This window comes from Actinoallomurus liliacearum, assembly GCF_039542035.1.
Lineage (GTDB): Bacteria > Actinomycetota > Actinomycetes > Streptosporangiales > Streptosporangiaceae > Actinoallomurus > Actinoallomurus liliacearum.
The window spans coordinates 112904-199901 of record NZ_BAABHJ010000006.1 but is presented as its reverse complement, the minus strand read 5'-3'; the positions used below and the strand labels follow the sequence as shown (position 1 = coordinate 199901).

Below are 86998 nucleotides of genomic sequence, written 5' to 3'. Positions count from 1 at the left end.
CGGCGAGGCGCCGGCCGCCGCGCCCACCGCGAGGCGCCCGCGCCCGGACGCCGCCCAGCCCACCGCCGCGAGCAGCCCGGCGGTGATCGCCAGGTGCCGGGTGCGCCGCCCGGCCGTCTCCCCGGCGCGCTCGTACCAGTCCGGGCCGTGCAGGGCGCGCATCAGCGCGTCGTCGGCGTTGCCCGCCTGGGTGCGGACGCTGATCCACGGCGACGCCGGGCGCACGGGATGCGTGGTGGCGCGCTCGCCGCGTTCCAGCAGCCAGCCGGCCTGGAGGACGCGCAGCGCGAGGTCCGCGTCCTCCCGGAACGCGCGGGGGAACCGCTCGTCGAAGCCGCCGCACTCCACGAGGGCCTCGCGGCGGTAGGCCAGGTCCGCGGTGATCCACCGGGCCTCGGCCAGCCCCGCGGTCCCCCGCTCCCAGTCGGTCGGGCGACGGCCCTCGGGCAGCGGCACCCGGATCCGGCCCTGCACGCCGCCGACGCACGCGGGCCGCTCCGCGAGGTCGGCGACGAGGCGGGACCGCCAGTCCGGCCCGACCCGTACGTCGTCGTCCAGGAACACGACCCACGGGGCGGACGTCCGCCGCCAGCCGAGGTTGCGGGCCGCGGCCGGCCCCCGGCCGCCGGCGGCGACGACCCGCGTCCGGGGCTGCAGCGGCTCGGGGACCCTGATCGGCGTGCCTCCCTCGGCGGAGCGCCGGTCGTCGACCAGGACGATCTCCGCGGGGAGCGGCCCGGACGCCGCGGTGAGGGCCTCGAGGCAGGCGTCCAGGCAGGGCCGTACGAGCGTGGGGATCACGACGGCGTACGTCACGCCGGTCTCCTCGCCCGCGCTCGCGGCGCGGGTCTCCGCCGGGTCATCCAGGTCGGCGCTCACGGTCGCCTCACGACGAACGGGCCGATGGCGAGCAGGTCGATCGGGGTGGCGCCGAAGCACTCCAGGACGTCCTTGATGTCGTCGACCATCGGCCGCCCGGCGGTGTTGAGACTCGTGTTGACCAGCACGGGCAGGCCCGTGCGCCGCTCGAAGGCGGTCAGCAGCGAGGCGACGAGGGGTTCCCCGGCCGGGTCGACGGTCTGCACGCGCGCCGTGCCGTCCACGTGCACGACCGCCGGGATGCGGTCCTGCCACTGCGGCGCGACGTCATGCACGAAGAGCATGTACGGGCTGGGGATCGGGCCCCGCGCGAAGATCTCGGGGGCGCGCTCCAGCAGCACCATCGGGGCGACCGGCCGGAACTGCTCACGGCCCTTGACGTCGTTGAGGCGTTCGAGGTTGGCCTTGCGGCCCGGATGGGCGAGCAGCGAGCGGTGCCCGAGGGCGCGCGGGCCGTACTCGGCCCGGCCCTGGAACCAGGCGACGACGCCGTCGTCGGCGAGGGCCTCCGCGACCGCTTCGGCCAGGTCGGCGGGCCGCTCGTACGGCAGCCGGGCGGTGCGCAGCGCCCGCTCGATCTCCTGGTCGGTGAACCCACGGCCGAGGTCCGCGCCGGGCATGGGCTCCAAGGGCTCGCCCTCGGTGGCGGCCACGTGCAGGGCGGCGCCGAGGGCGGTGCCCGCGTCGCCGGCGGCGGGCTGCACCCAGACCTCCTCGAACGGGCCCTCCCGGTGCAGCACGGTGTTGGCGACGCAGTTCAGCGCGGTGCCGCCGGCCATGGTGAGGATCCGGTCGCCGGTGCGCTCGTGCAGCCAGCGCGCGAGGTCGAGCAGCACCTCCTCCAGGCGGCGCTGCACGCTGGCGGCCAGGTCGGCGTGCGCGCCCGTCCAGTCCTCGTCGGAGCGCCGGCGCGGCGCCAGCTCCGCCCAGTCGATCCGCTCGGTGACGAAGCCGCCGTCGTCGGTGGCCCGGACGGCGGCGCGCAACTGGTCGAGGAAGCGCGGCTTGCCGTACGACGCGAGCGCCATGACCTTGTACTCGTCGGAAGAACGCAGGAAGCCCAGGTGGGCGGTGAGCGCCTCGTACATCAGGCCGAGCGAGTGCGGGAGCCGCTGCCCGGCCAGCACGTCCAGCCGCCCGCCGTCGTACCGGCCCGCCAGGTGGGAGGCCCGCTCGCCGCGCCCGTCGCACACGAGGACGCTGCGCGGCTCGGCGGTGGACACCGCGAGCCCGCCGGAGGCCGCGTGGGCGACGTGGTGCGGAACGAACCGGACCTTGTCCCGGTCCAGGCCCGGCAGCGCGTCGGCGAGGAAGCCCGGCGCCTCCTTCGCGTACGTCGTGCGCAGATGGTCCCAGGCGTCGTCGATGCCCATCTCCTCGGGCGGGAGCACGAGCGACGGGTCGTAGGAGTAGCCGACCAGGTCGACCTGTCCGGGCGTCAGGCCCGCCTGCCGCAGGCACCATCGGGCCGCCTCCACCGGCTGCTCCCACGCGGAGAAGGGCACGGGCCGCTTGCCGTGCTTGCGGCGGCTGAACCGCTCCTCCTCGGCGGCGGCCACCACGCGCCCGTCGACGACGAGCGCGGCCGCGGGGTCGTGGAAGACGGCGTTGATGCCGAGCACGCGCACTGAGTCCCCCTCATACGCATTCGTTCCCGCAGGTCAGTGCCCTGGGGGCCGGGCGGCAAACACCGCTTGTCAGTTCCATGACCGGGGGCCTCCCGAATAGGCGTCCGGACGGTAATGATTTGTTAAGGCTTCCGGGTGCGAGTAACTGGCCCTCCGGGCCGTCCCGGACGCGGCTCCGGGCCAGCTCGCGGCACACTTCCGCAGTGGCATAAGGCGTCTCAGGACTTGACACGAACTGGGCGGAATAGGCGCATAGCGCGCCGATCACGACTTTGGCGAAATTAGTCAGTGTTTGAGACGACTCTGCCTGGCAACTGCGTCGGTATGGCCCGTTGATAAAGGAGTGACTCTTGAACATCGACATGGTCTCGGAGCACGCCAGTCCACTCGCGACGCTGGGTGGCGCGGATGCCGGGGGCCAGAACGTCCACGTGGGCGCGCTCGCCGTGGCACTGGCGGAGCGCGGCCACGAGGTCGTCGTTCACACCCGCCGCGACGACGCCGGCCTGCCGGACTCGGTGTCGTTCGCGCCCGGGGTGACGGTCGAACACGTACCGGCGGGCCCGCCACGGCCGATTCCCAAGGACGACCTGCTGCCGTACATGGCCGACTTCGCGGCGCACCTGGCCCGGCGATGGCTGAGCAGACCGCCCGACATCGTGCACGCCCACTTCTGGATGAGCGGGCTCGCCGCCCTCGGCGGCGCCCGGGAGCACGGCGTGCCGGTGGTGCAGACGTTCCACGCCCTCGGCCGGGTCAAGCGCCGCTACCAGCGGGCCGCCGATACCAGCCCGCCCGGCCGGGTGCGCCTGGAGGGCCAGGTCGGTCGCGAGGCCACCGCGGTGGTCGCGACCTGCACCGACGAGGTGCGGGAACTCGGCGCGTACGGCGTGCCGCCGGAGCGCGTCTTCGTCGTGCCCTGCGGGGTCGACACCGGGCGCTTCCGCCCGGAGGGGACCGTGGCCGAACACGCCGGGGACCGGCCCCGCATCCTGACGATCGGCCGGCTGGTCCCCCGCAAGGGCGTGGACACCCTCATCGAGGCGGTGTGCCGGGTCCCGGACGCGGAACTGCTCATCGCGGGCGGACCGGAACGCTCCAAACTGGGCGACGACCGGGAGGGGCGCCGGTTGATGGGCCTGGCGGCGGAGCGGGGCGTGGCCGACCGCGTCGCCTTCCTGGGCCAGGTCACGCACGACGAGATCCCGGCGCTCATCCGCTCGGCGGACGTCGTCGTCTCCGTCCCCTGGTACGAGCCGTTCGGCATCGTCCCTATCGAGGCGATGGCCTGCGGCGTGCCCGTCGTCGCCTCGGCGGTGGGCGGCCACCTCGACACCGTCGTCGACGGCGTCACCGGACTGCACGTGCCGCCCCGGCGGCCGGACGGCCTGGCCGCGAGCCTGCGCCGGCTGCTGGGCGACGCCGCCCTCCGGCGTTCTCTGGGCCGCGCGGCGGCCGAGCACGCCCACGGCCGCTACCCATGGGACCGGGTCGCGGCCGAGACCGAGGCCGTCTACGAGCGCGCGATCGAGACGGCGCGGGAACGGCTGGCCTTCGCGGAAGGAGCACGGCCATGATCGATGCACATCTCACCGCGCTCGAAGGGGCGCTGCGGCGGTTCCAGGCCCAGACCCCCCGTCTCGAGAGCTGGGGACGGCGGCTGGCCGCCGTCCTGGAGGACGGTGGACGGCTGCTCGCCTGCGGCAACGGCGGCAGCGCCGAACAGGCCCAGCACCTGACCGCCGAGCTCGTCGGCCGCTACCAGACCGAGCGGCGGCCGTTCGCGGCGATCCCGCTGCACACCGACGTCTCGGCGCTGACCGCGATCGGCAACGACTACGGCGCCGAGGAGATGTTCGCCCGGCAGGTCCGGGCGCACGGCCGGCCCGGCGACGTGCTGGTCTGCCTGTCCACCAGCGGCAGCAGCCGCAACGTCATCGCCGCCGCCAGGGCCGCCGCCGAGGTCGGCGTGCGCGCCTGGGCGCTCACCGGCCCCGGGCCGAACCCCCTCGCGGGGGTCTGCGCCGAGGCGATCACCGTGGAGGCGCCGTCGACCGCCACCGTCCAGGAGGTGCACCTCGCCGCCATCCACATGCTGTGCGCCGCGGTGGACGCGGTGGTGTGCGGTAACGACGGCGGGGCGGTGGCCCGCGACACCGCCGACGGCGCCCGCCGCGTACTCGGCCTGGAGCGCGAAGCCGAGGAGGCCGTATGAGGGGCGGTCCGCTGGTCGTCATCGGCGACGTCCTGCTCGACGTCGACCTCGAGGGATCCGCCGAACGGCTGACACCGGACGCCCCCGTTCCCGTCGTGGACTGCCGGCGCGAGCACCACCGCGCGGGCGGCGCCGGGCTGGCCGCCACCCTGGCGGCCCGCCTGGCCGGACGCGACGTCGTCATGATCACCGCGCTCGGCGACGACCGGTGCGGACGGCGCGTCCGCGACCTCCTCGCCCGGCACGTCGAGATCGTTCCCCTGCCGATGCGGGGCACCACGCCCAGCAAAATCCGGGTCCGCGCCGCAGGTCAGTCGCTCGTCCGGCTCGACGCGGGCGACGGGCGGGCGGCCGATGGACCGGTCGACCCGCGGATGGCGATCGTGCTCGAGCGGGCCGGCGCGGTCCTCGTCTCCGACTACGGGCGCGGCGTCACCGCCCACCCCGAGGTGCGGCGGCTGCTGGCGGGCCTGTCCGGTGGCACGCCGATCGTGTGGGACCCGCATCCGCTCGGTGCCGCACCGCTGCCCCGTACCCGTCTGGTGACGCCGAGCCGCGCCGAGGCCCGCGCCTTCGCGGGCGACGAGCCGACCGCCGGCGACGGGGCGTTCGCCCAGGCCGCCAGGGACGCCGCCACGCTGGTGGCACGCTGGCGGGTCGGCGGTGTCGCCGTGACCCTCGGCGACCGCGGCGCCCTGCTGTCGGTCGGCGACGGCGTGCCGTTCGTCGCGCCCGCCCCGGAGACCGGGATCACCGACCGGGCCGACACCTGCGGCGCCGGCGACTGCTTCGCGGCCGCCGCCGCGCACGTGCTGCGTGCGGGCGGCCTGGTCACCGAGGCGGTGACGGAGGCGGTCCGGTACGCGAGCGAGTTCGTGGCCGCCGGTGGGGCCGCGGCCGTCTCCGGAACCGGCACCGGCCCGGCCGCGGCCGAGTCGCCCATGGCGCCGGCCGACGGCGATCCCTGGGAGGTCGTCCGGCGGGTCCGCGAGCGCGGCGGCCGCGTGGTGGCGACCGGAGGGTGCTTCGACCTGCTGCACGCCGGCCACGTCAGCATGCTGCGCGAGGCCCGGCGCCTCGGCGACTGTCTGGTGGTCTGCATCAACTCGGACGCGTCCGTACGAGCGCTGAAGGGACCCGACCGTCCGGTGGTGCCGGCGAGCGACCGCGCCCGGGTCCTGACGGCGCTCGAGTGCGTCGACGCGGTCGCGGTCTTCGACGAGCTGACGCCCGTCGAGCTGCTGGAACGCCTGGGCCCCGACGTGTGGGTCAAGGGCGCCGACTACTCGGGCGATGACCTGGTGGAGGCGGACGTCGTCCGCCGCCATGGCGGAGAGGTCGTCCTCCTGCCCTATCTCGATGGTCGTTCGACGAGCCGTCTGGTCGCGCGGGTCCGCGAGACGGCGAGCACTCTCGGAGGTGAGACCCGATGACGGAACGCGCGGTGGTCACCGGCGGGGCGGGATTCCTCGGCTCGCACGTCTGCGAACGCCTGCTCGCGCAGGGCACGTCGGTCATCTGCATGGACAACTTCCTGACCGGCTCCCCGCAGAACGTCGCCCACCTGATGGGCCGTCCGGGATTCCGGCTCATCGAGTGCGACGTCACCGGATTCGTGCACGTCCCCGGCGACGTCGACCTCGTCCTGCACCTCGCGTCGGCGGCCTCCCCCATCGACTACCTGAAGCTCCCGCTGGAGACGCTCAAGGTCGGCGGGCTCGGCACGCTGCACGCGCTCGGCCTGGCCCGGGAGAAGGGCGCGCGGTTCGTCCTGGCCTCCACCAGCGAGGTGTACGGGGATCCGTTGCAGCACCCACAGCGCGAGGACTATTGGGGCAACGTGAACCCGGTCGGCCCGCGCAGCGTGTACGACGAGGCGAAACGCTACGGCGAGGCGTTGACCACCGCGTACCGCAACAGCCGCGACGTGAGCACCGGCATCGTCCGGATCTTCAACACATACGGGCCGCGGATGCGCCCGCACGACGGCCGCGCGATCCCGACGTTCATTCGCCAGGCCCTGCTGGGAGAACCGCTCACGGTCGCCGGGGACGGCAGCCAGACCCGGTCGATCTGCTACGTCGACGACACGGTCACGGGCATCCTCGCGCTGGCCCTCAGCGACCTCCCCGGGCCGGTCAACATCGGCAACCCGGAGGAGATGACCGTCCTGGAACTCGCGGAGACCATCCGTGAGCTGGCCGGATCCGACTCGCCGATCGTGTTCGTCGACCGGCCCGTCGACGATCCCGGCGTGCGCCGCCCCGACACCACCCTGGCCCGCGAACGCCTCGACTGGCGGCCCGCCGTGCCGCGCGACGTGGGCCTGCGCCGGACCCTCGACTGGTTCGCGGCCGAACTCGGCGTCGAGACCGCCGCGCGTGCCACCGGGACGTGAGATCGGGGCGAACGCCGTTTGAGACCTGCCCGTCGGGTACGACGGAAGCACGAGCAGTCGGCCCTGGCCGACGTGAGCGCCGCCGAGCCGAACCTCTGAGCAGGGTACGGAGGCTGACCGAACAACCGACCAGAGGTACGGAGGCAGGCGGGACGAGGCCGGTGCGGGAGACGCACCGGCCTCGTCGTTTCCCGGCGGCCTGAGACCACCGGGCCCGTCGTACGTCCCGGCGGTGGTCCGAGAACGGGGTCAGTCCTGGCGAGGGGCCTCGTCGCGGCGGTTCTGCTGAGCGGGACTGCCGTGGATCACGCCTCCGGTGTTGTCGCCGCGCTTGGTGCCCGCGCCACGGGCGCCGCTCTGCGTCGGATTCCGCGCCGCGCGGACCGTCATGGCGATCCATACGATGAGGACAAGCACGATCAGTACGATCCCGACGATCCCGAGCACCCCGACGTACGTGACATGGTGCGTCATACGCTCAATCCCTCCTTCTCGGGCCCCCTACCCCTAGGGTCCGCCTCACACCTCTCACCAGGGAGATCGTGCGGCTTCCCGGCGCGCTCAGACGAGTTCGGGCAGCACCTGTTCGGCGTAGAAGGAGAAGAACTCGTCCTGGTCGGGGCCGATCTGGTTGACGTAGACCTCGTCGTAGCCGGCGTCGACGTACTCGCGGATCGCCCGGATGTGCCGCTCCGCGTCCGGGCCGCAGGGCACGTTCTGCCCGATCATCTCCTCGGTGATGAGCTGCGACAGCTGTTCGAAGTGCCGTGGCAGCGGCAGCAGCTGGGCGGCCTCACCGGGCAGCTGCTCGTTCGGCCACAGCCGGTGCGCGGTCTTGCGCGCGCTCGCGGCGTCCCGGCCCCAACAGACCTTCAGCCCGCCCTGAGCCGGTTTGCCCTCGCCCCCGGCCGAGCGGAAGACCTCCAGCAGGTCCCGGTCGGGCATGGTGCAGATGAACCCGTCGGCGATCCGGCCCGCCAGAGTCGCCGCCTTGTTCCCGAAACCGGACATGTAGATCGGCGGCGGCTCCTCCGGGAGGGTGTAGAGCCGGGCCGTGTCGACGTTGTAGTACCGCCCGTGGTGGCTGACGAGCTTCCCGGTCCACAGGCGGCGCATCACCTCGACGGCCTCTTCCAGCATCTCCCGGCGTTCCTCGGCCGGGGGCCAGCGCGACTCGACGATGTGCTCGTTCAGCGCCTCCCCGGTGCCCACGCCCAGCACGAACCGGCCGTCGGTGAGGGCGGCGCTGGTCGCGGCGGCCTGCGCGACGATCGCCGGCGGCGTACGGACCAGCGGGCAGGTCACCGCCGTCGTGATCGGCAGCGAGGTCACCTGGGCCAGCGCGCCGATGACCGACCAGACGAACGGGCTCTCCCCCTGCTCATCGAGCCACGGATGGTAGTGGTCGGAGATCCACAAAGCCTCGAAGCCAGCCTGCTCGGCCAGCTTCGCCTGCCGGACCAGCTCCTTCGGTGAGTGCTCTTCGCATGACAGGAAGTATCCAAATTTGGCCATCTTCCCCCGGTTCCCCCGCCACGTCGCCGAAACCTGCGCGGAAGGGGGGGCGGGCTCGGCGGACGGCCCCCGGCACGGGCCCCTGACTCGTTCCAGAGGCCCGTGGCCGTCAGCCGTCCCGCCGGGTTCCGGCCACCCGGAATCCCGGTGTGCTCACTCGGCGCGCAGGGCCTCGGCGACCGGGCGGCGGCCGGCCAGGCGGGCCGGCAGGGCGGTGATCAGGGCGACCGCGGCGATCGTCCCGGGGATAACGGCGGGCAGCCAGGCGTACGGGATCGCCTCGCCGCCCGGAGCGCCCGCGGCGGCCCGGGCACCGGCGTAGACGACCAGCCCCAGCGGGATTCCCAGCGCGCCGGCCAGCGCCGCCGGGAACAACTGCGCCGCCGACAGCCCGGCCGTCACCTGGCGCGGCGTCGCGCCGAGGGCGCGGGCGAGCGCGCTCGGCCGCCGGGCGTCGATCGAGCCGGCCCACGCGATGAGGACGGCGTTGACCGCCGCGAGGACCAGGAGCGCGAGCGTCATGGTGATCACCACCTGGTTCACCTGCCGGGTCACCGGGTTCTCCGCGCCCGGTACGAACATCAGGCCGGTGGTCCTGGCGTCCTTACGGGCGATGTCGCCGTGCAGGGCGATCGCCGCGACCACCATCGCGGCGGTGACCGCGAGGCTGGTCAGCGCGAGCGCGGCCCGGCGTGGCCGCCGGGCCGCCAGCCGCAGGCCGAGCAGCAGCGGCACCGGGAGCCGGGCGGACAGCCGGATGAGCCGCGCCGAACGCCGGGGCGGGCGCGCCCGGCCGGACAGGGCGCGCACGGTGCTCATCCTGGTCCCGCGGACGGCGGGGACCACGGTCGCCGCCCCGGTGACCACCACCGCGACGGCCAGGACCAGGGCGACCGTCCCGAACGTCAGGCCGGGGCGGCCGCCCCCGATGAGTCCCGCGCTCGGCCGCGCCAGCAGCGGGGCGGCCGCCCAGCCGGCGATCACTCCGACCGCGGAGGCGGCCACGGCCAGCACGACGTACTCGGCGAGCAGCCCGGCGGCGACGGTCCGGGGCGTCGCCCCGACCGCCTTGAGCAGGCCGACCCGCCGAGTCTGGTCGGCGAGGCGGCCGCCCACGAGGACGGTGACGCATGCCACGGCGAGCAGGGCGAGCGCCCAGGTCCCGGTCATGAGCGCCTGGTCGACGAGATGCAGTTCGGCGGTCGCGTACGAACCCATGTCCTGCCAGGTGCGGACGCCCCGGTGGGCGGCGGCGAACGCGGGGGCCGCGGCCGGGTTCGCGAGGCGGAGCGGCATCACCTGGGAGGTCACCGGCCGGCCGAGTCGGCGAAGGTCGGCCCGGGTGGCCCAGACCAGGCCGGGCGTGCTGGAGGGGTAGGGCACCCGGCCGGCCGTCACGGCGATGCCCGTGACGGTCAGGCGGCGGCCCGCGATCGTCAGTTCGTCGCCAGGCCGTACCTTCAGGGCGGTCGCGAAGGCGCGCTCGACGACGACCCCGCCACGGCGCGCCCACGTCCCCGCGGTGACGCGCGGCCGGTCGACGGGCCCTCCGGCGGTGTCGCGTCCCTGGACGACGGCGGCGACGCGGATGTCCCGGACGCGCAGGTCGTCGACGGACACCATGGCGTACGGCCCGGCCGATGCGGCGACGCCGGGCGCGTGCGCGAGCGCGGCGAGGTCCGCCACGCGCTCGGCCGTCGCCACGGCGTCTGGCCCGGCCGTGGCCGCGCGGGTGCGCTCCCAGGGCCGGTCGGCGGCGCCCCCGACCGTACGGCCGAGGGCGAGCGTCGTCGTGGTCGCCGTGAGCGCGATCAGCAGGATCAGCGCCTCGGCCCGCCGGCGGCGCAGGTCCCGCAGGGCCAGCCGGGCCACCAGTACGAGCACGCTCATGCGCCCTCCTTCGTCGGGGGAGTGACCAGAGGCGCTGCGCTCATGATTCGCTCGCTCCGCTCGCTCATGCGCCCTCCTTCGTCGGGGGAGAGACCAGAGGCGCTGCGCTCATGCGCCCTCCAGTCCCGCGAAGGACCCGAGGCCGCCGCCCGCGCCGGCGAGGTCGGTCCGGCCGACGAGCGCGCCGTCCCGCATGGTGATCACGCGGTCCGCCGTCGCCGCGACCCGCGAGTCGTGCGTGACCATCAGCAGGGTCTGGCCCTCGGCCCGCAGGGCGGCGAACAGCCGGAGCACCTCGGTGGTCGCGGCGCTGTCGAGGTTGCCGGTGGGCTCGTCGGCCAGCACGATCCGCGGCCGGCCGATCAGGGCGCGGGCGACGGCGACCCGCTGCCGCTGCCCGCCGGACAACGCCGCGGGCAGATGCGTCGCGCGGTCGGCCAGTCCGACCCGCTCCAACAGTTCGGCGGCACGCCGCCGCGCGACGCGGGGACTCACGCCGGCCAGCAGGGCGGGCAGTTCGACGTTCTCCTGGGCGGTGAGCTCGTCGACGAGTTCGAACCCCTGGAACACGAACCCGAGCGCGTGCCGGCGCAGGCGGGCGAGCTCGGTCTCCGACATCCGGTCGATCCGCCGGTCGGCCAGCCACAGCTCCCCGCCCGTCGGCCGTTCGAGGCCGCCGAGCAGGTGCAGCAGCGTCGACTTGCCGCAACCGCTCGGCCCCACGACGGCCACGGTCTCGCCCGCCGCCACGTCCAGGTCGACGTGGTCGACCGCGCGGACCAGTCCCGGTCCGCTGCCGTACTCCTTGCGCAACCCGTGAGCCCGCAGTATCACCATGGTCAGCCCTTCCGCTCCCAGTACCGGGCGCAGGCGTCGAGCCAGCGCAGGTCGGCCTCCAGCCGCAGGGTGACGCCCTCGATGAGCAGCGCCGCCGCCGAGCCGTCCGGCTCGTTCAGGGCGGCGCGCTGGACCTCGGCCAGCCGGCGCAGCAACTCCCCGCGCTGGGCCTCCACGAGGTCCACCGGGTCGGCCAGCCGGGCCGCCGCGGCGGCGACCAGCTTCAGATGGAACTCACTCGGCTTTCCCCAGGTCAGATCCCTGAGCCAGGCGTCGACGCGGTCACGGCCCTCGGCCGTCAGCGCGTACACCTTCCGGTCCGGCCGGTGCGTCTGGCCGACGTGCTCGGCCGTGACCAGGCCGGCCTTCTCCAGCCGGGTGAGGGTGACGTAGACCTGACCGGCGTTGAGCGCGTCCCCGACCGGGCCGAGGGCCTCCTGGAGCCGGGCCCGCAGCTCGTAGCCGTGGGAGGGCTCCTTGGCCAGCAGTGCCAGCACGACGTCCTGCACGAGTGATCACCTCTAATGGTTAGCTATATAGATAACGGCTAGCCATGGGGGACCGCAACCGGATCGGCCGATCCCACCGGCCTCACCGCACGTTGACCGCACGAAACCGCGACCGCTCAGCGCACGTTGACCGCACGAAACCGCGACCGCTCAGCGCACGTTGATCAGTGCGACGCCTGCGACGACGACGCCCGCGGCCGCCAGCCGCGGCAGGCCCATCCGCTCGTTGAAGAAGACGGCGCCGATGATCGCGCCGGTGATCACACCGGTCTCGCGCAGGGCCGCCACCGCCGCGAGCGCGCCGCGCGTCTGCGCCCACACGACGATCCCGTACCCCAGCACCGAGATCAGCCCGCCGGGCAGCCCGAGCCGCCACTGCGCCCGTACCGCCGGCCACACCGACCGGCCGCGCGCCACGGCCACCCACGCCACGACGACGGGCCCCATGCCGAAGAACAGCCAGCCGCTGTAGCCGACCGCCGTGCCCGCGTGCCGTACGCCCACTCCGTCGACCAGCGTGTACCCCGCGATCGAGACGCCCGTCAGCACCGCCGCGCCGATGGCGCGCCACTGCCGCGCCGACGCTCCCCCGGTGAACGCCAGCGCGCCCAGCCCGCCGCAGATCGCCGCCACTCCGACGAGCTGCGTCAGGCTGAGGTGCTCACCGAGGGCGGTGGCGGCGACGAACGCGACGATCAGCGGCCCGGTGCCGCGCGCGAGGGGGTAGACCTGGTTAAAGTCGCCGAGCTCGTACGAGCGCGCGAGCAGCCAGGTGTAGATCGCGTGCAGGACGACCGAGGTCGCGATCCACGGCCAGGAGGCCCGCGCGGGCGCGGCGGCCAGGGACAGCATCAGCAGGCCCGCGCCCGCCTGCGCGATCCCGATCAGCGCGAACCCGGCGTACCGGTCGGTCGCCGCCTTGGCGAGCGCGTTCCAGGTGGCGTGCAGGACACCGGCGAAGATCACGGCGAGGGCCGGCAACAGCGGAAACGTGTGACTCACCGCTACATCTCACCGCGATTCGCCTCAGCGAGCGTCCCCACCGACGCTCGCGACCCGAAATCACAGATCCCTGGCGTGCGCTGTTCCTAGAAGACCGCAGACGCCAGGGATCATTCGTCGCACCTTCAGCGCACGACTTCAGCGCTGTCAGGTTGCGGACTGGACCTTCTTGGCCATCTTCTCGGCCATGGTGAGCGCGGCGGCGCCCTTGTCCGCGTGGCTGGAGCTGTAGAACGTGGTCACGATCGTGTCGCCGACCCGGACGGCGGCCAGGGTCATGCCACCCTGCCAGGTGGGGGACGTCTCGATCGCCTTGACGGCCTCGTCGCCCACGCCGTGCACCACGACGCTCTTCACCCTGACCTTGGCCGCCGGGCTGCTCGACCGGTCGACGAACGACGCGCAGTGGGCGAACACCTTGCGCAGCTTCGCCATCGCCTGCTGGGCGTCGCCGCCGTGGTAGGTGTCGATCTCCTGCGCGATCTCCTGGGTCTGCGCCGCGTCGCCGTAGTCGTTCTGTGCGAACGCCGCGCTGTTGATGTTCGTGACCCGGATCCAGGAGGTCTGGCCGAGCACCTCGCAGGCCTTCGCGGCCGGAACGGGGGTGTTGGAGACCTGCACGCCGCCGTCGCCGGTGTCCCGCGAGCCGTCGGGGCTGAGGTGGAAGCCCTTCGGCATCGCCCGCGCGGGCAGCAGAAGGGACTTCAGGGTGGTGCCCGTCAGCGACTTCGACGCCCCCGATGCGGACGAGGCGGTCTTGGGGGCCCCGGCCGAGCCGTCCTTCCCGCCGCCGCTCTGACAGCCGCCGGCCGCGAGGACGGCGGCCGAGGCCACGGCGAGGACGGCGCCGACCCGGACGCGACGGGCAGGGAGGATCTTCATCTCCGGTCTCCAAGGCTGGGATTAGTTGATCATGCTCACCCGGAGCTCGGTGGTTCCGGTGATCGCCAAGGAAAGCACATGTGAATCCAATTAACAACTGAGACGGTTGTGGTCGACTGTTCGATCATGGGGCGGTAACGTGACCATGAAGCAGCCGGGACGCGGGGTCGCGTGCAGCACCGTGAAGGGAACGACGCACCGTGCAGGACGAGGCAACCGTCAGCGCCGCGGACATCGCCCGGCTGGCGGGTGTCGGCCGGGCGGCCGTGAGCAACTGGCGCCGCCGGCATCCCGACTTCCCCCAACCCGTCGGAGGCACGCCGACCAGCCCGGTCTTCGCGCTCGCCGACGTCGAGGCATGGCTGCGGGACCAGCGCAAACTCGACGAGCTTCCCCTGGAGGAGCGGGTCTGGCAGCGGCTGCGGGCCGAGGCCCACGACGATCTGCGCGTCGCCGAGGTCGTGGCGGACGCCGGCGAACTCCTCCTGCGGCGACGCGCGGCCGGAGCACCTCGACCCGGGCACGCTCCTGAGCCGCTGAGCGCCGAGACGGCCCAGGCGGTCGCCGAGCTCGCCGACGCCCGGGGCGCCGTTCAGGCGTTCGAGTTCCTGTTCACCCGCTACCGGGAGACGCAGGCCCGCCGCGTCTCGACCACTCCCTTGGAGATTTCCGGGCTGATGGCCGCGCTCGCCGGCGACGCCCGTACCGTCCTGGACCCGGCGTGCGGCACCGGCGACCTCCTCCTCGCCGTGCTCGGCGACCCCCGCGACCCGCGCCGTCTCCTCGGCCAGGACGCGGACGGGGACGTCACCCGGCTGGCCGCCGTCCGGCTCACCCTGCTCGGCGCGGACCCCGGCATCCGGGAGGGCGACTCTCTGCGCCAGGACGCGTTCCCCGGGGTCCTGGCCGACGCCGTGCTGTGCGACCCGCCCTTCCACGAGCGCGCGTGGGGCCACGAGGAGCTCAGGACGGACCCGCGCTGGGAGTACGGCCTGCCGCCGCGCCTGGAGCCGGAGCTGGCGTGGGTGCAGCACGCGCTCGCGCATCTCGCCCCGGACGGGCGAGCCGTGGTCCTCATGCCCGCCATCGCGGCCGGGCGCCGTTCGGGCCGCCGCATCCGCGCCGAACTGCTCCGCAAGGGCGCGCTGCGCGCCGTGGTCGGGCTGTCCGCGACCCATCACCTCTGGATGCTGCGGCGTCCCGAGGGTGCCCCGCCGGCGACCGTCCTGATGATCGACAGCGCGGACCAGGACACGGTCGTCACCACCTGGTGGCGGCATGCGGACGACCCCGGCCACGACGAACCCGGCGTCAGCCGGGCCGTCCCCGTCATCGACCTCCTGGACGAGGAGGTCGATCTCACGCCGTCCCGTCACGTCTCACCGGCCCGGTCCGAACGCACCGCGGAACGCTTCACCGAGACCCACGACCGGCTGGCCGTGACGCTCGACAAGGCCGGCGGCCTCGTACCGGCGCTGCCCCCCGCGGCGGGGCGCCGGGAGTCCCGCTCGGTCCCGCTGGCCGAGCTCGCCCGGATCGGGCACCTGACGATCCACCAGGCGCCGATGCGCGGGGACACCGAGGACGGCGGCGACGGCGACCCGCCCCTGCTCACCGCCGAGGACGTCGTCGAGGGCCGCGCCCCGACGGGCCGGGCCGCTCGGGGCGACGGCCGCTGGGTCCCCATCCAGGCAGGCGACGTCCTGGTCGCCGCGGTCGCCCGGCGTTTCGTCGTACGGGTCGCCGAGACCGACGGGCCCCTGCTCGGACCGCAGCTGAGCCTCCTCCGCGTCGACCCCCGGCACCTGGACCCGTACTTCATCGCGGGGGTGCTGCGCAGTTCGGCCAACGCCCGCGCGTCCATCGTCCAGTCCACCGGGACGATCGGCCGCGCCGACATCCGGCGCGCGCAGGTGCCCCGGCTGCCGCTGGAGGACCAGCGCCGGTACGGCGCCGCGTTCCGCCGGATGGCGGAGTTCGAGTCGGCCCTGCGCTCCACGGTCGCCATGGGCACCGAACTGGCGCAGCTCCTGGCCGACGGGGTGGCGGAGGGCACCCTCGCGCCCCCCGACGACACCCACTCCTTCGGGCACCCGTAGGGTTCGGGCGTCGATCGGCACGGCGAGGGGACGGAACGGTGGGGCGGCACACGGTGCTGGCCGGGCGCTACGAACTGCTGAGCCCGCTCGGCCGCGGCGGCATGGGCGAGGTCTGGGAGGGCGAGGACCGGCAACTGCGACGCCCGGTGGCCGTGAAGCTGCTCACCGACGACGCCCTGGCCGGGCACACCCACCCGGACGAGCTCGCCCGCCGGTTCGCCCGCGAGTCCTCCGTCACGGCCGGGCTGCGGACCCCCGGCGTTCCCACGGTGTACGACGCCGGCACGTACGACGGCGGGCTGTTCCTCGTCCTCGAGCTGATCACGGGCCGTACGCTCGGCGACCTCATGGCCGAGGAGGGACCGCTCCCGGTTCCCTGGGCGGCCGGGATCGCGGCGCAGGTCGCGGCGGTGCTGGCCGCCGCTCACCAAGGCGGCCTCGTCCACCGGGACGTCAAACCGCAGAACGTCATGCTCACCGGCGACGGCGCCGTCAAGGTGCTCGACTTCGGCGTGGCCGGGCTGGTCGACCACTCCGTGCTCTCCCGGATCACCCGGACCGGGCAGCCCGTCGGCACGCCCGCGTACATGGCCCCCGAGCAGTTGCACGGCCGCCCGGCGACGGCGCGCACCGACCTGTACGCGCTCGGGTGCGTCCTGTACGAGATGCTGGCCGGTGACCGGATGTTCGACGCCGCCTCGCCCGCCGAGCTGATGCATCTGCAGCTCGAACAGGCTCCCCCTCCGCTGCGCCGCGACGACCTGCCTCCGGAGCTGGACGCCCTGGTCCGGCAACTGCTGGAGAAGGACCCCGGGAGGCGGCCCGCGGACGCCCGGGAGACGTGCGACCGCCTGCTGCCGTACGTCGGACCGCCGGGCCCGCTCGGCGACATCGACCCCGCGGACGAGTCGCGGAGCGGCGCCCACCTCTACTCCCGCGCCTTCGCCCGGTTGGCCGGCCCTCTCGACCCGCCCTCCGCTCCCGCCGATCGACCTTTCGTCGGCGCTCCCCGGCCGACGGCCGCCGCGCGGCCGGTGAGCGGTGTGCCGCCCATGACGGCTCCCGGCGGCGGGCCCGCCAGAGGCCATACCCCGGCTCCCGGCGGAGCTCCACTCGCGACCGGACCGCGGTCGGCGAGCGAATGGGCGAGAACCGACGCGCGAGTCGTCGCCGGCCCACCGATGCCGGGTGGCCCACGCGGGCTCGGCTGGAAGGCGGCGCACAGCCTCTGGATGCTGCCGACGCTGCTGTTCGGCTTGGGCACCTGGCTGTCGTTCGGCTACATCGCCGCCCGACACCGGCGACCGTCGTGGCTCGTCGCCGCGGTGGCCTATCTCGTGCTGGCGGTGCTGGCCTTCATCCTCGTCGGCAGCGGCCCGGAGTCCGACGTCGACACGCCTCAGACGGCGATCGGCATGGCACTGGGACTGATCGTCTGGCTCGCCGGCTTCGTCCACGCCCTCTGGATCAACCTCAACGTCCACCTCCCCCGCCGAGCAGCCCGGCGACCACGCGCCTGACGGACGGTCTGAACCCGGCTGCCGGACAACGTCGACGCCGGCCGGCGACCAGTGAACACCGCCCCGCGCCCCTTCCACGCCGATGGCGCCCGCTCAGCCACGCCTCGGGCCGCGGCACGGCGCCTTGCGAGCAGGTCGCGTCATACCGAATCGACTGCCCATGTGACGCCGTGGGGGGCAAGGGTGTCCAGGAAGTCGGCCGACTCGAACGCCTGCGCCGGGGCCAGGACTCCGGGAACGGCTCCGTTCACGGCCAGCCGGTGAGCCGCCTCCACCACGATCACCGCGGTGGACCCCTGTATGTCGGAGCCCTGAACCACCCCCCGCGCCCGGTCACCCTCGCGCCCGGCCGCCTCCACCACGAGAGTCCATCTGCCCGCGCGGCGGTGGTCCTCGGCCGGCCCTTCCGGGACGGCGTCCAACAGTTCCGGAGTGATCGTGGAGAATGCGGCCACCACCTCGGCCTTGGCAACGCCGGACACGTGCCTGGCGGGCACGTGTCGGGGCACGGTGACGACGCCGGGCAACGGGAACTTCCGCACCGGGGCCGGCCGGTCGTCGCCGGGGAAGGCCAACGACACGCGCCGTGTGGGGATGTCATCGTGCCATCGGCCGTCCTCGTATCCCAGGCCACCGCTGCGGAAGGTGTCAAGGTTGGTGAACGCGGTGCGCAGGGTTCCCCGTGAGGGCGCCCCGTCACCGCGGGCCAGATGCACGCCGAGGACGACCTCCTCCACCGCCTCGGTCTGCTCGGCGACCAGATGAGCCAGCAGATCACCAGGCAGGCCGTCGTCGTTCACGCCGGGTACCACGCTCACCCCGGCCTGCTGGGCGGGCCCGGCGAAGGTATCGAAGGTCCGCTTCATATGCACCTGCTCGCCGGCGATGTCCACGTAGTGGCAACCGGCGGCGATCGCGGCCCGCACCACGGCGTCGCCGGTCACCACGAACGGCCCGGCGCAATTGACCACGACATCACAGCCGTGGAAGGCGGCCGCGTCCCCGGCCTGGGCCACCCGGACCTCCGCGTCCGGCACCCCGGCTCCGGCTGCCGCCGCGCGCAGCCGCGCGAGGTCGCGCCCCGCCAGCACCACGCCGGTACCCCGCCGGGCAAGTTCCGCCACCACCAGCCTGCCCGTGTAGCCGCTGGCCCCGTATACGACGATCTTCATCTCGACCTTCCCTTCAGTGATCATCTCTCACCGTAGGGAGCCCGAGGAGGAGAACCTATACGCGAAACGGCCCCGATCATACGCCTGCGTCTACGCAGGAAGAGGATCGATAAGCTGCCCCGATGGACGTGCTGAGCGATGCGATCACCGCTATGCGGACCGGGCGGGCACATTCCGCGCGCACCGAACGGCGCAGTCCCTGGGCCGTACGCCACCCGTCCTTCGCAGGGGCCGGATTCCACGTAGTCCTCCAAGGAATCTGTCGCCTGGTCGCCGACGGAAGCCCGCCGATCGTGCTCGGGGCGGGCGACGTGGTGTTCCTACCGCATGGCACCGCCCACGAGATGGCCGACCCGTTCTCCGAGCCGCCCGCCGCCCCGCGCCTCACTCCGCTCGTCGGACTGCACGATCAGACCTCGCCCGACCGGCCTGGTGCCTCGACCGTCACACTCTGCGGGGCCTACCTGCTGGATCGGGCCCGGCCGCACCCGCTGATCAACGAACTACCGGAGGTCGTCCACCTACCGGCCCGGGTCGGGCACGATCCGTCGTTGCGTGCCGCCATCGATCTGCTCGGCGCGGAATTGAAGACACGCCGCCCCGGGGCGGACGTCAACATCCCCGCGCTGCTCGACACGCTGCTGGTCCAAATGCTGCGGGGCTGGCTGGACCAGCAATCCGCGAGCGGTACCGCCGTGGGCTGGGCCGCGGCGCTGCACGACCCCGCGATCGTGGCCGCCCTGAGCGGCATCCACAGCGACCCGGCACGGCCGTGGACGGTCGAAGACCTCAGCGCGCGCGCCGGTCTGTCCCGAGCAGCCTTCGCGCGGCGGTTCTCCGAGCTGGTCGGCCGGCCACCGCTGCGCTACCTGACCTGGTGGCGGCTGACCACGGCCGCCCGCCTGCTCCGCGACTCCGACGCCCCCCTGGCCACGGTGGCCCACCATGTCGGCTACACCTCCGAGTTCGCCTTCGCCAACGCGTTCAAGCGGGAATACGGCCTTGCCCCCGGTAGATACAGAGCCGGACCACAGCCACGCGCCCGGCGCGACACCAGACGAACCTCAACCCCGGACACCCACACCGGGCACTGAGCGCCGCCGCGTCAGCCGAGTGTGATGCTCTCACCCGGCGGCCGCCACCTCGAAGCCGGCGGCCGAGAACACGTCGCCGTCCCGGACGACCTGTACCCGGTCGCCGAGGTCGGCCAGGTGCCGGGCGACGCCCGGGCAGGTGTGGACGGTGAGCTCCGGGTTGTGGTCGACGGCCGCCCGCAGGCGATCGGCGTCGAGGTGGTCGACGTGCTCATGGGTCACGAGAACGGCGTCCGCGCCGGTCAGGACGTCCGGCTCCGGGGTCATCACACCGGGGTCGATGACGAGCGACCGGCCGTCCTTCTCGAGACGAACGCAGGCATGTCCGAATTTGACGAGTTCCATACGACCAATCCTGTCGTCCCGATCCGCGCCTTCCGCTCGCTGATCGCTGAGAGCGGACCCGGTTTCGAAATGTTTCGAGGAACTCGCCGCCCAGCTCGGGCTTTCACTCGTTTTCACACGATCGGCTCGGCGCCGACGCACAGGCCAACCAGGTCAGGCGACTTAGGCAATGGAAGAGGGTCAACCAGATACCTGAAAGCTTTCGAAATCTATCGTTGACGTCGTCGTAACACCGGGCGGATACTCGCTCATCGATCGGCAACCCGCCAGCGTTCATGAGGAGGCATCACACATGAACGACGCTCTCGCCCACCTGAAGTCCCGCAGACGCGGCCGCGCCAGGCCGCTCATCCGCGCGGCCTGTGCCGTGGCCCTGGCCGTGGCCGCGGCGATCCTGCCCGGCACCGCGCACGCCGACACGACCATCACCTCGAACCAGACCGGCAACGACGGTGGCTATTACTACTCGTTCTGGACCGACGGCGGCGGGTCGAGCTCAATGACCCTGAAAGGCGGCGGTTCCTACAGCACCTCTTGGAGCAACGTCGGCAACTTCGTCGCCGGCAAGGGCTGGAGCAACGGCGGACGTCGGGCCGTGAACTACTCCGGCAGCTTCAATCCGTCCGGGAACGCCTATCTGTCCCTGTACGGGTGGACGTCGAACCCGCTCGTCGAGTACTACATCGTCGACAACTGGGGCAGCTACCGGCCCACCGGGACGTACAAGGGCACCGTCACCAGTGACGGCGGCACGTACGACATCTACGAGACGACCCGCTACAACGCCCCCTCCGTCGAAGGCACCAAGACCTTCAACCAGTACTGGAGCGTCCGGCAGTCGAAGCGGACCGGCGGAACCATCACCACCGGCAACCACTTCGACGCGTGGGCCCGTTACGGGATGAACCTCGGCAGCTTCAACTACTACATGATCCTCGCGACCGAGGGGTACCAGAGCAGCGGCAACTCCAACATCACCGTCGGCGACTCCGGCAGCGGTGGGGGCGGCGGTGGGGGCGGCGGTGGCACCGGTGGGTGCACCGCGACGCTGTCGGCCGGCCAGTCCTGGAGCGACCGCTACAACCTTAACGTCTCCGTCTCCGGCTCCAGCAACTGGACCGTCACCATGAACGTCCCCGCCCCCGAAAAGGTCATGTCCACCTGGAACATCACCGCCAGCTACCCCAACGCCCAAACCCTCGTCGCCACGCCGAACGGAAGCGGCAACAACTGGGGCGTCACCATCCAAAAGAACGGCAGCACCACCTGGCCGACCGTCTCCTGCAGCGCGAGCTGATGCCCCGAACAACGCGGAGAGGAGGCACCCCGAGATGCGAATCAGACCACTGGTGACCGGACGTTCCCTGGTGACGGGACTGGCCGTCGCCGCGATGGCCGTGGCGGGCACCGGTGCCGTCACCGGCACCGCCGCCCCGGCGCACGCCGCCACCTGCAACGGGTACGTCGGGCTCACCTTCGACGACGGCCCGTCCAACGACCACACCCCGGCCATTCTCAACGCGCTCCGGCAGAACGGGCTGCGGGCCACGATGTTCAACGAGGGCCAGTACGCGGCCGCCTACCCGGCCCAGGTCCAGGCCGAGGTCAACGCCGGCATGTGGGTCGGGAACCACAGCTACACCCACCCGCATTTGATCCAGGAGAGCCAGTCGCAGATCGACTCGGAGATCTCCCGGACCCAGCAGGCCATCGCCGGCGCGGGCGGCGGCACGCCGAAGCTGTTCCGCCCGCCGTACGGTGAGACGAACTCCACCCTGCAGTCGGTCGAGGCCAAGTACGGCCTGACCCAGATCATCTGGGACGTCGACTCGCAGGACTGGAACGGCGCCAGCACCGACGCGATCGTGCAGGCCAACGCCCGGCTCACCAACGGTCAGATCATCCTCATGCACGAGTGGCCCGCCAACACGCTGGCCGCGATCCCGCGCATCGCGCAGACGCTGGCGAGCAAGGGCCTGTGCGCCGGCATGATCTCCCCGCAGACCGGCCGCGCCGTGGCCCCCGACGGCGGCGGCTCCGGCGGAGGTGGAGGAGGCGGTGGCGGTGGCGGTGGCACCGGTGGATGCACCGCGACGCTGACCGCCGGAACCTCCTGGAGCGACCGCTACAACCTCAACGTCGCGGTCTCCGGCTCCAGCAACTGGACCGTCACCATGAACGTCCCCTCCCCCGAAAAAGTGATGGCCACCTGGAACATCACCGCCAACTACCCCGACGCCCAGACCCTCGTCGCCAAGCCGAACGGCAGCGGCAACAACTGGGGCGTCACCATCCAGAAGAACGGCAGCACCACCTGGCCGACCGTCTCCTGCAGTACGAGCTAGCCCCGGCCTTCTGAAACACCCCACTCGTGGCGCGGCGGCCGGGGGCCGCCGCGCCACTCCGCTACCGCCCGGCGAGCCACCGAAATCCAGATGACGAAAAGGCACCCCCACATCTCGTGGGGTGCCGATTCCTGAAGGGCCCCGGCACGCATGAGCTGCCACCGCCGGGGTCCCGACGCATCACTCGACGACGATTACCTTGCCGCCCATCGCCGCGACGAAGCCGTCAGGGGTGCGGACGACGTCGATCTGCTCGTCGGCAGGTCCCCCAGCGGGCTCCTCCTTCAGCCTGACAACCTCCGGGAGATCACCGGCATTGACGGCGTTCTTGAACCTCTGAACCCGCGCGTTGTCCGTCATGCTGTACCTGCTCTCGGTTGTTGAGTCCTTTGTGACAGGCTGACCGGCCTGTCTACATATGGCCACCGTCCGCAAGGTCTGAGCTCTGGCAAGACCTACTCACAAGCCCTGCCGTACGGTCCCGGCCACCGCCCGGGTCGAGACGCCTAGGACGGCGTCCGAGCGGCCTCATCCACCGGGTGGCACCCGCGACCGCGTACGAAAGGCTCGACGAACGCGCCGCCGAAACGGACGGACGCCTCCAGATCACGGCCGGACCGGGCCCTTCACCGAGCAATCGGTACGCCCCTACCCGACCGCCCAAGCGACAGAATCGACAACCGCGACACACCACCCGCCAGGGCGGTGCCTTCGATTCCTGGGCGTCTACTCAGAGGAGAAATCGTGTCCTCTGAGTAGACGACGCGAAACGCGATGGGTCACCCGGCGGACGACTCAGCCGACTCAGCGAAGGTCAGCCGGGCAACCTCCACGCAGGTGTCGCTGATGTTCTCACCGGAGTAACTGGACTTGCGCCAGTTGTCGCCTGGATTGACGAGGTTCACGACTGCTCCGCGATGCTGCGGGTCAGCTGGGCAACCTCTACGCAGTTGCTGCTCACCTCTTCACCCGAGTAGCTGGACTTACGCCAAGTACTGCCTGAAGAAGTGACGTTCACTTTTCTTCCGTGGTCGCGGGGGTCACTCGGGTGACCTCCACGCAGAGGCTGCTGCCTTCTTCGCCAGAGTAACTTGACTTGCGCCAGGTGCTGTCTGCGGGGACGAGGTTCACATCTGCTCCATCAGCGCGCAGATTAGTTTCTCAGAATCAGACACGGGGAGCGCGTCGCCCCGAATCTGGTCGAAGCGTACTGCGAGCCTGTGTACCTGTTGAGGGGGCCGGATCAGTTGACCGTGACCGGCCGCGCCGTCGACATACGCGACGTTCGTCCCGTCCGCCTGTCCGAGCAGGGCGAAGCCACTGGAGACGTACACCGGGGCGCCCGCAGGAATCACCTGGATACCGATGTTCGGGCGCTGCGCCATCTCCAGCAGGTGCGCGAGTTGCTCCTTCATGACGCCCGGTCCGCCGACCGGCGAGAACCACCAGGTATGGCGGGTCCTGTCGTTCCAGGATGTCCTGGCGGCCCATGCGGACTGCGACCACCCGATCAAGCCGCTCGTCGCTCTGCCCGACCTGGAGGACTTCCCGGGCGTACGCCTCCGTCTGCAGTAGGCCGGACACCATCAGCGGCTCGTACATCCGCAACGATGCGGCCTGCTCCTCTTCTTCGGCGTAAGTCGTGAACCCGGGAGTCAGCGCCGTCTCCCGTACGACGTGTGGGTGGAGTTCCTCGAAGTACTTGTCCAAGGCGAAGAGGCGGTCGAGGTCCTTGGAGACGTCGAGGGTGGGGATGCGGCGGCAGTTCTCGAAGTGGCTGATCATCTTGCCGCTGATGATGCATTCGCGGCCGACGTCGTCCTGGGTGAGGTCGGCGCGCTCGCGGTGCAGGCGGAGCCGGTAGGCGTACTGCTCGGCGGCCAAGGACCGGCACGCGCCCGTCCTGTCCGAGACGATCCGGATCGACCACTACCGGGTCGACGGCGACGCCCTGTGGTTCTTCTACTCCTGGGGCGACCCGATCTGTCCCGCGCGGGAGACGGCGCGCGCCGCCGAGGAGATCCGGAATGTGCTCGGCAACCGGTGACCTTCCGCCGGGTCGCGCCCCGGCGACACGGGTCGATCGGGTGACCTTCGGCCGCGCGCCCGATCCGGTCTGGGAGGCGCGCTGGGTGTGGCTGCACCGGCTGCGCCGCGAGTTTCCCGGGTGGATCGCGCTGTTCGATCCGTTCGCGTCGGTCTGGGTGGCGGTGCGGGGGCGGCAGGGGTACGTGACGGGCGCGACGGCGTACGAGCTCCGTGATCGTCTTGACGCCGTACGACGGTCCACGCTGCCGTAGTCTTCCCGCGTGAATCACGGGACTCCGGTGGGACTCCTGCGCTCCCGCCGTGACGGGGCGGCGCGGGTCACGTACTTCGAGCTGTTCTTCGACCTCGTGTTCGTCTACGCGGTGACGCAGCTGTCCCATCGGCTGCTGAAGGACCTCACCGTGACCGGCGCGGCCGAGACGCTGTTGCTGTTGCTGGCGGTGTGGTGGGCGTGGATGTACACGAGCTGGACCACCAACTGGTTCAACCCCGACCACCCGGCCGTCCGGCTCGTGCTGATCGCGGCGATGCTCAGCGGTCTGCTGATGTCGGCGGCGCTGCCCGAGGCGTTCGGGAACCGTGGCCTGTGGTTCGCCGGCGGGTACGTCGCCATTCAGGTCGGCCGTACGGCGTTCGCCACCGTCGCGACCTGGCGGCACGAGCTGGGGCCGAACTTCCAGCGGATCATGGCGTGGGAGACCACGGCGGGCGTGTTGTGGCTCGCCGGCGCCTTCGGCGACCACGGGGCCCGGCCGGCCCTGTGGCTCCTGGCGCTCGGGCTGGAGTACGTCGCCCCGTGGGTCGGCTATCGGTTCCCCGGGCTCGGCCGGTCGACGACGGCGCACTGGACGATCGACGGCTCGCACATGGCGGAGCGCTGCCAGCTCTTCGTGATCATCGCGCTCGGCGAGTCGTTGCTGGTCACCGGCAGCACCTTCGCGGGACAGAAGGACATGGGCGCGGGTGCGGTCACGGCGTTCGCGGTCGCCTTCCTCGGCAGTGTGGCGATGTGGTGGATCTACTTCGACCGCAGCGCGGAGGCCGCCGCGACGCGGATCGCGAACGCGGACGATCCCGGCCGGCTGGGCCGGTCCGCGTACACGTTCAGCCACGTGCCGCTCGTCGCCGGGATCATCGTCACCGCCGTGGCGGACGAACTGGTCGTCGCGCACCCGGGCGGACACATGACGGGAGGCACGGCCACGGTGGTGCTCGGCGGCCCGGCGCTGTTCGTCGCGGGGCACGCGCTGTTCAAGCGGGCGGTGTTCGGCCACTTCACGGCCGCGCGCGTGCTGGCGCTGGGGACACTGGCGGTCCTTGCTCCCGTCTCCATGCTCCTCTCGCCGCTGGTCCTCGCCTTCCTGACATTGGCCGTCCTGGGCGCGCTGGCCGGCTGGGAGGTTCTCGGCCGCCGGGCGCGGACTCCGGTGGTGGCCGAGGAGACCGCCTGATCCCTGGGAGTCGGTGGCCTTTTCTGCGGCATGATCTTGTCGCATGGCCGACGAATCGAGTCCCGAACCGGCACCTGCGCGGACGCCGAGAGGGTCCTGGCGGTGGGGCGCGGGCGCATTGGGGACGGCCGCGGTGGCGGCCGCCGTCACGGTCGTACCGCAACTGCTCCCCGGTGCGGGTCGTACGTCGGCTCGGGACCGTTGCCCGGCTCAGTTCACATTCCTCGCCAAGAATCATCTGCCGACCCGGCCGGGCGCCGCCACGCGGCTCGTTCCCGGTGAGCCCGGCTCCGCCGTCATCTGCCGGTACCAGAGGCGGATGGGGGGCAGCCTTCGAGAGGCTCCCGCACGGCTCATCGGCGTCCACCCGCTGCCCGACGTACGGTCGTACGCGGAGCGGGCCAACCGGTTGCCGGTCATGGGCCGCGGCTCGATCGCGTGTCTTTACGCCGGGGATCCGCTCGCCGACGTCGTGCTGTTCTCGTACGGCGACGGCCGGGTTCAGGGCCTGAGCATCGATGAGAGTTGCAAGCTGGTCGTGAACGGCAGGAGAACCGCCAAGGCCGACCAGGGCTTCGTCGGCCTCGTCGACGCGCTGGTGCCCAGCCCGGCGCCGCCGAGCCCCAGCCCGATGGTGACGACTCCCGCACCGGGCCCCACGCCCAAGCGGACGCCACTGACGCAGGCCCGGCTCAAGGCCATCGGATGCACCCCGTCCGCGGATCACGCGATCCCGGTGCGCCCGGACCCGACGCGGGCGGCGGCGACGAACCGGGTCTGGCGCCGTATCGAGACGTGGCTTCGCGCGCACGCCCCCGCGACCTACGCCACGCTGGGCCCACCGGCGGACCAGGGACGCATCGCTGCCGCGCAGTCCCGACTGGGGGTGCGCTTCCCCGACGACGTCGTCGTCTCGCTGCTCCGCCACAACGGCGTGCGGCAGGGGGACCGAGCCGCCTTTCAGGTCCCGCTGATGTACCGGCCGCTGTCCCTGGACCGGATCGAGTCGACCTGGCGCATGCTGTGCGGCATCGTGCGGGACCAGGGGGACGCTTCGGGTACGTGGTGGTCCGGCAGGCTGGTGCCGATCGGTGAGGACGGAGGCGGGGTCACGCTGGTGGCCGACCCCGACCACGGGGGACGGGTCGGTGACGCCGACGACGAACAGGGCCTGATCTTCGGCTCCGGGGAAGGCTGGCCGTCGTACCTCGCCCTCCTCCAGGCGACCGCGACCTCGCTGGAGTCCGGGCGGCCCGTCCGGTACAGCCACCCGCAGGTGGAGCGCTCCGGTGCCCTGGACTGGTCGTACCGGCCGCCTCGCTCCTGAGACCGGGCGGCGGCGTGCGCCGACCCGGGAATGGCGCGGAGGCGGGTCAGACACCGCTGGACACGTGGGGCGCGAGGGTCTCCGCCCTCGCTCCGGCCTCTTTCCGGCCGGCTCGCAGCAGGCGGCGCCACCGGCCGGGATCGTGCAGCGCCGGTTGGGTCGTCTCCAGGAACCGCTCCACCGTGGTGACGAAACGGTCGGGGTCGTCGCGGTGCGGGAAGTGCCCGCACCGCCCGAAGATCTCGAGCCGACTGCCCGGCATGGCGGCGTGCGCGATCATCGCGTGCCCGACGGGGATCACGTGGTCCTCCCTGCCCCAGACGATGAGGATCGGCATGCCCTCAGCGAGGTAACAGCGGTCGAGCATCGTGATGACCTGGCCGTGCACGTCGACTCCGGCCCGGAGGCACCGCAGGAACGCCTCGCGCGCCTTCCGGGTGCGCAGGCCCTGGTAGCGCCGGAGGATGTAGTCGAAGTCGGTCCCCAGGAACAGACCGCCGGTGAGACGCAGGGCGGGGGCCGCCAGCCGCACGGCCGTGCGCGCGGGCGTCGAGGTCGCCAGCGACAGCCCGATCTCGGCGCCGGGCGCCGCCGCCAGGCGCAGCAGCGGGTGGACCTCCCGGCCGATTCCACCGGAGGCGATGAGCACGAGCCGCTCACAGCGTTCGGGGAACTGATAGGCGAACTGCATGGCGATCCCGCCACCGAGCGAGTGGCCGACGACCGAGACCCGGTCGACGTCGAGGACGCTGAGCAGGTCGCGCATTCCGCAGGCGTACGCGGCGATGGCGTAGTCGGCCCGCGGTTTGGCCGACTCGCCGTGGCCGAGCAGGTCGGGGGCGATGACGGTGTGGCGTTCGGCGAGCCGGGGGATGACGTCCGCCCAGGTGCCGGAGTTGTCGCCGATGCCGTGGATCAGGAGCAGGGGCGGCCCGCTCCCGGTCATTCGGAAGGCCCGCCAGTAACCGTGGATGTTACGGAACCGGATGAGAGCTCCAGGAATCACGCCTCACCACCGATGTCGACTCCTTCAGATGGTGCGGACGGCACGTTTCGTGACGACTACCGCGCTGTTAGTCCACCGTAACGGCTGCCCCGCGCGCTGGGCCGACCGCCGTCGGCGCTTTGAGCCCGTCGAGGATGACGGTGGTCAGGGCGTCGTCCGCGCGGGCTCCGGGCCGGCAGACGGCGACGCTGAGCAGGTCGACGACCTCGCGGGGTGGGAGGTCGGCGCGCAGTGAGCCCTCGCGCTGGGCCTGCTCGGCGAGCCGGGCGATGAGCCCGTTCACGTCGCCGGTGAGCTCGGCGACCTCGGGAGGAGGGGACGCGTCATCCACGAGCGTCTTGGCCAGGGCCAGCGGCAGGCCGGCGCAGTGGCGGACGAACAGCACCAGCGCCTCCCAGGCCGGCGCGGGGCGGGCGGCCAGATCGCGGAGGGCGGAGAGGAGCCGTCGCAGCGTGTCGGCGGCGATCTGCTCCTGTAGCGCCTGCCGGTCCGGGAAGTGGCGGTAGAGCGTGCCCACGCCCAGACCCGCGGCCCGCGCGATCTCCTCCATGGACACCGCCGGGCCACAAGTGGCGAAGAGGTCGAGCGCGGCGTCCAGGATGAGCGCCCGGTTGCGGCGCGCGTCGGCTCGCACGGATCTCCCCACTGCGGTCAATCGGAATCTGATCTTCAGGTTAGTGTAGTGGCCGGAACCGGAAGATCCGGTTCATGTTATCGGGAGGTCACCATGCGGCTGGGAGTGATGATCGGAGTCGCGGTCGAGGACACCGCTCTCCCCGAAATGATCGAGAAAGTGCGCGCGGCGGCGGAGGCCGGGCTGGACAGCGCCTACTTCAGCCAGCTCTTCTCCTGGGACGCGGTCGCGCTCGCCACCCTCGTCGGTCGGGAGGTGCCGGGGATCGACGTGGGCACCGCGGTGACCCAGACCTATCCCCGCCATCCCTTGGCGCTGGCCGGTCAGGCGCTCACCGCGCAGGCCGCGAGCGGCAACCGGTTCATCCTCGGTGTCGGCCCGAGCCATCCGCAGATCATTGAGAAGGCGTTCGGCCACTCATACGACCGGCCGGCCCGGCACGTCCGCGAGTACCTGACCGCGCTGGTGCCGCTCCTACGGGGCGAGGAGGTCGACCACCACGGCGAAGTGATAACCGCCGTGGGACGCACGAGCGTGCCGGGCGCCGTCGCGCCGCCCGTCCTCCTGGCAGCACTGGGCCCGGTGATGCTGCGGATCGCCGGAGAACTCGCCGACGGAGCGGTCACCGTGTGGACCGGACCGCGCGGGATCGGGGAGCACATCGCGCCGACCATCGGCCGCGCCGCCGCGCGGGCGGGACGGCCCGACCCTCGCGTCGTCGCGGGCGTCATGGTCAGCGTCACCCACGACCCCGACGGGGTCCGGCAGGGTGTCGCGGCGGCGGTCGGCGGCGCCGGGCGGCAGCCCAGTTACCGCGCCATCCTGGACCGTCAAGGCCTGTCGGGGGTCCACGAGACGGTCATCGCGGGCGCCGAGGACACGGTCGAGCGGGCCATCCGGGCGTACGCCGACGCCGGCGCCACCGAGTTCGTGGCCAGTCCGGTCGGCGACGAGCGGGAGCGGGCCCGCACCGTCGCGCTCCTGTCCGCGATCCGCGGCCGCCGCTGACCCGCCGATCGGCGGGGCGGGAGGTGACCCGGGCAGGCCGGGTGCGCCTGTCCGCCATCTGTGGCCTCCGCCGACCAGACCGGGCGCGCCTGACCGCCGACCGTGGCCGCCCCCGACCCGCCGGTCAGCCGCGCGGAGAGCCCGAGGTGATCCGGGCGAGGCGGGCGCGTTCGGCGGCGAGGGCGTCCTCCGGGACGTCCTCCCAGAGCGTGGTCGTCTCGTCCGCCCAGACCCCGGCGACCCGGCCGCCGTGCAACACGACCGGGGAGATCCAGCCGCCGCTGCGGCTGACCGCGGCGCGGCGCGCCGCCGGGACGATCTCCGTGGCGGTGGTGCCGGTGCCCAGGACGTACGCGTCGAACGCGCCGAGGAGGCGAACGGCCCGGCTCGGCGGGGTCGCGGTCAGCTCCGCGACGTGCTCGGCGAGCATGACACGCCGCTCGCCCTCGACGTCGACCTCGGTGAGCTCGTCGCCCAGCGCGGCGAACCAGCCCTTGAGCTGCGCCCGGCGGGTGACGCCCCGGCTGAGCCACACCTTGTCGAACAGCTCCGGCGTCGTCGGCCCGTGGGCGCCGAGGTACGCCCGGAGCACGGTCGCCGCCGGGTCGGGCGCCTCCGGCAGCCAGGCGGCGCTGACGAACGTGACCCGGTTGCCGCGCGGCGGCCCGAAGCACAGCACCCGCCACCAGGCGAGCGGCTTGAGGAGGACGCCCCACCCGGAGCCGAGCAGCTCGGCGAGGTGGGCCGAGCCGGTGCGGTCGACGATCTCGGCGGTGAGCTCCTCACGGCTGAGGACCGCGCCGCCGGCCAGGGCGTCGGTCGCGGCCGCCGCGATCGCCCCCAGGTCGGCGGGCGTGGCGCCGAACGTCTTCTGCCAGCTCCCGCGCTCCCAGTTGCGGTGCGCGCCGGACAGCGCGAGGTAGGCGGCGGCCTCGTCGGCGGGCAGCAGGTGCAGGGTGCCGCGCATCGCCCAGGTCTTCACGAGCCTGCGGTCGGCGAGGGCCGCCGGCACCGCGCCCGGTGCCGGCTCGGCCTGCCGGACGGCGATCGCCAGCTCGGCGGCCGAGGCCACCTGTGCCTGGACGCCGGCGAGCCGCCGGGTGACCTCGACCGGGTCACCGCCGGCCGCCGGATCGAGGAACTGCCGCCGCAGCCGCCAGGCCAGCACCTGCTCCCACGTCACCGTCTCCACGGCACCGCACGCTAGCGCGCCCCACCGACAGCGGTGTCCTCGCCGTACCGGCGATCAGTGGTGGCGGGCGAGGTCGGTGTAGGCGGCCCGGACGTCCTCGGTGGTCAGGGTGGTCAGGTCGGCCGTGGTGACGTCCGCGCCGAGCTCGGCGACGCGCAGGTCGCGGAAGCCGCAGGCCTTCTCGTACAGCGAGCGCACGAACCGGCCGTTGCCCAGCTCGTCGATCCGGCCGAGGCCGCAGACGCGCTGGAAGACGCCCGCCAGGTCGTCCAGCGCGTCCTCCTCCCAGGTGTCACCGGCCCGCTCGGCGATGGTGAGGGCGATCTCCAGCAACTCGTCGGGGCCGTAGGAGGGGAACGCCACGCGTTCGGCGAAGCGGGAGGCCAGGCCCGGGTTGGACCGCAGGAACCGGTCCATGTCCGCGTCGTAGCCGGCGAGGATGATGACCAGGCGTTCGCGGTCGTCCTCGGCGCGCTTGAGCAGGGTCTGCACCGCCTCGATGCCGAACGCGTCGCCGCCGGAGTAGCCGGGATTGACGAGGGAGTACGCCTCGTCGACGAACAGGACCCCGCCGAGCGCGGAATCGATCACCTTGTTGGTCTTGATCGCCGTCGCCCCCAGGTGCTCGCCGACGAGGTCGGCGCGCTGGGCCTCGACGACCTCGGGCCGGGCCAGCAGGCCGAGCGCGGCGAAGACCCGGCCGAGCACCCGGGCGACGGTCGTCTTGCCGGTGCCGGGCGGTCCGGCGAACACGAAGTGCCGCGTCGGCGGATGCGTGCGCAGCCCCTGCTCCTCGCGCAGCTTCGCGACCTGGAGCTGCGCGGCGATGGCCCGGACCTGGCGCTTCACCGGCTCCAGGCCGATCATGCCGTCCAGGTCGGCGAGCGCCTCCTCCAGGGTGGGCGTCTCGGCGTAACCGCGGTAGCGCTCGGTCAGCTCCGCGAACGCGATCTCGACGTCGACCGCGTGGACCGTGACGAGGTCTTCGGGAGCGGGTTCGGCGCCGGCATGGACGATCCGGACGTCGCGGGCGCGGGCCGCGGACTCGACCAGGGAGCGCACGAACCGCCCGTTGCCCAGCTCGTCGAGGACGCCGCGCCGGGAGACCTCCTCGAACTTCGACCGCAGGCAGGGCCCGGCGTCCGGGCCGAGACGGTCACCGCGCAGGCCGGTGTGGTACTCGGCGATCAGCAGCAGTTCGGCCGGCTCGTACGCGGGGAACTTCACGCGTGTCCCGAACCGCGAGGCGAGGCCGGGATTGGAGGCGAGGAAGCCCTCCATCTCGTCCTCGTAGCCCGCCAGGATGATCACGACGTTGTCGCGGTCGTCCTCGGCGCGTTTGAGGAGCGTCTGGACGGCCTCGCTGCCGAACCGGTCGGGCTGTCCGTCACCGGCGTTGACCAGGGAGTACGCCTCGTCGATGAACAGCACGCCGCCCAGGGAGCGGTCCACGACCTCGTTCGTCTTGATCGCGGTGGCGCCGAGGTACTCCCCCACCAGGTCGGCGCGCTGCACCTCGACGACCTGCGGCGTCGGCAGCAGCCCGAAGGCGTAGAAGATCCGCGCGACGGCGCGGGCGACGGTGGTCTTGCCGGTACCGGCCGGCCCGACGAACACGAAGTGCCGCATCGGCTTCTCGGTGGGGAACCCGGCCGCGGCCCGCATCCGCGCGGCCTCGATCGAGGCCGCGATCGACCGGACCTGCCGTTTCACCGGCTCCAGGCCGATCATCGCCTCGAGTTCGGCGAACGCCTCGTCGACCGAGATGTCGGGGACCTCCTCGGCGGCGCGGGCCTGGCCCGGCGCGGCGTACTCGTCGTCCTCCGCGTAGTCCTCCTGGGCCCAGCCGGTGTCGTACGCCTCGGCGGGAACGATGCGGCGCGCTTGCCACCAGCGGTAGCCGAGGACGGCGAACGCCGCCACCCAGGCGGGCGCGGCGGTCAGCCTCGGCAGCGGGTGGGCGAGCGCGGCGGCCACGATGCCGGCCAGTCCCAGTGAGAGGACCGCGGTGCGCCACGGCGCGTACGCGTGGATGCGGTGGACGAGGAACGCGACCGGGAGTGCCAGCGCCGCGAGGAAGACGGCCTCATGGCCGCCGTCCGGGTAGAGGCGGCTCAGCGGGATCACGGCCGCCAGCCAGCAGGCGACGACGAAGGCCGTCGCCATTCCGCTCGGCGAGCGGAGGGTGAAGTCGACGACCAGCAGGAGCGTCGCGACGAACACGACGGTCGTCAGCAACGGCAGATTCGCGACGATCGCCACCGCCGCCGATCCCACGACCAACAGCAGGAACGTCAGCCTCCGCAGACCCGGCTGGATCTGGAAATAGCGCCAGCGGGCACGTTCGAACAGATCACGCGCCACCGGAGGGCGCGATCGGGATCTGCCGAACGGTCGCATCGCTCTCCCTCATGCCTGAGGACGTGTATAGCGCAGCTTGGGCGTCGAATGGCAGGACCCATTGCGTGGCGCGTCCCTATCAAGACCGTTATCGGACAGTGGCCATGCCCCTGGCGGGCGCTCTCCGGCCGAGGCCGCCCGGCCGGCCGGGCGCGGGTCGCGTTGCTCACTAAGCCTTCGCCACCTGATCGGCGAGCTTCTTGTCCTTGGCGACGCGGACGAGGGCGGCCGAGAGCTGCGCCAGGTCGCGGTCCTTGACGAGGTCGGCCAGCCGCTTGGGATCGGTCGGCAGGCCGACGCGCTCGGCGCCCTTCAGCGTCAGGTCGTCGAGGTACGGACGCAGCCACGGCCATACGGCCTGCGCCTCGCGGCAGAAGATGTCGGCCCCCACCGGTCCGATGCCGGGGAACTCCTCCAGCAGCTCCTTCGCGTGGCCCACGTCGCGTTCGGCCTTCAGCGGCAGCTTGCGCAGATCGCCGTCGTACTCCTCGAGGACGAGCTCGGCCATGTCCCCGAGCCGGGTGGAGGTGCTCTCGTCATAGCGGACGTAGTGCGCCCGGCCGAGCGCGTCGACGCGCTGCTGCCAGGTGAGCCTGGTCATGCCGCGCGGCGTTCCCCCGCCCGCCTCGAAGATCTCCCGCGCCGCGGCGGTCGCGATGTCGGCGCTGATCCGGGTGCTGAGGAGATTGGCGAGTACGAGGAGTTTGAACAGCGCGCCCGGTTGATCCTTCAGCGGAATCCCGGCCTCTTCGGCAAAGGTTCGTCCGGCCTCCGACAGCAACGCCTTGACCGTCTTGTCCATGACGCCACCTCCAAGTAGGTCAGGTCCTTACCCCATAACCGACGTTCTTAGCACGGGCACCCGTTCCGAGTACCGGGCCAGTAGTTCCGCATTGCGCTCATCTCCCCCGGGAACGTTCGCACTGACCCAGAGCGGCAATTCGGCGCGGTCGGCCATCCGGGCGAGAAGCAGGTTCCACAGGTAAACGCATGACAATGAGGACAGTGCCGCCGTGCGCGGCGCCTCGTTGGGATAGGAGGCGTCACCCGGCGGGGTCAGGGTGTCGAGCACCAGATCCGCGACCTCGCCGAGCTTCACGCCCGCCCGGGGCGGAGCCGCCGCCATCGACGGACCGGACACCATGGCGATCACCGGCAGGCCGTACGACCGTGCCGTGGTCGCCAGCTCCACCGGGTACGGGTTGGTGCCGCTGTTGGAAAAGATCATCACCAGGTCGCCCGGCCGGGGTGCCGCGGCCTCCAGAACCGGAGCGGCCAGGCCGGGGCGGCGCTCGGCCTCCGTCGCCGGCCACGCGCCGTTGAGCGGCGAGATCTCCGGCCGGGACAGCGGGTACACGCAGGCCAGCCCGCCCGCGCGGAAGAAGCCCTCCAGCACCATCGCCAGCGAATGACCCGATCCGCCGAGGTACAGCAGGCCGCCGCCGAGGACGGTGTCGAGGAGCAGCCCGCAGGCGCGCTCCAGCGCGTCCGTGTTGTGCCGCTCTATCCGCTCCAGATGGTCACGCATCCAATCCACGAACACCGGTCTAGCACCTTTTCGGCGTCCGCGATCTTAGGAAGCGCGCGTGGCGGGACTTTTGTCCCGCCGCATACCGAGATGGACCGATCTACGCCGTGGGCCGTGTCCCCCCTAAAGTGTGCGGCGTGCAGCACGAACGGCAGGGACCCGAGGCCCGCGACGACGTCGCCGGGCCGGCCGCGGACATCGCGAGCCACATCGACGACGGCCCCGGCCCGTACGGGATGTACCCGTGGCTCCTCGTCGGGTACTCCGCGTTCTCCAACGTGCTGCACGGCCATGCCCGGCCGGTGTGGGCGTCCGGTTCCCTGCTGACGATCTACGTCATGCTCCTCGTCACCGCCATCTGGTACGGCTTCCGCCGTGGTCCGGGCGACCGGCGGGCGGTCGTCCTGCTCATCGCGGCCGGGGTGGACGTCTTCACCATGATCGGCTGGTTCGGGCACGGCATGAGCTCGCTGACGCCCACACTCGCCCTGACCTGCGGGGTCGTCATCCCCTGGGGCCGACGGCCCTGGCCGGCGCTGGTGATCGCGCCGCTGGCCGTCGCGGCGGCGCTGCTGGCCTGGGTCCGGGGCGCGTCCGCCGGGGACGCGGTCGCCGTCTGGTACGGCAGCCTGCTCTCCGGTTTCATCGTCGCCACCGTGCTGCGGCTGTTCGCCGCGATCCGGGAACTGCGGGAGACCCGCGAGGAACTCGCCCGGACCGCCGTGTCCGAGGAGCGCCTGCGCTTCGCCCGCGACCTGCACGACCTGCTGGGGCACACGCTGTCGGTGATGGTCGTCAAGGCGCAGGCGGTTCGCAAGCTCGCCGACCGCGACGCCGGGCTCGCCGCCGAGCAGGCCGCCGACATCGAGGAGATCGGCCGGGACGCGCTCCGGCAGGTACGCCTGGCGGTGACCGGCTACCGCGGCCGCGGGCTCGACGCGGAGATCGACGGCGCCCGTACCGCGCTTCGGGACGCCGGGATCACGGCGCTGGTCCGCAAGGAGGGCACCCCGCTGCCGGCGGAGGCGGACGCCCTGCTGGGCTGGGCGGTGCGCGAAGGCGTCACGAACGTCATCCGGCACAGCGGCGCGGCCAACTGCGAGATCTCGGTGGCCCGGCGGGACGACGCGGCGGTCCTGTCCGTCCGCGACGACGGCCGCGGCGGGCCCGCCCCCTCCGGCGGATCCGAGGGCAACGGCCTTCGGGGGCTCGTCGAGCGGATCGGCGGCACGGAGGGCCGCCTGGAGGCGGGGCCGGCCGACGGCGGGGGCTACCTGCTCACCATCACGCTGCCACTGAAGGAGACCGTTTCTTGATCAGGGTGCTGCTCGCGGAGGACCAGGGAATGATGCGCGGCGCGCTCGCCCTCCTCCTCAACCTGGAGGACGACTTCGAGGTCGTCGGTCAGGTCGCCGCCGGAGACCGGATCCTCCCGGCCGCCCTCGAGCTGCGACCCGACGTCGCCGTGCTCGACATCGAACTGCCGGGGCGCAGCGGCCTCGACGCCGCCGCCGACCTGCACGCCGCGCTGCCGGACTGCAAGGTCCTGATCGTCACGACGTTCGGACGGCCCGGCTACCTTCGCCGCGCCATGGAGGCGGGCGCGAGCGGCTTCCTCGTCAAGGACGGCCCGGTCGAGGACCTGTCGGCGGCCATCCGGCGCGTCCTCGCCGGCGAACGCGTCGTCGACCCCGAGCTGGCCACCGCCGCCCTCAGCGCCGGCCCCAGCCCGCTGACGCCACGGGAGTGCGACGTGCTGTCCGCGGCCGCCGACGGGTCGACGATCTCCGACATCGCCGGGCGCCTGCACCTGTCGGAGAGCACCGTGCGCAACTACCTGTCCGCGGCGATCGGCAAGACCGGCGCCCGCAACCGCATCGAGGCCGTACGGGCCGCCCGCCACAACGGCTGGCTCTGACCGCTCACCCGGCTGAGAACGGACCACCCGCGGGGACGGATCACCCGCGGGGACGGGCCGCCGCCTCTGCCGGGCCAGCCCGGCCCGTATGAGCCCTCCGGCCCGTACGAGCCACCCCGGCTCTGCCGGGCCACCGGCTCGTACGGGTCAGATCAGGGAGAGCTGGCCTTCGATGTCCGGACGGTGCCTCTTCAAGTGCCGCCACTCGGGCAGGTCGTCGAGGTAGGACCAGGACAGCCGGTGGTGCGGTGTCGGACCGAGCCGGCGCAGCGCCTCCTGGTGCGTCGGCGAGGGATACCCGGCGTTCCGCGCGAAGTCGAACTCCTCGTGCCCCAGCCCGGCCATCAGCGTGTCACGGTGCACCTTGGCCAGTACGGAGGCGGCCGCCACCGTGACCGACCGCAGGTCGCCCTTGATCTCGGTGCGCACCGGCCAGGCTCCACCGAGGTAGTCGTGCTTCCCGTCCAGGATGATCGCGTCCGGGCGGTCCGGCAGCGCCTCCAGGGCCCGTACGGCCGCCCGCCGCAGCGCCTCCGTCATGCCCGCCTCGTCGATCTCCTCCGCGCTCGCCATGCCGATGGCGTACGCGGGCAGCCAGCCGCGGAGCTCCTCGGCGATCCGCTCGCGGCGCCGGGCGGTGAGCATCTTCGAGTCGGTCAGCCCGGCGGGAGGCTCGGTCAGGTCCGTGACGGCCGCGCACACGACGACCGGCCCGGCCCACGCGCCCCGGCCCACCTCGTCGATCCCGGCGACGCGCGCGGCCCCGGCGTCGATCAGCCGCCGCTCCAGCGAGTAGTCGGGCCCCGTCTCCCCGGGCTTCGTCTCCCCGCGCCCCGTCTCCACCGGCTCCGCGCGGCCGTCCCCGGCGAACGACCCGTCATCGATGATGCCCTCGTGATCCATGAGGCCTCATGATGACAGGCGGGATGGGCGCGTGGCCTGTTTCCGGAACCGGGTGGACGGCGATTCGACTCTCGAAGGATCATCGTCCGATGGAAACGTCGCCCGAGGACATGAACGCGTTCTGGACCGACGACCGCGAGGAGCGCGAGGAGAGGGCCGCCACGTCCCGGCGGCCGGTGTACGACGCCGTCGCCCTGCTCGCCCGGTGCGGGATCGGGGTGGTCTTCCTCGCCCACGGCTGGCAGAAGATCCAGGTCGGCGTGACCGCGACCGGCCACGACTTCGACGCGATGGGCGTTCCCGCGCCGACGGCCGCGGCCGTCTACTCCACCTTCGTCGAACTGCTGGGCGGGGCGGCGCTGATCCTCGGCCTCGCGTTGCCGGTGGCGGGCACGCTGCTGTTCCTGGACATGGCCGGGGCCTTCGTGTTCGTCCACGCCGCGCACGGGGTGTTCGTCGTCGACAAGGGCACGCCCCGCAACGGCTTCGAACTGGTCCTCGTCCTCGGCCTGGCCTCGCTGCTGTTCGCGGCGGGCGCCGGCGGGCGGCTGACGCTGGACCACCGGCTGTTCGGGCGCAACGGTTCACCGGGGCGCCGCCGCCGTACGCGACGGGACGAGGCACCTCCGCCCCCGTCGCCCACCGGGGACGCGCCGCCGACCGCCCCGAGCACGCGGCCGACACCCGCATACCCGGTAGGGGACGCGCCGCCGGCGTCCGGGAGCCCGGCCGGCGGCGCACCGGACGCGGCGGCGCCGCCCGCGCGGCCGAGGCGCGCCGCCACGAGCACGTCCCGCGACGTACCGGTCGCGGGACCGAAGCCGGATCCAGAGCCCCCGGCGGACGGCGCGCCTCCCGCGAAGAGCAAGCCCCGGGCGAGGTCGCGGAAGGGGCCGTCCGCGAAGGACTCCTGAGCCGGTCGGCGCCGGGGCCGGGCGCGAAGGGCGCCTGACCCGATCATCGCGGGACCCCGGCCGCGAAACGCTCCAGAGCCGGTCTGCGTAGGACCCGGCCGCGAAGGGCGCCTGATCCGGTCAGCGGCCGCGCAGTGTGCGGTACCGCTCGACCAGGGTGGCCGTCGAGCCGTCGAGGTCGGAGGTGTCCGCGGTCGCGGCGGTGAGCTGGGGCTCGAGCCGCTTGGCGAGCGCCTTGCCCAGCTCCACGCCCCACTGGTCGAAGGAGTTGATGTTCCAGATCGCGCCCTGCACGAACACCTTGTGCTCGTACAGCGCGATGAGCTGGCCGAGCACCGACGGCGTCAGCTCGTTCGCCAGGATCGTCGTGGTCGGGCGGTTGCCCGGGAAGGTGCGGTGCGGCACCAGCTCGGGGGCCACCCCTTCCGCGGCGACCTCCTCGGCGGTCTTGCCGAACGCCAGCGCCTGGCCCTGCGCGAACAGGTTCGCCATCAGCAGGTCGTGCTGGTCGGCCAGCTCCCCCAGCTCCTCGAGCGGCCGGGCGAAGCCGATCAGGTCGGCCGGGATGAGCTTCGTCCCCTGGTGCAGGAGCTGGTAGTAGGCGTGCTGGCCGTTCGTGCCGGGCGTCCCCCACACGACCGGGCCGGTGTCCCAGTCCACCCGCTCGCCCTGGCGGTCCACCGACTTGCCGTTGGACTCCATGTCCAGCTGCTGCAGGTAGTCGGTGAAGCGGGAGAGGTAGTGGCTGTAGGGCAGCACCGCGTGGGTCTGCGCGCCGTGGAAGTCGTCGTACCAGAGGCCGAGCAGGCCCAGCAGGAACGGCGCGTTGCGCTCCGGCGGAGCCGTGCGGAAGTGCTCGTCGATCAGATGGAAGCCGTCCAGGAATTCGCGGAACCGCTCCGGCCCGATCGCGATCATCAGGGACAGGCCGATGGCCGAGTCGAGGGAGTAGCGGCCGCCCACCCAGTCCCAGAACTCGAACATGTTGGCCGGGTCGATGCCGAACTTCGCGACCTGCTCGGTGTTGGTGGACACCGCCACGAAGTGGCGCGCGACCGCCGCGTCGTCGCCCAGCGCGGACAGCAGCCAGCGGCGCGCCGAGGTGGCGTTCGTGATCGTCTCGACCGTCGTGAACGTCTTGGACGAAACGATGAACAGCGTCTCGGCCGGGTCGAGGTCGCGGATGTTCTCGTGCAGGTCGGCGCCGTCGACGTTCGAGACGTACCGGAAGTCGCGCGACCGGTCGCTGAACGGCTTCAGCGCTTCGTACGCCATCTTCGGGCCGAGGTCCGAACCGCCGATGCCGATGTTGACGACCGTGCGGATCGGCTTACCGGTGTGGCCCTTCCACTCACCCGACCGGACCCGCTCGGCGAAGGCGGCCATCTTGTCGAGCACCGCGTGCACCTCGGGGACGACGTTCTTCCCGTCGACCTCGATCACCGCGTCGCGCGGCGCGCGCAGCGCGACGTGCAGCACCGCGCGGTTCTCGGTGACATTGATCTTCTTCCCGGCGAACATCGCGTCCCGCAGCCCCGCGACGTCGCGGGCCTCCGCCAGCTCGCGCAGCAGGCGGAGCGTCTCATCGGTGACCAGGTGCCGCGAGTAGTCGATATAGAGGTCACCGGACTCCAGCGCGTATCGGCGGCCCCGGTCGGGGTCGGCCCTGAACAGCTCGCGCAACGGCGGCTCACCGATCTCCTCACGGTGCGCTCGCAGCGCCTGCCACTGTTCCGTCTCATCCAGCCGAACGCGGTCGGACATCCTCGTCTCCCCTTCATTGAACTGAGAAGAAAGCACTCTCTTCGCGTGCCCCCTCCACAACCATCCAACCGAAGCGCGTCGGGCCCCGTCTCGCGGACCCCCAAGGCGGTCAGGGCACGCGGGCCGTCCACTCGGCGGTGCCGAACTTCGCGGCCACCCTCTTGGCCGCCGCCTGGAGTTCGTCGTCGGTGAGCCGGTCCTCCGTCAGCCCGTACCGGCCCCGGAAGTGCGTGATCATCCGGTCGATGATCTGGGACCTGGGAAGGCCGGTCTGGCGGCGCAGCGGGTCCACCCGCTTCTTCGCGCTGGCGATGCCCTTGTCGGACAGCTTCTCCCGGCCGATCCGCAGCACCTGCAGCATCTTGTCCGCGTCGATGTCGTACGACATGGTCACGTGGTGCAGCACCGCGCCGGAGCTCAGCCGCTTCTGCGCCGCCCCGGCGATCTTGCCCTGGTCGGAGGTGATGTCGTTGAGCGGCTGGTACCACGCCCGGATGCCCAGCTCGCCCAGCGCGCCGAGAACCCAGTCGTCGAGGAACGCGTAGCTGTCGGCGAACGTCATGCCCTGGACGAGCGCGTCGGGAGCGTACAGCGAGTAGGTGATCGTGTTGCCCGGCTCGATGAACATCGCCCCGCCGCCGCTGATCCTGCGGACCACGGTCACGCCGTGCCGGCGCGCCGCGTCGGCGTCCACCTCGTTACGCAGCGACTGGAAACTGCCGATCACCACCGCCGGCGCCGCCCACTCCCAGACGCGCAGCGTCGGGGGCCGGCGCCCGGCCGCCACCTCCTCGGTGAGGACCTCGTCCAAGGCCATGTGCAGCGCCGGGTCCTGTGGGTCCTCGTGGATGAGCCGCCAGTCGTAGTCGCGCCAGTCGGTCGCGTCCGTCAGCGCCCGGCGCACCGCGATGCCGACGGCCTCGGTGGAGAGCCCGAACATCATGGCGCCCGTCGGCAGCCGCGCGTCGATCCGGGCCGCGATGTCCCGCGCCTCCAGGTGCACGGGCAGGCCGTTCAGGGTGTCGTCGATGGCGTCGAGCGCCTCGTCCGGTTCGAGGAAGAAGTCGCCGCTGACCCGGGCGTTCCGCAGTCTCCCGTCATCGACGCCGAAGTCGACGACCACGAGCTTGCCGCCCGGCACCTTGTACTCACCGTGCATCCTGGCCTACCTGTTCATCCTGACCGGCGCTTCCCGAATCACGACGCGCGCGGTCCCGGAGATCGTCAACCACGCCGGCCCGGCGTGGATTCCGCCGGTGGCTCCGCGCGGCCACCGAGCCACCTTCCGGCAACAAGTGGACGAATCACGTCCGTTTATCGTACGCTCACGAGCCCTGAGCGGACGAACCGCGTCCGGTTAGTTGGAGGAGAGCGCACATGGACCGGATTCGCGTCGGCGTCGTCGGGGCCTCGCCCGAGCGCGGCTGGGCGGCGGCCGCGCACATTCCCGCGCTGCGCGCGCTCCCGGCGTACGAGCTGACCGCGGTCGGCACCAGCCGCCCGGAGAGCGCACGCGAGGCCGCCCGAGCCTTCGGCGCCGCGCACGCGTTCACCGACGCCCGCCGGCTCGCCGAGCACCCCGAGGTCGACCTGGTGGTGGTGACCGTCAAGGTGGCCGCCCACGCCGAGCTGGTCGGCGCGGCGCTGGCGGCCGGCAAGCACGTCTACTGCGAGTGGCCGCTCGGCCTCACCACCGCCGAGGCGGAACGCCTGGCGGCGGCCGCGCGCGCCGCCGGGGTGCACGACGCGGTGGGCCTGCAGGCGAGGTACGCGCCGGCGATCACGTACGCCCGTGAGCTCATCGCGGGCGGGCACCTGGGCCGGGTCACGGCGGTCAACGTGCACGCCGCGCGGAGCAAGGGCGCGAGCGGCGAGATCCCCGCCTGGGCCGCCTACACCCTCGACCCGGCTCAGGGCGCGGGCCTCCTGGAGGTCGTCGGCGGACACACCCTGGACGTCCTGGAGTACCTGGCCGGCGACCTCACCGAGCTCTCGGCCGCCCTGTCGGTCTCGCGTCCCCGGTACACCGTCGCCGAGACCGGTGCGACGGTGGAGGCCGCCAGCCCGGACCAGGTGGTGCTGCACGGCCGGCTCGCCGGCGGAGCGGTCGCCGCCGTCCACCTGCAGGACGCGAAGGTGGGCGAGAGCCGCACCGTCCTGGAGTTCACCGGCACCGAGGGAGACCTGACCGTGGTCGCGGCGGGCGACTGGCGAGCCGCGCAGATCCAGGTCGGCGAGCCCCGGCTGTACGAGGCGCGGAAGGCCGGCGATCCCTGGCGGGACCTGCCCGTACCGGCCGGGCACGGCCGGGTCCCGGACCTGACCTCGACGCCCGGCGCGGCTCCCGTGCGTGTCCCGGGCGAGGCGCCCGCGCATGGTGCGGGCGGGGTCTTCGTGGACCTTCCGGGCGAGACTCCCGTGCTCGCCCGGAACGTCGCCCGGCTGTACGCGCGCCTCGCCGAGGACATCCGCGAGGGGGCCCGGCGCGTACCCGGATTCGAGCACGGGGTCCGCGTGCACCGGCTGCTGGACGCCGTCCGCCGCTCCGCCGAGACGGGTGGTTCCCAGCCCGTGGAGCGGTGAGGTCCGGCGGTCAGCCGCGCAGGGCGGCTTCGGCGCCGGCGGAATCGGGCGCGGCGGACCGGTCGGTCGGCTGGGCGATCTCGGCCCGGCGCAGGACCAGCAGGGCGAGGAGGGCGGCGCCCACCATGGCCACGGCACCCGCCACGGCGGCGGCGTGCATGCCGTCGACGAACGCGTCGCTCGCGGCCCGCCGGACCGCCGCGCCGCCTCCGCCCGGCAGCCGGCCGGCCACCGCGAGCGCGCCGCCCAGCGTCTCCCGTACGGCGTGCACCGCGTCGTGCGACAGGCCCGCGGGCAGCGCGTCGGTGACGTTCCGACGGTAGATCGCCGTCCCGACGCTGCCGAGGATCGCCATACCGAGGGCGCCGCCGAACTCCGAACCGCACTCGACCAGCGCGGACGCGGTCCCGGCGCGCTCGGGCGGCGCGGCGCCCAGCACCATGTCCGTGACGAGCGTCATCACCACGGCCAGGCCGATGGCGTACACCCCGGCGCCCACCAGGATCACCACGACCGACGAGTCCGCCCGCACCTGCGTCAGCGCGACGAAGCCGAGCGCGGCGACCAGGAAGCCGGCACCGATCACGTACGCCCGGTTCACCCTGCGGGCCAGCTGGGTGGCCAACGGCGCGGCGATGCCGACGCCCAGCGAGGGGACCAGGCTCCACAGGGCGGCGGTCAGGGGACTCATGGCGAGCACCGACTGCAGGTACTGCGTCGTGAAGATCGCGAAACCGACCATGGCGAACATCGCGATCAGGTTGGTGACGATCGAGCCGCTGAACCCCCGGTTGCGGAACATCCGCAGGTCGATCATCGGGTCGGGGCGACGGGCCTGGCGGCGGATGAAGACCGCGCCGACCAGCAGTCCGGCGAAGATGCTCAGCACCCGCACGAGGTCGACGCCGTCGGCGGCGATCTCCTTTACACCGTAGATCACGGGCAGTACCGCGCCCAGCGAGAGGACCGAGGAGAGCAGGTCGAACCGGCCGGCCGCCGGGTTCCGGAACTCCGGCACCAGGAACGGGGCGAAGACGAGGAGCAGCACCATGGCCGGGGTGTTGATGAGGAAGACCGAGCCCCACCAGAAGTGGTTCAGCAGCAGCCCGCTCAGGACCGGGCCGAGCGCGATGCCGCTCGTGGTGGCCGCCGACCAGATCGCGACGGCGGTGCCGCGCTGCTTCTCGTCGTGGAACATGTTGCGGATCAGCGCCAGCGTCGAGGGCATCAGCGTCGCGCCGCCGACCCCGAGGACGGCGCGCGCGGCGATCAGCATCCCGGCGCTCTGCGCGTACGCGGCGGCCACCGACGCGAGGCCGAAGCCGAGCGCGCCGATCAGCAGCAGCCGGCGCCGGCCGATCCGGTCGCCGAGCGCGCCCATCGTGATGAGCAGCCCGGCCAGCACGAACCCGTAGATGTCGAAGATCCACAGTTGTTCGGTGCTCGTCGGCTGGAGGGTCCTGCTGATGAACGGGACGGCGAAGTACAGCACCGACACGTCCATGGACACGAGGAGGAGGGGGAGCAGGAGCACGCAGAGCGCGATCCACTCCCGGCGGCCCGCCTTGGCCGCGGTTCCGGCGGAGAAGTCGTTCATGGAGGGAAGACTCGGCGCCTCCGCTGACCATCCGCGTACCGATCACTGACGGCCGTCATTCGTACGGTCACAGATAATCCGCTACTTGTTAGATTGGTGACATGACCACGAGCGCTCCCTCGCGTACCGCGCCGGACCTGTCCTACCTGCTCACCCACACCGGGCACGTGCTCGCGACCCGGATGACCGCCGCCTTCGCCGAGATCGGGATGACCCCACGGGGCTACTGCGTGCTGTTCCACGCACTGGAGGAGGAACGCACCCAGATCCAGCTGGCCGAGATCTCCGATCTCGACAAGACGACGATGGTCGTCACCGTCGACGAGCTCGAGAAGGCCGGGCTCGCCGAACGCCGGCCGTCGAGCCGGGACCGCCGGGCGCGGATCATCTCCGTCACCGAGGCGGGCGAGCGAGCCGTCGCCGAGGGGACGCGCATCGCCGACCGGGTGCACCGCGAGGCCCTGGAGGCGCTGCCCGAGGACGAGCGCGAGGTGCTCGTCCGGGCGCTGACCCGGCTGGCCGAGGGCCACCTGGCGACCCCGGTGGAGTGCGAGCGGCCGATCCGGAGGGCACGCCAGCCACGAAGTTGAGTCCGAAGAAGATTGTCTACAACAAAACTATTTGCTAGCGTCCTATCTCGGTTGCCCACCCTCGCACCGGGAGACGCCCATGACCCCACCCCTTGTCCGGTCGCGCACCGCAGCGCTGGTCGCGCTGTGCGCCGGAAGCCTGATGATCATTCTGGACGGCAGCATCGTGACGGTCGCGCTGCCGGCCATCCAGCGGGACCTGCACTTCTCCCCCGCGAACCTCACCTGGACCGTCAACGCCTACATGATCGCGTTCGGCGGCCTGCTCCTGCTGGCCGGCCGGCTCGGCGACCTGGTCGGCCGCAAGCGGGTGTTCGTCGCCGGCCTGGCGGTGTTCACCGCGGCCTCACTGCTGTGCGGCCTCGCGACCGACCAGGAGACGCTGATCGCCGCGCGCTTCGTGCAGGGCGTCGGCGGCGCGCTGACCTCGGCCGTGGGCCTCGGAATGATCGTCACGCTCTTCCCCGAGCCGCGCGAGCGCGGCACGGCGATCGGCGCGTTCAGCTTCGTCGGGGCCGCCGGCGCCTCGATCGGCCAGGTCCTCGGCGGGGTCCTCACCGAGGCGATCAACTGGCACTGGATCTTCTTCATCAACCTGCCGATCGGGGCCGCGACGCTGGCCCTGGCGGTCCGGGCGCTGCCCGACGAGCGCGGCCTCGGGGTCCGCGCGGGCGCCGACGCCGGCGGCGCCCTGCTGGTCACCGCCGGGCTGATGCTGACCGTCTACACGATCGTCCAGACCGGTCGGCACGGCTGGGCCGCCCCCTCGACGCTCGGCCTCGGCGCGGTCTCCGTCGCCCTGCTCGCCGGATTCGTCCTGCGCCAGGCCAGGGCCGCCGCTCCGCTGCTGCCGCTGCGGATGTTCCGGTCGCGCAACGTCTCGGGCGCCAACCTCATCCAGGTCCTGATGGTCTCCGCCCTGTTCGGGTTCCAGATCCTCATCGCGCTGTACGCCCAGAACGTGCTCGGGTACGGCGCGCTGGGCACCGGCCTGGCGATGCTGCCGGCGGCCGGAATGATCGCGACCGTGTCACTGCTGCTGTCGGCCCGGCTGATCGCGCGGTTCGGCGAACGGCTCGTCCTGCTCGCCGGGCTCGCGTCGCTGGTGACGGCCCTCCTGCTGCTGACCCGGCTGCCCGCGCACGCCGACTACGTCGTGGACCTGCTGCCGACGATGCTGCTCGCGGGCGGGTTCGGCCTGGCGATCTCGGCGGTGACCGCCCTCGGCATGTCGGGCGCCCGGCCGGACGACGCGGGAGTCGCGTCGGGACTGTTCAGCACCGCCCAGCAGGTCGGCGGCGCGCTCGGCGTCGCGGTGCTGTCGACGCTGGCGACCGGCCGCACCACCCACCTGGCGGCGCACGGGCACGATCGGGCGGCCGCGCTGACCGGCGGGTTCCACCTGGCGTTCGGCATCGGCGCGGGCCTGCTCGCCGTCGCCTTCGTCCTCGCCCTGACCGTGCTGCGGCAGCCCCGCCGTACGACGGCCGAACCCGCCGACGCCCCGGCCGACGCCCCCACCGCTCCCGCATCCGCCCACTGAGAACAGAGACCGATGAGCGACACCGAGAACACCCCCGGATCGGGCCCCGCCCCGGTCGCACTGTCCGACGACGCCCTCGCGCGGTTCCTCGCCGACCATCAGTTCGGGGCCCTGGCCACGAACAAGAGCAGCGGCCACCCGCACCTGTCCACCGTCCTCTACGCGTGGGACGAGCGGGAGCGCGTCGCCCGGATCAGCACCACGGCCGACCGGCTGAAGGTCCGCCACCTGCGCAAGGACCCGCGGAGCGCGCTGTACGTCGCCAGCGAGGACCACTGGTCGTTCGCCGTGGCCGAGGGCACCGCCGAACTCTCCCCGGTCACGACCACGCCCGGCGACCCGACGGGGCTCGAACTGCTCGGCATGGTCCCGCACTTCGAGAGCGCCGACGAGCGGGCGGCCTTCCTGACGCAGATGGTGGCCGACCGGCGGCTGGTGATCCGGCTGCGCGTCGACCGTCTCTACGGCACGGCGCTGGACATCCCCTCGTCCTGACGGCAGGTGGCGAGGACGGCGGGGCTGCGGAAGCGTTCCGCAGCCCCGCTGACTACTGGCGAGTTTTTGTTATTTGACCGTTATTTGTGACGCGCTGGTCAGGTTGTTAACCCGGGGGTAACTTCCCTCCATAAGTGCCTGATTACGTGACGCGGTTCACAACGGCACTCCCCCGCCACCCCCTCCGGGAGGAACCGTGCCCCCTCGCCCCCGCCTCCTCCGTACGCTCTGCCTCACCGCCGCCGCGGTCCTGTCCTGCGTCCTGCTCACCGGCGTGTCCACCGCCGCGCACGCCGCCGACCCGGTCGACGCCGCCAAGGCGCTCGCCGCCCCGGGCGTCCCCGGCGCGAACGACTGGTCGTGCCGGCCCTCCGCGGCGCACCCGCGGCCCGTGGTCCTCGTTCACGGCACCTTCGCCAGCGGCAGCGTCAACTGGCTCACCGCCGCGCCCGCCCTCGCCGCACGCGGCTACTGCGTCTTCGCCCTCACGTACGGCGAGGTGCCGGGCGTCCCCGTCCTGCGCGCCGTCGCCCCGGTGGCGAGCTCGGCCGGCCAGTTGGCGACGTTCGTCACCGGTGTCCTCGCCGCCACGAACGCCGCCCAGGCCGACCTCGTCGGGCACTCACAGGGCGGCATGATGCCGCGCTACTACCTGAAGTTCCTCGGCGGCGCCGCCAAGGTCCACACGCTCGTCGGGCTGGCCCCGTCCAACCACGGGACGACCCTCGACGGCCTCGCCACCCTCGCCGCGCAGTTCCCCGGCGCCCTCGACCTGCTGAACTCCGGCTGCCCGGCCTGCGTCGACCAGGTCGTCGGCTCCAGCCTGCTGACCACGCTGAACGCCGGCGGCGACACGGTCCCCGGCGTCTCCTACACGGTGATCTCCAGCAGGTACGACGAGGTCGTCACGCCGTACGCCACGCAGTTCCTCAGCGGGTCCGGCGTCCACAACGTCCTCCTGCAGAACCTCTGCCCGACCGACGTCTCCGAGCACGTCGCCATCGCCTTCGACCCGGTCGCCCTGCACGAGGTCGAGAACGCCCTCGACCCCGCGCACGCGACCCCGAGCAACTGCCTGTCCCACGGCTGACACGGCTCCCTCACCCGGGGGCGGTCAGCCGCCCCCGGCACCGGGACCCGTCGTACGGGTGCCCATCCCGGCCGGGGCCGCATGGTTCGGCGATTCAGGACCCGCCGGCCGGACGCTCCGGAGGACCGCCGTCAGCAGCGTCAGGCCGAGGCCGACGCCCAGCGCGTGCTCGGCGATCGCGACGCCCGTGTACTCGGCGGTCGTGAAACCTCCCGGCCGCAGGATCACCATGGCCAGCTTCCAGCCGCTCCACGCGAACAGCGAACCCGATCCGGCGAAGGCGAGGCTCATCGGGAGCCACCGCCGAAGCCGGCCGGGCCGCCCGCGCGTGAGCGCCCACACGCTCCACGCGCCGATCAGGGCCCACAGTCCCGAGGTCGCGTTCAGCAGCCGCCCGTTGAGATCCCCGTCCTCACGGTGTGCCGGGTCGAGGCCCAGCCTGCCCCCCAGCGCCCAGGAGGACCAGAGCACGCCCAGCCCGACGGTCGCGACGATCGCCGCGGTGACGAGCGGCCGGGCCCCCGCCTCGCCGCCGCGCAGCCGGCCGAGGAAGGCGCGCGGCCAGCGCTCCCGCAGATAGATCGGCAGGGCCACGGCCAGCCCGAGGGCCATCCCCGTGAATCCGACGGTGATCAGCGCCGTCTCCCACCGCGGCACGAGGCCGGAACCGTCCCGCGCACCGCCCGCGTCGGCCCCCGACGCGCCGAGGAGGCCGCCGGCCGCCATGTACGGGATCATGGGGACCAGGAAGCCCGCCCCGACCCAGGAGAAGAAGACCACCGGAACGGTGGGCAGCCGGCGTCCCCACCGCTGGGCCAGCGCCAGCCCGAGTCCGACCCCGGTCGTCGCCATCGCCACGGTGACGGCGTTCAGCGTCACCCAGTCGGCGGTGCCGAAGCCCTCCGGGGCGCGGCCGACGAACGCCGCGACGACCCAGATGACCTTGACGACCAGGTAGGACGCCATGCTGAGCGCCGCGCCGTAACCGGCGATCCGGCGCGCCGCGCGCCACGCCACGCCCACACCCGCCGGCGGTCCCGCCGCCTCTCGCACCATCCGCACCAGCACCTCGCGTCGAGCCGATCTGACCCTGGCGAGCCTTCCGGAGGCGCCGATCGGACAGGACCCCCTGCGGTGTGAACCGCCGGCGGTCGCCTCCCCTGTCCGGGGGAGCCGCCTCGGACCCGGAGGGAGGTCGTACCGATCGGTTCGATCTACTGCTAGTCTCGCGCCAGCCCTTTCGACCTGCGGAGGTAGCGTGAGCGTGCCCGATTTCCTGATGACCGACCCGGCCCCGGACCTGACGCCGGCCGCGACCACTCCGGCGGTGACCTTCGAGAGCGCGGGCGAGACGCTGCTCGGCGTGCTGCACGTCCCGGCGGGCCCGGGGCCGCACCCGATCGTCGTGCTGCTGCACGGTTTCCCCGGCAACGAGCGCAACTTCGACGTCGCGCAGGCGCTCCGCCGGGCCGGCTACGCGTCCCTGGTCTTCCACTACCGCGGCTCGTGGGGGATCGGCGGTTCCTATTCCTGGGCCCACCTGCTCGAGGACGCCACGCGGGTCACGACCGCCGTACGGGAGCCGGAGTTCGCGGCCGCTCATCGGCTGGACCCGGAACGACTCGCGGTGGCCGGGCACAGCGCCGGCGGCTTCACCGCGCTGATGACCGCCGCGGCGGACCCGTCGATCGCCGCGGTGGCCTCGGTGTCCGGGTTCGACTTCGGGTGGGCGGCCGCGGACTCCCGGGCCGATCCGGCGCGGCGCGCGTGGTACCTCGACCTGTGGCGCGGCGGCCTCGCCCCGCTGCGCGGCACCAGCGCCGAGGCCCTCCTCGCCGAGATGGAGGAGGCGGGCGACTCATGGAGTCTCGCCGGGCTCGCCCCGCGGCTCGCGGACCGCCCGGTGCTGCTCATCGGCACCGGCCGCGACGACGTGACCCCCGCCCCGTTCCACCACGATCCGGTCGTGAGCGCCTACCGGGCCCACCCCGTCGACCGCCTCGAAGACCATCTGTTCCCCGCCGACCACGACCTGTCGGACCACCGCGTACGGCTCAGCCGCACCCTCGCGGACTTCCTGCACTGGCACCTGCCTCCGTCCCCCGGCGGCGTCGGCGGGTGAGCGGTCCCGCGCCGGTCCGCGGGGCGGTTCCCCGGCGGATCGGCGCGGCGACGGGGGCGACGGCCGCACGGGCCGCTCCGAGACCGGCCCACCGGGGACGCGGGTGTCTCAGGCGGCGAGGGCCTGACCGTCCGCCGCGGCCACGTCCTTGTGGAACCGCTTGTGGACGTACAGCTTCTCGCCGAGAGACTCGCAACGCCACCACAGGCCGCTCGCCGGCCCGATCCGCAGGTTGCGCGGCAACTCCCGGCTGATCTCCTTCACCGGGGTCATCCGGAACCGCCCGGACTTGCAGATCAGGATCCGCCGGTCCGTGACCACCACGACGCGGTAGGCGTTCGTGAGGATGATGATCCACACCGAGATCAGGGCGAAGTACTGGCTGGTCGTCTGTCCGCAGAAGACGGCCTGGATGTTCTCCCCCGGCTGGAGGAGGGGAGCCGCATTGGCCCGCAATTTGTCGCGGATAGCCACAAGATGCCCTTTCGTATGAGGAACCGGAAGGATAACAACGTACTGATCGCTTGGCGCGGCCTCCGGCAAGTCACTGAAACGTGACCGGACCAGGGGCACCCGCCCCTGGACGATCCGGGCGCCGGCCCGCTCGGCGCACCGTCGCCCCCGGCTCCAGGCGGCCGGCGTAGATCCGGACGGAGGCCGGCCGGCCCAGGTGCGCGTCGGTCAGGATCTTGAACACGAGCGCGGTGAGGGGTTCGTCGTCGGCCGGTCTGATCGCGGCTCCGCGCCGGACGTCGACGGCCTCGACGTCCAGCGGGGACGGGAGGTACCGGACGGCCGCGTCGAGCAGCGGCTGCACGCCCTTGTTCTTGAAGGCCGTGCCGCAGAGCACCGGCGTGACCGTAGGACCCTCCGACCCGCCGGACGCGATCGCGACCCGCCGGATCGCGGCGTGCAGCAGGTCCTCTGGCGGTTCGAGGCCGTCCGCGAAAAACCGCATGACCTCCTCGTCGTGCTCGGCGAGCGTCTCCCCACGAGCCTGCCGCGCCACTCACGCTTGAATCGCGCGCTCATCGACGCGAGAGCGTCCCGGAGGACTCGCGGTCGGCGGACACAATGGCGTCGAGCAGTCCGGGAAAGACCTCGTCGACCTCGTCGCGCCGAAGAGCGTTCATCCGCGAGGTGCCGACGTAGTACTGCCGGATGAGCCCGGCCTCGCGCAGGATCCGGAAATGGTGGGTGGCCGTGGAATTGCTCACGGGAATGTCGAACCCGCCGCACTTGAGGTCGGCGGTGGCGTCGCAGAGCTGCGTGACGATGCTCCGCCGCACCGGGTCGACGAGGGCCTCGAGGACCCGCTGCAGCGGGACCGTCCGCACGTCGGGGTGCGGCGGGATGCGGTCGTCCATGACCACATCCTACGACCGGCGTCGAAATACGATGAACGTCAAAGTTTGACAGCCGTCGTACTTACGGGCTTAAGTGGTTCACCCCACGACTCCGCGGAAGGACGACGCGATGACCAGGACGGTGCGGTTCCACGAGCTCGGCGGCCCCGAGGTGCTGCGGCTGGAGGATCTGGAGGTCGGCGATCCGGGTCCGGGCGAGGTGCGGATCCGGGTGGACGCGATCGGCCTGAACAGGGCCGAGGTGCTGTTCCGGACCGGCCACTACATCGAGGAGGTGAAGCGGTTCCCCGCCCGGCTGGGCACCGAGGCCGCCGGCGTGATCGAGGCGGTCGGCGCGGGCGTCACCGGGTTCCGGCCCGGGCAGCCGGTCGGCACCGTGCCCGCGTTCTCCCAGAACGACTACGGCGTCTACGCCGAGCGGGCGATCGTGCCCGCGTCGGCGGTGATGCGCCGTCCGGAGGGGCTCGGCGCGGTCGAGGGCGCGGCGGTGTGGATGCCGTACGTGACGGCCTACGGGGCGCTGGTCGAGGTCGGCGGGATGCGCCCCGGGGACACGGTCGTGCTGAACGCGGCGTCCAGCAGCGTCGGGCTGGCCGCCATCCAGGTGGCCGACCGTGTCGGCGCCACGCCGATCGCCCTCACCCGCACCGCCGCCAAGAAGGAGGCACTGCTGAAGGCGGGCGCGGCGGACGTGATCGTCACCGAGTCCGAGGACGTCGTCGAGCGGGTGCTGGCGGCGACCGGCGACCGGGGCGCCGAGTTCGTGTTCGACGCCGTCGCCGGTCCCGGCGTCATGGACCTGGCCAAGGTGGTCGCCGACGAGGGCACGCTCCTGGTGTACGGCGCGCTGAGCGGCGAGCCGACGCCCTATCCGGGGATCGAGCTGGGCATGCCCGCGCTCAGCATGCGCACCTACACCCTGCACGAGACGACCCGCCGGCCCGAACGGCTCCGCCGTGCGGAGGCGTTCGTGGCCTCAGGGCTGCGTTCGGGCGCCTTCCGGCCCGTCGTGGACCGCACGTTCGACCTGGAGGAGATCGTCGAGGCCCACCGGTACCTGGAGTCCAACGCCCAGTTCGGCAAGATCGTCGTCACCGTCGGGCATTGAGCCGGGATCCTCGCACGGCTCAGGCTCCGGCGGGCCAGTTCGGGGAGCGACCGAGCGCCGTCAGGATCCGGTCGAGCGGGGACGCGCCCTCGGGCGCGGGCAACTCCGGGCGGAAGGAGGCGCCCGGCCCGAGCCGGTGGTCCCCGCCGGGGACGGCCAACGCGACCCGCAGCGCGTCCTCGGCCAGGTCGTCGTCCAGTTCGTACGACAGCCCGAGGGAGCGCGCGACGTCCCAGGCGTGCACCACGTAGTCGATGAAGTGGAACCCGATCGCCTGAGCGCCGGGGAACGTCGCTCCGGGCCCGACCTCGGGCAGGGCGAACGCCCGATCCAGGACGTCAGGTCCGGCGAACGCGGCGAGGACCTCCTCGGCGGCGGCGGCGTACGCGGCCACCGGATCCGCGTCGAGCGGCCGGGGCCGCCAGACCGCGAGGTCGGTGCCGCCGCCCCGCGCGGCGGCGGCGAAGCCGTGATGCTGGGCCGTCATGTGGGCGAGCAGGTCGCCGAGCGTCCAGGCCGAACACGGTGTGGGGCGGCCGAGATCGTCACGGCCCGCCTTCGCCACCACCTCGACGCTCGTCCGCACCACCCGCTCGTCCGCCGGACGTAGATCAATCGTATGCATGAGCTGATAGTAAGCAAGTTGCTTATCATCTGTCCAAGCACATCTTTGGAGACACCGTATTTTCGTGCCATGACGGAGAGCAGGGCGGCCGAAGACGGGCGGCGTGACCTGGCGGCGATGATCGTGCCGTTGGGGCGCGCCCTGATGGCGGCCGAGGCGCCGGTGCTGAGCGCCCACGACATGTCCATGTGGGCGTACTCCGTGCTGCTGGCCCTGGGCGAGGAGCCCGTCCGGACCCAGAACGCGCTGGCCCAGGCCATCGGCGCCGACAAGACCCGCATCATCGGCGTGCTCGACGGCCTCCAGGAGCGCGGGCTGATCGAGCGGCGACCCGACCCCGGCGACCGGCGGGTCCGGCTCCTCTCCCTCACCCCGGAGGGACGGCGGGTACGCGACTCCGTACAGGCCGGCATCAGAGAGCGGGAGAACCTCCTGCTCGCCCGCCTTCCGGCCGCCGACCGCGCCGCCTTCCTCCGGGCCCTGCGGACGCTGTCCAGCCTGCCGGAGGAAGAGATCGTCGATCCGGCGTCACCTCGGCGTCGCTCGGACTGACCGCTCGGGGCGGCGCAACCCGTCGAGAACGACCTGGAGCAGGTGCCGGGCCCTGGCGTCCCACTCGTCCTGCTCGAGGCGGGTCAGGTAACCGATGAGAAGGATGACGTCACGGGCGTCCACGTCGGGGCGGATGCTCCCGTCCGCCCTGCCGGCGTCGAGGAGCACGGTCAGCGCGTCGCCGATCGGGCCGAGACTGTGCGCCGAGAGGTCCCGCCAGACCGCCGCCTCGACGGCGGCGAACACTCCGCGCTTGACCCGCGCGTAGTCGACCACGCGGTCGAACCAGCGAGCCAGTGCGGTCAGCGGCTCATGCTCGGCGAGCAGCGCCGGGGCCGCCGCGACGAGCTCGCCGACGTCCTCCCGATAGACCTCGGCGAGCAGGTCCTCCCGGGTCGGGAAGTGGCGGTAGAGGGTGCCCTGGCCGACCCCCGCCTGCTTGGCGATCGCGTTGAGCCTGATCTCCTCCGCGTTCGCGATGACCTCTCGCGCGACCCGGATGATCCGTGCGCGGTTGTCGGCGGCGTCGGCCCGGCGGCGGGTTGAGTCCATCGCTCCCCTGCTCGATGCGTTGGCTAAGCGGACACGTGTCCGGTAGCGTGCAAGTCACTGCGGACACGTGTCCACTTTATGCCGGAGGGATTCCCATGACAGCCATCAGCGGCAAGGTCGTCGCCATCACCGGAGCGAGCAGCGGCATCGGCGAGGCGACGGCGCGCCTGCTCGCCGAGCGAGGGGCGGCCGTCGTCCTCGGCGCACGCCGGACGGAGCGCCTCGACGAGCTCGCCCGGGACATCCGCGACCACGGCGGGCGCGCCATCGCCTGCGCCACGGACGTCACCCGGCGCGAGGACCTGGAGGGACTCGTCGGCCGGGCCGTGGCGGAGTTCGGCCGCCTCGACGTGCTGGTGGGCAACGCCGGCATCAGCAGGCTCGGACCCGTGGCCGACCTCGACGTCGACGGCTGGTCGGCGATGATCGACGTCAACCTCCGCGGAGTGCTGCACGGCGTCGCCGCCGCGCTTCCGGTCTTCCGCCGGCAGGGCCGCGGCCACCTGGTGACCACGGTGTCGACGTCCGGCCTGAAGATCGTCCCCACCCAGGCGGTCTACGCCGCGACCAAGAACGCCGTCCGCACTCTCCTGGAAGCACTGCGGCAGGAGTCGACCGACGGCGTGGTCCGGACGACGGCGGTGTCGCCGGGCTTCGTGAACACCGAACTCACCGACTCGATCGACGACCCCCGGGCCCGTGAGCAGGCCCGCCGCACCATGGACCGGATCGCCATCCCGCCGGAGGCCGTCGCCCGCGCCATCGCCTTCGCCGTCGAACAGCCCCACGACGTGGAGATCGGCGAGGTCACCATCCGCCCGACCGTCCAGGGCTAGGGACCTGTCCGGTGGATCTCCATGACAGCACGGAGACCAGGCCGACCCCTGCCCGACAGCGGCGGATTCGTCACACCGGTCGGCCGAGCCGGCGACTGAGGGGCTCCCGGTCCGCCGCCCAAGGCGTACCGAGTGCTCGGCGACCGTGGTCCAGGACGGGAGCAAAGCCCGCGCATCTGCACCATGGGCGGGACCTTTCCCGAGCATCCGGTACAACGACACCCCCTCGCGGCAAGCGCGCCGCGACATCGTCGACGGCGCCGCTGGCCCGTACTGCCCTCATGGTGTCGTCTTCGGCGGGCAGAACTCCGCCTGGAGCACGTCCGTGAAGATGCCGATCGGATCCTCCCAGGGGCCGTCGGCCCAGTCGCCGTTGACCTCGATGACGACCAGATGCCCGCCGTCGCGGGTGCCGTAGGTGTAGGACCACGAGCCGAAGATCGCGCCGCCCATGCCCCACACCGTGGCGCCGCACGGCAGCGTGACCGAGGAGATGCCCAGCCCGTACGCCGTGTCGGGGATCCAGTCCTTGGTCGGGACCACGGTGAACATCTCTTCTTGCTGCGCGGAAGGGAGGAGCCGGCCGCCCAGGAGTGCGCCGAAGAACCGGTGGAGGTCCCCGGTCGTGGAGATCATGCCGCCCGCCGCCCAGAACATCGATGAGTCCAGTTCGGTCGCGTCGTGGATCTCGGCGTCGGGGGCGGGATTCGTCAGCTTCGTGTAGTGCCGCGGGTGTGGTCCCTGGATCGTCGGGTCGGCGCCGCTCGGCAGGTACGTCCCGTCCAGGCCGAGCGGCCGGGTGATCCGCCGGGCGATCTCGTCGGCCAGCGCCTGGCCGGTCACCCGTTCAACGATCATGCCGGCGAGGATGTAGTTGGTGTTGCCGTAACCCCAGTCCGCACCCGGTTCGAAGGCGGGTGGATGGGCCATGGCGATGTCCACGAGCAGTTCCGGGGTGTGCTTCTCGTAGCGGTTCACCATCGGGGGGTCCTCTGTGTAGCTGAAGATCCCGCTGGTGTGGTTCAGCAACCGCCGGATACCGACCTTCCCGCCCTGGTGACCGTGGCCGTGGACCATTCCCGGCAGCCATGCCTCCACGGTGTCGTCGAGGCTCAGCCCGCCCTCGGCCACGAGCTGCAGGATCACCGTGGCCACGAACGTCTTGGTGGCGCTCCCGATACGGAACCGCTCTTGCGCGGTGCGTTCGCGCCCGGTGTCGGTGTCGGCCACTCCCGCCGCGCCGAACCACCCCCCGCGGTCGTCGCGGACCTCGATGACGATGCCGGGAACGCCGCCTTCACCGACCGCCCGATCGAGCAGCCGCTGAAGGACGTCACGGTCAGCGGCCGACGAGGCCGTCGAGCCGGTTCTGGGGCGGGGCTGTGTCATGTCGACTCCTTACGGTGGCTCGAGAGGTGAGGCAAGTTACGTCTCCTTTCCTAGATCGTCAATCTTCCTGCTCGGACAACAACGCCTCTGACCAGTCATTTCTCACGAAGAGAATTGCAATGACCTGTGCTCGATTGCAACGCCTGAGGAGTCCGCCGTTGCAATGCGGTGGTCGCGACTGCATACTGCGCGAATGCCGGGAAGCAGGCTGAGCGAACAGGAGCGTCGGCGCATCGCGTCGTGGCTGGTGGAAGGGCTCGGCTACGCCGAGATGGCCAGGCGGCTGGGCAGGCCGACCTCTACCGTCAGCCGGGAGGTGGCGCGCAACAGCGGACCCGGAGGTTACCGGGCGCACCACGCCCAGCAGGCCACCGAGCGGCGTGCCCGCCGGCGCGGACCGGCCGCGCGACCGCGGGCCCCGGCCGCCGCGAACACCTACAGGCGTGACCCCGAGGCGGTCCGCGCCTTCGCGGAGGATTTCGCGGCGCTGATGGTGCAGATCGGGCTTCCCCGAATGGCCGCGCGGGTGCTCGCGCACCTCGTCACGACCGATTCCGGCGCCCTGACCTCCGCCGACCTGGTCCGGCAGCTGCAGGTCAGCCCGGCGTCGGTGTCCAAGGCGATCGGCTACCTCGTAGGTCTGGACGTCGTCCGACGCGAGCGCGCTCCTCGGCGACACCGCGAAACGTACGTCGTCGGGGGCGATGTCTGGCTCCGGGCATGGACGGCGAGCGCCCGCAAGAACGCCCTGTGGGCCGACACCGCCCGACGGGGAGTCCAGATCTTCGGCGCCACCACGCCGGCGGGAGCCCGGCTGAACGAGATGGCCCGGTTCTTCGCGCGTCTCAGCGCCACCATGGACGGCGGCCCCGGCCGAGCCGCCGTCAGCGACATACTGACCGTGCTCGCCGCACTCGTGCACGCCGGCGAGCCGCTCACGGTCGCGCAGCTCTCCACCGCGTTGGGATGGCATCCGGACCGCGTCACCAGCGCCCTGCGCGGCGCCGAACGGCATCCGGAGGTCGGCGACCCGGTCACCGTACGGGCCGTCGAGTCCGGCGCCTACGCCATCACCGCCGGAGGCCACCGGCTCACCGGGGCACAGCGCGAAGCACTCGGCGGACACCGGCAGCGGCGATCCGCGGCACCCACCGACGAGGGCCGGCCCAATGGAGTTCACCGCTGTCAGCCGGTGGGCGATTCAATGCCGGCGGCCGGGCCGTGAATTCCCGGACTACTGGGACAGAGCACTTATTCGGAGGGTGCGGCATTCCCTGGGCCCCTCCGCCTCGCGCGCCCGTCTGAGGCCGTCCTGAGGGATGTGGTCAGGCGTCCTTGATGGCGCGGGTGAACCTCACGACGCGTTCGGCCTGGACGCGGGCGGCTACTCACCGATGACGGTCTGGCCGCCCTCCACGCCGCCGCGCCGCCTCATGTCGAGAGCGTCCGAGCCCACCTGATCGACCTGCTCTCACCCGAACAGGTCCTGCAGCTCGGCGCCATCAGCGAGACGCTGCTCAAGCACCTCATCACGGCCGAGCCCGACGGCTCCTGACCGGGACACGGCGCACCACCTGAAACTCCCGGGGCCGTTCGTCTGCTCGACAGGGCCGTCGCGGTCAGGCCCTCTGCCGGTCATCTGGAAGTGACCGGACGCGGCCTCGACCCGATTCGACGGGTCCATCACCATGAGGCTGGTCGCATCCAACGCAACGGCCGGGTCGTCAAAGCACGGAGCGGGGAGTCGACGTATCGTCGGCTCCCCGCTCTGACGTGCTATTTCACGCCTTAACGGCGCCCTGAATACTGGGGCAGAGCACTTATTCGAAGGATGCAGTATTCATTCCTCTGGGTGCCGACGTAGGCCGCAGGAAGTGCTAGTGCTGCGGAAGTACGGAACCATCGGCCTCCGTCGGCTCGCCGGCGCCTCCCGACTTTGGATGCGAGGAGGCACTCGGCGACCGCAGCACGGTGGCCGCGATGAGGAAGCCGGCGACGAGGAGCCCGGTCGCGACGCCGAACGACAGGTGGTAGCCACCGGTCAGTGCCGCAGGGGTGCTCTTGTGGCCGGCGAGCAGGCTCTGCGTACGCGAACTCGCCAGCGTGGCCAGTACCGCGACACCGAGGGCACCCCCGACCTGCTGCGTGGTGTTGAGCAGCCCGGAGGCGAGGCCCGAATCGCCGCGTGTGGCGCCCGACATGGCCAGCCCAACGACCGCCGGAAGCGCCAGGCCCGCGCCGGCTCCGAGCAGTACCACGGCCGGCAGGACGTCCGCGGTGTAGGTCACGTGCACGGGAAGGCGGGCGAGCAGCACGAGCGCAGCCGCGGTGCACACCAGCCCCGACAGCAGGACGGTACGCCCGCCGAACCGTGTCATCAGCCGGGCGGAGAACCCGAGTGAGATGATCGCGATCACGACGGGTCCGGGCAGGTAGGCGAGGCCGGTTTCGACGGCGCTGTATCCGTTGACCGCTTGCAGATAGAGCGCGAAGAGGAACTGGAACCCGAACAGTGCGGCCACGAAGAGGACCTGCACGACGTTGGCCCCCCAGAGCTGACGTGACCGGAAGACGCGCAGTGGCAGCAGTGGGCTTCTCGCTCTCGCCTGACGCAGGACGAACCCGGTGAGCAGGACGATCGACAGGGCGCCGAAGCCGAGCGTGTGCATCGAGGCCCAGCCGCTTTCCTCGGCCTTGTTGATGGTGTAAACGAGCAGCATCAGGCCTCCGGTGACCAGGAACGCGCCCACCAGGTCGGCTCCCCCGCCGAAGCCGAGCCCGCGGTCGGTCTCGAAGAGGCGTACGGCCAGGGCCACGATGACGATCCCGATGGGCACGTTGATGAAGAAGATCGAATGCCAGCCGGCGGCCTGGGTGAGCGCACCACCCGCGATGACGCCGATCGAGCCTCCCGCCGCGGCCACGAAGCTGAAGACCCCGATCGCCCTGGCCTGCTCACGCGGCTCGGTGAACATCGTCACGATCATTCCAAGGGTCACGGCGCTGGCCATCGCGCCACCGATGCCCTGGACGAACCGTCCGGCTATCAACAGCTCCTGGCTACCCGACAGGCCGCAGAGCAGCGATGCGGTGGTGAATACCGTCATGTCGCCGAGAAACATCCGCTTGCGGCCGATGAGGTCGCCGAGCCGTCCGGACAGGAGCAGTAGGCCACCGAATGCGATCATGTAGGCGTTGACGAGCCAGGCGAGGCCGGTCTGTGAAAAGTGCAGCCCCTTGCCGATGGTGGGCAACGCCACGGTGACGACGCTCCCGTCGAGGACGATCATCAGCGTCCCCGCGCAGAGCACATAGAGGGCCCACCAGCGCATGCGGTCGGTACGAACGGTGATCTCGACCACGAGTCCCCCCTTCTTCCTAAGTGGATGACTTGTTACAGGAGCCATCATTTGTGACCATGAAGGTCGGCGGAAGAAGGCACATTCATGGTTCAGCGGAACATCGATGTATCAGAGCAGGTCAGCGACTCGACGGCGTGCACGGTGCTACAGGTTCTCGAACGGGTCAGCGGCAAATGGGCCATCGGGATCTTGCTCGAGGCCGCTCGCGGGCCGGTGCGCTTCACAGAGTTGGAACGGGCGGTCAAGGGCATCAGCCGCCGCATGCTGACACTCACCCTGCGCAATCTGGAGCGTGACGGCCTCCTCGTCAGGACCGTCTACCCGACGGTGCCACCCAAGGTCGAGTACACCGCCACCGACATGGCACGGGAGCTCTATGAACTCCTGATGCCACTCACCTCGTGGGCGGAGCGGCACCGCGCCGCGATCGCCGATGCACGCGCCGTCTACGACCGCACCGCGTAACGCCGAGAGCGGCGGAGCCGAGTAACCGACTCCACCGCTCTGACCACGATATTCACGCCCGGAGGGCGCCCGTTTTCAGCTGCAGCCGCTGGTGGAGCCGCAGCCCTCGCAGACGTAGCAACTGCCGGCCGGGCGCATCTTCGTGCCGCAGGTGAGGCACAGCGGCGCGTCCGCCGTACGGCCCTGGTGGCTCTCGATCAGCTCGGTCGAGGAGTGCACCTCGGCGGGCGCCTCCGGCTCCTTGGCCTTCGGCTGCTCGACCGGCACCGACTGGGCCAGCGACTCGCGCTCGACGTCCTCCTCGGCGTGCAGCGTGGCCGGGTCCTGGCCCGCCGCCTGCGCCGTGCGCTCCTCGGCGGAGAAGATCCCCAGCTCGGCGCGCGTCTCGTACGGCAGGTGGTCGAGGGCGAGGCGACGGAAGATGTAGTCCATCATCGAGGTCGCCATCCGGATGTCCGGGTCGTCGGTCATGCCCGCCGGCTCGAACCGCATGTTGGTGAACTTCTCGACCCACGTCTCCAGCGGCACGCCGTACTGGAGGCTGATGGAGATCGCCATCGAGAAGGCGTCCATGACCCCGGCGAGCGTGGAGCCCTGCTTGCCGAGCTTGAGGAACACCTCGCCGAGCCCGTTGTCCGGGTAGCGGGAGGCGGTCATGTAGCCCTCGGCGCCGCCGACGGAGAACCGGGTGACGGTCGCGGTCCGCTGCTTGGGCAGGCGGGTCCGGACCGGGCCGCGGTCGACCACCGGGGCCGGCGCCGGCGCCTCCTCGACCTTCTCCTCGGTCTTCTTCTTGGCCGCGGACAGCGGCTGGCCGACCTTGCAGTTGTCGCGGTAGATCGCCAGGGCCTTGAGGCCGAGCTTCCAGCCCTCGAAGTAGATCTTCTCGACGTCCTCGACGGTGGCCTGCTCCGGCATGTTCACGGTCTTGGAGATCGCGCCGGACAGGAACGGCTGCACCGCGGCCATCATCCGCACGTGGCCCATCGGGCTGATCGCCCGCTCGCCCATCGCGCAGTCGAAGACCTCGTAGTGCTCGAGGCGCAGGCCGGGCGCGTCGACGACGTGGCCGTGGTCGGTGATGTACTCGACGATGGCCTCGATCTGCTCCTGCTGGTAGCCGAGCTTCTTCAGGGCGCGCGGCACGGTGTTGTTGACGATCTGCATCGAGCCGCCGCCGACCAGCTTCTTGTACTTGACCAGCGCCAGGTCGGGCTCGATGCCCGTCGTGTCGCAGTCCATCATGAGGCCGATCGTGCCGGTGGGCGCCAGCAGCGACGCCTGGGCGTTGCGGTAGCCGTTCTTCTCGCCGACCTTGAGGCACTGCCGCCACTGCCTGGTGGCCTCATTGTGGATGGACTTGTCCATCGCGTCGAGCGTGCGGATCTCGTCGTTGGCGACCGCGTGCTTGCGCATGACGCGCTGGTGCGCGTCGGCGTTGCGGGCGTAGCCGTCGTACGTGCCGACCGCGCCGGCCAGCTCGGCGGAGCGGCGGTAGGCCACGCCGGTCATCAGCGAGGTGATGGTCGCGGCGAGCGAACGCCCGCCCTCGGAGTCGTACGCGTGGCCGGTCGCCATCAGCAGCGCGCCGAGGTTGGCGTAGCCGATGCCGAGCTGGCGGTACGCCCGGGTCGTCTCACCGATCTTCTCGGTCGGGAAGTCCGCGAACGTGATGGAGATGTCCATCGCGGTGATGATCAGCTCGCTGAGCTTGACGAACCGCTCGACGTCGAAGGTGTTGTCGTCGTTCAGGAACTTCAGCAGGTTGATGCTGGCGAGGTTGCAGGACGAGTTGTCCAGGCTCATGTACTCCGAGCAGGGGTTGCTCGCCGTGATGCGCCCGGTCTCGGGGTTGGTGTGCCAGTCGTTGATCGTGTCGTCGTACTGGATGCCGGGGTCCGCGCACTCCCAGGCCGCCTGGGCGAGCTTGCGGAACAGGCCCTTGGCGTCGACCTGGCTGATGACCTCGCCGGAACGGCGGGAGCGCAGGCCGAAGGAGTCGCCGGACTCCACCGCGCGCATGAAATCGTCGGAGACGCGGACGGAGTTGTTGGCGTTCTGGTACTGGACGCTGACGATGTCCTTGCCGCCCAGGTCCATGTCGAAGCCGGCGTCGCGCAGGGCGCGGATCTTGTTCTCTTCGCGCGCCTTGGTCTCGATGAACTCCTCGACGTCCGGGTGGTCGACGTCGAGGACGACCATCTTCGCCGCCCGGCGGGTCGCGCCACCGGACTTGATCGTCCCGGCGGAGGCGTCGGCGCCGCGCATGAACGACACCGGGCCGCTCGCGGTGCCGCCGGAGGACAGCAGCTCCTTGCTGGAGCGGATGCGGGAGAGGTTGACCCCCGACCCGGAGCCGCCCTTGAAGATGACGCCCTCTTCCTTGTACCAGTCCAGGATCGACTCCATCGTGTCGTCCACGGACAGGATGAAGCACGCGCTGACCTGCTGCGGCGAGGCGGTGCCGACGTTGAACCAGACCGGCGAGTTGAAGCTGAAGACCTGGTTGACCAGGGCGTGCTTCAGCTCGTGGTCGAAGATCTCGGCGTCCTCCTCGGACGCGAAGTAGCCGTTCTTGCGGCCGGTCTCGGTGTACACCCCGACGACCCGGTCGACCAGCTGCTTGAGGCTCGACTCGCGCTGCGGCGTGCCGACCGCGCCGCGGAAGTACTTCGAGGTGACGATGTTGACCGCGTTGACGGACCAGGTGTCGGGGAACTCGACACCCTTCTGCTCGAAGTTCACCGACCCGTCACGCCAGTTGGTCATGACGACGTCCCGGCGCTCCCACCGGACATCGTCGTACGGGTGGACGCCCGGCCGCGTGAAGACGCGCTCCATCTTCAGACCCCTGCGACCCGCCTTGCCCCGACGGGCTGAGCCGCTCACCGTCTCCGTCATGACATCCCCCTTCTCGGGCACACCAGGCCCACCTCCAGGATTACCCGTACAGCCCGCGGTCCGGGCGCCGCCCTAGGAACGGGCGTCGCCGCCGGACGCCGCGCGCAGCGATTCGATTTCCTTGGCGAAGTCGTCGAGCGTCTCGAACCCCCGGTAGACGGAGGCGAATCGCAGGTACGCGACCTCGTCGAGTTCACGGAGCGGGCCGAGGATCGCCAGCCCGACCTGGTGCGAGGGAATCTCGGCGTTCCCGGTCGCCCGGATCGCCTCCTCGACCCGCTGGCCGAGCATGGCCAGGGCGTCCTCGTTGACGGGACGGCCCTGACACGCCCGGCGCACTCCGGCGATGATCTTGTCCCGGGAGAACGGCTCGGTCACGCCACTGCGCTTGGCGACCATCATGAGCACCGTCTCCTGGGTGGTGAAGCGGCGGCCGCACTCGGGACACGAACGACGGCGCCGGATGGCGGCTCCGTCGTCGGCCGTGCGACTGTCGATGACCCTGCTGTCGGTGTGTCGGCAGAACGGGCAGTGCATGGCTCCGGACTCCCTCCCCTGACAGCGGGTCACGCGCGAACTGCGCGAACCTCACCTCGTAACCACAACCTATGGTGAACTACATCCATGTAACTACTAGATGTTGGGGTCCAACCGTAGAGCCCGGCCGGGTGCATCGCAACCCGCATGGGGCACCCGGCGAGAAGACGCCGCTCACATGGCGATCCGCCGCCCTCATCGGCGTGTCGGACCCTCCCACCCGGGGGCGGCGATCGGCCGCTTCGACCCCGTACATCCTGGATCACCTGCGGAAACGCGACCGACGCCCGTCGCGGTGAGGTCGATCACATCCCGGCCGGCGGCCGGGCGGGTGCGGGCGTCGCGCGCCCCCCAAGACTGCCACGAGCGCGCCGGCGCCGCGTCGGCGGGCACCCCCTCGCGCCGGCCGCGCGAGAGCGCCGATCACGACGAGGCGGCAAGGCGCGGCCGCCAATGGCGCGCCATCCTTCCGCGAGCCCGGCCCGGGAATTACCCTCGAACGTATGTGCGAACTAAACGCGACATACCCCGGACCGCAAAATTCCACATTTTTCGAACACCTGTTTGATCATTTCCCGCAGAAGCGATAACGTCCCACTACGGGACCGAAATACCGGCGGCGACGCGTCACCGGGAAGACAGCCATCGGAGACACCATGAGCAAGGTTCGGGAAATGCCCGACGGCCCGGGCGACGAGAGCGGCCTGACCGTCCGTCAGCGCAAGGTGCTGGAAGTGATCAGAGACTCGGTGCAGCGGCGCGGCTATCCGCCGTCGATGCGGGAGATCGGCGAGGCCGTCGGCCTGACCAGCACCTCCAGCGTGTCCCACCAGCTCCGGACCCTGCAGCGCAAGGGCTTCCTACTGCGCGACCCCAACCGGCCGCGCGCGGTCGTCGTCCGCATGCCCGGATCTCCGGCGATCGCCGCCGAGGCCGACGGCGAGTCGTACGAGGTCGCCAACGGTCAGGAGGCCCCAACGCGGCCGGCGCCCGCCTACGTCCCGCTCGTCGGGCGCATCGCGGCCGGTGGTCCGATCCTCGCCGAGGAGGCCGTGGAGGACGTCTTCGCGCTGCCGCGGCAGCTCGTCGGCGAAGGCACCCACTTCCTGCTCAACGTCACCGGTGACTCGATGATCGAGGCGGCCATCGCCGACGGCGACTGGGTCGTCGTGCGCCAGCAGCCCGTCGCGGAGAACGGCGACATCGTGGCGGCGATGATCGACGGCGAGGCCACCGTCAAGACACTCAAGCGCCGCGACGACAAGGTCTGGCTGATGCCGCACAACCCGGCGTACGACCCGATTCCCGGCGACGACGCGACCATTCTCGGGCGCGTGGTGGCGGTCCTGCGGAAGATGTGATCCCGCCCGGGATCCCCGGCGGCGACGCGGCCGCTCCGGGGCGCACGGTGGCGGTCCCACGGAATACGTGATCAGCCCCGGTTCGATGCCACGACACCGAACCGGGGCTAAGGCGTGTCCGACGAATCCCCGTCGGACACGCCCTGGCGCCGATCAGGCGGGCACGATGTTCACGATCTTCGGAGCGCGCACGACGACCTTGCGGACGCCCCGGTCGCCCAGGGCCGCCCTGACCTTCTCCGACTCCAGCGCCAGGCGCTCCAGGTCGCTCTCGGCGATGTCCGGGGACACCTCCAGGCGGTCGCGGACCTTGCCCGCCACCTGGACCACGCAGGTCACCGACTCCTGGACCAGCAGCGCGGGCTCGGCCGTCGGCCAGCCGGCCTTGACCACCGGAGCCGTACGGCCCAGCCGCTCCCACATCTCCTCGGCGGTGTACGGCGCGACCAGCGACAGCATGACCGCCAGGGTCTCGGCGGCCTCCCGGACCGCCGGGTCGCCGGCGCCCGCCCCCGTGTCGATGGCCTTGCGCGCCGCGGAGGTCAGCTCCATCATCCGGGCGATCGCCACGTTGTAGCGGTGCGCCTCGACCAGCCGGGTGACCTCGTCGATCGTCCGGTGCGTCACCTTGCGCAGCTCGACGTCGCCGGTCGCCGGGTCGGCGCCCGGCGCGGACGTCACCTCGGCGGCCACGCGGAAGACCCGCGCCAGGAACTTCACCGACCCCGACGGCGACACGTCCGCCCAGTCGATGTCATCCTCCGGCGGCCCCGAGAACAGCATCGTCAGCCGCACGGCGTCGACGCCGTACTCGGCGATCTGCTCGCCCAGGTCGACCAGGTTGCCGGTCGTCTTGGACATCGCGGAGCCGTTCAGGATGACCTGGCCCTGGTTGACCAGCCGCTTGAAGGGCTCGGTGAAGTCCACCAGGCCCATGTCGTACAGCACCTTGGTGAAGAACCGCGCGTACAGCAGGTGCAGGATGGCGTGCTCGACACCACCGGTGTACTGGTCGGCCGGCATCCACCGGCGCACCTTCTCGGCGTCGAACGGGCCGTCCTCGTACCCCGGCGAGCAGTACCGCAGGAAGTACCAGGAGGAGTCGACGAAGGTGTCCATCGTGTCGGTGTCGCGCTTGGCCGCGCCGCCGCACTTGGGGCACGGGACGTTGACCCAGTCGGCGGCGGCCGCCAGCGGTGAGACGCCCTTCGGGGCCAGGTCGGCGCCGCGCAGGTTGTCCGGCAGGCGCACGGGCAGCTGGTCGTCCGGGACCGGGACCTCGCCGCACGCGTCGCAGTGGATGATCGGAATGGGCGTGCCCCAGAACCGCTGCCGGGAGATCAGCCAGTCGCGCAGCCGGTAGTTGACGGCGGCCTTGCCCAGACCCTTCTCCTCCAGGATCTCGACGATCCGCGGGATGGCGGTGGACTTGGTCAGGCCGTCCAGGGGACCCGAGTTGACCAGCTCGCCCTCGCCGGGGGTCGCGGCCCCGGTCTCACCCGGGTCCGCCTCGCCGGTGTGCACGACGACGCGGACCGGCAGGCCGAACCTGCGGGCGAAGTCCAGGTCGCGCTGGTCGTGGGCGGGCACCGCCATGATCGCGCCGTGGCCGTACTCGGCCAGGACGTAGTCGGAGGCCCACACGGGGATGCGCTCGCCGTTCACCGGGTTGATCGCGTAGCGGCCCAGGAAGACGCCGGTCTTCTCCTTGTCGGTGGCCAGCCGCTCGATCTCCGTCTCGCGGCGGACCGCGTCCCGGTAGGTCTCGAACTCCGCGCGCTGCTCCGGCGCGACGATCTCGTCGGCCAGCGGGGCGTCGGCGGCGACGACGAAGAAGGTCGCGCCGTACAGGGTGTCCGGCCTGGTGGTGTAGACGGTGATCGGCTCCGCGCGCCCCTCGATCTGGAAGGTGACGTCGGCGCCCTCGGAGCGGCCGATCCAGTTGCGCTGCATCAGCAGCACCCGCTCGGGCCACTCCAGCTCCGCCATGTCGGCCAGCAGCCGGTCGGCGTACTCAGTGATCTTGAAGTACCACTGCGTCAGGACGCGCTTCTCGACCACCGCGCCGCACCGCTCGCAGTGCCCGTTGACGACCTGCTCGTTGGCCAGCACGGTCTGGTCGTTCGGGCACCAGTTGACCTGGCCGCCCTTGCGGTACGCCAGGCCGCGCTCGTAGAAGCGCAGGAACAGCCACTGGTTCCAGCGGTAGTACTCCGGGTCGGAGGTGTGCAGCCGGCGCGACCAGTCGAAGGAGGCCGCGTAGCGCTTGAAGGACTCCGCCTGGGTGTCGATGTTGGTGTACGTCCACTCGGCGGGGTGGGAATTGCGCTTGATCGCGGCGTTCTCGGCCGGCAGGCCGAAGGAGTCCCAGCCGATGGGGTGCAGGACGTTGAAGCCCTTCTGGAGCCAGTACCGCGCCACCACGTCGCCGATCGCGAACGCCTCGGCGTGACCCATGTGGAGGTCGCCGGAGGGGTATGGGAACATGTCCAGCGCGTACTTGCGAGGCCGCTCGTCGGCGGGGTCCTCGCTCGCCGCGAAGGGCTTCAGCTCCTCCCACCGGGCCTGCCACTTGTCCTGGATCGTCCGTGGGTCGTAGTTCTCGTCGGCGCCTGTCATGGTTCCTCGTCTGATTCGCACGGCTTCGGCTGGCGGTGAACCGTGCCCCTGGCATGAGAACGCCCCTCACGCAGGAGGGGCTGCCGCGTCGACGGCTCGGGTCAACGCGGCCGGCTGAGGAGCAGCCGAGATCGCATACCTCAAGACTATCGCAGACGCAAGGACGCCGGGCGCGGCGCGTCAGACGGTGTACGGCAGGTGCTTGATGCCGTTGATGAAGTTGGACAGCAGGCGGTCGGGCTCACCCGTGGCGCGGATGCCCGGAGCCCGGCGGAACAGTTCCCGGAACATCACGGTGATCTCCCGGCGGGCCAGGTGGGCGCCGAGACAGAAGTGCGGGCCGGGGCCGCCGAAACCGACGTGCGGATTGGGATCGCGGGTGATGTCGAAGACGTCCGGGTCGGTGAAGACGGTCTCGTCCCGGTTGGCCGACCAGTAGTAGAGCAGCAGCTTGTCGCCGGCCTTGAACTCGCGGCCGTTCAGCTCGGTGTCACGGGTCGCGGTGCGCCGCATCCAGATGACCGGCGAGGCGTACCGCACGATCTCCTCCACCGCGCCCGGGATGTACCGCTCGAAGTCCGACGCGAGCAGCTCCCGCTGCTCCGGGTACCGGGTGAGCAGGTGCAGGCCGTGGGCGATGGCGTTGCGGGTGGTCTCGTTGCCGGCGACGACGAGGAGGATGAAGAACGAGCCGAGCTCCTGGTCGGTCAGCGACTCGCCGTCGATGTTGGCGTTCACCAGCGCGGAGGTGAGGTCGCCGGTCGGCTCCTCGCGGCGCCTGCGGCCGAGCTCCTCGACGAGGTCCTTCAGCGTCTGCCCCGCCTCGAGGAGCTGCAGCGCGACCTGGTCGGCCTCCTCGGAGACGAACTCGGTGTCGGCGCCGGCGAGGATGATGTTGGAGTTGTCGAAGACGGTCTTGTAGTGCGCCTCGTCGATGCCCATCAGGTCACAGATGATCTTCAGGGGGAGTCGGGCGGCGACGTCGGTGACGAAGTCGCCGCCGCCCTTGACGAGGACCTCCTCGACGACCTGTTCGGCGACGGCCTGGACCTGGTCCTCGAACCGCTGGATCATGCGCGGCGAGAACGCGCGCGAGACGATCCGGCGGATCTTGGCATGCCGCGGGTCGTCCATGTTGATCATGGAGCCGAAGTACTCGCCCAGGTCGGCCGGCATGTCGTTGATGTTGATCGCGCCCTGCCCGGAGCAGAAGTCGGCCGGCCGGCGCGAGGCCTCGACGACGTCCGCGTGGGTGACCAGCGCGTAGTACCCGGGCCCCGCCGGCACGAACGACAGCTCCGGCTCCCGGAAGAACGCCGGCCGCGGCAGCCCCCGCAGCGTCCGGAACGCCGCGTGACGCTCGTCGAGCGGGCGCGCCCAGAAATCCCACTCGGTCAGATCGATCCCGTCGGGCCGGGTCTTCTCCACGCCGCTCCTCCTCGACTAGAACGCGATTCTGCTCCATTCTGCCAAAGTAAGCACTTACACCGCACCGGTTCGTACGGGTCCATCGTCGGCCAGCCAGTCCAGGATCAGCCGCTCGACCTCCCCGGGCCGCTCCAGGTGCGCGAAGTGCCCGGCGCCGGCGACGATCGCCGACCGCGAACCGGGCGGGAGATGCCCGTCGACGTCGCGGGCGAGCCCGGCGTCCAGGCAGCCGTCGGCCGCCCCGTGCAGATACAGGGTCGGCCGCTCGCCGACGCGTTCGGCCGCCTCCTGTTCGGCGGCGTACGCGGGCAGGTGCCGGGACGGGTCGAGCATCGCCCGGTAGTAGCCGATGGCGGCGGCCAGGTTCTCCGGGTCGCGGAGGCACTCTTTGACCTGGGCGACGTCGCGGGTGGCGTCGTAGCCCGGCGACCAGTCCGCCCACAGGCCGTCGAGGAACGCCATGTCCTCCATCAGCACCGCCGTCTCGGCCAGCGGCGTCTGGAACAGGAAGATGTAGAAGGACCGCTTGAGCTGCGCGTAGTCGAAGAAACTCGACAGCATGGCCCCGAACGGCGGGAGCGCCATGGCCACCGCCCGCCGCCAGCGCTCCGGGGCGTGCGCGACGGCGGCGTAGGTCGCGGCGGCGCCCCAGTCGTGTCCGATGAGCACCGCGTCGGCGTCCCCGCCGAACGCCTCGTGCAGGGCGTTCGCGTCGGCCGCCAGCGCGCCGACCTGGTAGGCGCCGTCCTTCGGCACGTCCGTGGGCGCGTAGCCGCGCAGGAACGGCGCGACCGCGTGGTAGCCGGCGTCGGCCAGCGCGGGGAGCAGATGCCGCCAGGTGTGCGCCGAGTCGGGGAAGCCGTGCAGGCACAGCGCGAGCGGCCCGCTGCCGGCCTCGAGGTAGCCGAAGCTCAGGCCGTTCGCCTGGATCGTCGCGATCTCCGTCATGAGGCCGACACTAAGCCGCCGCCGCCGACCCGTCACGCCCTCCGGCGCGTCCCGAAGTGGTCGCGGCGCACGCCGCGACCACCCGTCACCGCGGCCGACCCGCGACCACCCGTCACCGCCGCCGACGGTCAGCCGGCGGTCAGCCGGCCGTCGGCGGCTCGAACGCAGGCCGCAGCGGCATGTCGGAGCGGCCGTTCTCCCCCAGCTTGACGCCGAGCACCTGGTGCAGCTGGATCCAGTTCAGGTCGAACCCGAGCCGCGAGCCGGCCATGTACAGCCGCCACACGCGCGCGGTGCCCTCCCCGACCTCGGCGACCGCCTCGTCCCAGTGGTCGTCGAGGTTGCGGCACCAGCCGGTCAGGGTCTTGGCGTAGTGCTCGCGGAGGTTCTCCTCGTGCCGGATCTCGAAGCCGGCGTCGTTCATCCGCGAGATCAGCCAGCCCGGCCCCTCCAGCTCGCCATCGGGGAAGACGTACCGGTTGATGAAGCCTTCCTCGCGGATCGACGGCTCGCTGTCGTCGGGGCGGGTGATGCAGTGGTTCAGCATCCGGCCGCCCGGCTTGAGCTTGCCGTACAGGAACGAGAAGTAGCCGGGGACGTTCGCCTTGCCGATGTGCTCGGTCAGGCCGATCGAGCTGACGGCGTCGAAGCCGTCCTCCTTGACGTCGCGGTAGTCGAGGTGGCGGACCTCGGCGAGCTCTGACAGCCCCGCCTCGGCGATCGCCTTCTGCGCCCACTCGGCCTGCTGCTTAGACAGCGTCACGCCGAGCGCCTTCACGCCGTACTCCCGCGCGGCGTGCATGACCATGCCGCCCCAGCCGCAGCCGACGTCGAGCAGCCGCATGCCCTCGCGGAGCCCGAGCTTGCGCGCCACGAGGTCGAACTTGTGGAACTGCGCCTGCTCCAGCGTCGCGTCCTCCGAGGGGAAGCACGCGCAGGTGTAGGCCATCGACGGGCCGAGCACCCACTCGTAGAAGGTGTTCGAGACGTCGTAGTGATGGGAGATCGCCTTCGCGTCGCGGCGCTTGGAATGCCGCAGTCCCGACAGGAGTGGCACGCGGGCCGGCCGTACCTCCTGCGGCGGCGGGTCGAGACGCGTCAGCGCGGCGGCGCGCAGCAGCGGGTCGCCCAGGATGCCGCGCAGCAGGATCCTCTTGTCGGCCCAGCTCAGTTCGCCGAGGGCCGACTGCATCCGGAACAGTGCCGTGTGCATGTCCCCGTGCACGTCGAGGTACCCCGCGACGTACGCGCGGGCCAGCCCCAGCGCACCCGGCGCGTGGGCGAGGTAGGACACCGCGTACGGCGATCTGACCTCCACCCTGACGTCCGCGCCGAGAGCTCCGGCGCGACTGTCGTCGTATGCCCGGAACTCCACCTGTGCGTCGCGTCCGACGACGCGTTCGAAAGCCTCCGCCAGCTTCATCTTCACCTGCCCCGTACGGTTTTGTCGTAGAGATCCAGCAGCCGCCGCTCCGGGTCGTATTCCTCCTTCAACGTGCGATAGGTAGCGCCGTCGTAGTGCCGCCAGAAGTCCTCACGCGTATAGAACGCCGTCGAGTACAGCGATTTGTGGCCGTCGAGGCGGGCGACCTCGCGCTCGATCAGCCGGTTGTGGTGTTCGGGCAGCCGACCGGGTTTCTGCGGCACCGTCCCCCAGAAGCCCACGTTGACGTACGTCCGTCCGGGCTCGAGGGGGTACAGCGGCCACTTGTCCTGTGCCCGCAGCGGGCACAGCCACACCGGGCTCATGCCGATCTCACGGTGGAAGAACTCGAGAAACTCGGGCAGCCGCTCCACCGGCACCTCGACGTCCTGGATGACGTCCTCGCGCGGCGGCCGGCCGAGCCAGCGGTCGACCCGCGCCGACGTCTGCAGGCGCTTGTCGAGCGCGACCAGCCGGCGGTAGACGTCGGAACGCTTCTTGGACGCCGGCCAGGCCCGGCGCACGAGGGGATGCTGCGCGCCGAACGCGCGCGAGCACCAGAACCAGTCGGTGTCCCACCGCCAGAGGTAGTCGTGCGTCGTCAGAGCGTCGGTCGGCGGGCCGTCCGGCCGCAGCCAGCGCGGCGTGACGAACCGGTCGCGGATCGACCGGTAGTAGATCCCCTGCCCCGTGTAGTCGGAGACGCGCTCGGCCGTGTCGGCGAACCGGCCCAGCGTGAGGTACAGCTCATCCCCGCCGAACACCGTGCCGTCGATGAAGTCCACCTCGGCACCGAGCTCGTCGATGGCCTCCACGCACTCCTGCGCGGAGGAGAACCGCACGTGCCACAGCGCGACGTACGGCTTGACCGGCTGCAACTTGATCTTGAGGCGCAGGGCGTACCCGAGCGTCCCGTACGAGTTCGGGAAGCCGTAGAACAGGTCGCGGTGCTCGTTGTCCGGGGTCGCGGTGACGACCTCGCCCGCGCCGGTGAGGATCTCCATCTCCAGCACGGACTCGTGCGGCAACCCGTTGCGGTACGACGACGACTCGATGCCGAGCCCCGTCACCGCGCCGCCCAGGGTGATCGTCTTGAGCTGCGGGACGACGAACGGCATCAGGCCGTACGGCAGGGTCGCGTCGACCAGGTCCTCGTACGTCGTCATGCCCTGGACGTCGGCGACGCGGGCTTCGGGGTCCACGCTCAGGACCTTGTCGAAGCCGCTGACGTCGAGGCCGGGCGCCTGGATCTCGTCGCGGAACCGGAACAGGTTCGAGGTGCGTTTCGCCAGCCGGACCGGTGCGCCCTCCGGGATGGCCCGGTAGGACGCCAGGAGCCTCTCGACCGCGGTTTGGTGACCTGTCACCTGTCGATCTTCTCATCCCGGCATCCGGCGGCACAGCCAGGGCACGCCCGATACGCGGCGTGATCGGGTCAGTGCACCAGCCGGAGGGTGAACGGGTACCGGAACGCCGTGCCCACGAGCGCCAGCAGCGCGGCGACCCCGCAGACGATCCAGGTGACCGCGTACGCGATCCCCCCGATGCCGAAGGTCACGACCGTCAGCAGCAGCAGCGTGAGCTGGAAGTTGAGGGCCTCGACGATGTGCCTGCGGACGTACGGCGACCGCCGGGCGCGCGTGCACAGCATGACGAGCGGTCCCAGGAAGAGGGTGGTGGCGCCGAGGACGTGCGCGAGCGCGGCCAGCACGCGCTGTTCGGCGGTCGGCTCGCCGACCGGCGCCGGCGCCCGGTGCGCCGCGGGCACGGGCGACAGGTCCGCCAGCACCGCGTCCAGGTCGGCCCGTGTCCTGGCCGTCATCGCGAGATGCAGCCGCAGGTCGAGTTCTTCCTTGTCGAGGCGGCCTTCGGCGAAGGCCTGCTGCAGCCGGTCGACGATCGGCTCGCGTTCGGCGGCGGAGACGCGCAGCGCGCCGGTCGGTGTGGAGATGGTCATGCCATCGATCGTGCGCCGCGCCCGATTCCGAATCCATCCGGGAAACCCCTGATCCGTCCCTGGGGCGATCCCCCGGTCCGGCGGGTCACCCCCTGGGTGCGGCGGGTGCCCGCGTTGTGGCCGGGCCACCCGAGGGATGCGCGCTGCTCGGGTTCGCCGCGCCGCTCGGGTGCGAAGCGGCCTTCGTCCGCGGGCTCTTCGGCCGGGGCACGGGCCCGTCGAAGTAGGTCTCCCCCGGCTTCAGCGACCGCGCGCCGAACAGCTCGGGCACGGTGACGAACGTGAAGCCGCGTCGCGACAGACCGGCCAGGATCTTCGGCACGGCGTTCACCGTCGTCGGGTGGATGTCGTGCATCAGGATGATGTCGCCCGGGTGTGCCCAGGACACCGCGCGGTGCGTGACGATCGCCGAGTTCCGGTCCAGCCAGTCGTTCGTGTCGACGCTCCAGAGGATCTGCGCCATGCCCATGCGGCGCGCCACCGCCGCCACTTGCCGGTCCGTCGCGCCGTACGGCGGCCGCATCAGGACGGTGCCGTGGCCGGACGCCCGGCGGATCTCACCGAGGGTGCGCGTCAGCTGGGAGCGGATGGCGCCGTCGGACAGCGAGCTGAGCGACGGGTGCGACCAGGTGTGGTCGCCGACCACGTGGCCCTCGGCGAGCTCACGGCGGACGAGCGCCTCGCGGCCGCGGATGTTGCCGCCGATGAGGAAGAAGGTGACCTTGACGTGCCGGGCGGCGAGCATGTTCAGCAGCTTGGCGGTGTACGGGCCCGGGCCGTCGTCGAACGTCAGCGCGATGCACTTGACCTTGCGGCAGTCGACCCGCGGCTTGGGCGCCACGGCCTTGGCGCCGGGGAGCTGGGCGAGGTACCGCAGGCGCGCGATGAGGTCGTTCGCCGGGGCGTGGGCCGCCGCGGCGTTCGCCGGGCCGTGTGACGCCGTGGTGGGCGGGCCGCCCACGGGACGCGACCTCGACCGGCCGAGCGGCCCGGTGGGCGGTGCGGCACGGGAGGCGGATCGGCCGGTCGCCGTCTCCGGGATGGGCGGGCCGACGGTCCCACCCGTGCCCCGCGCGGGGCCGGCCGGGTGGGTTCCGAGGCCGCTGAGCCACCCGAGCCCGAGTACGGCCGCGGCGATCACGAGGGCCTTGCGGACGGTCCTCGACGACATGACGAAGCTCATCGGACCCCCCATTAGTACCTGACGCGCGACACGGCACACCTTAGTTCCATATTCCCCTTGCGGTTTCGTAGTCGGTCAAATAGCGACAAACGCGTGGTGTCATCACTTGGAACCCTGCAGGATAGATCGGCGTTGAAGACGTGACGAATCGCGCGATCCACCGCAAGAAGCCGCCAGGGCACGGGGGGCGGGAAGCGCGACGGGCTCTTGGGGAGGACGTCCGATGAGGTGGGGCGATCGCTTCGGAATTCGCCGCCGGCGGGGTGACAGGGTGACCGTTCTGGACCGGGAGGCGACGAACGCCGACATCGAGTCGCTCAGGGCCTTTGCCCGGAGTCGCAAGGGCGTGGAGTTCTACGTCGAACCCGAGACTTTCGCCACCGACACCACCGCCGTGGCGATCGCCGCCGACGGCGAGTGGACCCGCCGCCGCGTCGGCTCACCGCGGGTCATCCACAAGGTCGCCCGCGACCTGCGCCTTCCGGTGTACGACGTGCAGATCACCGGCTACCCGCAACGGATGCGGGATTTCAACGAACGCCGCAAACGCCAGGGCGGCGGCGCCTCTCTGTGACGACACCGCGACCGTAGGACCGCTCCGCGGCCCGGCTTTCGGCGGTTCGGGCCCGCCTGCCAGGCCGCGAAGGCCGGCAGGCCGGCCCGGGTCCTGGCCCCGTCACCAGCTTCCCCCTCCGCCTCCTCCACCGCCGTCACCCACGGACATCCCACCGCCGCTGAAGCCGGAGTCGCCGCCGTAGCCACCGCTGAAAAGGCCACCGCCGCCCCCGCGGCTGCGGGCACCCCTCGTTCGGGAGGTGACGGGTTCGGGCCACACGCTCGACAGCCCTTGGAGCAGGGAGGCGACCGCGGAGCGGTGCTTTCGCGGCCGAAGTGGCCTGTCGACCTCGAACCAGTCCAGGTCGCCCGCCTGCGCCGGCGACGCCATCGGGTCACTCCAGCGTGCCGCCTGCCGGAACGCGATGGCGTACGGGAACGTGCGCGTCAGGGCGGCGGGGGCGTCTCTCCGTGGTTCGCCCGCGATGGCCTTCCGCCAGGCGCTCGCCAGCGCCTCGGCTCGCGCACCGGACGCCCGGCGCGGCACCGTGTGTCCCATCGCCACGACCGACGGCGCGATCAGGATCGGCGTCAGGCTCACCCATCCCCCGCCCGCGAAGGTCGGCGACGTGGCGGCGAGGCAGAGCAGGATCAGGCCGGCGATCCCGGCCGACCATGCCAGCAGCTTCGACTGCAGCGCCTGCGCCGACGGGGTCCTGCGGTACAGGCCGAGTTCGACCGGTGCCCGCTCGAGTTGCTCGCAGAGCGGGCGCTGATGCGCCCGCGTCCAAACGTTGCCGAGAGAGACGACGTCATGCTGCTTGAAGATGTCGGTGAGGAGCCGGCGTTCGACGCCGACCAGGTCCCGATCGGCGGCGTCGCCCCGCGTCAGCCGAACTCTGTCCTCGTTCCGAGTCAGCCTTTCCGCCTTCAGGTGGATGTGGCCCCGGATCGCCAGGTCCACCAAAGTGGCGGCGAGGGCGTGCCGGTTCGCGCGCCGGCCGTTCACGAGTACCACGGCGACGCCGGGGCGCATCCTCGGATCGTCCGGGGGGAACGCCGAGACGTCGCCGTCCCGGCGTCCCAGGCCGCACCGGCGGCGCGGCAGGAACCACCAGGCGGCGATGACCAGGAGGCCTCCCGCGGCGGCGAGTCCCCACGTGGTGAAGCGCGTCATGGCGAACGGCGCGCTGACCGCCACCAGCCGGGGAGGCGCGACGGGCATGGCGTCCTTCAGGCCGACGCGGACGGTGACGCCGCTGTGGGGCGGCAGGGCGGCGGCGGAGAAGTCGGCGATCGCCCCGCTGTGCGTGGCCCGCGGACACGGCGCGGTGCCTCCCCCCTGACCGGCGACACAGGCGACGCTCGTTATGAGGACGGGGGAGACGATCCGTACGTTCACCCGCGAGACCGGGATCTTCCAGGAGGAGCCGAGCGCGTTCCACGTCAGGGAGATCCCGTGGCCGTCACGGGTCAGCGCTCGGCTGACGTCGTAGTCGATCCCGTAGGTCTGCGTACCGGTGACGGTCCGGTGCGGATCACCGATGCGCAGCTTCACCGTGCCGTCGTCCTCGCGAACCGTCGGCTCTCCCGCAGGACCGCCCGGGCTGCTGATGCGGAACCCGCTGATGGGCATGAGCCGACGATGCAGGGTGTCATGCCGTGAGCGCTCCGGGATCCAGCGGTCGATGCCGTGGTGCTCGCCCGGACCGAAGACATAACGGATCTGCTCGGTCACGTGCAGCGTTCCGCCGGGCTCCGGCGTCAGGGTGACGGCGAAGGACTCGATGTGCTCGGCCACCTGGTTCGCGGCTGCGCGAGCCGGGACGCCCGGCGCCGAAAGGACGAGGGCCACGGCGGCCGCCGCCCCTGCCGAGATCCGTCCGATCATCGATCTTCCTTGGTACGCACGCGGAAAAGCTATCGGCGGCTCTGCACAGAGAACGTGACAGTTGAGCCATTTCGGTGCGTCGGCGCGAAGATCGGGCCGCATGGTGACCTCGACCGCGCGGTGACTCGGCCGCGTGCTGACTCGGCCGCGTGGTGACCACGGCGTGGTGACTCGGCCGCGTGGTGACCTCGCGTGATCTGCTCACGCCCCTCCCCCTCCCTCTGGTGACACGTCCGCCTGGCGGGCACTGCCGGTGTGAGACAGCACCCGCCAGGAGCCTGTCGCCTCCCGATGCCCCGTCCCCTCAGCTCGCCTCGTCGAGCTGCTCCGGGGTGATGTCGAGCGGGACGGACCAGGGCGGCAGGCCACTGACGAACAACTCGTGCAGGAGCCGCGCCATGGAGTAGTGCGGGTCGGCGGCCAGCGCCCGGTCCAGCGCGAGGTTGGCCAGCGCGCCTTCGCCCGCCCGCCAGGCCGCGAACGCCAGCAGGCAGGCCGGCCCCGGCCGGTAGGGCTCGGCCACGCGCCGCACGACGTCCCGCCAGAGCCGGATGTGCGCGCCGATCTCACCGTCGTCGATGCGCACCCATGCCTCGTCGCGGACCCGGAGGTTGACGAGAAGGACGCCGAGCCAGGCGACCTCCTCGTCAGAGGGCGGATCACCGCCCGCCCGCGCGCGCTCGATGAGGAGCCGGACCAGCCGCACCCCTTCCTCGACCACCCGACGCGCCACCCCACTCCGCCCCGCGACGGCCCTGGCCACGTCAGCCGTGCTCACACCGACCTTGGTGGAGTCGGCCGAAGTCGGGCCGGCCTTGAGGAAGTCGACCGAGATCGAACCCCCCGCAGCGGCACCACCCGGAACCGCGGTGCCCGAAGCAGCACCACCCGGAATCGCGTCACCTGAACCCGCGGCACCTGAAACCGGGGCACCCGAGCCCGCACCGCTCGGGATCACGGTGCCCCAGGCAGCGCCACCCGGAACCGCGTCACCTGAACCCGCGGCACCCGGAACCGCACCGCTCGGGAGCGCGCCACCCGGAACCGCAGCGCTCGGAACCGCGCCGCTCGGGAGCGCGGCACCCGAAACCGCGCCGTTCGGGAGCGCGGTGGCGTCGCCGGTTGCGGGGCCGCCTTCGGTCGCGATGGCTTCGGCCCAGGAGGTGAGGCGGCGCTCGGCGCGGTCGGTGGCCTGCCGCATCGCGTCGCCGCCGACCGGGGCGATCATCCGCGCCAGCTCCTCGCGGTCCGGCAGGGCGACCAGGCCCCCCGCGATGGCCGCCGTGGCCACCGCGCTGCCGCGCACGTCGACGAACGTGCCCTCCGGCGGGCAGCAGGCGGGGTCGGTGCACAGATAGGACCAGTAGCGGTCGCCCTCGACGCGCAGGACCTCGCGGAGTCGCACGCCGTCGCGGGCGAGGCGGTCGCCGACCCGCTCGACGACGGGCGTCACCCGCGCGCCCGGGCCGTAGCCGGTGAGGATGACGTCGGCGGGCCGGCGCCGGGTGATGAGCTCGGTGACGTGGTCGAGCAGGGCGTCGGAGGCGGTTAAGTCGAGCCGGATCGCGTATGCGCCGTCCGTGCCGCCGCAGCACAGCACGACGACGCTGTCCGTGGGATGGAACCCGACAAGATAGGGAATCGCGGCGACGACGTCGGCGGGCGACCGGAGCCGCAGAGTGTTCGGTCTCATGCCCTGAGCCTCCCGTGCCCGTCTCCACCCCGACACCCCCGGAATCACTTCTGTGGAAAACCGCAGGCCCTGATGTCAGGCGCCGGCGCCACACCCGGGTCAGGCGTGCGTCCACGAGTGGCTCGGTGGGCGGTGTGGAATGCTCGGTAAGAGCAGGACCGAGACGGCGGTTCGAGGTGCTTTGCCGCGATTCGAACCGCCACTCACCGAGCATTCCACGCATCGAGCGCGCACCCGGGACAACACCAAACCGGGCTCAAACGACGAACCCACAGGAACAGCCCGGCGCCACCGTCCGGCCTGCCGCGGCGGCGGCTCGGTGCGCGTCCACCCGGCGGGCGCGATCGACGGTGCGGTGCAGACTTGTCGGGTGGATCTACGCGAAGCACTCCCTCTCTGGGAACCGACGCCGGGATGGCTCAACACCGCCAGTTACGGACTGCCGCCGCGTCCGACCGTGGAGGCGGTGCGGCGGGCGCTCGGCGAGTGGCAGCGCGGCGACGTGCCCTGGTCCGTGTGGGACGTCTCCACGGGGCGGGCGCGGGCGGAGTTCGCCCGGCTCGTCGGAGTCGAGACCGATGACGTCGCCATCGGTGCCGCCGTCTCCCAGCTGCTGGCCCCGGTGGCCGCGTCACTGCCGGCCGGGGCACGCGTCGTCGTGCCGGAGATCGAGTTCACCTCGAACCTCTTCCCCTGGCTGGTCCGGGACCTCGACGTGCGGACGGTGCCGCTGGACAAGGTCGCGGACGCCGTCGACGGCCGTACGGCGGTGGTGGCGTTCAGCATCGTGCAGTCGGCCACCGGCGAGATGTCCCCGGTCGAGGACATCCTGGCGGCGGCACGGGCGAACGGCGCGCTGGTGGTGGCCGACGCCAGCCAGGCGGCCGGCTGGCTGCCGCTCGACGCGACGCGGTTCGACGTGCTCGCGTGCGCGGCGTACAAGTGGCTCATGGCACCGCGCGGCGCCGCCTTCTGCTACGTCGCCCCGGCCGTGCTGGACCGGATCCGGCCGGTCGCGGCCGGCTGGTACGCCGGGGACGAGCCCGGCGGCGAGCCGCACGCGTATTACGGGCCGCCGCTCCGGCTGGCGCCGACGGCCCGGCGGTTCGACCTGTCGCCGGCGTGGTTCTCCTATGTCGGGGCGGCTCCGGCGCTGGAACTGCTCAACGCGGTCGGGGTGGAGCGGATCCACGCCCACGACGTCGCGCTCGCCGACCGGTTCCTGCGGGGCCTGGGACTGCCGCCCGCGGGCAGCGCGATCGTGAGCGTCGACCTGCCCGGTGCCGCGGAGCGGCTGGCGGCCGCGGGGGTGCGCGCCGCCGTACGGGACGGGCGGCTGCGGGCCGCGTTCCACCTGTACACGACCGACGCCGACGTGGATCTAGCCCTCAACGCCCTGACCTGATACGCACCGGACTGACAAAAAGCCGGAAATGTCCCATCGATCAGAACACTGGGCATGGAGCGGCAGATGATGCGAGGGTGGCAGAAAGGTGTCATCTGCTCACGGTGGTGATCGCGGCGAATGCCCACACCCTACGAAGAGAGGCCATGGCTCCGCTTCTACGCGGAAGGAGTCCCCGCCGACGTCGAAGTGCCGGACGTGCCGCTCACGCGGCTGCTCGACGCGTCGGCCGACCGCTTCGCCGGCCGTCGGGCGCTGGAGTTCCTCGGCCGCTCGATGACGTACGCCCGGCTCCGCGACGCGGTCGACCGGTTCGCGACGGCACTGGCCGGACTGGGCGTCCGTAAAGGCGACCGGGTCGCGGTCATCCTGCCCAACTGCCCGCAGGAGGTCATCGCCTTCTACGCGGTGCTGCGGCTCGGCGCGGTGGTGGTCCCCACCAACCCGCTGTACACCTCGTCGGAGCTCCGGCACCAGCTCGCCGACTCCGGTTCCCGCGTGGTGGTCGTCTTCGACAAGGCGTACGAGACGGTGCACGAGGCGAGGCCCGGGACGATGGTCGAACACGTCATCGTCACCTCACTGCCCGACTACCTGCCCTTCGTCAAACGGGAACTGCTCAAGCTCCCGCTCGCCAGGGCACGCCGGCTGGCCGACGAGCTGAGCACCGAGGTGCCGGCGGACGCGCCCGTCCTGTGGTTCGACGACCTGCTCAAGGAGACCGCCGAACCCCACCCGCAGGCGATGGTCGACCCGTTCCGCGACCTGGCCGTCCTGCAGTACACCGGCGGTACGACGGGTCGGCCGAAGGGCGCCATGCTCACCCACCGCAACCTCGTCGCGAACGCGCTGCAGACCACGGCGTGGGACCCCGCGATCCGGCCCGGGCAGGACGTCACCCTGGCCGTCGTTCCGCTGTTCCATGTCTTCGGCCTGACGTTCTGCCTGACCTGCACGATCCTGATCGGGGGAACGGTCGTGCTGATCCCCCGCTTCGACCTGCAGCTCGTGCTGGACGCCATGCACAAGCACCGGCCGACGCTGTTCCCCGGCGTACCGCCGCTGTTCCAGCAGCTCGCGGCGGCGCCCGAGGCGAAGAAGGCGGGGGCCGGGGCGATCCGCACCTGCGTCTCGGGGGCGATGCGACTCGCCCGTACGACGGTCGACGCTTTCAAGGCGGGTACGGGCGGCCAGGTCGTCCAGGGGTACGGGATGACCGAGACGTCTCCGGTGGTCATGGCCAACCCCCTCGACGGCAACGCCCGGCACGTGTCCGTCGGCACCCCCCTGCCCAGCACCGAGGCGCGGATCGTCGACGAGAACGACCCCTTCCGCGTCCTCCCCGTCGGGTATCCGGGCGAACTGCTGGTCCGCGGCCCCCAGGTGTTCGCGGGGTACTGGAACCAGCCCGCCGAGACCGCGGAGACCCTCTCTCCGGACGGCTGGTTCCGGACCGGGGACATCGCGATGATGAGCCCGGACGGCTACTTCACGCTGATCGACCGCAAACGGGACGTCATCATCGTCGACGGCTTCAACGTCTACCCCTCGGAGGTCGAGGCCGTCCTGCAGGCGCATCCGGCCGTCGAGGAGGCGGCCGTCGTCGGAGTGCCGGAGCCGGGCCACGGCGAGGCCGTCGCCGCGTACGTCATCCCGAAGCAGCCGCACCGGCCGGGCCAGGACGAACTGCGGGCCTACTGCGCGCAGCACCTCGTCGCGTACAAGGTGCCCGCCTTCGTCGAGTTCCGCCCGTCACTGCCCCGCAACATGCTCGGCAAGGTCCTACGCCGGGTCCTCCGGGAGGAGAACGCCCTGCCCTGACCCGTGCCCCCGACGCCGGCCACCGCTGCGCACGGTCCCCGGCTCAGTCGGGTCACCCCGCCACCTCTGTGGGTGCGACCTCGACCCAGCCGGCAGGCGCACCACAGATCAGGCCCCATGGGGCTGGCCGCCCGGCGTACCCGGCGCGCCGCAGGCCCCCGCGCCGTCCCTGAGGGGTGGTCGCCTCGGCTCAGCCGGCGCTGTCGAGGCGGCGCAGGGCCGCCTTGACCGTAGCGGAGTCGAACGTCGTCCAGAACGGCGGCAGCGACGACCGCAGGAAACCGCCGTAGCGCGCCGTGGCCAGCCGCGGGTCCAGGATGGCGACGACCCCGCGGTCGGTCATCGACCGCAGCAGGCGTCCGGCACCCTGCGCGAGGAGCAACGCGGCGTGCGTCGCGGCGACGGCCATGAAGCCGTTGCCGCCGTGCGCGGCGACGGCCCGCTGCCGGGCCGAGGACAGCGGGTCGTCCGGGCGCGGGAACGGGATGCGGTCGATCACCACCAGCCGGAGCGACGGCCCCGGCACGTCGACGCCCTGCCAGAGGGACAACGTGCCGAACAGGCAGGTCGCCTCGTCGTCGGTGAACTGCTTGATGAGCTGGGTCGTGGAGTCGTCGCCCTGGCACAGCAGCGGGTGCGCGAGGCGGCCGCGCAGTGCCTCGGCGGCCTGCTTGGCGGCCCGCATCGAGGAGAACAGGCCGAGCGTACGGCCCCCGGCGGCCTCGATGAGCTCGGTCAGCTCGGTGAGGTACGCCTCGGGCAGGCCGTCGCGGCCCGGCTGCGGAAGCTGCCGCGCGATGTAGAGGATCCCGCTGCGGGCGTGGTCGAACGGCGAGCCGACGTCCAGCCCCGACCACCGCAGCGGCCGTTCCGCGCCGTCCTTCTTCGCCGGCTCGTCGCCCTCGGGCGGCTCGGACGCCTCCGCGGCGCCGTCCGCCGCCGTGCCCAGGGACGGCAGGCCCCACTGCCGGGCCAGTGGCTCGAAGGACCCGCCCAGCGACAGGGTCGCCGAGGTCAGCACGGTCGTACGGCGGCCGAACAACCGCTCGCGCAGCAGGCCGCCGACGCCCAGCGGCGCGACCCGCAGCGCGGTGGGCCGCCGGGAGTCCTCGGTGAAGGGCCGGTCCAGCCAGACCACGTCGTGCCGGGAGGCCAGGTCGGCCTCGAACGTCTCCAGGAGCCGCCCGGCCGTGTCGTGGATCTCCTCCAGCGCGGTCAGGGCGGCCCGGCCCGCGCCGAGCCGCTCGGCGTCGTCCTCGGCGGTCTTGAGGCTGGTGCGCAGGGCGGTCGCGCAGCCGTACGCGGCGTCGCGGATCGAGAGGAGGACCCCGCCGAGAGCCTGAGGCAGGACGTCCATGCGGCCCGCGTTGGTGTCGGCGAGGATGGGCTGCAGCGCCTCGCCCGCCTCCTTGAGCCGGTCGGCGAGATCCTCCTCGATGAGGCGGCCACAGCGGCGCGCGGCGAACTCCACGGCCGACGCGGACAACTCGGCGGTGGCCACCGAGGTCACCCGGTCGACGAGCTCGTGTGCCTCGTCGATGATCGCGACGTCGTGCTCGGGGAGGACCTGGAACTCCTCGAGCGCGTCGATGGCCAGCAGCGCGTGGTTGGTGACGACGACGTCCGCCTCGCCCGCCTTGTCCCGGGCACGCTCGGCGTAGCACTCGGTGCCGAACGGGCAGCGCTGCGCCCCCAGGCACTCGCGGGCGCTCACGGCGACCTGGCGCCACGCCTGCTCGGAGACGCCGGGGACGAGCTCGTCCCGGTCGCCCGTCTCGGTGGTCTCGGCCCACTCGTGGATGCGCTGCACCTGCCGCCCCGTCGCGGAGACCGACTGGGCGTCGAAGAGGATCTCGTCCGGGTCGTCCGGCTCGTCGACCTGCATCCGGTGCAGGCACAGGTAGTTGCGCCGGCCCTTGAGGATCGCGAACGCCGGCTCGCGGCCGAGCAACGGCGTCAGGGACTCGGCGAGACGCGGCAGGTCGCGCTCGACGAGCTGGCGCTGCAGCGCGATCGTCGCCGTGGACACCGCGACACACGCGTTCTCGGCCACCGCGTGGCGGACGGCGGGGACGAGGTAGGCCAGGGACTTCCCGGTGCCGGTGCCCGCCTGCACGGCCAGGTGCTCACCGGACTCGATGGCGTGGGCGACGGCCTCGGCCATCTTGACCTGTCCCGGCCGCTCGGCGCCCCCGACGCCGGCGACCGCGGCGGCGAGCAGGGGTCCGACGCCGGGAACGTCGGTCTTTTCCGGAGAGTCGAGGAGGTCGTCGGCCACCCGGTCAACGCTACCGGGCGACCGGGACCGCTCGCCGCCACAGCCGCACTTTCCCCACCGGCCTCAGGCGACCTCCGATCGACGATTCGGCAGCTCTCCGGCCAGGCACGCGGCTCCGTACAGGAACACCGCGGTCGACGACGCGACCCGCCCGCCCGCGGACGGATCACCGGGATCGGCCGCGACCGCACGCGGCCAGGCGCGCTTCGCGCCGGCAGGCGGCCGGGCCCGCCCCGTGGGCGCGCGCCCAGGCGCGTTTCGGACCGACGGGCGGCCAGGTCCGCTCCGCGGCCGCGCGGTCAGGCGCGCTCCGCGAGTACGAGCGTCAGGAGGCCCGGGAACGCCTGGTCGAACTCCGCTCGCCGGAGGCGGTTGAACCGGCGCGGCCCCTCGTCGCGCTGCTCGATCAGCCCGGCGGCGCGCAGCACGGCGAAGTGGTGGCTCCGGGTCGCCTTGGACACCGGCAGGTCGAACGTGCCGCAGGCGCGTGTCCAGTCCGGCTGTCCGGCGAGTTCGCGGAGGATCGTGCGGCGCACCGGGTCGGCGACCGCGTCCAGGGCGTCCTGGAGCGGCACCTGGGACGGATGCCGATGCGTCAGCCCGCGAGCGCGCGCGGACGGCCCGCGCGCCTCGGTGTTCGATTCCCGTCGTACACTCATGTGGTCGACCTCCATCGAACACTCTAGGCGAGGAGTCACGGTGATCAAGCACACAGACCCGGCGTACGGCCCGGACGCGCGCAACCGTCTGCCCGAGGCGGCGGACCCGTCTTCCGCGGGCGCGTACGCGGCCCTGGAGTCCTTCTACTACGCGCTCAACCACCGCGACCCGCGAGCGCTACGGGAGGACTGGAGCGACCATCCCCTCGCCCAGCTCAACAACCCGCTCGGCGGCGTCCTGCGCGGCGGCGACGCGGTCGCCGGGCTGTACGAGAAGATCTTCACCGGGCCGGTGCGCGTGGAGGTCACCTTCGGTGACGTCGTCGAGTACGTCGGCGCGGACCACGCGGTGTTCACCGGACGCGAGGTCGGGACGTACACGGGACCGGACGGCGTGCCGGTGCCCCTGCGAATCCGGACGACCCGGTACTTCCGCTACGAGGACGGGCGCTGGCGCCAGTTCCACCATCACGGCAGCATCGACGACCCGGACGCCCTGGCGGCGTACCAGCGCGCTGTGACGGGCTGACCGAGCCGCGGCGTCCCTGAGGCCGCGCGCCCGGCCGCCGCCGGCACGCCGGGCCTCGGAGGTCGGCGGCCCCGACGGTCGGGCATCAGACGCCACGCGCGGGACCTCGGAGATCGGCGTTTCCCGACGGTCGGGCGTCAGCGCGACGCGCCGCGGACGAGGCCGGCCGCCCTCGACGGTCCGGGCCTCGGACACGGCGCGCCGGGCCTCGGGAGCGGCGGATCGGGTTCAGGCGCGGCGGGTGGCGAGGAACTCGCCCAGCCTGCCGATCGCCTCTTCGAGGTCGTCGGCGTGCTGCAACGTGACGATCCGCAGGTGATCCGTGGTCGGCCAGTTGAAGCCGGTGCCCTGCACGACGAGGATCTGCTGGCTCTCCAGCAGGTCCAGCACGAACTGCTGGTCGTCGTCGATGGGGTAGACCTCCGGGTCCAGGCGCGGGAAGACGTAGAGCGCGCCGGAGGGCTTGGCGCAGCTCACGCCGGGGATCTCGTTGAGGAGCCGCCAGGCGCGGTCGCGTTGCTCGCGCAGCCGGCCGCCGGGCAGGACGAGGTCCTTGATGCTCTGGTGACCGCCGAGCGCGGCCTGGATGGCGTGTTGCCCCGGCACGTTGGGACACAGCCGCATGTTGGCGAGCATGTCCAGGCCCTCGATATAGGACTCCGCGTGGTCCTTGGGCCCGGTGACGACCATCCAGCCGGAGCGGAACCCGCAGACGCGGTACGCCTTGGACAGACCGGAGAAGGTCAGGGACAGCACGTCCGGGGCGAGCGGCGCGATCGAGACGTGCTCGGCGCCGTCGTACAGGATCCGGTCGTAGATCTCGTCGGCGAGGATCAGCAGCCCCCGCCGCCGGGCCAGCTCCGCCACGCCCTGCAGGAGCTCCCGGGAGTAGACCGCGCCGGTCGGGTTGTTCGGATTGATGATGACGATGGCCTTGGTAGCCGGTGTGATCTTCGCCTCGAGGTCCGCGAGGTCGGGCATCCAGCCCTGGTCCTCGTCGCAGAGGTAGTGCACCGGCGTGCCGCCGCACAGCGACACCGAGGCCGTCCACAGCGGGTAGTCCGGCGCCGGGATCAGCACCTCGTCCCCGTTGTTCAGCAGCGCCTGCAG

Annotated in this window: 81 protein-coding genes and 1 pseudogene (1 of these 82 only partly in view); 33 read left to right on the top strand and 49 right to left on the bottom strand. The window is 71.9% G+C overall.

Annotated elements, in window-relative coordinates; genetic code table 11:
* Window positions 1–879: glycosyltransferase family 2 protein (locus ABD978_RS14590; RefSeq protein ID WP_345353880.1), on the bottom strand; the 879-nt coding region annotated here is incomplete at its 3' end.
* On the bottom strand, window positions 876–2507 hold the full coding sequence (locus ABD978_RS14585; RefSeq protein ID WP_345353879.1) for a carbamoyltransferase family protein: 1632 nt from the start codon (window positions 2505–2507) through the stop codon (window positions 876–878). The genes ABD978_RS14585 and ABD978_RS14590, both read right to left, overlap by 4 nt.
* Before the next feature lie 350 nt (window positions 2508–2857).
* On the opposite strand from ABD978_RS14585, the gene ABD978_RS14580 reads away from it, so the two are divergent.
* Genes ABD978_RS14580 through ABD978_RS14565 form a run of 4 tightly spaced genes read left to right on the top strand, consistent with a single transcriptional unit; the run spans window position 2858 to window position 7120 of the window.
* The gene (locus ABD978_RS14580) at window positions 2858–4084 is read left to right on the top strand and encodes a glycosyltransferase (RefSeq protein WP_345353878.1); all 1227 of its coding nucleotides are present in this window, start codon (window positions 2858–2860) and stop codon (window positions 4082–4084) included.
* The gene (locus tag ABD978_RS14575; RefSeq protein WP_345353877.1) at window positions 4081–4722 is read left to right on the top strand and encodes a D-sedoheptulose-7-phosphate isomerase; all 642 of its coding nucleotides are present in this window, start codon (window positions 4081–4083) and stop codon (window positions 4720–4722) included. The genes ABD978_RS14580 and ABD978_RS14575 overlap by 4 nt, the downstream gene beginning before the upstream one ends.
* A complete protein-coding gene (rfaE2, locus tag ABD978_RS14570; RefSeq protein ID WP_345353876.1) occupies window positions 4719–6155 on the top strand; it encodes a D-glycero-beta-D-manno-heptose 1-phosphate adenylyltransferase in 1437 nt (478 codons plus the stop codon). Before ABD978_RS14575 ends, rfaE2 begins: the two co-directional genes overlap by 4 nt.
* Window positions 6152–7120: a UDP-glucuronic acid decarboxylase family protein gene (locus ABD978_RS14565; protein ID WP_345353875.1), complete on the top strand. Its 969-nt coding sequence runs from the start codon at window positions 6152–6154 to the stop codon at window positions 7118–7120. Before rfaE2 ends, ABD978_RS14565 begins: the two co-directional genes overlap by 4 nt.
* A 249-nt stretch (window positions 7121–7369) precedes the next feature.
* Here the strand turns inward: ABD978_RS14565 and ABD978_RS14560 are convergent, their stop codons facing one another.
* From ABD978_RS14560 to ABD978_RS14530, 7 genes are all read right to left on the bottom strand, one after another.
* Window positions 7370–7594, bottom strand: a complete 225-nt coding sequence (locus ABD978_RS14560; RefSeq protein WP_345353874.1) for a hypothetical protein — start codon at window positions 7592–7594, stop codon at window positions 7370–7372.
* Between the two features lie 87 nt (window positions 7595–7681).
* Window positions 7682–8635: an LLM class F420-dependent oxidoreductase gene (locus ABD978_RS14555; protein WP_345353873.1), complete on the bottom strand. Its 954-nt coding sequence runs from the start codon at window positions 8633–8635 to the stop codon at window positions 7682–7684.
* 153 nt (window positions 8636–8788) lie between these two features.
* Window positions 8789–10525 (bottom strand): FtsX-like permease family protein, encoded by a 1737-nt coding sequence (locus ABD978_RS14550; RefSeq protein ID WP_345353872.1) that lies wholly within the window; start codon window positions 10523–10525, stop codon window positions 8789–8791.
* Window positions 10526–10633: 108 nt separating this feature from the next.
* Window positions 10634–11362 (bottom strand): ABC transporter ATP-binding protein, encoded by a 729-nt coding sequence (locus ABD978_RS14545; protein ID WP_345353871.1) that lies wholly within the window; start codon window positions 11360–11362, stop codon window positions 10634–10636.
* A 2-nt stretch (window positions 11363–11364) separates the two neighbouring features.
* On the bottom strand, window positions 11365–11871 hold the full coding sequence (locus ABD978_RS14540; RefSeq protein ID WP_345353870.1) for a PadR family transcriptional regulator: 507 nt from the start codon (window positions 11869–11871) through the stop codon (window positions 11365–11367).
* A gap of 150 nt (window positions 11872–12021) precedes the next feature.
* On the bottom strand, window positions 12022–12873 hold the full coding sequence (locus tag ABD978_RS14535) for an EamA family transporter (RefSeq protein ID WP_345353869.1): 852 nt from the start codon (window positions 12871–12873) through the stop codon (window positions 12022–12024).
* 147 nt (window positions 12874–13020) lie between these two features.
* Window positions 13021–13755, bottom strand: coding sequence for a hypothetical protein (locus ABD978_RS14530; protein WP_345353868.1), 735 nt, complete (start codon window positions 13753–13755; stop codon window positions 13021–13023).
* 200 nt (window positions 13756–13955) lie between these two features.
* On the opposite strand from ABD978_RS14530, the gene ABD978_RS14525 reads away from it, so the two are divergent.
* Together ABD978_RS14525 and ABD978_RS14520 are read left to right on the top strand one after the other, a co-directional pair.
* A complete protein-coding gene (locus ABD978_RS14525) occupies window positions 13956–15854 on the top strand; it encodes an N-6 DNA methylase (protein WP_345353867.1) in 1899 nt (632 codons plus the stop codon).
* A gap of 38 nt (window positions 15855–15892) precedes the next feature.
* Window positions 15893–17374, top strand: a complete 1482-nt coding sequence (locus ABD978_RS14520) for a serine/threonine-protein kinase (protein ID WP_345353866.1) — start codon at window positions 15893–15895, stop codon at window positions 17372–17374.
* 140 nt (window positions 17375–17514) lie between these two features.
* Here the strand turns inward: ABD978_RS14520 and ABD978_RS14515 are convergent, their stop codons facing one another.
* Window positions 17515–18546 (bottom strand): saccharopine dehydrogenase family protein, encoded by a 1032-nt coding sequence (locus ABD978_RS14515; RefSeq protein WP_345353865.1) that lies wholly within the window; start codon window positions 18544–18546, stop codon window positions 17515–17517.
* Window positions 18547–18668: 122 nt separating this feature from the next.
* Here ABD978_RS14515 and ABD978_RS14510 point away from each other — a divergent pair, with 122 nt between their 5' ends.
* Window positions 18669–19640 carry an AraC family transcriptional regulator gene (locus ABD978_RS14510; RefSeq protein WP_345353864.1) on the top strand — a complete coding sequence of 324 codons (972 nt, stop codon included), beginning with the start codon at window positions 18669–18671 and terminating at the stop codon, window positions 19638–19640.
* Window positions 19641–19670: 30 nt separating this feature from the next.
* Here the strand turns inward: ABD978_RS14510 and ABD978_RS14505 are convergent, their stop codons facing one another.
* Window positions 19671–19985, bottom strand: coding sequence for an MBL fold metallo-hydrolase (locus ABD978_RS14505; RefSeq protein WP_345353863.1), 315 nt, complete (start codon window positions 19983–19985; stop codon window positions 19671–19673).
* A gap of 292 nt (window positions 19986–20277) precedes the next feature.
* On the opposite strand from ABD978_RS14505, the gene ABD978_RS14500 reads away from it, so the two are divergent.
* Both ABD978_RS14500 and ABD978_RS14495 read left to right on the top strand, forming a co-directional pair.
* Window positions 20278–21282: a glycoside hydrolase family 11 protein gene (locus tag ABD978_RS14500; protein WP_345353862.1), complete on the top strand. Its 1005-nt coding sequence runs from the start codon at window positions 20278–20280 to the stop codon at window positions 21280–21282.
* 34 nt (window positions 21283–21316) lie between these two features.
* Entirely contained in the window at window positions 21317–22330 is a 1014-nt protein-coding gene (locus ABD978_RS14495) for a polysaccharide deacetylase family protein (protein ID WP_345353861.1), read from the top strand.
* A gap of 180 nt (window positions 22331–22510) precedes the next feature.
* Here the strand turns inward: ABD978_RS14495 and ABD978_RS14490 are convergent, their stop codons facing one another.
* From ABD978_RS14490 to ABD978_RS14480, 5 genes are all read right to left on the bottom strand, one after another.
* Window positions 22511–22690, bottom strand: coding sequence for a hypothetical protein (locus ABD978_RS14490; RefSeq protein WP_345353860.1), 180 nt, complete (start codon window positions 22688–22690; stop codon window positions 22511–22513).
* 419 nt (window positions 22691–23109) lie between these two features.
* Window positions 23110–23235 (bottom strand): DUF397 domain-containing protein, encoded by a 126-nt coding sequence (locus ABD978_RS14485; RefSeq protein ID WP_345353859.1) that lies wholly within the window; start codon window positions 23233–23235, stop codon window positions 23110–23112.
* Window positions 23232–23348 (bottom strand): DUF397 domain-containing protein, encoded by a 117-nt coding sequence (locus ABD978_RS43890; protein WP_425550716.1) that lies wholly within the window; start codon window positions 23346–23348, stop codon window positions 23232–23234. The genes ABD978_RS14485 and ABD978_RS43890 overlap by 4 nt, the downstream gene beginning before the upstream one ends.
* Window positions 23345–23461 (bottom strand): DUF397 domain-containing protein, encoded by a 117-nt coding sequence (locus ABD978_RS43885; RefSeq protein WP_425550715.1) that lies wholly within the window; start codon window positions 23459–23461, stop codon window positions 23345–23347. The genes ABD978_RS43890 and ABD978_RS43885 overlap by 4 nt, the downstream gene beginning before the upstream one ends.
* A complete protein-coding gene (locus ABD978_RS14480) occupies window positions 23458–23745 on the bottom strand; it encodes a Scr1 family TA system antitoxin-like transcriptional regulator (protein WP_345353858.1) in 288 nt (95 codons plus the stop codon). The genes ABD978_RS43885 and ABD978_RS14480 overlap by 4 nt, the downstream gene beginning before the upstream one ends.
* Between ABD978_RS14480 and ABD978_RS14475 the strand changes: the two genes are divergently transcribed.
* Window positions 23744–23905: a hypothetical protein gene (locus tag ABD978_RS14475; protein WP_345353857.1), complete on the top strand. Its 162-nt coding sequence runs from the start codon at window positions 23744–23746 to the stop codon at window positions 23903–23905. The two genes, ABD978_RS14480 and ABD978_RS14475, sit on opposite strands and share 2 nt — an antisense overlap.
* Here the strand turns inward: ABD978_RS14475 and ABD978_RS43880 are convergent.
* A pseudogene (locus ABD978_RS43880) lies at window positions 23828–24214 on the bottom strand (helix-turn-helix domain-containing protein); the annotation flags it as partial. The gene ABD978_RS14475 and the pseudogene ABD978_RS43880 overlap by 78 nt on opposite strands.
* A 143-nt stretch (window positions 24215–24357) precedes the next feature.
* Here ABD978_RS43880 and ABD978_RS14470 point away from each other — a divergent pair.
* The 3 genes from ABD978_RS14470 to ABD978_RS14460 are packed head-to-tail and all read left to right on the top strand — an operon-like array spanning window position 24358 to window position 27157.
* Window positions 24358–24630, top strand: a complete 273-nt coding sequence (locus ABD978_RS14470; protein ID WP_345353856.1) for a hypothetical protein — start codon at window positions 24358–24360, stop codon at window positions 24628–24630.
* 9 nt (window positions 24631–24639) lie between these two features.
* Complete coding sequence (locus tag ABD978_RS14465; RefSeq protein WP_345353855.1) at window positions 24640–25830, top strand: low temperature requirement protein A; 1191 nt, start codon at window positions 24640–24642, stop codon at window positions 25828–25830.
* Window positions 25831–25873: 43 nt separating this feature from the next.
* Window positions 25874–27157, top strand: coding sequence for an SMI1/KNR4 family protein (locus tag ABD978_RS14460; protein ID WP_345353854.1), 1284 nt, complete (start codon window positions 25874–25876; stop codon window positions 27155–27157).
* Window positions 27158–27203: 46 nt separating this feature from the next.
* Here ABD978_RS14460 and ABD978_RS14455 read toward each other — a convergent pair whose 3' ends face one another.
* Together ABD978_RS14455 and ABD978_RS14450 are read right to left on the bottom strand one after the other, a co-directional pair.
* Window positions 27204–28163: an alpha/beta fold hydrolase gene (locus ABD978_RS14455; protein ID WP_345353853.1), complete on the bottom strand. Its 960-nt coding sequence runs from the start codon at window positions 28161–28163 to the stop codon at window positions 27204–27206.
* A 67-nt stretch (window positions 28164–28230) separates the two neighbouring features.
* Window positions 28231–28797 (bottom strand): TetR/AcrR family transcriptional regulator, encoded by a 567-nt coding sequence (locus ABD978_RS14450; RefSeq protein WP_345353852.1) that lies wholly within the window; start codon window positions 28795–28797, stop codon window positions 28231–28233.
* A 93-nt stretch (window positions 28798–28890) separates the two neighbouring features.
* Here ABD978_RS14450 and ABD978_RS14445 point away from each other — a divergent pair, with 93 nt between their 5' ends.
* On the top strand, window positions 28891–29805 hold the full coding sequence (locus tag ABD978_RS14445; RefSeq protein WP_345353851.1) for a TIGR03564 family F420-dependent LLM class oxidoreductase: 915 nt from the start codon (window positions 28891–28893) through the stop codon (window positions 29803–29805).
* 124 nt (window positions 29806–29929) lie between these two features.
* Here ABD978_RS14445 and ABD978_RS14440 read toward each other — a convergent pair whose 3' ends face one another.
* The 4 genes from ABD978_RS14440 to ABD978_RS14425 all read right to left on the bottom strand — a co-directional run bounded on the left by ABD978_RS14440 (window position 29930) and on the right by ABD978_RS14425 (window position 34925).
* Window positions 29930–30997 carry a DNA glycosylase AlkZ-like family protein gene (locus tag ABD978_RS14440; RefSeq protein WP_345353850.1) on the bottom strand — a complete coding sequence of 356 codons (1068 nt, stop codon included), beginning with the start codon at window positions 30995–30997 and terminating at the stop codon, window positions 29930–29932.
* 54 nt (window positions 30998–31051) lie between these two features.
* A complete protein-coding gene (locus ABD978_RS14435; RefSeq protein ID WP_425550714.1) occupies window positions 31052–33361 on the bottom strand; it encodes an AAA family ATPase in 2310 nt (769 codons plus the stop codon).
* Window positions 33362–33566: 205 nt separating this feature from the next.
* A complete protein-coding gene (locus ABD978_RS14430; RefSeq protein WP_345353848.1) occupies window positions 33567–34199 on the bottom strand; it encodes an HhH-GDP family DNA glycosylase in 633 nt (210 codons plus the stop codon).
* A gap of 27 nt (window positions 34200–34226) precedes the next feature.
* Window positions 34227–34925: a sugar isomerase domain-containing protein gene (locus ABD978_RS14425; protein WP_345353886.1), complete on the bottom strand. Its 699-nt coding sequence runs from the start codon at window positions 34923–34925 to the stop codon at window positions 34227–34229.
* Window positions 34926–35062: 137 nt separating this feature from the next.
* On the opposite strand from ABD978_RS14425, the gene ABD978_RS14420 reads away from it, so the two are divergent.
* Both ABD978_RS14420 and ABD978_RS14415 read left to right on the top strand, forming a co-directional pair.
* Entirely contained in the window at window positions 35063–36241 is a 1179-nt protein-coding gene (locus tag ABD978_RS14420; protein ID WP_345353847.1) for a sensor histidine kinase, read from the top strand.
* Window positions 36238–36843: a response regulator transcription factor gene (locus ABD978_RS14415; RefSeq protein ID WP_345353846.1), complete on the top strand. Its 606-nt coding sequence runs from the start codon at window positions 36238–36240 to the stop codon at window positions 36841–36843. Before ABD978_RS14420 ends, ABD978_RS14415 begins: the two co-directional genes overlap by 4 nt.
* Before the next feature lie 147 nt (window positions 36844–36990).
* Here ABD978_RS14415 and ABD978_RS14410 read toward each other — a convergent pair whose 3' ends face one another.
* Complete coding sequence (locus ABD978_RS14410; RefSeq protein WP_345353845.1) at window positions 36991–37746, bottom strand: ribonuclease HII; 756 nt, start codon at window positions 37744–37746, stop codon at window positions 36991–36993.
* 89 nt (window positions 37747–37835) lie between these two features.
* Here ABD978_RS14410 and ABD978_RS14405 point away from each other — a divergent pair, with 89 nt between their 5' ends.
* A complete protein-coding gene (locus ABD978_RS14405; protein ID WP_345353844.1) occupies window positions 37836–38660 on the top strand; it encodes a DoxX family protein in 825 nt (274 codons plus the stop codon).
* A 120-nt stretch (window positions 38661–38780) separates the two neighbouring features.
* On the opposite strand, the gene pgi is transcribed toward ABD978_RS14405, so the two are convergent.
* Together pgi and lplAB are read right to left on the bottom strand one after the other, a co-directional pair.
* Entirely contained in the window at window positions 38781–40424 is a 1644-nt protein-coding gene (gene pgi, locus ABD978_RS14400; RefSeq protein WP_345353843.1) for a glucose-6-phosphate isomerase, read from the bottom strand.
* A 109-nt stretch (window positions 40425–40533) separates the two neighbouring features.
* On the bottom strand, window positions 40534–41583 hold the full coding sequence (gene lplAB / locus ABD978_RS14395; protein ID WP_345353842.1) for a lipoate-protein ligase LplAB: 1050 nt from the start codon (window positions 41581–41583) through the stop codon (window positions 40534–40536).
* A gap of 218 nt (window positions 41584–41801) precedes the next feature.
* Between lplAB and ABD978_RS14390 the strand changes: the two genes are divergently transcribed.
* Entirely contained in the window at window positions 41802–43007 is a 1206-nt protein-coding gene (locus tag ABD978_RS14390; RefSeq protein ID WP_345353841.1) for a Gfo/Idh/MocA family oxidoreductase, read from the top strand.
* Window positions 43008–43017: 10 nt separating this feature from the next.
* Here the strand turns inward: ABD978_RS14390 and ABD978_RS14385 are convergent, their stop codons facing one another.
* Window positions 43018–44604 carry an MFS transporter gene (locus ABD978_RS14385; RefSeq protein WP_345353840.1) on the bottom strand — a complete coding sequence of 529 codons (1587 nt, stop codon included), beginning with the start codon at window positions 44602–44604 and terminating at the stop codon, window positions 43018–43020.
* Between the two features lie 101 nt (window positions 44605–44705).
* Between ABD978_RS14385 and ABD978_RS14380 the strand changes: the two genes are divergently transcribed.
* The 4 genes from ABD978_RS14380 (at window position 44706) to ABD978_RS14365 (ending at window position 48322) form a co-directional block, all read left to right on the top strand.
* Window positions 44706–45194 carry a MarR family winged helix-turn-helix transcriptional regulator gene (locus ABD978_RS14380; RefSeq protein WP_345353839.1) on the top strand — a complete coding sequence of 163 codons (489 nt, stop codon included), beginning with the start codon at window positions 44706–44708 and terminating at the stop codon, window positions 45192–45194.
* A gap of 79 nt (window positions 45195–45273) precedes the next feature.
* A complete protein-coding gene (locus ABD978_RS14375; RefSeq protein WP_345353838.1) occupies window positions 45274–46737 on the top strand; it encodes a DHA2 family efflux MFS transporter permease subunit in 1464 nt (487 codons plus the stop codon).
* Window positions 46738–46749: 12 nt separating this feature from the next.
* Entirely contained in the window at window positions 46750–47232 is a 483-nt protein-coding gene (locus tag ABD978_RS14370; RefSeq protein ID WP_345353837.1) for a TIGR03618 family F420-dependent PPOX class oxidoreductase, read from the top strand.
* A 196-nt stretch (window positions 47233–47428) separates the two neighbouring features.
* Window positions 47429–48322, top strand: coding sequence for an esterase/lipase family protein (locus ABD978_RS14365; protein WP_345353836.1), 894 nt, complete (start codon window positions 47429–47431; stop codon window positions 48320–48322).
* A gap of 24 nt (window positions 48323–48346) precedes the next feature.
* Here ABD978_RS14365 and ABD978_RS14360 read toward each other — a convergent pair whose 3' ends face one another.
* Window positions 48347–49378, bottom strand: coding sequence for a hypothetical protein (locus tag ABD978_RS14360; protein WP_345353835.1), 1032 nt, complete (start codon window positions 49376–49378; stop codon window positions 48347–48349).
* A gap of 202 nt (window positions 49379–49580) precedes the next feature.
* Between ABD978_RS14360 and ABD978_RS14355 the strand changes: the two genes are divergently transcribed.
* Window positions 49581–50444: an alpha/beta hydrolase family protein gene (locus ABD978_RS14355; RefSeq protein WP_345353834.1), complete on the top strand. Its 864-nt coding sequence runs from the start codon at window positions 49581–49583 to the stop codon at window positions 50442–50444.
* Between the two features lie 108 nt (window positions 50445–50552).
* Here ABD978_RS14355 and ABD978_RS14350 read toward each other — a convergent pair whose 3' ends face one another.
* The 3 genes from ABD978_RS14350 to ABD978_RS14340 all read right to left on the bottom strand — a co-directional run bounded on the left by ABD978_RS14350 (window position 50553) and on the right by ABD978_RS14340 (window position 51811).
* Window positions 50553–50900, bottom strand: coding sequence for a PH domain-containing protein (locus ABD978_RS14350; protein ID WP_345353833.1), 348 nt, complete (start codon window positions 50898–50900; stop codon window positions 50553–50555).
* A gap of 88 nt (window positions 50901–50988) precedes the next feature.
* Window positions 50989–51402 carry a hypothetical protein gene (locus ABD978_RS14345; RefSeq protein WP_345353832.1) on the bottom strand — a complete coding sequence of 138 codons (414 nt, stop codon included), beginning with the start codon at window positions 51400–51402 and terminating at the stop codon, window positions 50989–50991.
* A gap of 70 nt (window positions 51403–51472) precedes the next feature.
* Complete coding sequence (locus ABD978_RS14340; protein WP_345353831.1) at window positions 51473–51811, bottom strand: ArsR/SmtB family transcription factor; 339 nt, start codon at window positions 51809–51811, stop codon at window positions 51473–51475.
* A gap of 109 nt (window positions 51812–51920) precedes the next feature.
* Here ABD978_RS14340 and ABD978_RS14335 point away from each other — a divergent pair, with 109 nt between their 5' ends.
* Window positions 51921–52919, top strand: a complete 999-nt coding sequence (locus ABD978_RS14335) for a zinc-dependent alcohol dehydrogenase family protein (RefSeq protein WP_345353830.1) — start codon at window positions 51921–51923, stop codon at window positions 52917–52919.
* Between the two features lie 19 nt (window positions 52920–52938).
* On the opposite strand, the gene ABD978_RS14330 is transcribed toward ABD978_RS14335, so the two are convergent.
* A complete protein-coding gene (locus tag ABD978_RS14330; protein ID WP_345353829.1) occupies window positions 52939–53544 on the bottom strand; it encodes a TIGR03086 family metal-binding protein in 606 nt (201 codons plus the stop codon).
* Between the two features lie 69 nt (window positions 53545–53613).
* Between ABD978_RS14330 and ABD978_RS14325 the strand changes: the two genes are divergently transcribed.
* Window positions 53614–54096: a MarR family winged helix-turn-helix transcriptional regulator gene (locus ABD978_RS14325; RefSeq protein WP_345353828.1), complete on the top strand. Its 483-nt coding sequence runs from the start codon at window positions 53614–53616 to the stop codon at window positions 54094–54096.
* Here ABD978_RS14325 and ABD978_RS14320 read toward each other — a convergent pair.
* The gene (locus tag ABD978_RS14320) at window positions 54073–54648 is read right to left on the bottom strand and encodes a TetR/AcrR family transcriptional regulator (protein WP_345353827.1); all 576 of its coding nucleotides are present in this window, start codon (window positions 54646–54648) and stop codon (window positions 54073–54075) included. The genes ABD978_RS14325 and ABD978_RS14320 overlap by 24 nt on opposite strands.
* 95 nt (window positions 54649–54743) lie before the next feature.
* Between ABD978_RS14320 and ABD978_RS14315 the strand changes: the two genes are divergently transcribed.
* A complete protein-coding gene (locus tag ABD978_RS14315; RefSeq protein WP_345353826.1) occupies window positions 54744–55484 on the top strand; it encodes an SDR family oxidoreductase in 741 nt (246 codons plus the stop codon).
* A gap of 279 nt (window positions 55485–55763) precedes the next feature.
* Here the strand turns inward: ABD978_RS14315 and ABD978_RS14310 are convergent, their stop codons facing one another.
* Window positions 55764–56873 (bottom strand): serine hydrolase domain-containing protein, encoded by a 1110-nt coding sequence (locus tag ABD978_RS14310; RefSeq protein ID WP_345353825.1) that lies wholly within the window; start codon window positions 56871–56873, stop codon window positions 55764–55766.
* A 193-nt stretch (window positions 56874–57066) separates the two neighbouring features.
* On the opposite strand from ABD978_RS14310, the gene ABD978_RS14305 reads away from it, so the two are divergent.
* Window positions 57067–58098 carry a GbsR/MarR family transcriptional regulator gene (locus tag ABD978_RS14305; protein WP_345353824.1) on the top strand — a complete coding sequence of 344 codons (1032 nt, stop codon included), beginning with the start codon at window positions 57067–57069 and terminating at the stop codon, window positions 58096–58098.
* A 652-nt stretch (window positions 58099–58750) separates the two neighbouring features.
* On the opposite strand, the gene ABD978_RS14300 is transcribed toward ABD978_RS14305, so the two are convergent.
* Window positions 58751–60235: an MFS transporter gene (locus tag ABD978_RS14300; protein WP_345353823.1), complete on the bottom strand. Its 1485-nt coding sequence runs from the start codon at window positions 60233–60235 to the stop codon at window positions 58751–58753.
* Window positions 60236–60319: 84 nt separating this feature from the next.
* Between ABD978_RS14300 and ABD978_RS14295 the strand changes: the two genes are divergently transcribed.
* Window positions 60320–60700, top strand: coding sequence for a winged helix-turn-helix transcriptional regulator (locus ABD978_RS14295; RefSeq protein ID WP_345353822.1), 381 nt, complete (start codon window positions 60320–60322; stop codon window positions 60698–60700).
* A gap of 75 nt (window positions 60701–60775) precedes the next feature.
* Here ABD978_RS14295 and ABD978_RS14290 read toward each other — a convergent pair whose 3' ends face one another.
* Window positions 60776–63601 carry a vitamin B12-dependent ribonucleotide reductase gene (locus ABD978_RS14290; protein ID WP_345353821.1) on the bottom strand — a complete coding sequence of 942 codons (2826 nt, stop codon included), beginning with the start codon at window positions 63599–63601 and terminating at the stop codon, window positions 60776–60778.
* A gap of 72 nt (window positions 63602–63673) precedes the next feature.
* Complete coding sequence (gene nrdR / locus ABD978_RS14285) at window positions 63674–64138, bottom strand: transcriptional regulator NrdR (protein ID WP_345353820.1); 465 nt, start codon at window positions 64136–64138, stop codon at window positions 63674–63676.
* Window positions 64139–64794: 656 nt separating this feature from the next.
* Between nrdR and lexA the strand changes: the two genes are divergently transcribed.
* Entirely contained in the window at window positions 64795–65499 is a 705-nt protein-coding gene (gene lexA, locus ABD978_RS14280) for a transcriptional repressor LexA (protein ID WP_345353819.1), read from the top strand.
* A 153-nt stretch (window positions 65500–65652) separates the two neighbouring features.
* Here the strand turns inward: lexA and leuS are convergent, their stop codons facing one another.
* The 7 genes from leuS to ABD978_RS14245 form a co-directional block, all read right to left on the bottom strand.
* Window positions 65653–68118 carry a leucine--tRNA ligase gene (leuS, locus tag ABD978_RS14275; protein ID WP_345353818.1) on the bottom strand — a complete coding sequence of 822 codons (2466 nt, stop codon included), beginning with the start codon at window positions 68116–68118 and terminating at the stop codon, window positions 65653–65655.
* A gap of 180 nt (window positions 68119–68298) precedes the next feature.
* On the bottom strand, window positions 68299–69546 hold the full coding sequence (locus ABD978_RS14270; protein WP_345353817.1) for a cytochrome P450: 1248 nt from the start codon (window positions 69544–69546) through the stop codon (window positions 68299–68301).
* A gap of 54 nt (window positions 69547–69600) precedes the next feature.
* Window positions 69601–70494 carry an alpha/beta fold hydrolase gene (locus ABD978_RS14265; RefSeq protein ID WP_345353816.1) on the bottom strand — a complete coding sequence of 298 codons (894 nt, stop codon included), beginning with the start codon at window positions 70492–70494 and terminating at the stop codon, window positions 69601–69603.
* Between the two features lie 139 nt (window positions 70495–70633).
* Window positions 70634–71917, bottom strand: a complete 1284-nt coding sequence (locus ABD978_RS14260; protein ID WP_345353815.1) for a class I SAM-dependent methyltransferase — start codon at window positions 71915–71917, stop codon at window positions 70634–70636.
* A 2-nt stretch (window positions 71918–71919) separates the two neighbouring features.
* Window positions 71920–73284 carry an FAD-binding oxidoreductase gene (locus tag ABD978_RS14255; RefSeq protein ID WP_345353814.1) on the bottom strand — a complete coding sequence of 455 codons (1365 nt, stop codon included), beginning with the start codon at window positions 73282–73284 and terminating at the stop codon, window positions 71920–71922.
* Between the two features lie 68 nt (window positions 73285–73352).
* Window positions 73353–73874, bottom strand: coding sequence for a DUF1707 and DUF4870 domain-containing protein (locus tag ABD978_RS14250; protein ID WP_345353813.1), 522 nt, complete (start codon window positions 73872–73874; stop codon window positions 73353–73355).
* Window positions 73875–73959: 85 nt separating this feature from the next.
* Window positions 73960–75045 (bottom strand): polysaccharide deacetylase family protein, encoded by a 1086-nt coding sequence (locus ABD978_RS14245; RefSeq protein ID WP_345353812.1) that lies wholly within the window; start codon window positions 75043–75045, stop codon window positions 73960–73962.
* Between the two features lie 235 nt (window positions 75046–75280).
* Here ABD978_RS14245 and ABD978_RS14240 point away from each other — a divergent pair, with 235 nt between their 5' ends.
* Window positions 75281–75631, top strand: coding sequence for a hypothetical protein (locus tag ABD978_RS14240; RefSeq protein ID WP_345353811.1), 351 nt, complete (start codon window positions 75281–75283; stop codon window positions 75629–75631).
* Between the two features lie 102 nt (window positions 75632–75733).
* On the opposite strand, the gene ABD978_RS14235 is transcribed toward ABD978_RS14240, so the two are convergent.
* A complete protein-coding gene (locus ABD978_RS14235) occupies window positions 75734–77503 on the bottom strand; it encodes a DUF2207 domain-containing protein (RefSeq protein WP_345353810.1) in 1770 nt (589 codons plus the stop codon).
* 304 nt (window positions 77504–77807) lie between these two features.
* A complete protein-coding gene (locus ABD978_RS14230; protein ID WP_345353809.1) occupies window positions 77808–79196 on the bottom strand; it encodes a DUF4192 domain-containing protein in 1389 nt (462 codons plus the stop codon).
* A 370-nt stretch (window positions 79197–79566) separates the two neighbouring features.
* On the opposite strand from ABD978_RS14230, the gene ABD978_RS14225 reads away from it, so the two are divergent.
* A complete protein-coding gene (locus ABD978_RS14225; protein ID WP_345353808.1) occupies window positions 79567–80601 on the top strand; it encodes an aminotransferase class V-fold PLP-dependent enzyme in 1035 nt (344 codons plus the stop codon).
* 120 nt (window positions 80602–80721) lie between these two features.
* Window positions 80722–82422, top strand: coding sequence for an AMP-binding protein (locus tag ABD978_RS14220; protein ID WP_345353807.1), 1701 nt, complete (start codon window positions 80722–80724; stop codon window positions 82420–82422).
* Between the two features lie 190 nt (window positions 82423–82612).
* Here ABD978_RS14220 and ABD978_RS14215 read toward each other — a convergent pair whose 3' ends face one another.
* Window positions 82613–84700 (bottom strand): ATP-dependent DNA helicase, encoded by a 2088-nt coding sequence (locus tag ABD978_RS14215; protein WP_345353806.1) that lies wholly within the window; start codon window positions 84698–84700, stop codon window positions 82613–82615.
* A 299-nt stretch (window positions 84701–84999) separates the two neighbouring features.
* On the bottom strand, window positions 85000–85359 hold the full coding sequence (locus tag ABD978_RS14210; RefSeq protein WP_345353805.1) for an ArsR/SmtB family transcription factor: 360 nt from the start codon (window positions 85357–85359) through the stop codon (window positions 85000–85002).
* A gap of 40 nt (window positions 85360–85399) precedes the next feature.
* Here ABD978_RS14210 and ABD978_RS14205 point away from each other — a divergent pair, with 40 nt between their 5' ends.
* Window positions 85400–85888, top strand: coding sequence for a YybH family protein (locus tag ABD978_RS14205; RefSeq protein WP_345353804.1), 489 nt, complete (start codon window positions 85400–85402; stop codon window positions 85886–85888).
* A gap of 228 nt (window positions 85889–86116) precedes the next feature.
* On the opposite strand, the gene ABD978_RS14200 is transcribed toward ABD978_RS14205, so the two are convergent.
* Window positions 86117–86998, bottom strand: partial view of a pyridoxal phosphate-dependent aminotransferase gene (locus ABD978_RS14200; protein ID WP_345353803.1) — the 3' portion only. The gene runs 330 nt beyond the window's last position; 882 of the gene's 1212 nt are visible here — the last part of the coding sequence; the start codon falls outside the window, past its right edge — the gene reads right to left on this strand; it ends in the stop codon at window positions 86117–86119.

Excerpts from the sequence above, each read along its gene's own strand:
- ABD978_RS14325 (WP_345353828.1), top strand. The coding sequence starts at position 53,614 with ATGACGGAGAGCAGGGCGGCCGAAGACGGGCGGCGTGACCTGGCGGCG.
- ABD978_RS14345 (WP_345353832.1), bottom strand. The coding sequence starts at position 51,402 with ATGCGGTTTTTCGCGGACGGCCTCGAACCGCCAGAGGACCTGCTGCAC.
- ABD978_RS14490 (WP_345353860.1), bottom strand. The coding sequence starts at position 22,690 with ATGACGGACAACGCGCGGGTTCAGAGGTTCAAGAACGCCGTCAATGCC.
- ABD978_RS14550 (WP_345353872.1), bottom strand. The coding sequence starts at position 10,525 with ATGAGCGTGCTCGTACTGGTGGCCCGGCTGGCCCTGCGGGACCTGCGC.
- ABD978_RS14445 (WP_345353851.1), top strand. The coding sequence starts at position 28,891 with ATGCGGCTGGGAGTGATGATCGGAGTCGCGGTCGAGGACACCGCTCTC.
- ABD978_RS14425 (WP_345353886.1), bottom strand. The coding sequence starts at position 34,925 with ATGCGTGACCATCTGGAGCGGATAGAGCGGCACAACACGGACGCGCTG.
- ABD978_RS14385 (WP_345353840.1), bottom strand. The coding sequence starts at position 44,604 with ATGAACGACTTCTCCGCCGGAACCGCGGCCAAGGCGGGCCGCCGGGAG.
- ABD978_RS14405 (WP_345353844.1), top strand. The coding sequence starts at position 37,836 with ATGGAAACGTCGCCCGAGGACATGAACGCGTTCTGGACCGACGACCGC.
- ABD978_RS14370 (WP_345353837.1), top strand. The coding sequence starts at position 46,750 with ATGAGCGACACCGAGAACACCCCCGGATCGGGCCCCGCCCCGGTCGCA.
- ABD978_RS14340 (WP_345353831.1), bottom strand. The coding sequence starts at position 51,811 with ATGGACGACCGCATCCCGCCGCACCCCGACGTGCGGACGGTCCCGCTG.
- ABD978_RS14390 (WP_345353841.1), top strand. The coding sequence starts at position 41,802 with ATGGACCGGATTCGCGTCGGCGTCGTCGGGGCCTCGCCCGAGCGCGGC.
- ABD978_RS14265 (WP_345353816.1), bottom strand. The coding sequence starts at position 70,494 with ATGACGGAGATCGCGACGATCCAGGCGAACGGCCTGAGCTTCGGCTAC.
- ABD978_RS14575 (WP_345353877.1), top strand. The coding sequence starts at position 4,081 with ATGATCGATGCACATCTCACCGCGCTCGAAGGGGCGCTGCGGCGGTTC.
- ABD978_RS14290 (WP_345353821.1), bottom strand. The coding sequence starts at position 63,601 with ATGACGGAGACGGTGAGCGGCTCAGCCCGTCGGGGCAAGGCGGGTCGC.
- ABD978_RS14230 (WP_345353809.1), bottom strand. The coding sequence starts at position 79,196 with ATGAGACCGAACACTCTGCGGCTCCGGTCGCCCGCCGACGTCGTCGCC.
- ABD978_RS14260 (WP_345353815.1), bottom strand. The coding sequence starts at position 71,917 with ATGAAGCTGGCGGAGGCTTTCGAACGCGTCGTCGGACGCGACGCACAG.
- lplAB (WP_345353842.1), bottom strand. The coding sequence starts at position 41,583 with ATGCACGGTGAGTACAAGGTGCCGGGCGGCAAGCTCGTGGTCGTCGAC.
- ABD978_RS14505 (WP_345353863.1), bottom strand. The coding sequence starts at position 19,985 with ATGGAACTCGTCAAATTCGGACATGCCTGCGTTCGTCTCGAGAAGGAC.
- ABD978_RS14565 (WP_345353875.1), top strand. The coding sequence starts at position 6,152 with ATGACGGAACGCGCGGTGGTCACCGGCGGGGCGGGATTCCTCGGCTCG.
- ABD978_RS14235 (WP_345353810.1), bottom strand. The coding sequence starts at position 77,503 with ATGATCGGACGGATCTCGGCAGGGGCGGCGGCCGCCGTGGCCCTCGTC.
- ABD978_RS14330 (WP_345353829.1), bottom strand. The coding sequence starts at position 53,544 with ATGCATACGATTGATCTACGTCCGGCGGACGAGCGGGTGGTGCGGACG.
- ABD978_RS14480 (WP_345353858.1), bottom strand. The coding sequence starts at position 23,745 with ATGAAGGAGCAACTCGCGCACCTGCTGGAGATGGCGCAGCGCCCGAAC.
- leuS (WP_345353818.1), bottom strand. The coding sequence starts at position 68,118 with ATGACAGGCGCCGACGAGAACTACGACCCACGGACGATCCAGGACAAG.
- ABD978_RS14460 (WP_345353854.1), top strand. The coding sequence starts at position 25,874 with ATGGCCGACGAATCGAGTCCCGAACCGGCACCTGCGCGGACGCCGAGA.
- ABD978_RS14360 (WP_345353835.1), bottom strand. The coding sequence starts at position 49,378 with ATGGTGCGAGAGGCGGCGGGACCGCCGGCGGGTGTGGGCGTGGCGTGG.
- ABD978_RS14240 (WP_345353811.1), top strand. The coding sequence starts at position 75,281 with ATGAGGTGGGGCGATCGCTTCGGAATTCGCCGCCGGCGGGGTGACAGG.
- ABD978_RS14545 (WP_345353871.1), bottom strand. The coding sequence starts at position 11,362 with ATGGTGATACTGCGGGCTCACGGGTTGCGCAAGGAGTACGGCAGCGGA.
- pgi (WP_345353843.1), bottom strand. The coding sequence starts at position 40,424 with ATGTCCGACCGCGTTCGGCTGGATGAGACGGAACAGTGGCAGGCGCTG.
- ABD978_RS14510 (WP_345353864.1), top strand. The coding sequence starts at position 18,669 with ATGGACGTGCTGAGCGATGCGATCACCGCTATGCGGACCGGGCGGGCA.
- ABD978_RS14305 (WP_345353824.1), top strand. The coding sequence starts at position 57,067 with ATGCCGGGAAGCAGGCTGAGCGAACAGGAGCGTCGGCGCATCGCGTCG.
- ABD978_RS14315 (WP_345353826.1), top strand. The coding sequence starts at position 54,744 with ATGACAGCCATCAGCGGCAAGGTCGTCGCCATCACCGGAGCGAGCAGC.
- ABD978_RS14495 (WP_345353861.1), top strand. The coding sequence starts at position 21,317 with ATGCGAATCAGACCACTGGTGACCGGACGTTCCCTGGTGACGGGACTG.
- ABD978_RS14310 (WP_345353825.1), bottom strand. The coding sequence starts at position 56,873 with ATGACACAGCCCCGCCCCAGAACCGGCTCGACGGCCTCGTCGGCCGCT.
- rfaE2 (WP_345353876.1), top strand. The coding sequence starts at position 4,719 with ATGAGGGGCGGTCCGCTGGTCGTCATCGGCGACGTCCTGCTCGACGTC.
- ABD978_RS14320 (WP_345353827.1), bottom strand. The coding sequence starts at position 54,648 with ATGGACTCAACCCGCCGCCGGGCCGACGCCGCCGACAACCGCGCACGG.
- ABD978_RS14410 (WP_345353845.1), bottom strand. The coding sequence starts at position 37,746 with ATGGATCACGAGGGCATCATCGATGACGGGTCGTTCGCCGGGGACGGC.
- ABD978_RS14295 (WP_345353822.1), top strand. The coding sequence starts at position 60,320 with ATGGTTCAGCGGAACATCGATGTATCAGAGCAGGTCAGCGACTCGACG.
- ABD978_RS14500 (WP_345353862.1), top strand. The coding sequence starts at position 20,278 with ATGAACGACGCTCTCGCCCACCTGAAGTCCCGCAGACGCGGCCGCGCC.
- ABD978_RS14220 (WP_345353807.1), top strand. The coding sequence starts at position 80,722 with ATGCCCACACCCTACGAAGAGAGGCCATGGCTCCGCTTCTACGCGGAA.
- ABD978_RS14555 (WP_345353873.1), bottom strand. The coding sequence starts at position 8,635 with ATGGCCAAATTTGGATACTTCCTGTCATGCGAAGAGCACTCACCGAAG.
- ABD978_RS14560 (WP_345353874.1), bottom strand. The coding sequence starts at position 7,594 with ATGACGCACCATGTCACGTACGTCGGGGTGCTCGGGATCGTCGGGATC.
- ABD978_RS14250 (WP_345353813.1), bottom strand. The coding sequence starts at position 73,874 with ATGACCATCTCCACACCGACCGGCGCGCTGCGCGTCTCCGCCGCCGAA.
- nrdR (WP_345353820.1), bottom strand. The coding sequence starts at position 64,138 with ATGCACTGCCCGTTCTGCCGACACACCGACAGCAGGGTCATCGACAGT.
- ABD978_RS14515 (WP_345353865.1), bottom strand. The coding sequence starts at position 18,546 with ATGAAGATCGTCGTATACGGGGCCAGCGGCTACACGGGCAGGCTGGTG.
- ABD978_RS14210 (WP_345353805.1), bottom strand. The coding sequence starts at position 85,359 with ATGAGTGTACGACGGGAATCGAACACCGAGGCGCGCGGGCCGTCCGCG.
- ABD978_RS14380 (WP_345353839.1), top strand. The coding sequence starts at position 44,706 with ATGACCACGAGCGCTCCCTCGCGTACCGCGCCGGACCTGTCCTACCTG.
- ABD978_RS14375 (WP_345353838.1), top strand. The coding sequence starts at position 45,274 with ATGACCCCACCCCTTGTCCGGTCGCGCACCGCAGCGCTGGTCGCGCTG.
- ABD978_RS14530 (WP_345353868.1), bottom strand. The coding sequence starts at position 13,755 with ATGAAGATCCTCCCTGCCCGTCGCGTCCGGGTCGGCGCCGTCCTCGCC.
- ABD978_RS14430 (WP_345353848.1), bottom strand. The coding sequence starts at position 34,199 with ATGGACAAGACGGTCAAGGCGTTGCTGTCGGAGGCCGGACGAACCTTT.
- lexA (WP_345353819.1), top strand. The coding sequence starts at position 64,795 with ATGAGCAAGGTTCGGGAAATGCCCGACGGCCCGGGCGACGAGAGCGGC.
- ABD978_RS14470 (WP_345353856.1), top strand. The coding sequence starts at position 24,358 with ATGTGCTCGGCAACCGGTGACCTTCCGCCGGGTCGCGCCCCGGCGACA.
- ABD978_RS14335 (WP_345353830.1), top strand. The coding sequence starts at position 51,921 with ATGACCAGGACGGTGCGGTTCCACGAGCTCGGCGGCCCCGAGGTGCTG.
- ABD978_RS14475 (WP_345353857.1), top strand. The coding sequence starts at position 23,744 with ATGACGCCCGGTCCGCCGACCGGCGAGAACCACCAGGTATGGCGGGTC.
- ABD978_RS14245 (WP_345353812.1), bottom strand. The coding sequence starts at position 75,045 with ATGTCGTCGAGGACCGTCCGCAAGGCCCTCGTGATCGCCGCGGCCGTA.